Origin of the sequence: Candidatus Kuenenia sp., assembly GCF_027493735.1 — a bacterium.
GTDB classification, from domain to species: domain Bacteria; phylum Planctomycetota; class Brocadiia; order Brocadiales; family Brocadiaceae; genus Kuenenia; species Kuenenia stuttgartiensis_A.
The window spans coordinates 57,672-173,014 of record NZ_JAOSKF010000021.1 but is presented as its reverse complement, the minus strand read 5'-3'; the positions used below and the strand labels follow the sequence as shown (position 1 = coordinate 173,014).

The window sequence follows — 115,343 nt, the reverse complement described above, 5'->3', positions numbered from 1 at the left end:
ACCGGAATTTATGGTAGGAGCTGATATGATACAAGCACACTTTCGCACCCCACGCATACCTATTGCCACCTACAGATTACAACTCAATAAACATTTTACCTTCCATGACGCAAAAGAAATAGTCGCCTATCTGCATGCTTTGGGCATAAGCGATATATATTGTTCTCCTTACCTGAAGGCCAGGGAGGGCAGCCTTCACGGGTATGACATCGTTGACAACCATTCATTGAATCCTGAAATCGGCACAGAACAGGAAATGGATGAATTATCCCGCGAGCTTGAGCATTATGGAATGGGGCACATATTTGATCTGGTGCCAAACCATATGGGTATTGCCGATAAAGAAAATGCATGGTGGATGGATGTGCTGGAAAACGGGATGAGTTCCTGTTATGCGAATTTTTTCGATATAGACTGGGATCCTATAAAGGATGAATTAAAAAATAAAATACTCCTTCCCGTCCTGGGAGATCAATACGGCAACGTCCTTGATAATCAGGAATTAACCCTGACGTTTGAAAACGGCTCTTTTTTTATACTTTACTACCATCACAAATTCCCCATACGACCACAAACATATCCGGAGATTTTAAAATACCGACTGGAGGAATTAGAAAAAACCTTACCGGAGGAAAACCTTCATCTGACGGAGTTTTTAAGCATTTTAACCGCTATTGACCATCTTCCCGCATACACGGAAACAGCAGAAGAAAAAATCAGGGAACGACGACGCGAAAAAGAGGTGATTAAAAAACGACTCCACACCCTTTACAACGAAAGCACGGAGATCCGAAATTTTATCGATGAAAATGTGCTGCTGTTTAACGGACAAAAAGGAGGCACGGAAAGCTTCGATCTCCTCGACAATCTGCTGGATAAACAGGTGTACCGGCTTTCCCACTGGCGAGTCGCCACCGAGGAGATTAATTACCGGCGGTTTTTTGATATAAGCGAACTCGCAGCAACCAGGGTAGAAGAGCCAGACGTCTTTCGGGAAACCCACGAACTTGTGTTTCGCCTCATCCGGCAAGGTAAAGTAACAGGGCTGCGGGTAGATCATCCCGATGGATTATACTGTCCGCCTGAATATTTTAAAGAATTACAAAAGAACTGCTATCTCCTGACTTTTGGTGGAAACGGGAAAAATTCAAAAAATAATCGCGCATCAGAGGATGAACAATCAGAGGAAAGGGCGGCGCTGACAAAGCAATACCATGAGATACTTGCAAGGGAACCGCACTATAAACCATTCTATATTGTGGGAGAAAAAATACTGGGAAGGTCAGAAAGGATACCGGAAGACTGGCCGATTTTTGGCACAACAGGATACGACTTTATTACCACGGTGAACGGCATATTTGTTGAAACAAAGAATGCAAAGGAATTTGACAAAATATACTCCAGGTTTATTAAAGAGACGATACACTTTCATGAGATTGTCTATGAAAAAAAGAGGCTCATTATGCAAGTGGCAATGTCTAGCGAAATCAACACGCTGGGGCACTATCTGAACCGTATCTCTGAAAAAAACAGGCATACCAGAGATTTTACGCTCAATAGCCTGACCTACGCAATTATTGAAGTAATCGCATGTTTTCCCGTATACCGGACATACATTCATTCCTCAGAGGTAAACGAACCGGATAAACGTTATATTGAACATGCTGTTTTTAAAGCAAGGCAAAAAAATCCCGCCCTTAATGAATCGATTTTTTTCTTCCTTAAAGACGTGCTTCTCAACAATTATCCCGGATATTTTAACGAGGAAGGCAAAAAAGCATGGCTTAATTTTACCATGAAATTTCAACAAATTACGGGCCCGGTTATGGCAAAAGGGGTAGAGGATACTGTTTTTTATGTATACAACCGCCTCATTTCACTGAACGAAGTTGGCGGCAGTCCCGATTGGTTTGGGACTTCAATCGAAGCCTTTCACGGACAAAATACGGAAAGGGCAAAATCATGGCAACATTCCATGTTAGCCACTTCCACACATGATACCAAACGAAGCGAAGACGTCAGGGCTCGCATCAACGTCCTCTCCGAAATACCGGCAAAATGGAGAGAATGTCTGATAAAATGGAGCAGAAACAATAAAAAACACAAATATCTTGCAGGAGACCTAGCCGCCCCTAGCAAAAATGAAGAGTATTTATTTTATCAAACACTTATTGGCGCCTGGCCTTTTGAACCAATGGACGATTCAGGGTATGAAATCTTCAAAAACAGGATTAAGGAATACATGCTCAAAGCGTCACGCGAGGCAAAGGAAAATACGAGCTGGATAAACCCAAATACGGTATATGAAGAGGCATTAATGCACTTCATTGACAACGTAATGAACAGGAAGCAAAATAATGCTTTTTTGCATGATTTTAAAAAGTTTCAGGAAGAGATTTCTCATTACGGCATATATAATTCGATCGCACAGACGTTGCTTAAGATAACTTCTCCCGGAGTCCCGGATATTTATCAGGGGAATGAAATATGGAGTTTTTGCCTCGTGGACCCTGACAACCGCATGCCCGTTGATTATGGCCTGCGAATGAGCATGTTGGAAGAATTAAAAGAGCAGGAAACAAGCGGCGGAATACAGGCCCTTATTACAAATATGATGAGAAACAGGGAAAAGGGCTTGATAAAACTGTATGTTACCCACAAGGCGCTTACCTTCCGGAAAGAGAACAGAGAACTGTTTGAAACCGGGAATTATACGCCCCTTGAGGCTGCGGGAACAAAAGAAAATAATGTATGTGCATATGCAAGAAACAGCAACACCAAAACCGCGATTGTCGTCGCACCCCGGTTCATGACGCAAATTCTTTCCCATCCGGAAGAATTGCCCTTTGGAAAGGACGTGTGGGAGGATACCTTTCTTTCCCTCCCTTTTGAAGATAACGCAGCAGGATACCAAAACATTTTTACAGGAGAGGTTGCTAAGACAACTATTCATAATAATGCAAAAGGCATATTCCTTTCAGAAATATTTACCACCTTTCCGGTGGCCCTGATGGAAAGAATTTGTTAAAATCTCATTCTACAATAATTGGCTACTTTGTGATAAGCGGAGCATTTGCTATAAACGGTTGCTGCTCGTTCCTCAGTTGAAATATCTAAGCCTATTAAATTCATGTAGTGCGACGAACCTCGTCGCACTACAAAGGACAATTTTCCGTTTCAAAAGACTAAAGTGTTACCCGTTTTTTAGTACCATTTTCACTCGTTGCCAAACAGTTAAATTTGTTGCCTTTGGCAGTCTGATTTCATTATCTTATATTATCTTATTACAACATCCTCAACATATAAACACATCTTATATGAAAAAAAGAATTGCAAAAATCGAAAGAAAGACCAAAGAAACACAAATTGAGTTGGTTTTGAATATTGACGGAGAAGGAATATGCAACGTTAGTACAGGGATTGGTTTCCTGGACCACATGCTCGAATTATTAACCAAACATGCCTTATTTAATCTGGATATTACCGCACATGGTGATATTCAGGTAGATGGCCACCACACGGTTGAAGATATTGGGATATGCCTTGGCCTGGGAATAAAGGAGGCATTGGGCGACAAAAAAGGAATCCGGCGTTTTTCAAACGCCAGTATCCCCATGCAGGAAACGCTGGCAAATGTAGCCATAGACATAAGCGGAAGGTCTGCACTGGTATTTAATGCAAACTTTCATAATGAAAAGATTGGCAATTTTGATGTAGAACTTATTCGGGAATTTCTTGAAGCATTCACAACGAATGCAGGCGTTAATTTACACATAAATATTTCTTACGGTACAAATTCCCACCATATGGCTGAGGCGGTGTTCAAAGGCATGGCAAAGGTATTGTGCGAAGCCGTCCGCCTTGATGAACGCATAACCGGCATACCTTCAACGAAAGGAGTACTTTAATGTTACATGGCCGTTCTTTTCTGTTTTTTTCAAAACCTGAATGCAGCTTCGCAAGAAAAGTCATTTCCTATGTTATTTACATAGCATTCCTTTTCATTATAATCTTCCTGCCAAACACACCCGCATCATTTTGCTCGGAACTTGCGGATAGTCCATGGCCTATGTTTCGGCACAATTTACAACGTACCGGATTAAGTCCTTATAAAAGCATTCAAAATCCGGTGATAAAATGGACATTTCAAACAGAAGGAGCTGTGACCTCTTCACCATGCATTGGAAATGACGGCGTTATTTACTTTGGCTCTAAGGATAAAAAACTTTACGCTGTATCCAGGGACGGCAAACTAAAGTGGACATTTCAAACACAGGGAGAGGTTGAATCTTCCCCCGCAGTAAGAAAGGACGGAACAATTCTGTTCGGGTCATGGGATGGCAACCTTTATGCTTTAAATGCCGACGGGAGTTTATTGTGGAAATATGCAGCCGAAGGAGGGATTATTTCGTCTCCGGCAATAGCGCCGGATGGAACAATTTATTTTGGATGCTGGGATAAAAAATTACATGCAATTACTTCAGACGGAAAATTAAAATGGACTCAGCGAACCGCGGACCACATAGTTTCATCTCCGGCAATAGCACCGGATGGTACGGTATGCTTCGGCTCTGAGGATTACTTTTTATTTTCCATGACGTCTGAAGGAAAGGCATCATGGAGTTTCGGAACACGGTATATTCTGGATGCATCCCCCTTAATCAGACAAAATGGTGATATCTGCGTAGGGTCAGAAGATGCAAAGTTTTATGTTTTTCAACCCGATGGTCAAGCAAAATGGACATACAATACCTTATATGATATTGATTCATCCGCTGCAATCGATACGGAAGGAAACCTTTACGTTGGTTCAGGGGATAATAATCTCTATGCATTTACCCCCGATGGAAAGTTGAAATGGACATATGCGGCAAGAGGCTCAATTCGTTCTTCACCAGCGGTTACATCAGACAATGTTATATATTTCGCATCGGGAGATAAAAAAGTTTACGCATTGGACCAAAACAGCAATTTGAAATGGTCTATCACTACCGGAGATGCGGTCGAATCATCGCCCTGCATTGACAAAGACGGCACAGTATATATCGGTTCCAATGATGGAAAGCTCTATGCTATAGGTGAAAAAAACGCCAGTAACTAAAGGTATATACTAAACAGGCTTATAACAGGTGAATTCAGTACAGACGGCGTGAAGAAGTTTTTAGATAAAAAAAGGGCTAGCAACATAATTTACTTGCTGGCCCTTAAATACCTCAAATGCAACTCCAGGCGGGTCCAGGTTTGTAACCTGAACCTATAGTTTATGCAGATAATGGGGGCCATGTAATGCGGTAAAATTCCAATGCCAAAATCACAAAATCTTTGTTTGGAATTTATTTGTCATTTGTTCTGCCAACAAAAGGCGGGATTGAACGTATAAAACGTTTGGTTCAGGTTACAAACCAATATCATTAAATTAAGCTACCTCCCAAAGCCCCCTTTATAAAGTGGGTTGTTTTTGATCCAATATCATTAACTTAATGATATTGGGATGCAGTCCTGTGAAGAAGTTTTCAGATAAAAAAAAGGGCCAGCAACATAATTTACTTGCTGGCCCTTAAATACCTCAAATGCAACTTTATAACATAAATGTACGTAAAAAATCACTCGTTGTAGTACATTACGCCTTCATCTTCATCTTCACTTTTACATCTTTAATCTCTTCAAATGTCTGACCTGCACCAGGCAACTCACCGGCGCCTGAACCACCTTGTATGGCAGCACTCATCCTCTTTGCGCCCCGTTCATCCATGTAGGTAGCAAACCAATAGAGGAATGTTACAAAGAATCCACCTCCCACAATATTACCCAAGGTAACCGAAACAAGGTTCCATCCGAACATCTTGCCGAAGTTGATAACAGCAGGGTCATGAGGCAATAAACATGCCAGCGTCATAATAGACATATTTGCAACACAATGCTCCATACCTGTAGTAACAAAGCAGAACAAGCACCACCAAATCATAATAAGTTTGCCAGAGTCGCTCGTACATCTGAAACTACTCCAGACAGCAAGACAAACAAGCCAATTACAAAAAATACCCCTGAAAAACAATTCCCACCATGGCGCATTCATTTTATATGTTGCTACTTTCAGCAAAAACGACAACCATGGATCTTTGGCAAAAACACCTGTGGGAATAAGCATTAATGCAAACAACATTGAACCTGCCAAATTACCTATATATGTCCAAAACCACCCTAACATACTATCACCAAACGTTACTGTACCTCTAAAGCAACCTTTAAAAATCAATAGATTATAACCCGTAAACAGTTCAGCACCGGCAAAAACTACGAGCGCCAATGCCAGGCCAAAGAATATTCCGGCAGCAATCTTACCCAGCCCTGGATTTATTGCTCCGATAGGAGCCGCAACAATAAATGCAATGAGAACACCAAACCCAATATAAAAACCTGCCATTACGGAAAGCGTCAAAAAGCCTATAAGGCTATGTTTCATGCAAGTCGCTTTTTTAAGTGAAACCGCCGCAATTGCATCAACAGCACCAGTATATAACATTAATTTTTTCTCCTTTAAAATAATGTTGAAAACACCATCTTAAAAACCTCTCCTTAAGCCTCGTTAATACAACCAAAATTGCCACCATTCCAAACTGAGTAACCATATACATTCACTCCTTATTTGCCTTTGCTTACGACCTTAAAACACCTCCTTTCTCTTTCATCTCATACATCATTATTCCCTCTACAAAATACTTGTACGTTTTTTTGCCGCAATACAGCACTGCAATAACAGACATTAAAGCAATGAATGCATAAACCTAAATATCCCGAGTCCGTCCTTTTTTTCTGTTTTCGTTTTACCCACGTGTAAACTATACCGGGAGGCATGGACAAATTGCTTTTGTACTCTGTTATTTCCCACTCCTCATATCGCTGATAGTCTGCCTTGCAAGCGACAACTGGTCCTCCAGCGCCCATATTTCTCCCTGCAATTTTGCCTTTTCAGCCTCAAGGAATGCAATTGCATCGTTCATCTCCTCGTTTTTACGTTTTAGATCCAACTCCCGCTGAGCAAGCAGTTTCGCAGCATTTTCCGCCGCTTCCTTTTGTTGTTTTATTTCATTTACCAACGCATTCGCTTCTTCAACTGAAGCGAACGCCTTCATAACCCTTTTGGTCGTTTCTTCCTTAAACGTTTTCTCCCTCCGGTAACCAAGGTCTTTCATGGAATAATATTTGCTTATCATCTTCGCCGCAAATGCAATGTTTATGAATAACAATATTATTATTAAAGTCTTTGCGTTTACCGAAAAACCCTTTGCCTTTGCCTGTTCATTTCCCATAATTTACACTCCTCGTTAGTGTATTTAAATTCTTACTATCATATAAACGCTTATCTTTCCGTTATGTCCCTAAATACACCTTCAATTCTTAACGGCTTACCATTTTCATCACGGACAAGATTACACGTTGTTTCAGAAATAAACTTTTCTCCATTTTTTCTTTTGCAATAAGCGGTAAAATCCCTCCAGACTTCCACCTCTTCCAATTTTTCCAGCAATTCCTTCCTGTCGTCAGGGTTTACATAAATATCCGCCAATCGCGAACCAACTACTTCTCCCGGCGAGCTGTATCCAAGAATCTCTGCACCTGCCTGATTAATCCACTTAAATACGCCGTCCTTGCCGGGTTCACACTGAAAAATCCCCTCCTTCAAAGAATTTAATAACAGTCTGTATCTCTTTTCAGACTCAATAATATCCAGCTCCGCCTTTTTTCGCTCAGTGATATCCCTGAGTACGCCACGAATAGCAACAGGCTTGCCTCTTTCATCTCTGACCAGGGTGCTGGTACGTTCCGCGTAAAAAGTCTCCCCATTCTTCCTTTTAAAGAGCGACGTAAAATCACGCAACATACCCTCTTTTTCCAGCTTTTCGCAAAGCAGCCTTCTGTTCGCTGAGTCCACATAAATATCTCTAACTTTTGTACCTATTACCTCTTCGGGGTTGTCAAACCCAAGAATCTCAGCGCCGGCCTTGTTGATAAACGTAAATGTACCTTCCACTTCAGGCTCTGACTGATAAATACCCTCTTTCAAAGACTCAAACAGTTCTCTGTAACGGCGCTCGGACTCAATCACTTTTTTTTTTCCTCATCCAGTGCGCACGCAGTAGTAAGCTGCCGGGCAATAAGAACTGCCGCGATTATAATGGGAAACGCAAGAAACAACAAAATCGCATTTACAACATACTGAAGATTATAGACAACGCCGTACCCTTCATCCTTGTCGATTTCTGTAATAAGCCCCCAGTTGAAATCCGGCATCCATCGCCACACACCCAATACCGTTACCCCGCTATAATCTTTGTATCCCCTTGCGTCAAACCCGTCAGTGCCTGCAATACACTGGGCTACGCCATACGTCAACACATCAGTGCCAGGCTCAACCACCTTCAGTTCCAGTGAACACCGCTTTTCCACCACACCCATTTCCCTGAGCGTTTCGGCAAACCGTGATTCAGTGATCATGTACCCTTCTCTGTTCACGAGGTATGCCTCACCCGTTGTGCCCAATTCAACTTTTACGACCATATCGCTCAACGTGTTAATGTCAAGTCGTAAAACTATTACCCCGTTGATTATGCCTGATTCGTCTTTTACCGGTGCCGAAACAAACATGGTAGGCACACCCATTTCTTTTTCACCATTTTCGTTTATAAGTGGAATATCAGCAGGGTGCACCTCAGAAACGAACGTTTTACCCCTTGTAGCCTCCGTAAAATAATTTTTTTGGGAAACATCGCCTCCCACCATAATTTCCATTGTTGAAATGGTAACCAGGCCATTGCTGTTGCATAGAAATATTTCTTTGTATCCGTATTCAGATATTAACCTGTTCAGATACAATAAAATACTTGCATAATCTGCGTCTTTCTTTGTAATTTTCAAACTCTTAAGAATGACAGGGCTGTCGCCAATCACACGAGCGTCTTTCTGCCTTTCGCGCATCCATGTTCGTATCAAATCCTCTTGCTTAGACTCAACCCCCTGCAGGTTTCTTACCAACTCCCTCTCAACATCGGACTGCATCTTCGGATACGCGACGATCCTCAGTACTACCAAAGGCAGCAAGGTAAATGCAATCAGCAAAAAAATGAGTCGATTCCTGATCGAAATAAACATTTTTTTCTCCATAATTTAACAAAATTGCACATCCAAAAATAACTATTACAACCTGTAACCGTTTTTCACTTCCCACCTTGCCTGCCAGTGCGAAGGATACTCACGCTTTCCAAGTTTATCAAACACAACGACAACTATCATCAGAATAATAACACCTACCATAACGGGGTTTAAGTGTACATATACCCCAGAACCTAAACCTCCGGACTGTACTGCTACATAAGCTATGGCACCTGCCGGAGGATGAATAGAGCATGTTACCATTATAAGTACGACCGCAATGGCAACGCCAATTGAAATCTAATACCAGTTAGTGCCAAACAAATCATAAATCACACACCATGAGCACGCACCGGCAAAATGCATCATAATCACATTTCTAGGCTGCGCCAGGGGGGCTTTATACGCCTCGTAAATCAACACCGCAGACGCACCAAAAGGGCCTAATAACATAGAAAATCCTGAAGAAAACGCAAGCCATGACGTAATCTCTATGCCTTTGATCGCACCAAACAAGGCTAAACCACAACTCCCTCGCAGAAATCGCCGAATGCAACATTTTCGGCAACTTCTTTACCGTCTCTAAAAGCGACATTTTTTTCTCTCCCTCATTTTTTAGATGCAAAAAAAATTCGCTAAACAAGCACAACAACAGATATTATTACCATCATCTCACCATCTTAGCATTTTACAGGGTTTCATTTCCTCTGCACAAAAAACTCCTGCTGCATAACTCATCCGTCAACCCCAATCACGAGTTATCCGCTGTTCAGAATAATGAGGATAAGACCCCTGCATAACGAAAAAATCATGTCCCCCTCTCTCTTTCTCTCTTAACACGCCCTTAATTTACCAAAATCTTTCCCAGATGAACAAGTATCATCAATAAAAACAAAACAACCATCAACATTAACTACGGCCATACCAAACCTATTAGAGTAAATTGCAAGACTTGCATTTGTACGGTATACGACATATACGAAAAATATACCAACACCCCCACAAAAAACAAAAAAACCTTCCCCTGATAACGTAACATATATAAATACCTATATTTGCGTAATAATCAGAAAAAGGGCGCTCAAATAAAATATTTGCAGGCAAACATTAAAAATATTTCATAATGCAATAGCAATTTCAGTATGAAATCATTTTATGCCATCATCGGGAATTTCATGTTGGGGTTTGATTTTGTATTTTTTGATCTTTCTCCAAAGTGTTGTTGTCGAAATGCCGAGCACTTGCGAAACCTTTGTCTGGTTGCCGCCATATTTATTCATTGCCTCAACTATGGCGTTTTTTTCCTGTTCCGACAGGGTTTCAACAATAGAAGATTTTACCGTCACATCCCTCTCCGGATTGCTATTATGCGCAACAAACCCTCCCGTAGGAAGCGGAAGCGCCTCTACCCCGATTACCTGATTCTTCGACAAGGCAACCGCCCTTTCTACAATATTTTGCAATTCCCTGATATTGCCCGGCCAATCATAATTCAGCAAAACAGCCATCGCGCTACCGGAAAAGACCCTTTTGTCCTTTTTTAATTTATCTGTATACAACTCCAGAAAATAATTGACCAGCAAGGGGATGTCTTCCTTTCGCTCTTTTAATTGGGGCAAATGGATGCGTATAACGTTAATACGGTAAAACAGGTCTTTTCTAAACCGTCCCTGATTAACAGCCCTCTCAAGATTTTCATTTGTTGCGGCAATAATCCTCACATCCACATGTATTGATTTGTTTCCGCCTACCTGTCGAATTTCCCCATCTTGCAGAAAACGCAAGAGTTTTACCTGGGTAGAGGCAGACGTTTCCCCGATTTCATCCAGAAAAATAGTTCCCTTATGTGCATGGTGGAACAACCCTACCTTCTCTTTCACCGCCCCGGTAAAAGACCCTTTTGCGTGGCCAAAGAGTTCGCTCTCCTGCAAATTTTCCGGTAACGCGCCGCAATTAATAACAACAAACGGGTATCCGCTGCGGGGGCCGTTGTAATGAATCGCCCTTGCAATCAACTCTTTCCCGGTTCCGCTTTCTCCCGTTATCAGGACAGTGCTTTCGGTGCGGCTCACATCTGCTGTAACCTTCAGTACCTCTACCATAACGGCAGAATTGCCGATAATCCCCTCCAGCTTATATTTTTCCCTTACTTCTCCTTCCAGATATTTAAGCCGCTCTTTCAGTTCCTTTTTTTCAAGGGCATTCTTAGCAACCTTTAACATTTCCTGATAACGAAAAGGCTTGGTGACATAATCGTACGCGCCTTCCCGGATCGCCTGAACAGCCGTGCTAATAGCGCCATATGCCGTAATTACTATTACCTCGGTCGCCGGATTTTCTGTTTTTACGGCATTGAGCACCTCCAAACCATTCACCTTCTTCATCTTTAAATCCGTCACTACCAGATCGTATACGTTGCCGTCCGACAGCTTCTTAATCGCACCTTCACCACTTGATACACACTCTACGTGATACCCTTCGTCCTTAAACGCAATCAGGAGGGACTCTCTCATTGCATCCTGATCTTCTACTACAAGTATTTTATAGTTTTTCATGATTAAAAAATTATCCTGCCAAAAGGTTGCCCTGCACATCCTGTTTTTCGTTCATAACGGGCAATTTTATATAAAAAGCCGTTCCCCTGCCATATTTACTCTTCACATCTATCGTACCTCCATGCTCATCAATGATACGCTGAACAACGGACAGCCCAAGCCCGGTGCCTTCCGATTTTGTCGTATAAAAAGGCTCAAATACCTTGTTTATTTCGTGCTCAGCCATCCCAATCCCGTTGTCCGATATGATGATCTCGATTGCATTTCTCAAAAATAATGTAGTTTTCCGTACAACAATCCTGATTCGGCCGCCATCGGGCATTGCATCCAAAGAATTTATAAATAAATTCCATAATATCTGATGGATTAAATCCGTATCAATATAGACTTTAGGCAGTACGGTTTCGTAGATTTCCTTTATTTCAATTTTATCCGTAAACCTCTTATCCTGCCCTAAGAGAAAAATGGTATTTTTAATTATTCCCTTGATGTCCTGCAAAACTAAGGAAGGCTCGCGGGGATGCGCAAACGACAGGAAATCGCTTATAATCCTGTCCAACCTTTCCGATTCCCCGACAATCATTTCCAGCAAATCCATGTCCTGTCCGGACAATTTCAGATGTGAATCTAAAATCCCAACCGAATTGCAGATTGCCCCCAGAGGGTTTCTTATTTCATGGGCAATTGCGGCGGCCAGTTCACCCATTGAAGCCAGTTTTTCGGAGCGCCTGACCTGATCTTCCATCCTTTTCCTCTCGGAAATATCTCTGACAAACTCTCTGATAAATATACATTCGCCTGTTTTCCGGTTGTAAAAACCCGTCCCATGAATCTCGACATTTATTTCATTTCCGGATTTCGAGAGAAAGACCGTTTCCAGCTCGCTGCTTCCCGTCTCTTTTATCAGGTTTATATGCCGTTTTATCTCGTCGCGGTAACCGGCAGGAACGATATCTCCAAGTTTCATCTGTTTCATTTCTTCAATAGCATATCCCAGTTTGTTTAGCTCCGTTTTGTTGACGTCGGTAAAATTCCCTTCAGGATGAATCTCGTGAATCATTTCCGGCGCATTCTCCACAAGATCCCTGTATTTTTTTTCTGATTCTTTGATAGACAAAAACAGCCTGGCATTTTCAATGGTAATCGCTATTTGAGAAGTCAACTGGTTTAATACGTCATAATGCATTTCCTTAAAAGCGTTTTTCTTATAGCTCCCTAACGTTAACGTCCCAATCGATTCCCCTTTTGATTTCAATGGAAAACATAAATAGGAATGTATCTCTTTTTCATAGAGTTTGTTGTCGAAAGCGTATTCTCCACTGCTTGTGTCCGCAACAAAGACGGGGACTCCCTTTTCAAAAACAATGTCCTGCGCCATTGTTTTTCCCGGTAGTTGTTGAATGCCCAGCCAATTTTTTGCCAACAACACCCCGTCAACAATATTCGATTCTTCAAACATTTCAGGCCCGTCCGGAAAATACGCTACGCTTAACCATGTAATATCAATCATGCGTTTCAATTCCCTGAATACCGCCTCATAAACCGCCTTAATATCAATGCCGGAAGCTATTGTCTTATTAATATTATTAATAATATCCTTTTCCAGGGCTATCAGCTTAACCTTTGTGATGTCCTTTGAAATGACTACAAAACCAATGGGTTTCCCATTTTCAGAGCGCCGCAACGTTGCCGTATCATGCACCGGAAAGACTTCGCCGTTTCTCCTCCGTTTCATCACTTCGCCTTCAAATCGTCCGCTCTTAAAGGCCTTTTCAAGGATGAAATCTACCTTTCCGGACTCAATATCCTCTTCCACGTGAAGTTTTCTTATATTAGCAATGCCAATCATCTCCTCCTGCCGGTATCCAAAAATCAGGCTCGCACCTTTATTAAAAGCAAGAATGTTGCCGCTCAAATCCTGGGCAATAATAGAATATTCCGTAGAACCGGCGAGAATACTATTTAAAAAATTGGTTGTGGACTGAAGTTCGAGGGTTCGTTCCTTAACTTTATTTTCAAGGTCAATCGTATAATTTCTCAGTTTTATCGTTTTTTCTTCAAGAGATGCCGCCATCACATTAAACTCTTTTGCCAGTTTTCCTATTTCATCGTTTCTTTCTTTATATATTACCCTTTGCCCCAGATCACCGCCGGTTATTTTTTTCGTTACTTCGGTAATTTCATAAATAGGAGAGGTTATTCTCCTGCTAAAGTAAAAAGCAGCCAGGGTAAGCGGAAATGCCAGCACCATTAACATAGAGAGTACAAAGTTTTTTAAACTATAGGCAGTTTCATAGCCTTCGTGAATGTTTATCTGTGTAAGCAACCCGCAGTTAATATCGGCAATCCAGCACCATGCGCCCAACACCTTGCATCCGTTATAATTAATATACCCTTTTGTATCGTATCCATCTCTGCCGCTCAAACACTCCGCCACTCCCGCAGTACGCATTCCGGTACGGGGATTTAATACTTTTAATTCAAATATGGTGTTTCTTCGTATCAGTCCTGAACTTTTTAATTCCTCTAAAAACCGTGACTCTGTTACCATATAACCTTCCCGGTTAATCAGAAAGGTCTCTCCTGTGGCCCCTAACTTTACATTTTTTAAAATGTCGTTAAGAGGCGTTGTATCGATGCCAAAAACGACGGCGCCCAGAAGAGAATTGTCCGGTTTAAGGATCGGAGCTGATAAAAATATTACATAACTTTCCGCAGAACGGTCTGCCTCTGCCTCATCCTCCATGAAAAAAGGCGTGATGCCTGACGTCTCCATTTCCCCCATTAGCGCTTCACGGCAATACTCAGCATACCTGTTGCTTCTTTCAGCAGGTTTTGGAGCCGAAGCAACCACGCTTCCCCCCAAAGAGACAACACCTATCGTTTTATATCCATACTCGTTTTTAATCTTTTCGGTATATGCTGACAAGGCGGAAAAATCATCGCCGGAAATGGCACTTGCAAATGAAACAGAAATATTTTTTGTTATCATTTTCGCCTCGTGTTTCCGCTCATTAAGCCACATCTTTATCAGCTCTGCCTGCTTCTGTTTCACCCCTTCCAGGTTACGCACCAACACACCTTCCAGGTCAGATTTGGCCTTGGGGAATGCGAAAAAAAGAAGCAGCAACAACGGCGTAAATGAACATAATAACAATATTAAAATGAAACTTTTTTTTATGGATTTAAATAAAAACATAATCTGTGTTTTTAACAAGGTAAAAGAATACTTACGGGAAAATTAGGAACAAGCCGTAAGATGTTTGGTGTTTTCTCGTTTTTTTTGCGGCACATTTATTCTTTCCTGTCGTGTTCCTTACTTTCTCCAGCCCGCTGTTCCAGCAAGGCTCTCGATTTCTCAATCGCTGCATGAAGTTTCTTTTCCAACAACTCTTTTGGAGGCAATTCGGTTAAATATTCTGCAATCTTAATGGAAGACTTGTTCAACTCCAGCAGTTCAATCTTTCTACACCTTCCCCCTCCAAATTCTTCTCATCCTTTCCTTTTACTTCTTCACCAGTTTCCATCTTCCCTTAGTTTTAAACTTCCGTTTGGTTCGACCCACCAACCTTTCAGCTTACGTTAAAGTAATCGAGTGAAGTCTTCGTTATCAATTGCCATTCGCTTCTGTCTGGCAACAAAGGTAAATCCTGCGCCAAGTTCCAGAATAAAAGATTCCAGTTCCCTTAGAATCGCAGCCTCCATGTCAGATTCGCTGTATATATCTTTCAGATTTAAAAAATCCAGCACGTAGGGATCACGAAAAACAAGGTCTGGTGATATTTTATCGTTAGAACGTAATTCAGCCAATTCGTGCTTTGCCAATTCTTCTGGTTTTCTGGAAATAGCCGTGCGCTCATAAAGCATTGAATCGATCTTCTTGCGTAGGGTACGTACACTCCACCGCTCTACCCTGCACATTTCAGTGTAAAACTCTCGTTGCAAAGGTTCTTTTAAGGGAATTAGTGCGATAAAATGAGTCCAGCTTAAATGCCGTATCAGCGATACGACAATCTCTTTGGATGGGTAAACATCTGCGAATTGAATCATTCTGCGCAGATTTTTTCCGGAAAAATTGTTGCCATATTCCAATATTAATTGTCGTGACAGTGATACGATAATCTCTCTGCCATATTCCGCCCGTTTTCCTTTCAGAATTTCTTCATTAACCCGCTTTCCAATCTGCCAGTAAAGCATGGTTATAGCGGCATTGACCGTTGAGGCAACTGTATGGCGGGCTTCCTCGATAAGGCAACGAACGTCCTTATAAAAGTTGCTTACAACAATATCTTCCACATTTTTTTTCATCACTTTATATCCTGCCCTGATTTTGTTTTGACCGAACCTACCCTGAAGTGTATGTCCCTGACTATACCCCTCCGTACAGGAATATTTTCACCGGAGAACAACCTCTTCCTTATTATTCTTATTCCGATAAACAAGATACAACAATCCGTCTGCCATTGAATAATTGTAAGGGAAGGGGCACAATGTCCCGCTTAATTTACTTATCATATAATTATACATTTCTTCCGCCTTTTGCGGGGACATACCCTCCTTCACTGCATATAAATACCCTAACCCCAGATCCTCGCCTATCGGTGACCGTATACTTGCCAAACCATACTCCGAAGGATTATTGACAATCGGCGAATCCTTTTCCATACCAAACAATGACGGCAAACAAGAATATCCTGCAGAATGCAGATACTCTTCGTTCAGCACAAAGTCAAGTGTTTCCATCGCTTCATTTTCAGTCTCTGTCGGAAACCCCACTATGACGTAAAGGTGAAACGAAATGCCCGCTTTCAAACATTCATCCAGCGTCTTTTTTACCACATCGCGTTTTGTCCCCTTTTTCATTTTATCCAGCACACGTTGACAATACGACTCCAATCCAAACACCAGCTTTTGACACCCTGCTTCCGCCATTTTTTTCAAAACGTCTCCGGTAAGGGCTTTTTCAAAACGCACGCCTCCCATCCATTTTATTTCATCCCTGCTTTTCAATAAGCATTGAGAAATTTCACGCAATTTATTCATCGGGACCGATTCATCCGTAAAGAAGAAACACTTTGTTTGGTATTCCCGTGAAAGTTTCTGTATATCTTCCATTATCAGGTCAGTGCGCCGTAACCGAAAGTTTCTATGGTCAAGGTGCAAATTACAAAAGGCACATTTCCTGTAATAGCAGCCCCGCGAGGTCTGTATGGGCAAAACAAGAGAGGGGGTAAAGTAAAGAGACAGAGGGAACCCTTTAAAATCAGGCGTCGGCAAGGTATTTAAATCTTCCGAAAAGTAATTATCGTTAATCTTTATAACGCCTTTTTCCCGGTAAACAAGATTTGGCACCTTTTTGAAATCATTTTTGCCATCCACCTGCGCACACAATTCCAGTAGTGCGTGCTCTCCCTCAAAAACAATAAAGCTGTCCACCAGTGCAAAAAGTGAATCAACCTTTTTCAATTCCTCTATGAGTTTCGTAAAAACACTTCCGCCAACGGTGATGTGAATTTCCCTGTTTTGTTCTTTTATTAGCTTTGCAAGGGTGAGGCCAGGTACTATTTGCGAAGTGTTAGTAATAGAAATACCTACTATTTTTGGCGTCGTTTCCAAAATTGAGGACAGGACATATTCTTTATAAAAGGAGAGAAAAATATTTTCTCTCTCTGAATGGATTGCCTGCAAAATATCGTTCGAGGAATATACTGAAAACCTCATGGTGTTACTTACCGCCGTCATCACTGAAGGATAAAAAAGGGACGACATAAGCCGAAGGGCTTCATTCACAATATAGACGGCTTCCATATAGCTATCAAGGTGGTAGAAGGCATCAGACCGCAAAATATTTTTTGCGCGTTCTACGTTATGTATGAACCACGGAAGTGCTTCCACGGCCTCTGTTAAAGCATTTCTCTCTTCATGATAATTGAGGCTGTTTATGAGACGTCCTTCTAAACCGCGTAATTTATCCGTAATTTTATTGTAAGATTCGCCGCATGTTTTCTGCGTCAGAAGCATATCCAGCAGCTCGATATTCAAATCTCTCTGTATAACATCGCTGACGCCGTTTTGTTTTAAAAAGGCAGTTAAGGAAGGCAGACTGAGATATGGTTGAGAAGGATGCCATGAAGGAGGAAAAAGCAACAAAACTTTCATTCTTTCACCTTTCTTGCGCTTGTTTCATGGTGAGCGCCACGTCACGCAACGCTCATTGAACAACTATTCCATACATAACCCTATGCTTCAGCATAGATTATGTATAGCAGGCACTGCTTACCGGAAATTGGGCTGTTACGAAGCACGACTTACGATTTACGATTTTAGATTTGGAATTTTAAATCGTACCTCATACTTCATAAATCCCTGCGGGATTGAAAGTATAAAACGTATGGTTCCGGCTTCGTCGTGAGATCAGCCGGACGGTTGCAAACCTGAACCCGCGCAGAGCCGTTCAGAGAGAAAGATTTTCTTCTCCCTTTTTGGTCTTTGCGACTTTGTGTGAATATTTTCATTCCCATTCGTGAGCAACAGTTCCTGATGTTTAATTATACTGCATATTGCGCGTGGTGACAAAAGTACCTGTAGCGGCAGGAGTTCCCCACCCCACCGCCCGATACGGTTGCTGTCAGGAGGAAAACCCCTGACAGCGCAGAAAAATCACCTATTCTCATTCACGGCAATACTTTCGGCGGCATTATTGACTCCAAATTCAACGCCTCCCTCCCGCTCAAAACGTTCATCTGTTTCTGCGATTGCGTCTTTACAGGCAAACCGTAAATCTTAATAAATCCAAGAGAAGCCGCATGGTCAAAGACGTCCGTTTTCTGGTAAGTAGCAAGTTCCTCACTATAAAGGGCGTGAGGCGATTTTCTCCCGACTACGGCACAAGACCCCTTTGACAATTTTACGCGAATCGTTCCATTCACAATTCTCTGACTGCTCAATACATAAGCGACAAGATCCTGATGAAAGGCAGAAAACCAAAGGCCATTGTAAATCAAATCAGCATAATGACTTGAAACTATTTCCTTAAAGCGCAAAGCATCTTTTGTCATATTCATGCCTTCGAGCGCCTTATGTGCGGCATGAAGTATAATGGCAGCCGGCGCCTCGTAAATTTCACGCGATTTTATCCCCACCAGCCGGTTTTCTATATGATCAATGCGGCCAACGCCATGCTCTCCCCCCAGTGCGTTTAGCGTATTAATAAGCGCAACCCCTTCTGTTTTTTTGCCATTTAACGCTATCGGGATACCTTTTTCAAAATCGATTTCTATATATGCCGGTTCGTCAGGGACGTCTTTAATATTTCTCGTCCATTTATAAACATCCGCAGGCGGTTCCATCCAGGGGTCTTCCAATACGCCGCACTCAACACTTCGCCCCCAGAGGTTTTCATCGGTGCTGTACGGACTATTTACTTTTGCCTCAACATGGATTCCATGTTCTTCCGCATATTGAATTTCTTCATCCCTGGACATCTTCCACTCACGCAACGGGGCAATAATCTGTAATCTCGGGTTTAACACCTGTAACGAGACATCCAAACGAACCTGATCATTCCCCTTACCTGTGCAACCATGGGCGACAGCATCCGCCTTTTCATCTTCTGCCGCATCCGCCAGTAATTTCGCAATAAGCGGCCTGCCCAAGGCGGTTGCCAACGGATACACCCCTTCATATAATGCGCCCGCCTGCAATGCCGGCATGACGAAATATTTCACAAATGTATCTTTCGCATCGACAACAATGGCCTTCTTTGCCCCTATTTTCAAAGCCTTTTGACGAATTGATTCAAGATCTTTTACGGCACCCAGATCAACAGTCACCGTAATAACATCCATATCATATTTTTCCGGAATCCACTTAATGGCCACAGATGTATCAAGCCCGCCGGAATACGCCAAAACCACTTTTTTTCTTTGTTTCGTCATAAAATCATTAAACTCCAAGTGTTAAATTACACAATTTAGCTTACAGGCTTGTCAGCATGTTACACAAGATAGATTTGCGATTTACGATTTAAAATCGTACCTCGTAAATCGTAAATCAAAATGCGGACGCCTTATCTTTTTTTGACAACCTTTGTCATGTACCGTAAAAGAACCAAACGCGACACAATTCCCACCACCTTGCCGTCCCTTAACACGGGAACTGCGTGTATTTTTCTGTTCAACATGGCGGCTGCAACTTTTATTATGGTATCGTTCTCGCTGGCAGTAGCGGCCAAAATTGGTTTTGACATAATTTCGGTAATATCCATATCTTTGCACTCAAGACATCTTTTATCAAAATAATCTTCACCCATAATTGAAAATAATGCGTCATCCGAATTTAAATATTTGGGCATAAGCACCTTTAAGAGGTCGGTCTCGGTTACAACCCCAACAAGTTTTTCCTTATCGTCCACCACAAATATGACGTGAAACCTGATTTTCCCAAGCATTTCCATTAGGTTGTAAAATGTACCAGAAGCAGGCACTACTGTTGGATCTGTAACCATAATGTCTCTGATTTTCATACGATATTCTCTCCCTTCCCTAAAAAAATAGTTTATTTATTTTGACAATGATGTGTTTTCCGGTTTTAAATAATTGAAGAAATGAAGGACATATTTTATATCAGATAGTAAAATGTGATTACAATAAAATTTTCATTTCCCGTATGGAAGTCGTTGGTCATTAGTCATTGGTCAGCAGTCAGCAGTCAGCAGTCAGCAGTTTAGTTTTTTAAAAAAGCAAAAGCGCTCGTTCCAAGTCTGTCCAGCTTGGGAACGAGATCGAAAAACGGGCAAATGCTTCGCCCCTACAGTTTTACAATTCCCCCGGATCAGGGTTCTGCATTTAGGTTCTGGACTTTAAAATACCTCCCCCTTGTTTTTTTTGTTAACTTTATCAGAAAAAGGAAATATCTTGAGAAGTATTGAAATATTTAGTTAACTAAAACAATCAATACATTCCTTATTCCTGCAAATAAAACAAATTTTCAATGTCCGGCACATATACCCATGAATTCGTCCCTTTTGTTTAGAAACAGAAAAATTAAAAATCCGCTTTTAAAAAACGTTCACAACCGGCTTGACGAAGCGATTGAAGTCATTAGGGAAAAAGATCCCGTTTTTTACAAGAATTGCCATAAATTATTTCCCGTTCTTAAGACGCCTGAGCATGTCTGGAAAATACCTTTGGAATTCTACACTGATGGCGGCGTAAAATTAGTTCTGCGAATAACGGTAGTTTTCCACAATCTTGCCCTTGGCCCGCCTAAAGGTGGTATCTTGTTAATCCCGCCCCATATTCTTGGGGATGGCTTTTTTGAACTTTTTGACCAATTACGGAAACAAAAGACATCTCTTGATGAAATACGTGAATTTTGTTTTGAATGGGTCTCTGAGGGAATTGAAGCCCTTTCCATTGTAACCACGTTAAAACTTGCTCTATATTCCCTCCCGCTTGGTGGAGGAATGTGCGGAATTTTTCTTGGCAAACCGGAATATGACAGGGGAGAACTATTTCTTAAATCCATTGACCTGACAAATAATGAAAAAAGGAGATTGGTCAGGGAAGTAGGTTACTTACTTACAAAAGAAGGGATTATGGGGTATGATGCATATTCCCCCGGCCCGGACATAGGCACCGATGGCGCAATGATGGATTCTATTGCAGATGGCCATTTCAGGGCATTAACTGAGATGGAAAAAATCAGAGAAAAAGGGCTTTTGGAAAAATTAAAAAGCATCAGGGATGCTGAGATTGTATGGACAGTAGATTTGCCTTATTTAAAAACAGCAGCGGCGTTTGCAAAGGAAATAAAAATACCGGCGGAAGCAAAAAGAAGCGTCCCGGAATTGGGCGCCGTTACGTTTAAAACTCACGGCGGATTAGCAGGCAGAGGAGAAGCCACAGCATTTGCTGCGGTGGAAATCACGAATATTCTGGTTTGGCACAATGAAGATCCAAAAGACTATTTAAAAGTACGGATTGGAAGGGAAAGAAAGAATTATTTGGCGGAAAAGACGGTTGTTATTCACGGTTTTGACAACATCGGGTTAAACGCGTCACAGTTCTTTTCACGAAAAGGAGCAAAAGTAGTTGCGGTAAGCGAATATGAACGGAGAGAAAAGAAATTAGTGGCGGTGTATAATTATGAGGGGATAGACGTAGATGCGTTAATCAGGCATAAAGAAACATGCGGCGGCATTTATGGCTTCCGGGGAGCAAGTGTTTATGCCGAACCCTATCAACTACTGAATGAAAAGGTTGACATCGTTTTTCTGGCTGCCATAGAAAACCAGATACACGACCATAATGCTGAAAGCATTCAGGCCCGTTATGTTATTTCTGCTGCAAATGCAGGCATCTCCCAGGAAGGGTATCACATACTGATAAAAAAAGGGAAGATTGTTGCCAGAGATTCCATTGTAAAATCCGGAGGAATTATCGCATCTTACCTTGAAAAAATACAAAATGCCCAGAATGACTACTGGGAAAAAGAATACGTCTTTAAAGATATTATATCGAGAATCGAAAACGTTTTAAAAAATAATGTATTCAAAAACCTGGTGGAAAAACACTCCATTGATTTATCGGTCGCAGGCGATGTGGCGGCTATCAAAAGAATCACCAGCACCATGGAGGCAAAAAATGCACCGCAAAAGAAAATGAAAGACAAGAAACCCTTAATAATAGGCATCTTTGATTCCGGACAGGGCGGGATTATTGTAACGGAAAAACTTAACAGGATACTGCCCGTGGGAAATATAAAACTGCTGCTTTTTACCGACAAGGCGAATTTCCCGTTCGGACAAAAATCAAAGGAGGAAATAAATGACATCACCTTTCGGGCAGTTCATGAAATAAACGAACGCTGCAAAACCATGCATCAATCAAACGGGTTTTTCTACCGGTTTATTTATAATACTCCGTACTTTCTTAAAACAGTATTCATCTGGCTGGGGATCATTCCCAGAGACGTCATCGTCTGCTTTGCCTGCAATACGGTGGATACCATGGTTAATCATAAAAAATTACGTATCCGTTTTCCACACATGCAATTTATTGGCCCTGTAAAGAAAACATTATTAAAAATAAACGCGCTGCCAAAAGACGCAAGGATTGGCATTATTGGCACGGTAGGAACAATAAAAAGCGGCATTTATGAAAAACGTATCAGAGAAGCAGGATACCATGTGTTGGCAAAGCCAACCCCATTACTGGCGGTCTTATCGGAAATGTTATACAAAAAAAGCTTTGATACGGAAGAAAAACAAAAGGAATTTTACAAAACAGCAAGAGACCTCATCTATGTAAATTTAAAAGAATTTATAAAAAAAAATACTATTTCTCACCTGTGTCTTGCCTGCACGCATTACGATTATTTAAAAAGCACACTAAAAGACCTCTTCGGCGAAGTGGAATTTATCAGCACGGTGGAAACCGTAATTGAAGAAGTCCAGGACATCATAAATCAGATACCATTGCAAATGGGGGAGCGGGAACTGGAATTTATAAAAAGGGCAAGAAAAGGGAAAGATTTAGACCGCCTGATCCTTGAAGATATTATTTCCTCCCAAAACCTGTCCCCGGAAGAAAAGGTAAAATTAGGAGACAGGGAAGACCAAATCAAAAACATACTGCAAAATAAATTAGAGGGAATTACGGCTGATGAAATTGAAGAAATGAAGTTTTTTGATAGTAATAGTGTTAAAGTAAAATATAACGGAAAGGAAAGGCTCGTAAGCCTTTTTCATTTGCAGTAAACAAAAACTGCAAAAAAAACAGTAACTATTAAGCGTAAACATTACACGACTACCGGCGGGTTCAGGTTTGTAAACCAATGTCATTAAGTTAAGAATTATTGTAACACTTTGATTTTAAAAAAAACGTATTACCGATAAGCTACGTAGGAGCGGCCTGTCTTCCTGTCAATCATATACAGGCCGTTCCTACGTAGCTATTTACCTGTTGAATTTTATTGCGCTACAAACAGACCGCCCCTAAAGGGGCTACATTGTTTTTTATGTCCCCTTGGATTTTTCAAATAACTAAGGTGCTATGAATTATTTGATCAAAAACAACCCCCCTTTTCCCCCCTTAATAAACTGGGGATGACCCATATTTTTTGCTGGACACCGTGTTAACCGTATGTTACACTGTGTACATGCTTAGAGTAGGAGGTCGAATATTTTCAGATGATGTAATAAAGCGTTTATCAGAAACTATCCAAAAGGAACCGTGCCTATCGCGTCGTAAACTGTCGCGTCTGGTATGCGAATGGATGGACTGGCGGAATCAAGCGGGCCGTTTGCAAGAGATGAGTTGTCGCAAGGCGTTGTTGGAATTGGATCGTCGTAAAGAGATCAATCTTCCAAAGGTGAACAGGCATTATGCATTTCAAAAAGTCAATAAACCTGCGGAGGCGCCTCCGATTGCGGAAGTGTCATGCGAGCTAGCGGAGTTGGGTGACGTAGAGATTATACGGGTTACAACGAGATTCCATTCGAAACTTTGGCGTAGCATGTTAGAAGCGCATCATTATCTTGGAAGTGGGCCCCTATGCGGGGCGCAACTTCGGTATCTTGTACGCAGTGAATATTACGGATGGATAGGAGGGCTAAGTTATAGTGCCTGTGCCAGACGGGTGGAAAGTCGCGACGAGTGGATAGGATGGACGGAGGAAGCACGTAAGCGGAATCATACGTTTGTTATCAATAACAGTCGGTATTTAATAGCGCCTACGGTAAGAGTAAAATGTTTGGCATCGCATGTATTGGCAAAATGCCAAACACGTTTGGTAGATGATTGGGAAAGAGTGTATAAATATCGTCCTGTACTTTTAGAAACCTATGTGGAACGAGGACGGTTTTCCGGAAGCTGTTATCGGGCAGCTAACTGGAAGTATGTAGGAGGCACGGAAGGTCGAGGACGAAAAGGAACAGGTGCAACGGTCAAAGACGTTTATGTTATGCCGTTGCAAAAGAAATGGCAGGCGGTGTTGTGTTGTTGTGCCGATGGCAAAGTACATGTTCGCCAAAGAGTGGCACAAAAAGAGCCTCGGGATTGGATAGAAGCGGAACTTGGAGGAACAAAATTGGGCGATGCACGATTGACCTCAAGACTTTTAGAAATGACAGGTATGTTTTATGACAAACCTTTGGCAAACATTCCGCAGGCGTGCGGCTCAGTCAGTGCGACTAAGGCTGCATACCGATTCCTTGACAATGAGAATGTAGATTGGAAGGCGATATTGCAAGCTCATTATGAGGCCACGGAAGAGCGTGTGAAGGAGAATAGTTTGGTTTTGGTAGCGCAAGATACTACGACTCTGAATTATAGCACACATCCGAATACGCAGGGGTTAGGGCCGATAGGTACTAAGAGTGAAAAAGTTCGTGGACTGATGGTGCATGATACGATGGCGTTTACTGAAAGTGGTACACCCTTGGGACTTCTGAATGTGCAATGCTGGGCGCGGGACGGAATAGGCAGCAAACATGAACGACACAAGAAGCCTATCGAAGAGAAGGAAAGCTGGAAATGGGTGGAGAGTTACCATGCAGTATCGCAAGTACAGAAACGCTGTCGAAACAAATCTTTGCTGGTGGTTGTGGCAGATCGTGAGGCCGATATTCACGAGGTATTCGCTGAGCAGTATAATACGCCTGATGGCGCTCAGTTGCTGATCCGTGCAGAACGTTCGCGCAATAGAAAGGTTGTTGATGATAAAGAATCATGCGAGTTTTTGTGGACTAAACTGGAACAGCAACCGGCGATGCCTGTTACGCTACGCCCACCTATGCTAAAAAAGAATATGCCTGCGGTCAGGGTGTGGGCGGTGCTGGCGCAGGAAGTCAATCCGCCTATCGGAATTGATGGGTTAGAATGGATGCTGTTAACCACAGTTGCGGTTAAGCAAGAAAAAGATGCTTACGAACGTTTGGAATGGTATGCTCGCCGATGGGGTATTGAGTGTTATCATCGTATTATCAAGAGCGGTTGTCGTGTCGAGGCCCGGCAGTTGGAGAGTGCTCGTCGTCTATGCAACGCTTTGGCCATTGATATGATTATAGCTTGGCGTATCCATTACCTGACTACTTTAGGACAAGAAACACCTGATGTCCCTTGTACTGTCTACTTCAGCGATTCTGAATGGAAAGCATTGACAACTTTTGCGAACAAGGTCAAGGAGCCTCCTGATTTACCTCCAAGCCTCAATGATGCCGTGCGGCTTTTAGGTAAACTTGGCGGTCATCTGGGTCGCCGTGGTGATGGCCATCCCGGAAGTGAAGTACTTTGGCGAGGCATGTCACGTTTGGCTGATATTGAAGTTGCTTACGAACTTTACACCACTTAGCCTTCAGCTCAATTGGCCGTACAACTACGGTGCTCTTGAAATTTGTGGGTAAAGATTAGCTTTATTAAGGGGGACTTTTGCGGCCGTTTGCTTAACTTAATGACATTGGTTTGCAACCTGAACCCATGAGTTTATACGGATAATGGAGCTATATACTGCAGTAAAATTCCAATGCCCAAATCACAAAATCCCTGTTTGGAATCCGGAATTTATTTTTCATTTGTTCTGCCAATAGAATGCGGGATTGAAAGTATAAAATGTTTGGTTCAGGTTTGCAAACCTGATAATCATATAGAAGGCACCTCCGAGCGCACTCTTCATGGTAAAATGGAGGATACCGTGAAAGGCGATTGTTAAATAATAACAAAGTAAGGAGGGAGCGAGCAATGGGATATTTCGTAGGAATAGATTTACATGGTGATAATAATTATATTGGAATACTCGATGAGGAGGATCGGAAGGTATTCAAGAGGAGAAACCGTAATGACATCAATGAAATAAAGCGCGTATTAGAGCCATACAAAAAAAGAAATAAAGGGTATAGTAGTAGAATCGACCTTTAACTGGTACTGGATAGTGGATGGTCTGATGGAGGCAGGCTATCAGGTACACCTGGCAAATACATCGGCAATGCAGCAGTATGAGGGATTAAAGTACATTGACGACACGAGGGATTCGTTTTGGTTGGCAAAGATGTTACGGTTAAAGATATTACCAGAGGGATATATTTATCCCAAAGAGACGCGGTCAGTGAGGGATTTACTGAGGAAGCGGATGATGTTGGTACAACAAAGGACAGCGCATATATTGAGTATGCAAACGATGGTAAACCGTAACAAAGGAGTACCGATAAGCGGTGATACGATAAAGAAGCTGAGTAACGAAGAGGTAATGGGGATGTTCAGCGACGTGCATTTGACCATGTCAGCACAGTGCGATCACGAGGTAATAGAGGTATTAAATAAGCAGATATACAAGATAGAGAAAGCGGTATTAAAGGAGGTGAAGCTAAAGAAGCCGTATAAGAAATTGCTCAAGGTGCCTGGGATAGGCGAAATCCTGGCAATGACGATAATGCTGGAGACTGGGAACATAGAGCGATTTAGTGATGTGGGGATGTATTCATCTTATTGCAGATGCGTATCGGCAAAAAAATTATCGAATGGTAAGAGCAAAGGGAAAGGAAACCGTAAGAACGGGAATAAATACCTTGCGTGGGCGTATGTGGAGGCAGCGCATTTTCACGTAAGATTTTGCGAAAAGGGAAGGAAATGGCATCAGAGGAAGGCGTCAAAGAGCCATGTAGTTCTGGCAACGAAAGCCTTGAGCAATAAGCTGGCCAGGGCATGTTATTACATAATAAAGGAGCAAGTAAACTACGACGAGAAAAAAATGTTTGGGTAGCAAGCAGATTAGGTGGTGCAAGGAACCGGTTGCGGGTTAGGTAACCAATCCATGAAACCTGATTGGAAGTTGTTCCACCTTTTATTATGAGTTGTGCCGGTAAAGGAATCGGCGAAAAAGAATATTCCATTCTGATCTGCCCATACCATGAGCCGTGAGGTTTTGGCCGTAGAGCCGAATATTCTGTGAATAACGATTGGACACTGGTATGGAACCGATGGTTTTCTGGGACAGAAGATAAGTCAGGGGCGGTGAGAAAGTCTTTCACAAAGCCTTGATCCCGATGGGTGAATGGTGCGGATGAGAACGATACCAAAACAATTGCGAAATACCACGGGCGTAGATAAACGTGAACGGTATAGTCATTTTCGTAAACAGCAGTAAGAGCGATTCCGTACTTGGAGGGGTATTCAAAACGTGAAAATGTAGATATTTTTGCGACCGGAGATATTTTGTCCTTGACAAAAGCCTTCTAATGAGTGAACCCGCGAATGTAGTTTTCAGTACCATTACGTTCCCAAACAGCTACTTCACTATGTTCAGTACAAGGTTTGAGAACGAGTTGTGCTTCGGTAGTTTAATATATTACAATGAATAGTTATAAAAAAACACAGGCATTCGCAAATAACTTCGGTAAAACAATGTACAACAAACATCCGTTTCTCGAATTCCGTAACGTATACTTCGGATATAACCATGGCGAAAACATTCTCCATAAATTATCTCTTACAGCATGGGAAAAAGAGATTGTTGTCATTCTCGGCCAATCCGGATACGGGAAATCAACACTGTTAAAGCTTGGCAATCGATTATTGGAAGCGTCGGACGGCACAATCTTATACAAGGGTACAGATATTCACACCATTTCACCACTCGTATTACGAAAAGAGATAGCATATCTATCCCAAATCCCATGCCTCCTCGAAGGCACCGTGGAAAGCAACCTGTTGCTGCCTTTTCGTAAAAATGAACTTCCCCATGACATGAAAAATCAAATCATTGCCATGCTCCATCTGACAGGGCTTAACGAATCGTTTCTACAGCGGCCTTCCCATGAACTATCTGTTGGAGAAAAACAAAGAATAGCGCTGGCAAGAACATTAATCAACCGTCCGTCAGTTCTTTTGCTCGACGAACCCACTACCGCACTGGACGAAGAAAATTCCCGCATACTCATCCACAGCCTGAAACAAATCATTCGGGAAAACGCCATTTCCATGCTTGTGGTAACACATCAGCTCGATTTCGCGAAAAGACTGGGAAACCGTTTTCTGGTGCTTGAAAACGGAAGGGTGAAGGAAATTGAACGCCCTGAACTGGCATTTGCAAAGGAAGAACTATGAATAATGCTATCGATATTCCCTGGTCGCAGCTTAGTTTCTGCAGCGTATTTGTAATCCTGCTTATCGGCATCTCTCTTTATGAATCGTTACGGTTGGAAAAAACAATACTCATCGGAAGCTTTCGCGCCGTAATACAGTTAATCCTCGTAGGGTTTTTCATAAAATTAATATTTGATTATAAACAATGGTACGTTGTAATGCCCATTCTTCTTGTTATGATCTTTGTCGCATCACAAACCGTGATTAAATGGCTTAAAAACCCCGTGAAAGGAATGTATTGCTGCGCATTAATCTCGGTATCACTGGCTTCGGCATTTTCGCTGCTATTTATTTTTTTGCTGGTGGTCAGGATTCCTGTCTGGTACGACCCGCAATATTTAATACCTGTAGCCGGTATGATTATTGCCAATGGAATGAATGGCGCCGCATTGGCGGGAGAACGCTATAAAAGCGAATTAGAAATCAGAGTGCCGGAAATAGAAATGTTGCTTTCTCTTGGTTATGAATCAAAAATGGCTTCCCGGAAATCCCGTCAGCAGGCGCTCAGCGCTTCATTAATCCCATCGTTAAACAGCATGATGGTTATGGGAATCGTTCACCTGCCAGGGATGATGACGGGACAAATAATCGCAGGCTCCAGCCCTGTTACGGCAGTCAAGTATCAGATAATAATTATCCTTAGCATTGCGGCAACGGTAGCGCTCACCTCGTGGGTATTTGTCTCGCTGCTGGACAAGAAATTTTTCACCCCGTATCATCAAATACGGTATGAATTAGTCAACCCAGGGAAACGAAAAAAATAAACAGTAGTCCTCAATCTGCAATTTGCCTACTGTAGACTGTAGATTGCCGACTGCAGAAGGGACAATTAAATATTTTGCCAAAAAGCACGCACTGACGAATGGAAGTGTGCAAAGAAATTACTGATAAGTACTAAGACACTTTTAAAATGCACGAACTATCGTTGCGGTTTTCTGGCTTACCATTTCGTACTCTTCCGCCACCTTTTGCGCACACTCAAAATATTCCTCGCTCAATACTACAATCCTGATGTCTTCCCTGATACCGTTGCCAAAAAGGCCCGAAGACTTGCCCTCTGAAGAGGGAGAGTATATGTACAGTTTGCGATCAGACCCCGAAAGCCAGTTTTTTTTGTAATAAAAAAACAACGTTTGAACATCGTCTTCGATCTTCAGTTTAGCGCAGTATTTATTCACCAGTCCAACAAGCTGGTTGATGAGTGAAATGCGTGTTTCCTCAATTTTCATGGAGACTCCTTTTATTCAAAAATTGTCAGCATTTGCATGATATCCGTTTGACGTATTCCGGGTATAACTGCAATAGTACCCGCTCCGGGGTCAATGGTGTGGCAAAGTCAAAATCATTTCCAGGCATGAATGCGCGCATTGCGTCCCGAAGAGCAAAGAACACGCCTATTCCATACATAAAAGGCGGCTCTCCTACTGCCTTGCTTCCGTAAGGGCCGGGCAAGCTCTCTTCATTTGCCAAAAATTCAATCTCTATGTCATCCGGCATAAAATAAGCATCCGGAACTTTATACGTGGCAAGGTCACGTGAAAGCAACTGTCCTTTGTCATTAAAACGCAGGTCTTCCAACGCCATCCACCCCAAACCCTGCGCCAGCCCTCCCTCGATCTGCGCGCGGTCAACTGTTTCATTAAGAGGCCTGCCTAAGTCATGCACAATTTTTACCGAATCAATGGTATACACCCCCCGCAGGCAGTCCAGTGTCACCTCTATAACCGCTGCCCCGTACACATGATATGCAAACGGGCTGCCCTTTTCTTTCATTTTGTCAAACCATATTTTTGGCGTTGCAAAGAATCCATGCGCTGAAAGGTTTATACGTTTTTGATGTGCAGTGTGAATTAATCGATCCCACGTCCAGCCTGTATCATGCGCATCACAAAGAACCTTTTCGTTTGCAATTGAAATCTTTTCTTTGTCGGAAATGGAAAGTTCCTTAGCTAAAAGGGATTTTAATCTGTCAATAATCTGATTGACCGCCAATAACAAGGCATTTCCGTTAAGAAGGGTTGTAGCGCTTGCAGCGCTGGGAGACATATTTGCAATGCGGGTAGTATTCGTGGCTTCTACTTTTATGCGGTTGTGGTTTATTCCCAATGCTTTTGCGGCAATTGCCGTGATGTTGGTAGTTAGCCCCTGCCCCATTTCTACTCCGCCGGTAGAAACGCTCACACTTCCATCGGTAAATACATGCACCAAAGCGCTTGCCTGATTCATGTAAGTCGTAGTAAATGATATGCCAAAACAAATGGGCATTACGGCGATCCCTTTTTTTGTTTCAAAGTGGGATTTATTAAAGGAGAGCATCCGTTTTCTAATCTTCTGAAGAGTGTATCTCGTCTCAACTTTTTCCCAAACGGTTCTGATGCTGCAATCCTCAGTTATTTGTCCGTAGGGAAAGGCATTGTTTGCTGCTAACAGATTTTTAGCCTGTATTTCCTCTCGCGGCATATTGAGCTTTTCTGCCACCTTTGTGATTGCGCTTTCAATTGCGAACATTCCCTGCGGCGCCCCGAATCCCCTGAAGGCAGTATTTGGCGGGAGATTTGTCTTGCAGCACACGCCGAATATCCTGACGTTGGGTATATAATAGCAATTCGTGCTGTGAAACATTGTTCTCTCCAAAACAGCCGTAGATAAGTCTGCAACGGCGCCGGAGTTTTGATAATGTTTCACCTCGTAACTGAGTATGACCCCATCTTTTGTCACACCCATTTTAAAATCGGATTTATACGGATGCCGTTTGCCGGTCATCTTCATGTCTTCACCTCTCTGCAAAACCAGCTCCACAGGCCTTTGTGTAATCCATGCAGCAAGCGCCGCCATGCAGGCCCATGGCGTAGCCTGGTCTTCCTTACCGCCGAAACCGCCGCCGATACGTTTTACCTCCACCTCCACATTATGACTGGACAGTCCCAGTACCTTTGCCGCATGATGCTGCACTGCGGACGGGCTTTGCGTTGAAGAATAGATACGTATATTGTTTCCTTCCAGCGGGACCGCTCTCGCTCTCTGCGTTTCCAGATAAACATGTTCCTGCCCGCCCGTATCGCAGGAGCCTTCTGCCACGAGATCGCATTTTTGCCACAGAGAATCAACATCTCCAAGGGTAAACGTCCTCGGCGTGTCAATAATGTATCCTTTTTCAAATGCCTCTTTTGGATCGGCAACGGCAGACAACTCCTCTATTTCCGCCAAAATTATTTTTGCTGCATTTCTTGCGGCTCGCTGACTTTCCGCCACAACAACTGCCACCGGTTGTCCTATGTAATTCACCTTGCTTTGCGCCAGAAGTTCTTCGTCCTGAATAATCGAACCAATTTGATTTATTCCCGGAATATCTTTTGAAGAGAGAACGGCAACAACCCCTTTTGCTAAACGTGCTTCCTGCAATTGGAGGCGGATAATATTTCCATGCATAACCGGAGAGGAAAATACCGATGCGTAAAGCATGCCTGACGGCAGGGGCATATCATCCAAAAAAAGGGATTCTCCGCGCGTATGGGCTGCTGCATCAATGCGATTCATAAAAATCCTTCACTTTGATTGTGCCAGGGAAGAGTTTTGTAAAGTGTGCTATTATCAATTGGCGGGCAAGCAGCCTCTTATAACAAGAGCTTCCCCGTATATCGCTTATTGGCGATATTTCATGCTGCAGTATTGGGAATGCGCCTTCTATCGTATTTTTCGTAATCTCTTTTCCTCGAAGATAATCGCATGTGTTCTTCAAAAAAAGGGGGATTTCTGCGACTCCGCCCATGGTAATGTGTATGTCTCTTATGACACCGCCGTCTTCCTTTACCTTTATTGCGCTGTTTACCGAGGCTACATCCAAATATTTCCTTTTTGAAACCTTCTCCCAATTTATTTTTGTTCCGGGGGCGGGAACAGGGAATACTATTTCTGACAAAATCTCTGACGGCGCTTTATCAAGTTTTTTGTATCCTTTGTAAAAAGAGGAAATCGGTAATGAACGCGTATCGCTGCCCTGCTTAAGAATCAATGTTGATTCCATTGCAAGCAATAGTATCGTTACATCGGCAATTGGAGAAGCATTCACAATATTCCCTCCCACGGTTGCCCTGTTTCTGATTTGCGTGGAAGCAACAAGGGAGATATATTCCTGAATACCGGGAATGGCCTTCATTACTTCCGGGTGATTAGAAAATGCCTCAAATGTGGTAAGAGCGCCTATACGAAGGAGTCCGTTTTCGCAAACGATATGCTTCATTTCCGAATGTGCGTTGAGCAGGCTAATCAATGAGTCTGGCAAAATGTCGCCCTTTTGCACATATAAATCAGTGCCTCCGGAGATGAAAAATCCGGGGGTGGAGGCGGCCTTCTTATATTGTTTCCCGGAAATGCTGTTTAATCGTATGGGAATATCCTTGAAATAGTCAGGAATAATTCCCTTTTCAACAAGTGTTTTTACGCCGGTTGCGGTATCAATGTGTTCTTTTATCATGCCAAAACTTTGCTTTAAAGACCGGTATCCTGTGCAGCGGCAAAGGTGTCCCCCAAGCATTTTCTTAAAGCCATCTTTTGTCAGATGACTGGCACATTCCATAGCATATCCGGTAAGAGAAACAATAATCCCCGGGGTGCAAAAACCACATTGCGTCGCCCCTTTATCCACAACCGCCTGTTGTATGGGTGAAAGGTTATCCATGTTTAACCCTTCGATTGTTACCAGATGTTTTCCGTGTAATTCTTCCAACGGCATTAAACAGGAATTTGCAGACTTATAAAAAACCCTGTTATTTATTAATTCACCGACGAGCACAGTGCATGCCCCGCAATCACCTTCGCGGCATCCTTCCTTTGTACCCGTCAGCCGCTGATTTATGCGAAGGTAATCAAGTACTGCTATGCCTGAAGATTCGGCGGTATGCAACTCTTTCTCATTAAGCAGAAAACGTATTTCCTGAACCATAGTATAATTGCCAATTCATTTTTATATTTCCCGGAATATTACCATTATCATTACTTTTTACGGCATACTCTTTAAAATCTTTTCTCAGAAAATGCCGCACCCAGGACTTATTTTCCCTATTAAGGCATTAATATACAAGTAAAAAGGCATTAAACTATTACCTTGTAAAAATTTCTTTTTTTTGGTGGTGGCTATGCGGCGACTCTCTGTTTTAATTACACATTCATACCCTACGTTGTATTTACAAATGCGGCTGCAATGTGATAAACTGAGACGTCATGTCCCCTGTTTCTTTTCTTTTTGTAGAAAACCCATTGGATATTGCACATGAAAGAATCTATACAACTGCTGCGAAAGCATAAACAATACAAGGAAATTATTCGTCAACTTTCTTCCGGGAAGGGTTGTTGTGTCAACGGCCTCTGGGGCTCCTCTGCGAATTTGTTTGCCGCGGCGGTTGCCAATGAACATTTTTATACAAAAGGGTTGACGCCAAAGATCCTTTTAGTCGTGCCAGACGCTGAAGATGCACGGGAAGATTGGGAAGATTTGAAGACGTTTTCAAATCTTCCCGTGACGCTGTTTCCGGCGGTTGAAGATATCTTTAATAATGAATCAGATGCGTATGAGGATATCATGGCGCAGCGGCTGTTCATTTTAAATCAATTATGCCGGAAAAACAAAGACGCCTCACACCAAACGGATGTAATAGTTTCTTCGATTCAGGCGCTTATACAGCCAGTCCCTTCAAAAAAAACCATCGGCGATAATATCGTTTCTTTTCAAAAAGGCCAGGAATATCCGATGGAGAACCTTATTGGCCTGCTGCATTCCCATCATTATCAAGAGACCAGTCAGGTGGAAAATCAGGGTGAATACGCAATTCGTGGGGGTATTATTGATATATTTCCCTTCGCAACGGAAATACCTTGCCGCATTGAATATTTTGGAGATGAAATTGAATCTGTTCGTAGTTTTAATGTGGAAACCCAGCAATCGGTGGCACAGATAAACAGTTGCCAGATATTATTCGTTCATAAAATGTATGGCCTTCATCCCATGCAGGGGGAAATACAAAAAACATCGCTTCTTGATTACCTTAGCGGAGAAACTACCATTATCCTGAAGGAACCAACAAGGATTGAAAGTAAATTAAGACAGATGCTGGAAATAACCGACTACAAGGAAGCACTCTTCACAGAGGAAGAGATTTTTAAGCAATTAAAGACCTTTACGAAAATTACTTTGTCAAAATTGCCGTTTACCACGGAGAACAATGCGTATGCTTTTCAGGTTAAGGCGATAGATGAATTCCCACGACAGATACAGGATATTGTGGCGGAATTTAAAAAGATTACCGAAGCGCATGATAAAACAATCGTTTTTTGCATAAATCCCGCGGAAGAACAACGTTTTCGGGAAATAACAAGCGGCTTGCCCGAAGGCTTGCAGAGGTTTGAGCTTCGACGCGGATATATAAGCCAGGGATTCCGATTTGCCGATATCAATATAGCCATCCTTGCAAACCATGAAATCTTCCATCGTTACAAACAGCACCACGAGGTTAAAAAGGTGGTGCAAACCCGGGCAATCGACTCGTTTCTTGACCTGAAGAAAGGGGACTATATAGTACACGTCACCCACGGCATAGGGCGTTTTTTGGGTATTGAGATTATTGAGGATGATGGCTGTAAGAGGGAATATCTTGTTCTGGAATACGATGAGGGAACAAAAATATATGTACCTGCAACAAAGATCGAACTTGTTCAAAAGTACATTGGCGCTTCCGGCCATAAGGCAAAATTGGATAAGATTCATTCTAAATCGTGGGAGATGCGCAAAAAGCGTGCAGAACATGCCGTTGCGGACATTGCAAGCGATTTATTGCATATTCAGGCGTCGAGAAACGCGAAGGAGGGCATTACCTACCCTCCGGATACGAAATGGCAAAGGGACTTTGAATCAGCGTTTATATACGAAGAAACGCCTGATCAATTACAGGTTTTGGAGACAATAAAGTCTGACATGCAATCAAAGAGACCGATGGACCGTCTTATTTGCGGAGACGTCGGTTATGGAAAAACAGAGCTTGCCATTCGGGCGGCATTTAAAGCAGCAATGTATGGCAAACAGGCGGCGGTTCTGGTGCCCACCACAATTCTGGCGCAGCAGCATTACACTACGTTTTCTGAGCGCATGGCGGACTATCCGGTAGAAATTGAAGTCTTGAGCCGGTTGAAATCTCATAAGGAACAAAAGGATATTTTGGAGAAAACGCTGGCAGGAAAGATTGATATCCTCATCGGCACTCACCGGCTGTTGCAAAAGGATGTTGTCTTTAAAGACCTTGGGCTTGTTATTATTGATGAAGAACAGCGGTTTGGCGTTGCCCACAAAGAACGGTTTAAGAAGATGCGGCAGGTGGTTGATATGCTGACTCTGACGGCCACGCCCATACCAAGAACGCTTCATATGTCTCTGATGGGAATTAAGGACATTTCTTCGCTAAATACCCCGCCGCTGGGAAGGCAGTCCATTAGGACACAAATCATGCGATTTGACCCTCAACGCATCAGGCAAGCCATATTGCTCGAAATGAACAGAAACGGGCAGGTATATTTCGTCCATAACAGGGTGTATAATATCGAGCGCATCGCGCACACCCTATCCACTATAGTGCCGGAGGCGAGAATTTTAGTCGTTCACGGACAAATGATGGATGAAAAGCTTTTAGCACAGAGAATGAAAGATTTTGTAGATCATAAGGCGGATATTCTTGTTTCTACCACAATAATAGAGTCCGGGCTGGATATACCAAATGTGAATACCATCTTTATTAACTGCGCAGACTCCTTTGGCCTTGCCGATTTGCATCAATTGCGTGGCAGGGTGGGAAGATACAAACATCATGCATATGCGTATATTGTTTTACCCATTGATCGTCCGGTAACCCCTGAAGCTGAAAAAAGGGTGAAGGCGATTGAAGAATTTGCGGAACTGGGCGCCGGATTTAAAATAGCTATGCGGGATCTCGAAATCAGAGGGGCGGGAAATATCCTGGGGGTGGAACAGCACGGCCACATAGCGGCAGTAGGTTATGAGATGTATTGCCGTTTGCTGGAGATAGCCGTATGCAAGGCACGTAATGAACCCGTCAGCGAACCTCCCGATGTCTCATTGAAATTAAATCTGGAATCCTTTCTCCCTGACGAATATATCCCGGAATATAGTTTGAAAATGGATATTTACCGAAGGTTGAATCGTTCCAATACCTTCAAAGAAATTGACGAGATCAGGAAAGAAATGATTGACCGGTTTGGGAATGCGCCTCAATCAGTAAAAAACCTGCTTTCCGAGAGTGAGCTAAGAATCATTGCAAGGGATTCGAAAATCCGTTCTATAGTCCGGGTAAACAACACCCTCATCATCCAGGTAAATGATTTAAAAAAGGCGGAGATTTGCCTTTCTAAGTTGAAGAAAAATATACGGGTAATTAATAATGACACATTGCATCTAAGGCTGTTAAAAGATAGGATGCATCCCGAAGATTTGGTGCATTATTTAAAAAAATCTTTGACTGATACCGATACTGCCAGGTATTCATGATTTTTCACAACGTATAGTTAATTTCTGATCATTTGTATGCATAGGTAGTTATTCGCTGTTTGGAAAACGAAAGAGACGCCTTGAGAGAAAAATCTTATCATAGCACAGGATTCTGTTATACTACTTGACATAGTGGGATGAAAGTGTAGGATATGTAACGATTTTGTATGTGGCAAGAAAGGCATAGGTGGCATTTTCCAACCAAATATCCCTTAAACCGTTTATAAATTTTTATAGAAAGAGAGGTTTTTTAATGAAAAACGTGGAATTATCTGTAGAAGGAAACATACTCACCATAAAGATAGACCTGTCAAAAGAATTTGGACTTTCTTCGTCCGGAAAGAACATTATTGTTGCATCAACGGAGGGAAATGTTACCATCCCCGACCGTGAAGAAAAGATCGGAATGAACGTTTACCGGAAACAAACAACGTAAAAGTGGACGGGGGAAAAAAACGACCTATGCAGTAAATAGTTCAAAAAAAGGGTTCACAGGAAGCGAGTCATTTCCTGTGAACCCTTTTTGATTAATCTGGCTCTCTGTCTGCATCAATGCTACTTATTGAAATAACTGCATTATGCTTTGAGGCCCTGCATTTGCCTGCGCCAGCATAGCGCTTGCAGTCTGTTGTAATATTTGAAACTTTGTTGACTCTAACTGTTCGTATGCCATGTCCGCATCTTCAATCCTGCTCCTGGCCGCCTCAGTATTCGTCCTCGCTACAGTTAAACTGGTTTCCTGATAGGTCAGCCTGTTAACTACTGCACCAATGTAACTCAATCCTTCTGATACATCCGCAATGGCGGTATCTATATTGCTCATCAATGCCTGCGCGGATGCCGAAGAAGTAACCGCCCTGCCCGCCGTAGCAACACTTACCCGCAATCCATCAGCCTTATAGTTTGTATTGCTGTCATCAAAGCTTACATTGTCTTTTGCTAACAAGTCAAACTTCAACACGTCATTGGTGCTGCTTGCCCCTGCGCCAATCTGGAATTTAAACTGCACGCTACTTGCCGCTCCTGAACCTGTAGCAGAATTTCCTGTACCAAATATTGACTGGGAATTCCATGTAGCCTGGGTAACTTCAAGATCGATTTGCGTTGCCAATGCTTTGAGTTCCGACTGAATAGCGTTACGTTCTGCACTCCCTAACGAATCGTCTGCCGCCTGCGTTGCCTTTGTTTTCATCTGTGTCAAAATATCAAGGATATTATTCAGATGGCCTTCCGCAACCGCCATAAGATTCTTGGCAGAACCTATGTTTGCAAGGGCCTGGCCAAGCCCTTGTGAACGGGCATTGAATTTTTTGGCAATCGTAAAACCCGCAGCGTCATCGGCGGCATTATTAATTCTTTTGCCCGTCGCAAGCCTTAATTGCGAAACCGACAATTTCGAATTAATGTCATTTAACGACCGTAACGCATTCAACGCATTAATATTTGTGTTTATCCTACTCATAACCGGACTCCTTTCCAAAAAAACATGTAATTAATTCCTTTCTAACAGTAAAAACGAAACATGTTACTCATTTTTGTTGCTATAGCAAAAACCTTGTAAACAAAGAATAGCAATGCGTATGCCACTGAATATTTACACCGCGGTAACAAGGCGTATCTGCCGCATTTACAATACAATAAGATGATTATTTATTATTTTATACGCGATTATTAAAGGGTTTAATTATTCAACAACCGAAAGATTTGTTGAAAATTTTTCCGATCAATTGGGAAAGTATTTCTTGTGTTATTTATCCATAAAACCGGCTTTGTTCGTTTTTTGTTTTTGATAAGCAATGATGTTTTTTTTGTAAAAAACAGTGATGAAACATATTGAATAGCTGCAATATTATTTTGCGAACAGTGAAAAATGGTTTGCAGTGTAAATGTCAAAAAAATTTCTTGCCTTACCTCCGAAGTGTGATATTCTTTCGCTAATAACCCGCCGCCGTAGACGTAGAATGTTAGGATTAGTAGAAATTTCTTTGCATTTTTTTGGCAAAATATTTAATGGTCACTTTTGCAGTCGGCAGATTGAAGAGTTGTAGACTGTTTTCTTGCTTGTTTGTTTGTTTCCTGCTATGCCAGTTCAGGATTTTTGAGAGAATATCTGTACTATTTCAAATGGACGAATTTCCTTTAATCAAGTGGATAAGAAACAGAAAGAAAAAATCAAATGCCGTTGTATGCGGCATTGGAGATGACTGTGCGGTCATTAATACTGGCAAAAATACCTTATGCCTCATAACCACGGACATGTTGGTAGAAGGCACACATTTTGACCTAAATAAATATAATGCGTCCGAAGTAGGAAGGAAGGCAATTGCCTGCAGCATTAGCGACATAGCGTCTATGGGCTGCAAACCATCCGTTGCGGTAATTTCTCTCTGTTTTCCACACGGAACAAAAAACAGTTTTGCAAAAAGGTTATATGCCGGCATATGGGAAATAGCAGATAAATATGATATCGATATTGTCGGAGGAGATATCATTAGCGGAGAAGGCCCTTTTTGTATTAATGTTACCTTGCTGGGAAAGAATGAGGGATTAATGCCTGTATATCGTTCCGGTGCAAAAGCAGGAGATAAAATTTTAGTGACGGGAAGACTTGGCGGTTCTTTATTGGGCAAACATATGTTTTTTGAACCACGATTAGATGAAGGCATTGCGTTGAACAAAAATTTTACTGTCCATGCCATGATAGATATCAGCGACGGATTGACTGCGGATTTGAATCATATATTGGAAGAAAGCGGGGTGGGAGCTGTTTTGTTTGAAGATAAAATCCCCGTGTCTGACGACGCATTAAAAATATCGAAAAAAACGGGGAAAACCCCGATTCATCACGCCTTCTCCGATGGGGAAGATTATGAACTGTTGGCGGTATTGTCAAAAACACAGGCGGAAAAGGTATTGACGTCAGATTTATTTCATGGCCTGGAGATAAGTTGTATAGGAGAAATTGTTGAAGATAAAGGACTTTGGCTGAGGGACGGGAAGGGTAAATTGCGCCGGATACGACCTAAAGGTTATAAACATTGTTAAACCTAAGCTGGCATAGCCGGAAGTGTAAAAACAGTCCTCAATCTGCAATCTACCGACTGTAGATTGTAGAGAGTAACTTTCATTTTGCTGAGCATTTTCAAAAAACCAAAAAGAATTATGGATGGTGCAGGAACATTGGCGAAAAAAGGGCATGAAATAATTTTCACCAGCAAAAATGCAGAGGAAACAATAAAATTTGGTAAAGCATTAGGCACATTATTAACAAATGGGCATGTCGTTGCCTTGATTGGCGACCTGGGCACTGGAAAAACTACCATGGTAAAAGGAATAGTTACAGGACTTGACGTCAAGGATAGCAGAAATGTAAAAAGTCCCACCTTTTCTCTGGCGCACAAATATAATGGCCGCATTCCTGTTTATCATATAGACGCCTACAGACTATCAGGGTCACAGGAATTATTGGATATAGGCAGTGATGAAATGATCTTTGGAAATGGCGTGACAATAATAGAATGGGCAGACAACGTACCCGACAGCCTTCCTGAAGAATATTTGAAAATAACATTAACACATGTTTCTGAAGAACGAAGGAACATAAAAGCATGCGCTTACGGCAAACGTTACGATCAAATAATACAATTATTACGCGATTGGTGCGATTGACCGGATTCGTAGTAATGCAAAGTGACCGCAATTGCAGAACAAAGCGAGAGTGTTTTTCTCTTTTTTTGTAAGATACTTTAACCCTGCCGAGTTCTATGCCTGCCGCACAGGCGGTATAATCAACGAATTTCCTTATACTGCCTGCCTGATACGTTTCGTGGAAATACCAGATCTTTTCTCCTTGTTATTACATGAGGGATATCCATTATTTATCCGGTTTCCCTCGAGATATTCATGGATATCGCCTTCCATAAACTTTGTCCGTCCTCCGATCCGGTAGCCTTTTATTCTCCCTTCCTTCAGATAACGCATCAGTGTCTTTCTGTCGATGCCTATTCTCTGTGCTGTTTGTGTAGTGGTATACCACATGGTGAAACCTCCTTACGCTTATGATTATAAAAAAGATATTAACAGGTGAATGCATGTTCACCATTATATCCTTTTGAAATAAACAGTCAACGTTTTTTTGAAGACGATTACTCCAAAAAGTTGTTATTAGTAATATTATTGCGTTTATCAATTGTTTGCCGTTTGTAACAATTCCGTGGCTTCAGGAATGGCATGGCTTGCTGATGGGATAGTGCAGTTAGGGATCGGTTGGCAGCGCTTAAGAATTTTATTTTCAAAATATTTTATATTTTTCTTGTTATAAAGGAAAATTGCGTATATACTTCTTAAGTCGGTTGACTTGAACAGTAATATTATACAAAGTTGTGATGTGTTTCGTTGTAATGTTAAGGCTGCAAGGATGAAAACCTTGTGGCCTTTTTTTATTAGTAGCCAAATTTTTTTACCAAACGAAAGGGGGTGATTTATTATGGCGAACGGAACAGTAAAGTGGTTTAATGATTCAAAAGGTTTCGGCTTTATTTCTCAGGAAAACGGAACTGATGTATTTGTTCATCAGACGTCCATCAAGTCAGAGGGTTTCAGAACTCTTGCTGAAGGAGATAAGGTTGAGTTTGATGTCATTTCAGACCAAAAAGGCCAAAAGGCCACAAATGTTGTAAAAGTATAAATATGTGAAAAGCCCACTCTAATGTTTTAAATATAAACGATTGTATGATAGTTGATATATAAAAAATGGAGTAGACGCAATAAATACTGTTATAATTACAACACACAGCCCCATTATCCGTAATAGGATAATGGGGTTTTTTTTGTAAAAAAAAGAAGGAAAAACCGTTGCAAAATATCGGCGTTTGTCAATATACACGCCAAAAACCATTTCAAAAAATGAATGTGCTGGAACAAATTTTTAAGGCTCATTGTTCTGTATGACACACAAGTACACTGCATATTTTTTATATTCTTTTATTGGTTTTTTTGTGCAGACGCGTCTGTCTTTTTCCCTTTGACAGCATACCCGGTTTTTGAGGATTGCTTGTGTGAAATCCGTTAACTATAACTATGGAGAAAATATAAGGAATCATCCAGTTTATTATGAAAGGAACAAATCTATGAAAACAATAATGGTTTTGGAAAATAACGAACAACAGCGTATTCTCTGTAAACAAAAATTATCAAACGAAGGCTATAATGTCATTACGGCAAATGACGGCAAAACGGCGATTAAAAAAGTAAATGATTACTGGCCGGATATTGTCATAATGAATGTTAATATAAGTGATATAGATATCGTTGATGTTATAGGTAATATATTAATTCAGCATAAAAACATCCCTATCATACTGCGCACGGATAACAACTTTTACGGAAAGAATTTTCACCCGTGGCATGCGAATGTAATTACTTCACGCCCTTCATGGTTTTTTGAACTGAAAGAGAAAATAAAAACGTTGCCCAACGAAAACAAAGAGGTTGCATGCAATTTCAAGATTGGTGAAAAATTGAGCGTACACGAAAGGACCCGTCTTAACAGGAAAAGAAAGACTGAGAAATTGTGCGCATAGAGACACATAGAGTTCCCCCGCGCGGGTTCAGGTTTTGTAACCTGAACCCACACGTGGCAGTGAACTACGATGATACCGTTTCATGTTCGCTGCGTAATTTTTCCAACGCCTCCCATCGGTGAAAGGCTTCTGCCAGTTCGTATTCCAGGGCTGACGCTCTCCCTTTAATTTTTTCTATTTCCTCTTTCCCTTTCTGATAAAACACGGGATTGCCCATTGTCTGAGTTAACTGCTGTTGTTCTGTTTCCAGCAATTCAATCCGATGTGGCAGGGATTCCAGTTCGCGTTTTTCATTATAACTGAGTTTACGTGTTCGTTTGGATTGTTTACTCTCCGCTTTTAACTTTGTAGGAAGCTGTTTCCCCGGGAAATCGTTTTGTGCATGTACAGTGCGTTGTCTTAACCAGTCATCATACCCGCCCACATATTCATTGATCAGTCCTTCCCCTTCAAAAACGAGTGTGCTGGTTGCTATGTTGTTAAGAAAGGTACGATCATGGCTGACGAGAAGAAGTGTTCCCTGATACTCCATCAATAATTCCTCTAAAAGTTCCAGGGTTTCCACATCAAGGTCATTTGTGGGTTCATCCATTACCAGGACATTGGAAGGTTTTGTGAACAAACGCGCCAGAAGGAGACGGTTGCGCTCTCCTCCGGAAAGTGTTTTGACTGAGACCCGTGCCCTGTCCGGAGAAAACAGGAAGTTTTGCAAATATCCGATGATGTGCCGTGGTTTGCCATTGAAGGTGATCACATCGTTTCCCTCACCAACGTTTTCAAACACCGATTTATCTTCATTCAGTTGCGCACGCAGTTGGTCAAAATAAGCTATTTGCAGTTGAGTGCCATGGCGAACATTACCTTTTTGCAGAGTCAATTCCCCTAATAAAAGACGTAAAAGAGTCGTCTTGCCGGAACCGTTGGGTCCGATAATTCCCACCTTATCTCCCCGCATAATCGTTGTGGAAAAGTTATTCACAATGAGACGATTATCATATCCGTAAGTTGCGCCTTCCACCTTTATAACAACCGCGCCGGAACGGTCTGATTCCTGCGTCTGTATAAGTGCGGAGCCTGTTCTTTGCCTGCGCTCGCTTCGAACCTGCCGCATTTTCTCCAACTCTCTTTTCCGTCCTTCATTACGAGTGCGTCTGGCCTTAATTCCTTGTCTTACCCATACTTCTTCCTGTGCAAGTTTCTTATCAAAAAGTGCGTGCTGTTTCTCTTCTGCGTCCAGAACAGCCTGTTTACGCGTCAAAAAAGTTTCGTAATTACACGACCAGCTTGAAAGATTTCCTCTGTCCAGTTCAATAATACGGGTAGAAAGTTTCCTTAGAAACGAACGGTCATGGGTAACAAAAAGCATTGTGCCTTCATAACGCAGTAGAAATTCTTCCAGCCAGCAGACGGCATCGATATCCAGATGATTGGTCGGCTCATCCAGCAATAGAATACCGGGACCACACACCAGTTCTCGGGCAAGCAATACCTTTCGTTTAAGGCCTGAAGAAAGGGTATTGAATTCAGCATGAGCATCTAACTGCATCTGCGAAATTATCTTATTTATTTGATGACGGCCTTTGCGTTCAGAAGAAGGCAGATTTCCGAACTCGTTCGATAGTATATCGGATACCGTACCATTTATTTTTTTTGGAATTTCCTGGGAAAGGTATGCCGTGCGCAATCCTTTCTGCCGCACAATTTCTCCGGAATCAGGCATCAGATCACCATTGATAAGTTTTAGCAGGGTAGATTTGCCGGCGCCGTTGCGGCCAAGGAGACATGCCTTTTCGCCCCGCTCTAGCTGCAAATTTGCGTGTTCAATCAACAAAGGACAGCCAAAACCTATCGTTACATCCTGCAAACTTATCAACGCCATCGATATTCTCCAAATATTATTTTCTTTAAATTGCACCTTAACAGTATTAACAAACAACCCTTTATGTGATTTTATCACAGCGCCGTCAGCCTGCAATCAAATAATGAAACAGACATGACTGGTACCTTTTGCAGTCCTCAATCTGCAGTCTGCAGATTGCAGATTGAGGACTGAGGACAGTTTTCTTGCTTGTTTAGTTCTGACTTTGTCAATTCAGGGTTTGGGAACAACCGGCCAAAAGTTGCGGTCAAAGACTGCCAAATTCTAAGAAAAACATTTTACTTAGGAGATAAACTGTATAACATGATTGAAAACATTACGCTGGTTGGCCCTATTGGTATAATCCTGCCTGAAGGACGGCAGAGAAGGAGGCTTTTATGGAAAAACAAAAAATATTTGAAAACATGTGGATAAGAACGCTGCTGTGGCTTTGCGCAATTGCCGCGTTTCTCCTGGTGTGCTATTATTTAAAAGGCATTTTAATATCACTCTTTCTGGCTTTTACGATAGCCTATATTGTTGATCCATTACTCGATATTATTGAAAAACGAAGATTTTTATTTTTAAAAAAAGGGTTGCCGCGGGGTCTTGCAATAGTGGTACTTTTAACAGGCATGTTGTTTATGGCGGGCGGGGCGGCCGCCTACACAATACCAAAAACCTTGCATGGCATTGAGCGAGTTGGCATGGTATTAAAAAAACAGTATCCGAAGTATCAGGAAAATGTGGAACTGTTTATTGAAAACCATAAGGATACCGGGATTGCGATATTTTTAAAAACACAACTAGGCATACAGAACGGCAGTGAAAAAGAAACGCAGGAGAAACGTCCGGGACTTATGAAATTTGCCCTTGCAACAGTAAAAAACATCTTTCAAGGAGCCTTCGGTCTGGTGGGAATAATAATAAACATCGTGGTTTTTGGAGTAGTGACCATATATCTCCTGAAAGATTTTGACGTTATTATAATAAAGTGCAGGAACCTGCTTCCGGTTTCAAAAAAAGAAAAGATATTTGAGATTTTCGGGAAGATAAATGAAAACCTGAAGGCATTTCTAAGGGGGCAGATTACGGTTTGTATTATATTATCCATAATATATGGAATAGGATTGACCGTTATTGGCGTACCGCTTTCCTACCTCATAGCCCTGCTGGGTGGATTTGGGAACGTTATTCCCTACATCGGAATAATGCTTGGCCTTGTTCCCGCACTGATACTCGCGTTTATTCAATATCAGGATATCACCCATTTGATCCTTGTCGTAGCGGTATTTGGCGTAGGGCAGTTCTTTGAAAGCACCATAATAACGCCAAAAATTGTTGGAACAAAACTCGGACTGCACCCTGTAGCTATTATACTGTCCATTTTGATATGCAGCCAGATATTGGGATTTTTGGGTCTTTTGCTTGCAGTTCCCATTGTGGCTGTGGCGAAGGTGCTTATTGATGAAGGGCTTTTGAGATACAAAAATACCGATTTCTTTAAGGGTAGTTAAGGGAATGAGGTCTTTGTTTAGGGAGTAAATGCAAAATGGGATTCCAGATAATCGACCAGGGAACAAGATTCCCTCTTACTGCAGGAATGTTTACAACGCCACCTCGCCGGGTTGAAAGGCTGCAACATACCGCAAAGGATAAAAGAATTGAGGAAAACAAGGACAATTTGCAGGAACGGGAACAACGAGAAAATAAAAAACAAAAACCCCGTAGTTCATCAACGCTTATGTACCAAAAAACCGAATACCCACACCAGAGAAATTCATTACATGCAAATCAGATCATGTCTTCTCCTGTAGTTACAATTCTGCCGGATACCAGGCTCGATGAAGCATGGGAAATTATCAGGGAACATAGGTTCCGCCACCTGCCCATTCTCACACCGAATAAAAAAGTTGCCGGCATTATTTCCGACAGGGATTTACTTCGTGAGGCGGCGCAGAGCGAAGCATCCGGAGATAAACAACCGGTCAATACACCTGCTCAAAAATGGTATGAAGCAGATGCCCATTATACGGATGCCGGATTTTACCATGATAACATTTATACATTTCCAAAAAAGAAAACCGTTTTGGACATTTGTAAAACAAGAATTCTTACAGCAACGCCTGACACTGAGCTGAGGGAAATTGCAAAAATATTGATAGAAGAACATATTGGGTCAATGCCAATTGTTGATGAAAACAACCATCTTTTGGGCATAATTACCAGGAGCGACATCCTGAGAACAATTGTCGCGAATGGAGCTATTGATCTTTTAATCTAGCATACCATTTCAGTAAAATAGCATACTACAATGAGTAATGATCTGACAAATCTTCACATCGATAAATCAAAATTTCTGGTTCGGCGCGGCAAAACAAAGGGGAAAATATATCTCTCTGTCGCCGCCGGAATCATTATTGTTCTGGGGATATTGTATGGAACCGGCATTCTGCAACCTGCTATTCGTGTGCATGTATCAGGGATTTCTACCATTTTCCCCTCTCAGACGTTTACCCTTTTAAATGCGAGCGGGTATGTTGTCGCCCAGCGAAAATCCGCCATATCGTCTAAGATCACCAGCTCGCTTGTATCCTTATCGGTAGAAGAAGGCAGCAGGGCAAAAAAAGGAGATGTTATTGCCTGCCTGGAAAACAAGGACGCAATTGCGGCGTTGAAAAGAGCAAAGGCGGATATGAATACCGCCAGATACAGGCTGAAGCAGGCTGAAGCAGAACTTACTGAGGCGAAGCTTGCTTACAATAGAACAACGAATCTTTTGCAAATGGGAGTCGTTTCTCCGTCTGAATATGACACGGCAGATGCAAAATACAAACTTGCGATTGCAAAGGTTGAAGAAGGGAAGGCCGCAATACGCTCGGGCAAAGCGGCAGTGAGCGAGGCAAAGGTGCAACTTGATTATACTTTTTTACGCGCACCTTTTGATGGGGTAGTATTAACGAAAAATGCCGATATTGGCGATATAGTCACTCCTGTGGGAGCAGCGGCAAATGCCAGGGCGTCGGTAGTGACTATTGCCGACCTCGATTCACTCATGGTGGAGGTTGATGTATCCGAATCAAATATTGAACAGGTAAGCGCCGGGCATCCATGTGAAATCCAACTGGATGCTTTTCCGGGAGAAAGACTTCGCGGTGAAGTGCATATGATTGTGCCTACTGCGGACAGGACAAAGGCCTCGATACTGGTAAAAGTCGCATTTGCCGACAAAGATTCCCGCATTATGCCGGAGATGAGTGCAAAGGTTGCGTTTTTAAAACGACACGCAACGGATGATGAAAGAAAGCCAATAAAGGCAATTCCTGTAACAGCCGTCAGGACAATGATGGGAAAGAATGTTGTATATACGGTTGAAAACAACCGGTTAGTGGAAAAGGTCATAAGCACAGGAAGGTGTTACGATGCTATGATAGAGATATTATCAGGATTAGAAGATGGCTGGAAAATAGTAACAGACGGGAATAAGAAAATGAAAAACGGCAGAAGGGTAAAAATATCCGAAGAATAAAAATATGTCCATGTACAGCTAAAAGCATCAATTATCTGAAAATTTATAAATCTTATTATACGAATTCCGGGGACACTATACTTAATACGGAAGGATAGGAAAAGCCAAGGTTTATGATTTCAAGCAGAATCGTCACAATAAGTATTATGAACAAAAGAGAGTGGAAGTGTTTTACCTTATCAAAGAAAATAGGATTGTAACCGTTACCGTATATGTATTCTATGGAAAGTGGGAGGCATAAATGAACATCATTTACAACGACAAGACAGACCTTCTTTACATCAGATTTGATGACAAAAAACAGGATGTCATAAACCGGCGGTTCTCCGATGACATTGTCCTGGATATTGGCGAGAATAACAGAATTGTAGGCATTGAAATTCTTGATGCTTCTAAACATGTAACTCTTGATAAACTCTTACCGGTTAATTACGAGCTTTCAAAGACATAGAATTGATTGTCTGTAACTAAAGAATTAGCTATAACTATAGCACAAAAAGACCCCATTGCCGTTAAGATGGCAAAAATCCTGCTCAACGAAAATCAGAAAATAGAGAAAAGGCTTGAGAAAGAAATAAACCTCTTTGCCCGATGCTTTGCAACACAAGATCGTCAGGAAGGCATAAACACCTTTTTGGAAAAAAGAAAGCCCATGTTTAAAGGTGTATGATTTTTTTAAAAAAGAGGCATTATTTAAATTGAAGTTTAATTTTCGTTAATAAAAAACTCTTAATGAAATGTGAGTAAAACTTGGTTGCTTTCCTAAATATCCTTAATATCTTCAGAATTAGAAACGTGTCATTTCGTTTGAATAAAAAAGTTAAAGAATAAAATTTTTTCAAAACTCTTTTCAAATTTAAATTTATGCATAAGGAAAAAATGACAAAACGACCTATGATATTTGTAGATGGTACCAATTTGTTAACTCAACTAAGGCACTGTCCAAAAATAATTTGGTATTTTTATTAATTTAGTTAAGTGAAATTGTATAATTCCAATCTGGCAAGACACTGTGTTTGTTTATGTTTATTTCTTTCATTTGGTCATCAGTGATTTTGATTCCTTTTTGGTATTCTTTCTCGTTAAGAATGGTTTGTACGAGAAGACCCGCTGTTGTTGTAGTGCCAGCAATTAAACTTAGCATAACATCATAAGACCTCAAAGGATACCCTCCCAATTTTTACTGATAAAACTAAACAGACGATGTTCTACCGGATTCCATTTTGATGCTCCTGAGGGATGAGTGCCTTGAAGTATGGAATACCTGAGTGGTTGAAAATACCACCTCTGCGAGCCTAATCCTCGTAGAGAAGTTTGTGCCTATGCGCACACAATGGAGCAATCCGTATGCGTAGAAAGATAGCATATACCCGTGAGGGGTATGACGGAGTTACGAGGTACAGACGACCTTTTGGGGTGTATGAGTGTGGCGTGTTATTCCGTGCCAACTGCCATTTCTCAGCGAAGCACTGACAATGTCCTTTGTTGGAGATGGATAAACAGATTAAGTAAAACCATCTCTGGTTAATGCGTTTGAACATACATCACGAAGGGAAAAGGGGTAATCCATATGACCGGGGGAGGACTTACGCCTTGGGCAAAATTCCCTAACAGCAAGGTATAAGGAAATTCCGAAGTCCGAGCTGTATGAGATGGTGATAGACAAGCTTCTCTCACAAGTCTATCTTTGAAGTCGTCAGCATTGCTCATAATAGTTTCCGGTGTGAATCGGAAATGAAAGGGGCATAACCGTAGTGGAATTGATGAAAGTGGCAGATTGAATACGTTCAATGAGAAAAGAAACTCTTTTGCGTAGGTAAGCAGTAACAAGAGCCTCTCTTGTTTTGCCTATGTTTGGGAGAATCCGTACCCAGGAAACACGATTGACAAATCTATTATCCGTAATCAATCGAAAGGAATATATCGAGAGATGCTTAAGTATCATTCATTAAGAGACAAGGTGTTTAGTCTGAAAAACCTTTATGCTGCTTTCAAACACGTAAAGAAGAATAAAGGCAAAGCTGGTCTTGACAGGGTAAGTATTAAGCAATTTGAGTCCAATCTTGATGTGAATATCATGAGTATCCATCAGGAACTCAAGACTGCCATATACAACCCTGCGCCTGTCCTGCGGGTATACATCCCCAAAGGCAGGCATGACAAGAGACCTCTTGGCATTCCCATTGTTAAGGACAGGATTGTACAGCAGGCATTCAGGCAAATCATAGAGCCAATATTTGAGAAAGGATTCTCAGATAACAGCTTTGGATTTCGCCCTGACAGATGCTGTCACGATGCTATCAAACGGCTTGAACAGTATAAGCAGGAAGGGTATACCAGCGTCCTTGATGCCGATATAATGGCATTCTATGACACCATACCCCATAAGCTTATTATGGACTCCTTACGTGAGAAAATCGCTGATGGATGGGTTTTGAACAGTATTGAGAACATGCTCAAGGCAGGGGTCATGGAGGACGGCATCGTGCATGAGACAAACAAAGGCACTCCGCAAGGAGGTGTAATTTCCCCTTTGCTTGCAAACCTTATCGGTAACATCATCGACAAGGAACTTGAAAAGGCTGGATATAAGTTTGTCCGATACGCCGATGATTTCGTTGTCATGACTAAAACAAAAGATGAACTCCCAGCCGCCCTCAGCTATGTCAAAGAAATCATTGCAGGGAAACTTGGAATGAAGCTGAGCGAGGATAAAACCAAGCTCACCAACTTCAAAAGAGGTTTCAGGTTTCTCGGATACGATTTCAAGGGCAAGTATAAGGGTATAAGCACGAAATCACTGAACAAACTCAAGAGCCTGTCCTGAGCCTGCCGAAGGAACAACATCAGAGACATCACCAGACGTACACAGGGCGTCAATCTGCAAGCCATCGTTGATACATTAAACCCCGTAATTCGTGGGCATGTCAACTATTTTCGGCTGGGCAATGTACAAAAGGTATATCGCTCATTAGACTGTTGGGTACGCATGAGACTGAGATGTTTCAAGTTCTCAAGAAAATGGAGAACAGACAACAAGCGTTTCCCTGTTCACCGATTCTTTAAAATGGGGTTACTCTCATTCGAAAGAGAATTTCTTAAGGCGTGTGCTAAAGCATGATGTTTGACTTTTCTCTGTTATAGAGCAACACGTCGGGGTCGCTAACTACGAGAAAGACGTATGGTTTAAAAAGGATGCTTTGTCACGTTGTCCAAAGTATCTGGCGACGAGTGGGGGTTGGAGGCTAATGGCCTCCAACCTACCAGCTCGCTATCTCCCATTACCTTATTATACTTCGTCTAACAGGTCTTTGCCGTACGGACTTGTATTGGCTGATAGCAAGATTTTCCCTAATTTACTCTGCACTACTTTGTTTACGTGTCGCCATCCATACCCCGACAGATTTACCGATTGCTTTTGGTTGTTGCTTCATCAGTAATACTAACTTTCACCATCTTTGCAGTGGTTTAGTATCTGTTTCGCCGCCACTTCGCAAGTTCTATGGTGGTCTGCGTAACGAGGTTGCAATATTCCCTTTATGGTACGACCCGTAAACTTGTTTGCCCTTCGCTTGCAAGGACTTTTACTTCTGAGCTTTCATATTGCAAGTTACCTTTACAATATGTCAGATATAGCTAATCGGTCAAACAACCAATTTCCGATATGGGACTTTCACCCATTTAGTAATGCAGCATTATAGGCTGCGAACAAAGACGCTCAGAAATTTTGCGGCAAGACCTTTTCTTTCACTTCAAATGCTTCGCATGTAACATGTAGAGAACAAAAAAAACACTTTATTTTTTTTCTCTCTCTCTTTCATTACTACAGGGATACTCCCGCTCTATTTTGCTTGTTTTACTCATTTTTGCCCATTTATATGAAAATTCTATTGTTTTTTATCTTCTTCTCCACTTATTGACGGGAGCTTTTGGCACAAATCCTTGATCCGCGTCTTTCGTAGGGTGACTTTGACGTTGCCGTGGGTAAAGAATGCTTGATTTGCATTTTCAGATTATATGTGGTAGTGCAACCTGTGGCTAAATTTTATGTTTTAGTCATTTTATGCACACCTTTCACCAAGTCATAAAATAAAAGCTGTTGATATACTTGATAAAGTACTGAATAAAAAATGAAGTATACAAAAAGTATACAATTTTCAGTATTCAGGAAGTATATGGTAGTCGTAAGTAGTTGTCATTATTGGTCGGGGTGGCGGGATTTGAACCCACGACCTCTTGAACCCCATTCAAGCGCGCTACCAAGCTGCGCTACACCCCGACTTTGGGAATACTATCTTATTTTTCATCTATTATCAACTTTAAATCTCTTCATTAATAGATGTGTTATTTTTCTGAACATGAGATGAAGGGAAATTGTTCGGTGCTGCAGTGCGGTGCATTGCATTGCCTCTATTTTACAGAGGGACACTGCTTGATTTGTTTTTTATAAGGCAAAAAAAAATTAAGGCGGAGGTCGTGTAGACGGCAGGATTACTCCCGCCGCCTCACATAGAACCGTGCATGCAGTATTCCTGCACACGGCTCTTCAAACAGATTCACTAAGGCGCGACCAAAAATAACATTCATGTTGGCTTTTCAACCAACTGGCTTTTACAAGCTTCGCCTGGCGCACTAACACTTTAGTTTTTTGAAAAACTCCAATAATATCGGTGTTTTGCCGCATAGTGTCGAGGCGAAGCATTTGCCTGTTTGAGTATGCGCACATTTATGGCAATTTATAGAAAATGCTTTGCCCCGACTTTTAAAAAAAACGAACCTGTTACAAGAGGGTATTTTACCTTTTTCTTCTTGTAGGGAAAAAAGTTGTCTTGTTAGTGAACAAAAATTTCCACAAATCTTTCAACGAGATACGCCAGATATTCTATATCGATATAATCTTCTGCACTACTATCAAGAAACAATTTACAACTAGCCGAAAATTCATCGTCTGCTTCCCAAAAACACATATACAAGGGTATCCTTGGCAACAAACCAAATTGATAAATATAATCGGCCCTCATTTGCCCTTGTGCAGCAACTCCACCCAATTCTTTACATCGAATTATCAATCCTTGTTTATTATCATTGAATTTTGTGGCAATCTTCTCTTCGGCGTTCCGCTGAAAGGCTTTAACGTGTGAAGCGGTATTTGTAAAATATCCCAATGTGACCCATTCAGCGGTTAAAGATCTGCGGCCCTGCCTGCGCACATAATCGTAAATGATAATTTTGGACCACGAATCAATACAATATGTATCATTTTCATATAAACCTTTTCTGCGAATCTCATATGGCTTATTTATCATTTTAAGCGTTATTCTCTCTTCGCCATCCTTAATCTCATACCCGCCGCCAATTGCAGCGCTTGCATCCTTAAAATTCACACATTTCGCCACAGCTTCTAATTCATAACTTACACGACTGTAATTATCGTCCATGGTAGCTACGGGTTTATTTAATGCCAGTTTGCTGTCTTTGTTTGCAACATATGGACAATCTTGTATTCTACGTTGAGAGTTTATTACTTTAAGTGCAAACGCGGTACAAGTTGCATCTCCACATTCACCACAATTTGTCTTTGGCAATTTTTTATATATTTCAATCATACTGTTATATTCAATATATACATAAAGAACCGGATTTCATGCATTAACAGGTATTTTTTCCATCATAACACAAAAGGCATCCTTCTAAAATGAGGATGCCTTCTGTGTCACGATTATTCTAAAAATGCTTATGCATTTGACTCCTAATAGTGCCCTTAAGAAGGGTATTTTTGTATTCTCTGACTCGTTTAGTTAGGAGTTAAATGCATAAGCATATTCCAAATTAATCTTTCTGATTAAATTGTCGCACGCGATACAGGTTGCTCAAGTGCTGCATGTGCAGCGGCAAGACGGGCTATTGGCACCCTGAAAGGAGAGCAACTTACGTAATCCATACCTATCCCATGGCAAAAGGAAACTGTTTGAGGATTTCCCCCGTGTTCACCGCAAATTCCAATTTTTAATTCTTTTCTCGTGCTTCTCCCTCCATTAATACCTATTTGAATCAACTTCCCAACGCCCTCCTGATCCAAAACCTGAAAAGGGTCCTTCTCTAATATTTCATTATCAATATACTCCGGAACGAAAGATCCAACATCATCACGGCTAAAACCAAATGTCATCTGCGTTAAGTCATTCGTCCCAAAGGAAAAGAACTCAGCATGTCTGGCAATATTATCTGCTATTAAAGCTGCCCGTGGTAATTCGATCATTGTTCCTATAAGGTAATTTACCTTTACGCCTTTTTTCTCCATTATTTCTTTTGCATTTTTTTGAATCAACTCTTTTAAGATAATTAATTCTTTTTCAGTACTAATAAGGGGCAACATTATTTCCGGATAAATGATGATACCCTTTTTTTTCATGTTACATGCAGCCTCGATAATTGCCTGTACCTGCATCTCATATATTTCGGGATAGGTAATACCAAGCCTGCATCCTCTATGGCCAAGCATAGGATTTAGTTCGTGAAGCGCCGAAACTTTTTCCTGTATTTCCTGAAAACTAATTTTCATCCGCTTTGCTATTTCTCTTTGATTATTTTCCTCTTGAGGCAAAAATTCATGAAGGGGAGGGTCCAGAAGACGGATAGTCACAGGAAGCCCATCCATCTCTTTAAAAATCTGTTCAAAGTCTCTGCGTTGCATAGGAAGCAATTTCTTCAATGCAGACATATATGCCGTCATGGGATATTTAATTTCATTCTGCGCCCTTGCTAAATCTTTTTTGAGAACATTTATCTTGTTGTTTTGTGCATTACTTATTTCTTTTTGTATATAAGCAATTTTGGTTTTCAAATTTTTCACATCCGGGGCGGAAAGAATCATTTGCCGAACGAAATCGATTCTATTCTCGCCAAAAAACATGTGTTCTGTTCTGCAGAGTCCGATGCCTTCAGCGCCAAACTCGCGAGCTTTCCGTGCATCTATCTTAGTGTCTGCGTTAGTTCTCACTTTCAACTTTCTTATCTCATCCGCCCAAGTCATGAGTGTGGCAAAATCATCGCTAAGTTTGGGTACAAGAGTTGCCACATTCCCCATCATTACCTCACCGCTACTGCCATCTAATGAAATGAACGTTCCCTCCCTTATCACCTTGCCATCTACCTTAAAAAGCTGCTTTTTATAATCCACATGTATAGCACTACAACCAGCGATACAACATTTACCCATTCCTCGCGCAACCACAGCAGCGTGGGAAGTCATACCGCCGCTGGTAGTAAGGATTCCTTGAGAAACATGCATTCCGCCAATATCTTCCGGAGAAGTTTCTTTCCTGACTAAAATTACCTGTTCGTTTTTCTCGGCTAATCTTTCTGCTTGTTCAGCGCTAAAAACGACCCTGCCGGTAGCCGCTCCGGGAGAAGCTGGCAGACCTTCTGCTATTACTTCTCTTTTTGCCTTAGGATCAAAAGTCGGGTGCAATAACTGATCCAGTTGATTAGGGTCTATTCTGGAAATAGCCGTCTTCTTATCTATTAATTTTTCCTTTACCATATCAACTGCAATTTTTATTGCTGCCGGAGCAGTTCTTTTTCCATTTCTTGTTTGCAGCATGAACAAGCGATTCTCTTGAATAGTAAATTCGATATCTTGAACATCTTTAAAATGCTTCTCTAATATGTTCTTATATTTAAAAAGCTGTTTATAGACCGCTGGCATTTCTTTTTCAAGATTTGCAATCGGCTCTGGCGTACGAATACCCGCAACAACATCTTCTCCCTGTGCATTAATAAGAAATTCCCCGTAAAATTTGTTTTCTCCTGTTGAGGGATTTCTGGTAAAACAGACCCCCGTGGCAGAATGATCTCCCATATTTCCAAATACCATCGCCTGAACATTTACTGCCGTACCAATAAGCCCCTTAATTTCGTAAAGCTGTCTGTATTTTATTGCGCGAGGATTGTTCCATGATGCAAAAACGGCTTGAATCGCTCTATGAAGTTGTTCTGCAGGATTATTCGGAAATGGTTCACGCGCATTTTTTTTATAAATTTCCTTATACTCTTCTACAATATTTTTCAATTGTTCTGTTGTCAAATCTGTATCATTTTTGACCCGTGATTTTTTCTTATATTTGTCCAGGATTTCTTCGAAATAATGTCGTTCAATCCCCATAACTACATCACCAAACATTGAAATAAACCTGCGGTATGCGTCCCACGTAAAACGCTCATTTCCCGTTTTTTTTATCAACCCCATTACCGTTTCTGGATTTAAACCAAGATTCAATACCGTATCCATCATTCCCGGCATAGATGCCGCAGCGCCACTTCGAACGGAAACCAACAGAGGATTATTTGAATCGCCTAACTTTGCTCCCATCAATTTTTCCAGCATGGAAAGATTTTGCGCTATCTCTTTGTCAAGTCCCTTGGGATACTGTTGCTTATTCTTATAATATGCATCACAAACCTCCGTTGTGATAGTAAAACCAGGGGGAACAGGGATGCCAATATTAGTCATTTCCGCTAAATTTGCCCCTTTACCACCAAGCAGATGCTTCATATCCGCTTTCCCATCAGCCTTACCCTCTCCAAAGAAATAGACATACTTGGGCGCCATTCAGAATGCTCCTTTCAACGAATATATTCTTAACACAAAAAGAAATTCAACTTTTTTAACAAATTATACCACCAAAAATCAGACAAAATATACAACCTAAATCCTGCAAACGATTTTCGCAATGCGAAAATCAGTATTTTCCACTACCAAGATTGGCAAAAAGCGATAACAGATATCCGTTTTTTAGCAATTGTGGTAGCGCTATTGTACTACTTTAAACAAAAAGACATGGGAAATTGTCGGAAACGTGCTCTCTGATGCAATGAAAATCAAGATAGGGATGTACTGTCTCCATCTGCGGTATACTTACCACTCTCAAAAGACTAAAAAAACGAAATACAACGTCGGTTTTCTACTGAAAAACTACATCCAGTGACATGCGTTCCCACTTTTCCCATTCCTCCTGATGGAGAAATTTCTCCGGCAATTTTAATGTCATCTGCCGGCTTCTCTCCACCAGTTTCCCTGCCACACGGATTAACCACAGTCTCATCGTCTTTACTTCCCACTTTTGTATCACTCCACCACTGAGCAATCCCATCCACTTCAAAAGATTATACGCTAACACCGCACACTGAAATAGCGCAGCATTGGCCAAAAATTCACCCGTACGTATGTGCCCCGCATTCATCTGTCCTTTACTCTCTTCTATCAAAGTCTCGCAGGTAGCCCTCTTTCCATAACAACGATGCGCTTCCATCGGACTTAACCGCTCCGTTGTAACGTAACAAAAATACTCATACACGGACACTTCTACTAATTTCTTTTCTCTTTTGACCAATTGCCGCACTGCCACAAAACGTCTCGCACGATCCCACCCTGCACATCGATACCAAAATTCAGCCTGTTCCCATCCTGGCTCCCCTTTCACCTCATTCCATTTCTGCCCTTCAAGCAATCCTTCCAGATTCTTCAGCTTTACCTTAATCAGATATCCCGCCAATATTGACTCAAGGTATTCAAGTAATTCTCCGGTAAAAAAACCGCTGTCTCCCCGAAATACCACCCTTACCCCCTTATTCATGTACGCCATACATTCCTTCATGAACTCTACTACTCCGTTACTCGTGTAGGCGCTTCCACAGCGGAACCAACTATGTAATACCTCCTTTGTTTCTGCAATAAATGCCATTAAGGGATGATACGCCTTCTGCCCCTTCTTGTGCGGATTATATCCTACCTCTGCACCCTCCTGTTTCCCATATACACCATCTACGGTAGAATCAACATCTATCCATACTTCGCAAAGAGCACTCCTGAGTTTATGGCCTGATCTCACCGCACGCTTCCATATCTTTCCCCTAAACCGGTGGATCACCCCCGTCAGTTCCACTATATCTCCCTGACTCGCCAGCTTCATAATACGTCCTATCGTAGTATCTACAGGTACCTCTTTCCACCCGGACATCTTCTTCAATACCTCATCTGTACACACCTTCATCACCTCTACCATCGATGTCGCCCCTGCTATCAACCCTATCACTACCATTTGTACCGCATCGACAAACTGATACCGGGCATTTGCTCCACGATCCTTATGGACCGCTTCATGGACTCTCTCCCGGAACATCAGCTTACCCATAAAATTCAATACCGGTAAAAGCCCTGCATGTACCGTTAAGCCTTTCCCGCTCATCTCTGCCTTGATTTTCGGTTGTCTTTTGCTGTATTTTTTTGCTATATTCTTCATCGAAATGGTGAATCTCCTTTCAGGTGTTTTTTGTTATCAATATACCGCCGAATACCTTGGAAATCCTACCATTTCAATCCTATTCCTGCAACAAGGCTTTGCCTTGTTTGCAGGATTTAGGTACAATCTTATTCTTATTTTGATAACAAACTATCAACCTTTTTTGCAAATTTTCTTTAATAGCATAATCACAAGAGCATCATCTTTGTGAAAAAAATTATACCAATAAATCTAACTAACTAAAGCAATAATATTATTTTCTAAGAAAAGAACCAAACGCTGGGATGACTTATTTTCAGCAACGAAATGTTGTTCTTAAGCGTTTTCCTTTAAACAATGAAAGTGCTTTTATAATCCCGAACGCTTAAAAATATTTTGGACGGTATAAACTTTAATCAAATTCTATCAAAATCAAGTAATTAATATAGCCAAACAAATATGATTTTAGAGATTTGGCGATAAAATGGCTTTCTAAAAAACAGATTTATTTGACTAGGCATATTATCAAACACACCCCTAAATCCCCTCTTGATAGAGGGGACTTCTTCTCTCCCCTCTAAAAAGAGGGGCCGGGGGTGTGTAAATTTTTCGAAAACCTTATTTGTTTGACTATATAAATATTTTGTAACTATTCAGCGTAATTTATTAAACTACCGGAGATCAAAACATAGGGATATATTTCATTTAAAAACAACCGCATAAAACAAATATAAACTACATAAATCATAAAACTATTTCTTCTATAAAAAGTGTAGCCATTATATTTTAGTATTTAAAAGACACAAATTTTCGTGAATACTATCATAAACAAATTTAACTGGCAAGAAAATTTCAAGGTAGAAAAATAATCCTTTAGTTGCAATAACTTACTTTGCATAAACAAGTTATCGAAAAACAAACCTAAAAACATTCTGCAAATGAATGCAGTGATTTTAATTGGATTTTACAACATTGATATCTGCAATGTATTGTGCGCTTAAAATACTAATATTTTTTCTGAGAGATTTAATAAAATAGCCTCTCCATAACAATTCCCCACAAAATCTGTAAAACAGAGCAGTCCATTTAAAAGCTTTTTGCATATCTGTCTTTGTTAGTTTACCCAACTTTTAACCATTTTCTGAAAAATGGTTATCGTAATTCCAAGCCATTGTAAGGTTGAAATCTTGCATATTCTCCAAAAACAAAAAAAATCAATGGAGTCATATATTTTCTTTTTTACGAAAGATTTTCTGTTTATAAGGTAGAAATTAAACTGCACTGCTGTACGTGCAAAAAAATTGCGCTGCTTACTTGATTTGTATTAAAGGAACAGCAGGAAAACCTAAGGAGAATTGAATGATTGCGGATAAGGAAATTGTTACAAGTATACTTTTTACAGTAAAAAAAGTAATCGACCTAGAATTAGACAAAACTTAATTTTTAATATCACTTCAATAAAATACAAGATATTTCTTGCTCGCTTAACATGCGATACTACATGCTATTTCTTAATCTTTTTAGAAAGTCTTTTCTCGTATTTTGATACAGTTTCTTCCTGTGCAGCAGTCTCAATAGAACCCGGTCTCTTTTTGCGAACTTCTACAATAGCATCTATTGCGCTAAATCCTTTATTTACAAGGTAACATGCCAGCATAGTACCAGTCCTCCCAATTCCTGCATCACAATGTACAACCACTTTTTTACTAGAAGACACAGCTTCATTTACAAAAAAAATAAATTCTTCTATCTGTTCTTGTGTAGGTGGGGTAAGGTCTGCAATGGGGATATGCTTGTTGACAAAACCAAATTCCTCTAATAATATTTTATGAAGTGGCCACTCTGACAAAGTAACTATAACATCAATACCATTTTCCCTAAGAAATTCAAAATCAGATACTACAGATATGGGTCTAGCCATACCAGCAATTTCACCTTTTAATAACCAACTAAAATTTCTAGGAATATTCATTATTTACAAAATCATTAAGCATTTTATACAATAACTCTAGCGGTAAACCAACAACATTTGAATAACTTCCATCTATTCTATCAATAAACCTTCTGCCCGCTCCCTGGACAGCATAAGCACCGGCTTTTCCCATTGGCTCTCCTGATTGCACGTAACTTTCAAGTTCATATACCGAAACATTCTTCATTTTTATCTTGGTCAGTGCAACACCTACATATTCATTTTCAGACGGCAGTTCTTTAATACAGAGTCCGGAAAATACTTCATGAACCGAATTATTTAATAAAAAAAGCATTCTTCGCGCATCATCTTCATCTTTTGGTTTGCCATAAACCTCATTGTTATGCAAAACAACCGTATCTGCTCCAATGATAAACACGTCTTTCAACCCTTTAGCGACACTACCTGCCTTTAACGATGCAAGATATTGAACAAGTACGTCCGGTGGTAATCGTTTGTTATAAAGGCTTTCTTCGACTCCGTGAGGTACCACGTCAAAAGATAACCTCATCAATTTTAACAATTTGATCCTTTGCGGTGAATTTGAAGCAAGGACAAAACGCTTCCTGGAAAAAATCACTCCTGGTATTGAACTTTCTACCCACATAAACAAAGGCATATCAGAAAAAATCAGAAGTTTTTAAGCGAAGAGGTGGCAACTTTGGGTTTAATCTCTTCTGAGTTGTTTACATCTGTTTCAGTTTCTACCAACTCAAAAATAGCAAGGGATGCATTATCATTAAGCCTTCTTCCCAACAACCTTAATTTTCTACATATTCCACCCATAGAATATTCAAGCTCTGGTATCTTACCAACACTGCTCCCAGAAAGAACTCCTAAGCGTGTACCTGACAATTTCAATATACGTGTATATCCACCATTCCTGTTTGTAAATCTTTTTGCAATACCCTCACTCTCGCGCCAATCTCCTTCTCCAAAAATCTTTTTTACAATATCGACATTTTTCAATCTAGAAAGAACCTGTCGATAACAGTGTACATAGCCTGGCCTGTCGCTCTCTTTTTTGTCCAATCCTTTTTTAGCTATGGTGATTATCTTTTCAACAAAAGATCTTGTCTCCTTTGCTTTTTCAACAGTTGTAACTATTCTTCCGTGAATAAAAAGGCTATTTGCGATATTCTGCCTCAATGCCTTTCTGTGAGCGGAAGTTCTAGATAAATGCCTGCCTCTCTTTCCATGTCTCATTGTATCAACCTTTTCCCTTTTCCATTCGTTTTATTTCCAATGGCATCCCAATAGCTAAATTTAACTGACTTAGTTTTTTCTTTAATTCCTTCATCGTGGTTTTTCCGAAATTCTTTATCTGTAAAAGATCGTCCTCTGTTTTAACAACAAGATCACCTACCGTTACGATATTAACAGTCTCTAAACAATTAGAAGCTCGCACCGATAAATCTAATTCCGCAATCGGCATGCTCAAAGTCCTATTAAATTCTTCAGAAGACATGTCAGATATGCACTCAGCACTCATATTTTTTTCGATTTGTTGTAATTCTCTGCCTATTTCGAAGTATTGTATAAACGGATTCAAATGCTTTCGAGTAATCATTGCGGCTTCAACCAAAGCCATCTCGGGAGTAACAGTACCATTCGTCCAAATCTCTAAAATAAGTCTGTCATAATTTGTTCGTCTTCCAACACGTGTCTCCTCAGTGACATACCGTACATTTCTGACAGGAGAAAAAAAAGAATCTACAGATATCAAACCAATCTCTTGATCCTCAGCTTCATTTTCATCAGCAGTTACATACCCGCGACCTTTTCTCACTTCCATTTCAACATTAAAAGCCATATCCTCTGAAAGTGTTGCTATATGTAAATCATCATTAACAACTTCCACGTTTTCGTCAGTAATAATATCTTTGCCGGTAACTTTACCTTTTTTATTAGCCTCAATTTTTATAATCTTCGGCTGATCAGAATGCATTTTGACAATCAAATTTTTGATATTCAGGATTATATCAGCAACATCTTCTATTACACCTGGTACATTGGTAAATTCATGCGCCACCCCTTCAATTTTAACTGAAACAACAGCGCTACCTTCTAAAGAAGACAACAAAATTCTTCGTAGACTATTTCCTATTGTGTGACCAAAACCACGTTCGAAAGGGGCTGCTATGAACTTACCATACCTGTCGGTCAAAGTTTCATTTTCAACATCTACTCGTACTGGTAGTTCAAGACCTCTCCACCTTATTCGCATATTTTCCTCCCTAATCTATTTATAAGGGAATTTATAAAAATAAATTTGACGTAAGTAATTTTCTTACGAATGTTTGCGGGATTACAAATTCAATTGACGACTACAATGACAACTCTTATTATTGTGGAATGATCCGGCTAAAAAGATTATTTTGAGCAAAGTTCGATTATTAACTGTTCCTGCACGGAAACAGAAATATCATCTCTGTTTGGAAGTTGTGTCACCACACCTTCCAATGCACCCTGCCGAAATTCTAACCAAGAGGATATTTTTCTGGATTTTAAAGCTTCCGCGTTATCCTGAACAAGCTTCCGACTTCTTTCGCTATTTTTTGGCCTTATCACATCACCAACTTTTACTAAAAAAGAGGCGATATCAACTTTTTTATCATTGACCGTTACATTGCCATGTAAAATAAGCTGTCTGGCGCTTTTCCTTGAATGTGCAAATGTTAGTAAATGTACAACATTATCCAACCTTCGTTCCAACATTACTAATAGATTATCACCAGTATTCCCTTTTTGTTTTTCCGCTTTTCTAAAGTAATTCCGGAACTGTCTTTCTAAAACACCATAAAAACGTTTCACTTTTTGTTTTTCCCGGAACTGGATACCATACTTCGAAAGTTTTCCTCTTCCCCATGAAAATTGTCCAGGAGGATATTTTCGCTTTGTTATCGCACACTTAGCCGTTTCACAACGAAATCCTTTCAAAAACAGTTTTTCACCTTCTCTTCGACACAACCTACACTGCGGTCCTACATATCTCGCCATATCTTTCCTTTCCAGAACTACATTTGTATTTATTTTACACCCTGCGCTTTTTACGGGGTCTGCAACCATTATGTGGAAGAGGCGTAACATCTTCTATCGCTTTTACACTCAATCCTGCGGCTTGAAGGGCCGTGATAGCAGATTCTCTGCCAGGCCCAGGCCCCTTAACTCTTATTTCTATTTCTTGTATTCCATATTTCTGTGCTTTTTCAGCAGCACTTGTCGCTGCTTTTTGAGCTGCAAAAGGGGTGCTTTTCCGGGATCCTTTATAACCTGCGGTACCAGCACTTGCCCAGCAAATTGTCTCACCATTAACATCTGCTATTGTCACATAAGTATTATTAAATGTAGCTTTAATATTTGCGATAGCTCTTGTAACATTGCGCCTAATTTTTTTGCTAGTTTTAGACATATTTCACCTCATCAATCAAAATCATCCTGGTTATTGTGTTTAGTACACAAAAAACATAGTAACACTTTTTTTTAACTTTAATTACAGCTTATAATGTCATACAAACACTTTTATAAAACTATTATATTTTTTATGAGCTTATCAGTATACCGCAAAACGAACAGATTAACGATACTCAAGGAGTTCACAAAATAAGATTTTTCAAATGCTATAACCAGTTATAAAAATAAAAGTTATGAGTAAACATAGAAGTCCATGTTTGCAAACCCTTACAGTATATTACAATATATCACCCACATATTGCCTTATAACATTCACTTCGATTTGAACCTGTATCGGCAAAAAAACTTTGCAAGGCAAAGTCAGTATTAAACATCTCATCTAATTTCTGAAACTTATTCATATTGTATTTTTTATTTCTTTTTTTTCTTTTTGCTATGATCATCAGGTTTTTTGGCGTATATTTTGGGGATACGATCTCAACGAGCTTAACACTATAACCTGCTCCAGCTAAAAACTGTGCTCTTAATGCTTCGGTAAGGATACTTGCAAACCGATATCTCAATAAGCCAAAATCCGTTATATCCACCAACGGATGTCCTTCTTTAAGCCGATTTCTAATATTATTTTCACAACAGGGTACTACCAGAATATGCCTGGATTTTATTTTAATTGCTTTTGCAATAGTTTCATCCGTAGCGACATCACAAGCATGAAGTGCAATAACAAAATCGACAGATTTTTCTGGTAGAACATCAATTGTTTTAGCATTTATAAAACACATATTTTTAAATCCGAGAAGGCTATTGATCCTCTCGCATTTTTCTATTATTGCCGTATTCTTATCGACCGCATAGAAATATGTATTTAAAGCAAAGACATTTGAAAGTACATAATTCAAGACAAACGACAAATAAGATTTACCACAAGAACAGTCAAGAAATACAATTTCTTTTTTTTTCTTTATAGAAGGTTTCGATTATTGTTATAACTTGTTCACAGAATCCTACGACTTCATTAAACTTCTTGTTTTCTCTGCTAATTGAAACATCTATATTCAATCCGAGAGCATTTAAAAAATTCACATTAGCTGTCATTAATGCTGCAATTATTTCTTTTTTTCCATCTTAACCTTTTAAAATTCATAATTACATATCAAAAATTTATTAGATAGTTCAGAATACAAAAGGTTACCTCATTTCTTTAACTCCCTTTTTGCCCGCTACAGTTTTCTTTCGCCCCTTTCGAGTTCGAGCGTTTGTTTTTGTCCTTTGACCTCTCACCGGCAATCCAATTCGATGACGCATTCCACGGTAACAACTTATGCTTCTCAAACGTGAAATATTCTGTAATTCTTGTCTACGTAATTGACCTTCTACGTTATAATTTTTCCCGATATGAGCGCCTAAAATACTAAGCTGGTCTTCATGAAGATCCTTAGCGCGCACATTTTCATCTATGTTAAGTTCTCTTAATATTTTCTTAGATAGAGCACCCCCAATACCGTAAAAATATGTTAACGCAACAACTATTCTTTTATCTGCGGGAATATCTGTACCTGCAATTCTAGGCATTAATAGATTCCTTTCTAGAAATCACAAAAACTATCCTTGCCTCTGCTTGTGCCGAGGATTCAAACAAATTACACGAACTACATTTTTTCTTCTTATTATTTTACAGTTTTCGCAAATTCTCTTCACCGAAGTTCTAACTTTCATGGTGGCCTTCTCTAAATAATAATTAAAATATGCCGAATCTTTTAAACTTGCCTATAAATTATCCTACCTTTATCAAGATCATATGGAGACATCTCAACAGTCACTTTATCACCAGGCAATATTTTAATAAAGTGCATGCGCATTTTACCAGAAACATGCGCAAGTATCTTATGTCCATTTTGCAACTCTACCCTAAACATTGCATTGGGAAGAGATTCCTTTACAACTGCTTCCACACGAATCGGTTCTTCTTTTGCCATATTATATAAATAAAAAAATTTCTACAGCGTTAGAATTTCAGCCCCATTTTCCGTAACTACGACCGTATGTTCAAAATGGGCTGATAATTCTCCATCTTTTGTCACGACGACCCACCTATTATTCAACACCTTCGTACCTGGCTTTCCAACACAAATCATAGGCTCTATTGCAATAGTCACGCCAGGCATTAATATTTCATCATATTCTAAAAGCGACTTACTAACAAAATTAGGTACTTGTGGATCTTCATGCATGCTTCTACCAATGCCGTGACCAGTATAATCTCTTACAACTGAATAACCGTTTTCCTCAACAAACTCTTGTATTGTTCGCGAAATCAATGACAACTTTTCATGTGACTTGATCACACTTATGGCCAAATATAACGATTTTTCACACACATCTAAAAGTCTTTCAGCTTCCTCAGAAATAATCCCAACGGGTATTGTCAGTGCAGCATCTGCAACATATTTACGATAACGGACACCAACATCTATGCTTAAAATATCACCTTCGTCTAATCTTCTTTGGCTAGGTATACCATGAACAACTTCTTCATTTATTGAAGTGCATATGCTCTTAGGGAACCCTCTATAGCCTTTAAAAACAGGTACCGCATCTTTACTTATAATGAATTTCTCTATTTCTTCATTTAAATAATCTGTTGTTATACCTATTTTAGTGAGTTCTCTCGCCAGTCTTAGCGCTTCTGCCGTTATCTTTCCAGCACTTCGCATTATTTCTATTTCACGTGGAGATTTGCGCACTATCACCTTTGTTACCCGGCCATTGTCTTTTTTTGCTTCTTGCACTCTTGATTTATGATATCAGCGATAGTCTTTGAGATCACTTCTATTCTCAAGTCACTAATTATTTCCCTTAATATCTTATTTTTCTTATAATATTCAACTAGGTCTGCCGTTTGTTCACGATAAACTTTAAGTCTTTCTATAATTGTTTCTGGTTTATCATCGGCCCTTTGAAGTAATTTCCCGCCACACTTATCACAAATACCATTTTTTAGCGGTGGCACTAATTTTATGTGATAATTCGCACCGCACACACTACAAATCATCCTACCAGACAATCTATCAATAACCGTCTGCTCAGAGACAATAAAATAAAAAACAATGTCAAGACTATCTCCAAGTGTTTTTAACATTTCGTCAAGCACTTTTGCTTGAGAAAGTGTCCTTGGAAAACCATCCAAAACAAAACCATTTTCACAATCATGCTTTAAAATTCTATCTACAACAATTCCCACAACAACTTGATCTGGTACTAATATGCCTTTCTCTATATAAAAACGAGCCTTAGCACCTGTCTCAGTTCCGGCCTCAATAGCTTCGCGTAATAAATTCCCTGAAGAAATATGAGGAATATTCTCAATCTTACTAATTGTTTCCGCTTGAGTTCCTTTACCTGCACCTGGAGGACCTAAAAATACGATCCTCATCCCATCCTACCTCTAATTCGTGTACCACCGCTAAGAAAGCCACTATATTGCCTCATTATCATATGCGATTCGATTCTTTGCACCATATCCAATGCAACACCAACAATTATCAGTAATCCAGTGCCTCCATAAAATCCAGCAATAGCCCTGTTAAGTTCAAAGCCTCCTGCTACCAACTTCGGAAGAATAGCAATTAAAGATAAAAAGGCAGCACCTGCAAGTGTTATCTTGCCCATAATACTCTCAAGATATTCTGCAGTTCTATGCCCCGGTCTAATCCCGGGAATAAAGCTGCCATAATCTTTCATATTATTGGACATTTCTCTTGGGTTAAATTGGATAGCCGTCCAAAAATAACAAAAAAAAGTAATTAGTAAAATATACAACATAACGTATAAAACACCTTCTTGCAAAATACCCGATAAGCGCGAGGTTATCCAATAACCAACGCTCCCGGGTTCAAACCGTATCTGTATACCTTGCATGATTGCAGCAGGGAAAATCAACAATGATTGCGCAAATATTATTGGCATCACGCCAGCTTGATTCACTCTTAGCGGTAAGAAGTGTCTTTGTCCACCGTACACCCTCCTACCACGCGTATGCTTAGCTTGTTGTATAGGAATACGCCTTTGCCCTTGCGTTATATAGACAACACCACCTACAATGGCGAAAAACATACCCAACAATATTAAAAGTTTAACGATTCCAATCTGATGTTCTGCCGGAGCTACAGAAAATGTAAAGTTCTGTACTATTTGGTTAAAAGCCCAAGGCAGGCGCTCAATAATCCCAACCATAATAACTATCGATATACCACTACCGATCCCGTGCTCTTCTATCTGCTCCCCGATCCACATCAAGATCATAGTGCCAGTTGTTAGTAAAATTGCCGCCATTAACTGAAAACTAACGCCCTGTAAATATACTGGTATAACTGGAACTCCATTAAACTCGACAGTGTAAAGTGTTCTCGTCATCACAAAAGCTTGGAAAAGACACAAACCTACGGTTGCAATCCGTGTATATTGATTAATTTTCTTCCTGCCTACCTCACCCTCTTTCTGTAGCCGTTCTAAATAAGGAACCACACCAACTAACAACTGAAAGATGATAGAGGCACTGATGTAAGGCATCACTCCTAGTCCAAAAATAGCACCGGAAGACATGGCACCGCCTGCAAACATGTCTACCATTCCTAATAATTGCCCAATTCCGGACTGTGAAAACTGATTAAAATACGACTTTAATACAGTGGTATCGATACCGGGTATGGGTAAATAAACACCTACCCGACACAATGCTATTAAACCAAGTGTGATTAGAACTTTTTTACGTAACTCAGGTATGCGAAAAACATTTCCAAATTGTTCAATCATGGAATTATTTTAGCCTCTCCGCCTGCCGCTTTAATTTTTTCCATTGCGACTTTGCTAAATTTGTGCGCTTCAACTGTAATTGAATTTTTTAACTCGCCCTCACCCAACACCTTCACTCCTACACCTATTTTTTTAATTATCCCAGATTCCTTCAGTATAGCAATCGTTACTATATCACCACTGCCAAAATGTGCAATGTCCTTTAAATTTACAATGTTATATTCTTTTTTAAATATGTTGTTGAAACCACGTTTTGGTAATCGGCGGAAAAGAGGTGTTTGTCCACCCTCAAACAATTTTTTCATGCTGAAGCCAGATCTCGAAGAAGCTCCTTTTGCTCCACGACCTGCAGTTTTTCCCCAACCGGACCCAATTCCTCGCCCTACCCTTTTCTTACGTTTCCTCTTTATTGGAACCGCATTTAAATCAAAAAGATTCATTCTATCCTTACTCCCCGTAGTTCTTCAACTTCTTCTTTTGTTTTTAGGGATCTCAAACCGTTTAATGTAGCCTTAACGACATTAAGTGGATTCCTTTTGCCATAACATTTAGTCAAGATATTTCTTACTCCCACATATTCCAGAACTGCTCTTGCAGGCGCACCAGCTTTAATACCTGTACCTGGTGAAGCGGGCTTCATGAATACTCTGGCAGCCTTGTAACGTCCCATTATCTCGTGTGGTATCGTGTCGCCCTTTAAATTTATTTTAAATAGCTGTTTTTTCGCTTCCTTGACGGCCTTATTTACCGCGTTTGGTACCTCACGCGCTTTTCCAAAGCCGATACCGACACTCCCCGCCTTATTTCCAACAACAACAAGAGAACTAAAGCTCATCGACTTTCCACCCTTGGTTACAGTCGTACATCGGTTAATTTTTACAACTGTTTCTTCTAGATTAATCGGTTGTTCTGGTTGCGCCAACTGTATCTCCTTGTTCGACTTATCAAATAATTAAAAATTTAAACTATTCTTTCTGGCACTTTCCGCTAAAGCCTTAACCCTTCCATGATAAGCATATCCACCTTTATCAAAAACTACTTTTGTAATACCTTTCTTTATAGCCTGTTCTGCCAGTTTTTCACCAACGATCTCCGCCGCCTTTATGTTGCCACCATATACGATACTTGCTCTAACATCTGGCGTTAAAGTAGAAATTGCAACTAGTGTCTTGCCCTCATTATCATCAATAATCTGACAATAAATATTCTTCAGACTTCGATAAACGCTCAAACGTGGTCTTTCGCAACTGCCTATCACTTTCTTTCTGATTCTTTTATGTCGCCCTGCTCTTTTTCTTCTTTTTTCTTTAATTGGATCCATAATCTATACCCTTAACCAAAACATTACCCACCGGAAGACATAGCCTTACCAGCCTTTCTTCTTATTACTTCTCCGGCATACTTCACACCCATGCCCTTATAAGGTTCAGAAGGCTTTTTAGCTTTTATCATTGCAGAAAACTGACCTACCAATTGTTTGTCAGTACCAGAAATCGTCAATTTAGCGGGGTTTGTTGGATTTTTAACCTCAACTTTAATATCTTTCGGTATCTCCATATGTACAGGATGAGAAAAACCCAGCGATAAAACTAACGTATTGCCTTGTATTTTAGCATTATATCCTAATCCCACAATCTCAATATCTTTAGAAAACCCACGCATAATACCTATCATCATATTTGCGAGCAATGCCCTAGTTAAACCGTGCAGTGCTTTAAATCGCTTTTCATCCGAGCTTCTCTTCACAATAATCTGTTGACTACCTAGTGCGTATTCAACATCAATGCTCGGATGAACGGTTAAATTTAAGGTACCCTTAAGCCCTTTTATCTCAATAGCTTTATTATTTATTGCAACTTTTACATCACTCGGAACCTTAACAGGTTGCTTCCCTATTCTTGACATCCTAACCCCTTAAATAAAAAAACCTATTAAGACACTGTACAAATAAGTTCACCGCCAATTTTTAACCTTCGACACTCCTTGTCGCACAATATCCCTTTCGACGTAGAATATATCGCAGACCCGAAACCTCCGCAAACCTTTTCTACATCTTTGGCACTTTTGTAAACCCTTCTGCTTGACTTACTCTCTCTTACGAGATTGTTAATAACCTTCTGCTTCAACGCTCCATATTTTAAATAAACCCTGATGATCCCTTGTTTATTATCAGGAATTTCTTTATATTCTTCAATATAACCCTCATTTTTCATAATCTTTAATATCTCCTGCTTAATTTTAGAAGCAGGAATATCAACGCAATCCCTACGAATCATATTAGCATTTCTTATTCGTGTAAGCATGTCTGAAATTGGATCTGTCATGCACATATTTTATCCCTTTTCAATAAATCAATTTTAATTTTACCAACTTGCTTTTTTAACACCAGGTATCTCACCTTTTAACGAGAGCATTCTAAAACAGATCCTGCATGTTTGAAATTTACGATAATAGGCTCGCCTTCTCCCGCATAATTTACACCTATTATATTTTCTAGTTTTGTATTTAGGATCCCTATTAGCTTTTTCTATTAAACACTTCCTTGCCATTTAAAACTCCTTATTCAGACCTAAAAGGCATTCCCAATGACTTTAGCAATTCATGAGAATATTCATCTGACTTGCCACTAATAACGAATGTAACATCCATGCCCTGTATAGTTGTAATTTTATCAATATTCACTTCAGGAAAAACTGTCTGTTCTGTGAGACCTAATGTGTAATTTCCTCTTCCATCAAAAGATTTCACAGATATTCCACGAAAATCTTTTATTCGTGGTAAAACGATGCTGATAAAACGATCAATAAATTCAAACATTCTTTTCCCACGTAGGGTAACTTTACAACCAATCGCCTGGCCTTCTCTTAATTTAAAACCAGCAACTGATTTTCTTGCGACAGTAACAGCCGGCTTTTGGCCACTTATTGTTGTCAGATGCCCTATAGCTTCTTCAAGAAAATTTTTATTGTCAATTGCCTTTCCAACACCCATATTGATTACAACTTTTTGTATTTTGGGTACTGAATATTTGTTTCTTAATGAAAACCTCTCTATTAAATGAGGAACGGTTTCTTCTTTATATTTTTTTAATAACCTTGCCATAATTAATCCTAAACTATCATTCATCCGATGATATTTCTACGTCACAATAAACACACGTACGCAATTTAGCGCCATTTTCCAAAACCTTCTTTTTTATTCGTACCCCTAATCCATTCCTTTTGCAACTTCTGTTCTGACAAACAGGCAAAACATTTGCAGCTGATATTGAAGTCTCTTTCTGAATCCTACCGCCTTGTGGATTTTTCTGGCTGGGCTTAACATGCTTATATATTACCTTTACCCCTTTTATTACCACACGATTTTTTTCTGGTAATATTTTCATTATTTTCCCAGTTTTTCCCGCCTCATTTCCAGCAACTACTGCCACTATATCATTCTTGCGAATATGCATATAACCACTGTTTTCCTTCTCTAAAACCTCATTCTCAACTAATTAAACTACTTCTGCAGCCAAGGAAATTATTTTCATAAAGTTTTTTTGCCTTAATTCTCTTGCCACTGCACCAAATATTCTAGTCCCTCTTGGGTTACCATCGTTGTCGATTATAACAATTGCGTTCTTATCAAATTTCAAATAGGACCCATCTTCCCGACGCACATTATTCCGTGTCCTAACAATAACGCCTTTGCAAACGTCGCCTTTTTTAACTACTCCTCCATGAATAGATTTTTTTACAGCTACTACGATTACATCGCCTACCGTTGCATATTTTCGCCGAGAACCACCGAGAACTTTTATACATTTTGCCTTTTTCGCCCCGCTGTTGTCCGCGACGTCTAAACTAGTTTGTTCCATTATCATCTAAACACACCCCAGCTAATGATCAATCTTTTGCCTTCTCAATAATACGAATAAATCTTGTAAATTTTGTTTTACTAATGGGTCGACATTCGGCTATCTCTACCTTGTCCCCAACATTTGCGCTTTTTTCTTCATCATGAGCTTTGTAAACAGTAGATTTTTTTATATACTTTCCATACTTGGGATGTTTTACAAGGCGCATTATCTCTACAGTTATTGTCTTATTCATTTTTGTCTTTATGACATTCCCAACATACTTTCTTCGCCTACTTCTTTTTTCAGTTGCAGTTTGCATTTTTATAACTACCCTCCTGAAACTAGATTTTTATTAATTCCTAAATCAATCTCCCGCAATACGGTTTTTAGTCGGGCAATTTTCTTTTTGATAAATTTCCGCTGTGCAGTATTACCCGTTTCCCCCGATTGCCATTGAAATTTGAGATTCAAAAGTTCTCTTCTTGTTGACTCTGCTTCTTCTGCAATTTCCAGGCGCGATTTAACTCTTATCTCAGTAATCTTCAAAACGCACGTCTCCTTCGCACTAGTCTGACTTTTACAGGCATTTTATGCGCTATTCTGCAAAAAGTTTCACGAGCTCCCTCTTCATTTACACCGCCGATCTCATACAAAATAGTTCCTGGCCTCACAACAGCAACCCAAAACTCCGGTTCCCCCTTGCCTTTACCCATACGAGTTTCAATTGGTGTTGACGTCACTGACTTATGAGGAAATATCCTTATCGTAAGCTTGCTTTCTTTTGGCATACTATGTGCTGCAGAAATTCTTCCTGCTTCAATTTGTTGAGCCGTGATCCATCCAGGCTCCAAAGCTTGTAAGCCAAATTCTCCAAAAGATACAGCGTTTCCTCGTGTGGCATTTCCTTTAATTTTTCCACGCTGCGATTTCCTGAACTTTACCCTCTTAGGCATTAACCTCATTTGCATCCTCCCCTTTTGAACTTGTAAGACCTTTATACAACCATACCTTAACGCCAATTACACCGTAAGTAGTTTTAGCTTCGGCAAAACCATAATCTATGTCCGCTCTGAGGGTGTGTAACGGAACACTTCCGTGAGTAATCTTCTCTGTCCTCGCAATCTCTGCGCCACCTAACCTTCCCGAAACCTGAATTCTCATACCTTTAACACCTGCATTAAGTGATGCCTCCATCGCTTTTTTCATAGCCCTTCGAAAAGAAGCGCGTCTTTCCAATTGCTCTGCCACATTTTCGCTTACTAGCTGCGCATAAGTTTCGGGTTTATTTATTTCTTTTATCTTTACAACAACAACACGTCCAATATATTTCTGTAATTCATCTTTAAGCTTATCGACTTCCGCACCCTTCCTGCCAATTATTAGTCCAGGGCGCGCGGTATGAAGAGTTATCTTAGCCTCTTGCCGGGTTCTTTCTATTTCAACAAATGGTATTCCGCCAAAACCATAATTTTTTTTAATTAGCTTGCGTATCTTGAAATCCTCAACTAGCAAAGAACCAAAAGATTTCTTGTCAGCATACCAGACAGATTTCCACCCTTGCGTTATTCCCAGCCGAAAACCAATTGGACAAACCTTCTGTCCCATTTCTTCTCCTTATCTTTTTATCTTTTAGCCTTTTCAGCCAAAACGACTGTAATATGACTTGTACGTTTTAAAATTCTCGAGGACATCCCTCGAGGTCTTGGACGAAACCACTTCCTGCTTGGACCACCATCAACTAAGGCATGTTTAACATACAACGCTTCAACATCCGCAGAGACATTCTCGTTTGCCGCAGCTAACGCAGCCCTGATGACTTTATCTATCATGTAAGATGCACGCTTATGCGTCAGTCTCAAAGTTCTCAAAGCGTCATTAACTGATTTTCCTCTAATAAGATCAATAACATAACGAGCCTTTCTCGGTGAGATTTTTGCGTACCTATGACATGATCTATAATCCATCAACCGTTACCTTTCGATACAAAATTTAATTTCTTGTAAAGCTTTATATCAACATTGGTTTATGCACTGCCTACTATTTCTTTTTGCCACTATGAGACCGAAAAGTTCTTGTAAGCGAAAACTCACCTAACTTATGCCCTACCATATCATCGGTAACAAATAGCTTATTAAATACTTTACCATTGTGAATCATAAAGGTGTGTGACACAAATTCAGGTATTATGGTGCAGCTTCTTGCCCAAGTACGTAAAGATTCATGCACACCTGATTCTTTTTGCTTCATTACTTTTTCTAACAACTTCTTATCAACATATGGTCCTTTTTTTATAGAGCGACTCATCAAATCTCCTAATATCTTTCAAAATTTACAAATTACCTCTAGCCCCAACTTTCCTTCTTCTAATTATAAATCTGCTACTTACAGCTCTCTTTTTCCTTGTTTTTCCACCCTTAGCAAGCAAGCCAGTCTTTGAGCAAGGGTGCCTACCACCCCCGCTTCTTCCTTCACCACCTCCCATCGGATGTGCTACGGGATTTTTTGCAACTCCTCTTACGTGAGGCCTTCTCCCTTTCCATCTATTTCTACCTGCTTTTCCTAAACGTATATTACTATGATCAGTATTACCCAGTTGTCCAATTGTGGCCCTGCAACTACCGTGAACTTTCCGGACTTCACCAGAGGGGAGTGTTATGTGAGCATATCCACCTTCTTTTGCCAGCAATCTTGCAACACTACCTGCAGACCGAACTATCTTACCTCCTTGCCCAGCACGCAACTCAATATTGTGCAGATCCATACCCAAAGGTATATTGTTAAGTGGCATAGTATTGCCAATGTCAGGATCTACCTTTTCACCCGATTTCACAAACTGACCGACCTTCAATTTCTCTGGAGCCAAAATGTATCTTTTTTCTCCATCGACATAATTAAGTAAAGCAATACGAGCGGATCTATTAGGATCATACTCAATACTGGCAACCTTTGCTGGAATACCATCCTTTCTCCGCTTAAAATCAATATTTCTATATTGTCTCCTACTGCCTCCACCAACATTCCCAGCCGTAATTTTCCCTTCAGAATTTCTACCACCGGTTTTTTTAAGAGGCCGAATCAAAGATCTTTCCGGCTTTGTTTTCGTTATTTCTGAAAAATCTGAAACACTGGCAAATCTTCTTCCCGGAGTTACGGGTTTGTAATATATAATACCCATAAGAACTTTTTACCTCAAAGTTAAAACTTTAATAGCCGAAATCAATTGTATGCCCTTCTTTTAAAGCTACAATAGCCTTTTTTAATTCTCTTGTTTTACCCATTATAAATTTAACCCTTCTTCTCTTGCTCTTTTTTATCAAGGTCCTCACACCGTTTACTTTAACACCAAAAATGCCCTCAATTGCATTTTTTATTTGAATTTTGTTCGCTTTTAAGTCTACATCGAAATGATAGGAATTCGTTTTCTCACCATCTGAAACGCTCTTTTCAGTTCTTAGCGGACCCTTAATAACATCGTATTTATCCATATAATTTGGTCCCCTACCTAACGCAAACTACTCAGTGCTTGTTTGGTTATTAATATTTTTTTTGGCTTAAGAATCTCATATGCATTTAAATCATGACACTCCATCATTCTTACATAAGGAATATTTCTCGAAGATTTCAAAAGAGATTCTGTGGCTTTTGATATTACAATCAAACTACTTATCCCCACCATTCCAAAAGATTTTAGTAACGAAACCATATGTTTTGTTTTCGGAGAAGCAAAATCTAATTTATCCACTACCACGACTTCGTTATCTTTGATCTTAGACGACAGTGCGGAAAAAAGAGCCCGCTTTTTTGCCATTTTCGGAATAGAATAAGAGTAATCCCTTGGTTTTGGCCCAAATGCAACACCGCCACCCCTCCAGATGGGAGACCTACTGCTTCCAGCCCTCGCCTTACCTGTGTGCTTTTGTGCCCACGGTTTTTTACCGCCCCCAGAAACCTCCGCCCTTGTTTTCGTCGAAACCGTCCCCTGTCTTTTATTTGCCTCATACATTTTTACCACATCCCTTAAAAGTTTATAGCGCACAGGAGAATCGGATATGCTGTCAGGAACCTGCATATTTTCTATCTTTTTTTCCTTCATCATTGTATACTATTATTTCCATACTTCCTCTTACCCTAAAATTATACAATTTTTTTTATTATTAGATAACTACCTTTATACCCAGGAACAGCTCCCTTAACAAAAAGCATATTTTTTTCCTTATCAACTTTGACAACATCAAGATTCTTAATTGTAACACGCTCCCTACCAAGCTGTCCCGGCATCTTTTTCCCACGAATGACTCTTCCTGGATCGGTCCCAGCACCAACAGAGCCAACAGAACGATGCCTCGTAGACCCATGCGTTTGCGGACCTCCCTTCATACCCCACCTTTTCATAACACCGGCAAAGCCTTTTCCTTTTGATATACCTATAACATCAACCAATTTGACATCTTCGAATATATCCAATGTGACCGCCTGCCCAAGATGGATATCAGAAACAGTATCCAGTTTCACCTCTTTAACAAACCGGCCTGGAAGCAAAGACGCTTTAGCAGCATGTCCAATTTCTGGCCTCTTTGCTCTTTTTATTTTTTTATCTTTATACCCAAGCTGCACAGCAGAATACCCATCATTCCCCAACGTTTTTACTTGCAACACATTACAAGGCCCCGCCTTTATCAACGTGACAGGAACCAACGCCCCCTCACCAGTATAAATTTGGGTCATTCCTACCTTCTCACCTAATAAACTATTTAACATTTCAATCAAACCTTACGCTATTAAATTTCTATAAAAGTTATGCTTTTATCTTGATCTCTATACCAGCGGGCATGTTAATCCGATTCAACGCATCCATCGTTTTCGCCGTAGGCTCCAAAATATCAATCAACCTCTTATGAGTCCTTACCTCAAACTGCTCTCTAGACCTTTTATCAATATGCGGAGATCTTAGGACGGTGTATCTTTCTATGCGAGTCGGCAGGGGAACAGGACCAAACACTTTTGCACCAGTACGCTTTGCCGTTTCAACGATTTCCAGCGCCGATTGGTCTAATATTCTATAGTCATATGCTTCCATTCGTATTCTAATTTTCTGATCCAACACTTCTATGCTCCCAAAAAAGCCCAAACCTACAAAAAACTCAAGTTCACGAGGATATCATATATTTACAAAAAATCAACTTAATAATTATAATTTATTCAACAATTTTTGTAACGACACCTGCACCCACTGTCTTCCCACCTTCCCGAATTGCAAACCGCAGCCCCTCATCCATAGCTATCGGCGTTACCAATGCTACATTGATCTTCACGTTATCTCCAGGCATCACCATCTCCGCACCGCCTGTCAAAGTTACCACCCCGGTCACGTCAGTCGTCCTAAAATAAAACTGCGGCCTATATCCATTAAAAAAGGGAGTATGCCTTCCCCCCTCTTCCTTAGTCAATATATACACCTCCGCTTCGTATTTAGTATGCGGCGTTATACTGCCGGGTTTCGCTAACACCTGACCACGCTCCAGATCATTCTTCTCTACCCCCCGCAGCAACAATCCCAGGTTATCCCCTGCCTGCCCCTCATCCAACGTTTTATTAAACATTTCCACACCAGTAACCACAGACTTCTTTATATCCGGCTTAATCCCAACAACATCTACTTCATCTCCTACCTTCACTCTACCCTTCTCAACCCTGCCTGTTCCAACTGTACCACGCCCTTTTATGCTAAACACATCTTCCACGGACATCAAAAACGGCTTATCTATTTCCCTTATAGGATCGGGGAGGTAAGCATCCACCGCATCCATTAGTTTCAATATCGGTCCACAACTCGCACATTCCGCGCCTCCACATCCACACTGTGCCGCCTTCAGCGCAGAACCCTTCACTACAGGTATCTCATCCCCAGGAAAATCATATTTACTCAATAGCTCCCTTATTTCCATCTCTACAAGTTCCAACAGCTCCTGATCCTCTAACATATCCACCTTATTCAGGAACACCACAATCCTGGGAACTCCCACCTGCCTTGACAACAATATATGCTCGCGGGTCTGCGGCATCGGACCATCCGGCGCACTTACAACCAATATCGCTCCATCCATCTGCGCCGCACCTGTTATCATATTCTTTACATAATCTGCATGTCCAGGACAGTCCACATGCGCGTAATGCCTCTTCTTCGTCTCATACTCCACATGCGATATCGCTATCGTTATACCTCGTTCGCGCTCTTCAGGAGCCTTGTCAATTGAATCAAACGGCCTATCCTTCGCCAACCCCTGCTTCGACAATACATGCGTTATTACTGACGTCAGCGTTGTCTTACCATGATCCACATGCCCTATCGTACCTATGTTTAAATGCGGCTTAGTTCGCTGAAATACTTCTTTAGCCATTAATTTAAACCTCCAATATTTTGATTTATGAATACGTTATGTAACATTGCCAACAGATTTTGCAGGCGCCGGTCTGTACTCTAAAGGTTCCATAGTAAAAGTGCCTCTTCCTTGAGTAATGGAACGTAATGTCGTTGAATAACCAAACATTTCAGCAAGGGGGACTTCACCTTTAATAATCCTTATATTTCCCTTGGTTATCATTTCCAATATATTTGCTCTGCGACTATGAACTTCTCCTATCACATCACCCATGTATTGTTCCGGAACTGTTATTTCAATAGACATTATTGGTTCCAGCAATATGGAATTCGCCATTTCAACACCTTTTCTAAAAGCAATACATGCAGCAGTGTAAAAAGCTAGATCAGAAGAATCTACAGGATGCGTAGAACCATCTATCAACGTTACTTTGATATCAATCAATGGCGGACCGCCTGCAACACCAGTTACCGCAGTATCACGAATACCTTTTTCTACAGATCTCACATATTGCCTTGGGATTTTACCACCGACTATTGCATCAACAAAAGTTACCGGTTCATCACCTTCTTTAAATGGCTCCACAGTTATCCATACATGACCATATTGTCCATGTCCGCCAGTCTGTTGAACAAATTTTCCTTCCACCTCAACTTTTTTCCTAATCGTCTCACGATATGATACCTTTGGCGCACCAACATTTGCGTCCACATTATACTCGCTCAACATCCTGTTTTTAATTACTTCCAAATGCAACTCTCCCATTCCGGAAATAATCATTTGACCGGTTTCCTTGTCCAAGTGCATCCTGAAGGTAGGGTCTTCTTTCGCCAGCTTCGTTAGCACCATCCCCAGTTTTTCTTTTTCTTTATCTGATTTCGGCTCTATCGCCATTGAAATGACCGTATCCGGAAATTCCATCTTTTCTAAAATTATAGGATTGTCCAGATCACAAAGCGTATCGCCGGTAACTGTATCTTTGAGGCCAATCACAGCGCAAATTTCACCGGCTATTACCTCGTTAGTTTGCTCCCTATTTGCCGCATGCATTTTATATATACGGCTAACCAGCTCTTTTTTATCTTTTCCCGAATTTAACACCCTCGTTCCGGAAGTTAACTTTCCAGAATAAACCCGTATAAAAGTCAAATCGCCATGTTTATCAGAAGCAATTTTAAAAGCCAACGCACAAAACGGTTCTTCCACAAACGGTTTTCTGGAAATTTCTTTATTAGTTTTTGGATCAATACCAACAATGGCCTCTTTATCCACTGGCGATGGCAAATAATCGCATACCGCATCAAGTAAAAGTTGCACGCCTTTTTTCTTAAATGACGATCCACACAATACCGGAACAAACTTTAAATTTATCGTCCCTTCACGAATAGCCTTCTTTATTTCTTCTGTTGTGATTTCTTTCCCGTCTAAAAACTTTTCTGTAAGCCAATCAGTGTGATTGGCCAAGGCTTCAATCAACTTTTCTCGTTCTTCTTCTGCCTTTTTTTGGTATTCTGCAGGAATCTCTTCATCAGAGAAATTCATACCCGTTTTATCTTCTTCGTCTGAATATATCCTGGCTTTCATACGAACTATATCAATTAATCCTCTAAAATTCGACTCATTGCCAATTGGTACTTGTATGGGAACTGCCGTAAATCCAAGCCTTTCGTTAATTTCGTCAACAACCTTATAATAATCTGCACCTACCCGATCCATTTTGTTTACAAAACAAATTCTTGGCACTTTATATCTATCCGCTTGCCGCCATACAGTCTCCGACTGCGCCTCTACCCCTCCAACACCGCAAAAAACGCACACTGCGCCGTCCAAAACTCTAAGAGATCGCTCCACTTCCATAGTAAAATCGACGTGCCCCGGAGTATCAATCAGGTTAATCTGATAATCTTTCCAACTACATGTAGTGGCAGCCGCAGTAATAGTAATGCCTCGTTTTTGCTCTTCTTCCATCCAGTCCATGGTAGCAGTGCCTTCATGAACCTCACCCATTTTATAAGATTTTCCAGTATAATATAGTATACGTTCTGATGTAGTTGTTTTTCCAGCATCGATATGTGCAGCAATTCCAATGTTTCTTAATTTTTCAAACTTCATCTTTTTTTAATCCACCCTCAATTAAAACTTTGACCATGCAAAATGTGCAAACGCCTTATTAGCTTCTGCCATTTTATGCGTGTTTTCTCTTTTTGTTATTGATATGCCTTGTTTTTTGTATGCGTCCATCAACTCATCTGCCAAGCGTTGGAACATAGGACGTCCTTTTTTGCTTTTAGCAGCTTCTATTATCCACCGTATCGTCAAAGCTATCTGTCTTTGTCTCGGGACTTCAACAGGTACTTGATATGTGGCACCTCCCACACGCTTCGACCGAACCTCGACCAAAGGCTTAACATTATTTACTGCTGTTTCAAAAAGTTCAATAGGAGCTACATCAGATACTTTTTTTTCTATCAGATCCATAGCACCGTAAAATATCTTTTCTGCCGTACTCTTCTTTCCCTTTTTCATAAGGCAGTTGATAAATTTTGTTATTAACTTACTTTTATATTTTGCATCCGGTTGTAAAAATTTCTCAGTACTTCTATACGCAAGAGCCATCTATTAAATTCTCCAAAATTAAGACCTATTTAGGGGTTTTTGCGCCATATTTAGATCTGGATCGTTTTCGGCCATTTACGCCGGCACAATCCAATGTTCCACGGACTATGTGATATTTAACACCTGGAAGGTCTCTCACCCTTCCTCCCCTCACCAATACGATTGAATGTTCTTGTAAATTATGACCTTCGCCTGGAATGTAAGCACTTATCTCCCTGCCATTTGACAACCTCACCCTCGCAGCTTTTCTCAAAGCTGAATTTGGTTTCTTCGGAGTTCTCGTCATTACTTGAAGGCAGACACCCTTTTTTTGAGAACATTTTTCTAAATCTGGGCTTTTACTTTTATTTTTTGTTTTCTTTCGACCTTTTCTTATTAATTGATTTATTGTAGGCATATCTCCCCCACTATTTATAATGTTGGCTCTAATAACTCTTCTTTTTGCTTGCTTGCTTCCTTGATTGCAACCTCATCTGTAGAAATTGCATAAAGTGTATTGTACGACTTATATCCGGTACCGGCGGGCACCAAATGACCAAGAATTACATTTTCCTTTAATCCTACCAAATTATCAACTTTTCCTTCAAGCGCAGCTCTAGTCAATACTTTTGTTGTCTCCTGGAAAGAAGCTGCAGATATAAAACTATCCGCCTGCAGAGATGCTCTCGTAATACCCAGCAATAAAGGTTTTGCAGTTGACGGTTTTCCGCCCATATCTTTTATCTTCTTATTTTCTTCTCTGAATTTAAATTTATCCATGATTTGTCCCGGAAGAAGATTGGTATCCCCAGCATCCTCTAATTTTACCTTCCTAAGCATTTGACCAATTATTATTTCAATATGTTTATCGTCAATCGGTACGTTTTGAGACCGATAAACATTTTGAACTTCTTTTAACATGTAAGTCTGCAATTCTTCCTCGCCACGTATTCTCAAAATATCTTGCAAAACCAACGGCCCTTCTACAAGTGGGTCTCCAGCTTTAACAAGATCACCCCTATGTACCTTTAAATGTTTACCTCTTGGTACAAGGTGTTCACTCTCCATACCACCTTCTCCTCTGACAATAATAGTTCGCTTACCGCGCCTTTTTTCCCCCAACTCCACGACCCCTTCTATTTCACTCATAACTGCAGGGTCTTTTGGCTTTCGTGCCTCACAAATTTCGGCGACTCGCGGTAGTCCACCAGTTATATCTTCCGTCCTGGAAATCTCTCTCGGTGTTTTCGCAAGCAACGTACCCGGAGTAATCTTCTCTCCCTCCTCAACCTCCAGATGAGCCTTTTCAGGTATTGGATACAACCCTGAAATCTTACCATTCTCATCCTCTATAATTATTTGAGGGTGCAAATCACCCTTATGTTCCATAATTACTTTACGTTTAAATCCGGTGGATGCATCGGATTCTTCTCTGACAGTTTTGCCTATTTCAATATCTTCAAAACGAATAGACCCTGACATTTCCGCTAATATAGGAACCATGTGTGGGTCCCAGCGGGTCAGTGTTTGGCGAACAGCAACACTATCGCCTTCTTTAACTAAAACTTCCGCACCAAGCACCACCGAATGTTTTTCGATTTGTCTTTCTTTTGCATCTATAATTAATATTTCGCCTTTTGAGTTAATAGCAACATTTTTTTCCTGTGGATTTTTAACAACATTCAAATTATGGTACTTAATTTTGCCCGAACGTTTTGCTTTTGTCTCAGAAGCTTCTACCGAACGAGTAGCAGTACCACCGATATGGAAAGTTTTCATTGTTAGCTGGGTACCAGGCTCACCAATTGACTGAGCTGCAATTATCCCTACGGCCATACCTTCCTCAACGAGTCCTCCCCTTGATAGATCCATTCCATAGCATTTCGAACAAAGCCCCAGAGACATTTCACACGTAAATGGAGACCTTACTTTTATTTTTTCGTATCCTAAAGCCTCGATCTTTTTGGCTTTTTCTTCGGTAATTAAATCGTTTTCTCTGATAATTACTTCGTCTTTAACTAAATCTACAATATTGTTTCTTGCAACCCTTCCAGTTATAGTCTTACTTAGAGGAACCTCCACTTTTTCCCCCCTGTAAACTACACTTTTTGTAATGCCGTTCTTGGTACCACAATCTAAAGAAGTAATCACTACATTCTGAGCAACATCCGCCAGTTTCCTTGTTAAGTATCCAGAATCCGCAGTCTTTAACGCTGTATCCGCTAACCCTTTTCTAGCACCATGAGTAGAACTAAAATACTCTAACACTCCTAAACCCTCTCTAAAATTTGCCTTTATAGGGGTTTCTATGATTTTTCCCGAGGGCTTCGCCATTAAACCACGCATTCCAGCGAGCTGTCTCAACTGCTGTGAACTTCCTCTTGCCCCTGAAGCAGACATCAGATAGACAGGGTTCAAATAAGGTATACCGCCTCTTGTATCATTTTTAAGAGCACCCATCATTTCTTCGGCTATTTTTTCGCCGGTGTATGTCCATGCATCTATAATTTGATTGTAGCGCTCTCCTTCCGTAATAACACCTTTTTTGTATAACTTCTGTATCTTTTCTATTTCCAACTGTGTTTTATCGATTATTTCACTTTTTTTCTCAGGCATCTTAACATCACTTATTGAAAATGATAACCCAGCCTTAGTGCATTCTTTAAATCCAATTTCTTTTACATCATCCAATAAAGTAATGGTCTTCTCTCTTCCGAGCATTTTATAACAATCCTGAATTATCCTGCTTATTCCCTTTTGATCTAAAGGATAATTGTAAAAAGGAATTCCTTCAGGTAATACACTATTAAATACAACACGCCCAGCAGTCGTTTCGCACAAGCCGCAAACTGGTTCTTCTTTTACTAAGCGATCGTTAACAACAGTGACCTGTTTTAATTTTATCTCAATCTTGTCGTGTAGGTGTAATTTATTTACAGACAGGGCATATATTACCTCTTCATTACCACTAAATCTTTTTAGTTTTTGCACCGCCTCATTCTGTATGCTGGCGGTTAAATAATAACATCCTAATACAATATCCTGTGATGGCACAATAATTGGCTCTCCTGAAGCGGGAGAAAAGATGTTATTTGTAGACAACATAAGAGTAATTGCCTCCGTCTGTGCTTCAATGGACAACGGCAAATGAACCGCCATTTGGTCACCATCGAAATCAGCATTAAACCCTCGGCAAACCAGTGGATGTAGCTTTATTGCATTACCTTCCACAAGTATAGGCTCAAACGCTTGTATACCCATTCTATGAAGTGTGGGAGCTCTATTAAGCAACACTGGTCTCCGCTTTACCACTTCTTCTAGAATATCCCAAACTTCTTTGTCCTTTCTACTCAGCATCTTTTTTGCACTTTTAATTGTATCCGCATATCCAAACTCTCTTAATCTTCTTATTATGAATGGTTGAAATAGTTCTAGCGCTATTTTCTTTGGCAACCCACACTGATGCAATTTCAGCTCAGGTCCCACAACAATCACAGAACGTGCAGAATAATCCACACGTTTACCAAGTAAATTCTCTCTAAATCGGCCTTGTTTCCCCTTTATCATATCAGTAAGAGACTTCAATGGCCTATTGTTGCTTCCAAGAACTGGACGTTTCCCCCTCGTATTATCAAATAAAGCATCAACCGCTTGTTGAAGCATTCTTTTTTCGTTTCTTATAATAACTTCGGGGGCATTAAGGTCTATCAGCTTCTTAAGTCGATTATTTCTGTTAATAATTCTTCTATATAAATCATTCAGGTCTGATGAAGCGAAATTGCCGCTTTCCAACAACACCAATGGTCTCAGGTCTGGCGGAATAACAGGAATCGCACTCAAAACCATCCATTCGGGTTTGTTGTCCGAATCCCGAAAAGCTTCTACAATTTCTAACCTTTTTATTATTTCTTTGGCACGTTGTTTTGAACGGGTACGGCCAAGTTCCTCGCGCAGTTCATTAGACAACACAACTAAATCAATTTTTTGCAATAACATTCGTATTGCCTCAGCACCCATCGCTGCCACAAAAGACTCTTCACCAAATTTTTCTTTAGTTGTTTTATATTCTTCTTCGCTAAGCACCTGATATTCTTTGAGTGTTGTACTGCCAGGGTCTATAACCACATAACCCTGGAAATAAATGATTCTTTCCAGCGACGTAGTTTTCATTCCCAAAAGAGTACCCAAACGTGAGGGCATTGCCTTAAAAAACCAAATATGAACGATAGGTGCTGCTAAATTTATATGGCCCATCCTCCTTCTTCTCACACGTGAATGGGTCAATTTCACACCACATCTATCACAAACAATTCCTTTATGTTTAATGCCCTTATATTTACCGCAAAAACACTCCCAATTACGTTCCGGGCCAAAAATACGCTCGCAAAATAAACCATCCTTCTCTGCCCTATATGTACGGTAGTTTATAGTTTCAGGTTTCTTAACTTCGCCATAAGACCAACCGCGGATATCTTCCGGAGAAGACAGCGATATTTTAACCGAACTATACTCATTTATTCTTTCGTAAATTATTTCTGCCATATAATAATCTCAAAGAGTCCGCACAAATCTAAATATTACGCGCAGCACTTCAAGCTCTTTTTTATAAAAATTCTAATGTAATATCTCGAACCCTTAATATTACTTATATAAACTCACAGTTTTCAAACTAATATCCAAATATTCATCATAAAATGCTATACTTTTAAAATATCCATCTTTTTCTTTTCTAACTTTAGATTTAATCCCAACCCCGCTATTTCATTTGAAAGCACCTCAAAGGATGCTGGGGTGCCAGCCTCCAATGTGTTTTCACCCTTAACCATGGATTCGTAAATCTTCGTCCTTCCTTCTACATCGTCACTTTTCACAGTAAGCAACTCTTGCAAATTATGTGCAGCACCATAAGCCTCCAACGCCCATACTTCCATTTCACCAAATCTCTGCCCACCAAACCTAGCCTTTCCGCCCAGAGGTTGTTGAGTAATCAGCGAATATGGACCTGTCGCTCTTGCATGTACTTTTTCATCAACCAGATGGTGAAGCTTTAGCATATACATATAACCCACAGCAACTTTTTGCCCAAAAGATTCTCCAGTACGTCCATCATACAACACTGCCTTTCCATCTTCCGGCAACTTTGCTTCTTTCAGTGTCTCGCGTATCTCTTCCTCTAAAGCACCTTCAAAAATGGGCGTAATTGCCCTAAAACCTAGCTTTTTAGCTGCCCATCCCAGGTGGGTCTCCAGAATTTGTCCGACATTCATTCTGGATGGCACGCCCAATGGGTTCAGTAGCATCTCTACCCTGGTTCCATCTGCCAAAAAGGGCATATCTTCTTCAGGAAGTATCTTGGAAATAACTCCTTTGTTACCATGCCTGCCGGCCATTTTATCACCAACGGAAAGCTTTCTCTTCGTTGCAATGGAAACCTTCGCTAGTTCCAAAACCCCTGTCGGCAATTCATCTCCGCGCTTCAACTGGTTTATTTTCCCATCTCTTTCTTCTTTTAACTCCTCCATTTTTCTTTTGTATTCCTGTGAAATTTCAAGTGCCAGTTCCTTTTTCTTCTTACTACTAAATGCGATATTTTCAATATTAAAATGATCTTCCATTGCAAGTATCGTTTTTTCAGACATAGCTCTCTCTGTTTTGTAAACCTGACCGGTTTGAATATCTACAAGAGCTTCTTCAATCTCTGCATTTATAGCTTTTAACATCTTTGCAAATTCTTTAGCAATAGTCTCATTATACTTTGACTCTATCTCGCTTACCTCACCCAATATTTTCTGTCTTTTTTCTTCTGAAATATACGACTTTCTTGAAAATACTTGCGTATTTATAATAATACCTTCCATGCCGGACGGAACTTCCAGCGATTCATTTTTAACATCTTCACCAGCACGTCCAAATATTGCATGTAACAGTTTTTCTTCAGGCGAAAGTTCACTCCTGCTCTTGGGCGCTATCTTCCCTACCAAGATATCTCCGGGTTTCACCTTTGTTCCAACCCGAATTATTCCATTTTCATCCAAATTTCTTAGTGCTTTTTCTGAAACATTTGGAATATCGCGAGTAAATTCTTCTCTACCCAACTTTGTTTCACGTATTTCCACCTCAAATTCATCTCTGTGTATAGAAGTGAATCGATCATCTTTTAACAAGGCCTCACTTATCACCATAGCGTCTTCAAAATTGTATCCATCCCATGTCATAAACGCTACTAATACATTTTTACCTAAACTAAGTTCACCATTATGTGTAGCCGCCCCGTCAGCGATGACCTCTCCTTTTTTGATTTTTTGCCCTTCGGTGACTATAGGCTTCTGATTTAGACAAGTACCTTCGTTTAACCCAACAAACTTTCTTAGTTTATAAATTTCATTGTTATCAATTACGATTTCATTTGATGATACCTTTGTAACAGTTCCATTCTTTTCCGATTGAACAGTCATGCTTGAGTTTTTGGCGACTACCCGTTCCATGCCCGTTGCGATAATAGGAGGTTCTGTCTTCAGCAGAGGAACAGCTTGTCTCTGCATATTCGACCCCATCAGCGCTCTATTCGCATCACTATGTTCCAGAAATGGTATTAAACTTGCGGAAACACCAACCATTTGTTTAGGAGAAACATCCATATAATTTACATCTTTGAAAGCCGTGTGCTTAAAGTCGCCATCGTGTCTGCATAGCACTTCCGTCTTGCCCAGCGTATCTTTAGTACTGATTAAAATATCTGCCGGCGCTATCAAACGACCCTCTTCCTCGTCTGCCCGTAAATATATTATATTTTTAGAAGGTTTTCCTTTTTCTATTAGACGATATGGTGTAATCAAAAAACCGTACTCATCGATTGTTGCGTATATACTTAAAGAAGCTATCAAACCAATGTTTGTACCTTCTGGCGTTTCTATCGGGCACACCCTCCCATAGTGAGAAACATGTACATCTCTCACCTCAAACCCAGCCCTCTTTCTATTCAAGCCGCCAGGTCCCAACGCACTTAACCTTCTTTCATGAGTTAGCTGTGCCAACGGATTTGTTTGGTCTAAAACCTGCGAAAGTTCACTTCGGCTAAAAAAATAATCGATCGCTGAAAATATGGTTTTCGAATTTACCAAAGAACGCGGTGTTAATTGTTCTGTCTCTTTTACACTTAACCTTTCCTGTATGGTTCTTCTTAACTTTAAAAACCCCTTTCTCAACTCTTCACCAACAAGCTCATCTATCGTCCGAAGTCTCCTGTTGCCTAAATTATCTATATCGTCAATTGATGCCCCAGGGGTACCTTTCCTCAACTTCATCAAATACCTAATAGCTTCTACAAAATCCTCTTTTTGCAAAGTCATTTTAGATGAATCGACATCATGACCCATCTTCCTATTTAATCTAAATCTGCCTACAGGCCCCAACCTATATCTTTTTTCATCAAAAAATTTATCATAAAATAACTGCCTTGCCTTTTCCACTTGCTGTGGGTTGCCTGGTCTGAATCTTGCGTAAATTTTCAACAATGCATCTTCATGAGACTTTGTAAAATCTGACTCCAGAGAATTTAATATTAAGTTGTCTTCTACTTTTTTGATCACATCTACTTTCTTTATTTCCAGGTCTGTGATTGCCTTAACCGTTGAATCAGAAAACTGACGACCCGCGTCCAGCAAAATTTCCCCAGTTTCAGGATTAACAACCTGCTCTGCAGTAAACCTACCTCTCAACTTTGCAGCCACATCATAATCAGCGATTTTCACCGTTTCTACTTCATGAAACAACCGAATAATATCCTCATCATTTGCGTATTCTGCGGATAACGCCCTGAGAAAACAAGTAGCGGGTAATTTTCCACTCTGATCAATCCTGACAGTAAGTACATCCTTCTTACCCACCTCCAACTCAATCCAACTTCCCCGCTCAGGAATTATTCGGCAAGAATGTAATCTTTTTTCTGCGTAAAATTCTTCTATAAAATCTACCCCTGGCGAACGATGTAATTGAGCAACAATCACCCGTTCTGTACCATTAATAATAAATTCTCCGCCACCGATAACAACAGGAATCTCACCCAGATAAACCTCTTCTTCTATAGGTTCATCTTTATCCAAACGCAACCAGACGCGAAAAGGACGCCCGTATGTCAATCGCAACTGGCGACATTCGTCTTGTGAATAACGAGGTTTTCCTAACTCATATTTAACATAATTTAAAGTTATGTTGCCATCGTAGTTGCTGACAGGAAATATCTCTCTCAATATAGCCTCAATACCAACATTTTTCCTCTTCGATGCTGGAATATCCAACTGCAAAAAGTCCATATATGCTTTCGTTTGAATCTGTGTAAGATTTTGAAGCTCTATTACTTCATCTACTTTACTGTAGTTTCGTATTTCCATAAATTCCCAGAACTTTAAAAGTTGGCAAAAAAACTGTTTATTTTATTTCTACTTTGGCACCAGCTTCTTCTAATGTTTTTCTAATTTTGTCAGCGTCTTCCTTCGTCACCCCTTCTTTAACAGCCTTAGGCGCACCCTCTACAAGATCTTTCGCCTCTTTGAGGCCTAAATTTGTTTCCGCTCGAACCGCCTTAATTACTTGAATTTTGTTAGCTCCCACCTCTTTTAGAATTACATCAAAAGATGTCTTCTCTTCTTCTACGGCAGCCTCGGCTCCAGCCATAGGCATACCAACAGGCATTGCGGCTACTGCAGATGCGGAAACACCAAATTTCTTTTCGAATGCTTTTACTAATTCAGATGCCTCCAACAGTGTCATTCCCGATACTATATCTAGTACCTGCGCTATTTTCCCGGTTACATCGACTTCTTTTTCTTCCATTATTTGAGTCATTTTACACCTCCTAACTTTCAGAAACCATATACAAATTACCCATTACTTTCTTCTTTTTGTGTTTTTATCTCTTGAAATATAGTTGCTAAACTGCGCAATATACTGTTAAAAGCGGTTGCCACCCCGACTATCGGAGCATTTATACTAAATACTATTTGGGATCTAAGCACTGGCAAGGAAGGAAGCTTCGCCAAACTCTTGATAGAATCAATTGACAGTGCCTCTCCCTCAAAAAACCCACCCTGCAACGTAAAAAATGGCAAATCTTCAGAGTATTTAACTGTTTCTTTTGCCATTAATACCGGATCATCCCCGCCACTTATGATAGCAGAAGGACCATTTAGCAAACCAACTATTGCCGTCTTGCCTATTTTCTTAAACGCAACCGCTGCAAGAGAATTTTTAACAACCTCCATAAGTATCTTCTTCTGCCATAATTCATTTCGCAACTGATTAAACTGCAAAGCAGTGATACCTCTATAACCAACTACCAGATAGCTACTCTTATCATCATAACGAGAAATCAGTTCTTTTATTGTAAGTTCTTTTAATTCATTTGGCATTGTTCTGTCTATTCCCTTAGCTACACATTTTAAAATTAAATTTGCAACATTACGCCAGGACTCATCGTCGAAGAAAGTGAAACCTTCTCTATATACATCCCTTTTGCAGCCGATGGACGCAAGTTCAATATATGTTTAATAAATGTGTTTATATTGTCGGCAAGATCTGCAACGGAAAACGACAGCTTTCCAGCAATTGCATGAACATTTCCACCAGCATCATTTCTAAACTCAATTTTACCTGCTTTAAACTCCCTAACAGCTGTTTCTACATCGTCGGTTACAGTTCCCGACTTGGGAGACGGCATTTTACCCTGAGGACCTAACACTTTACCTAATTTACCAACTATTCTCATCATATCCGGAGTAGAAATTGCGACGTCAAAATCCCCCCATCCCCCCTCAACCTTTTTCACCAGATCTTCAGCACCAACCTCTTCAGCTCCTGCATCTTTCGCAATAGTTGCTTTTTCTCCAACGGCAAAAACTATCACCTTTAAACTTTTGCCAATACCCTTCGGCAAAGATATAGCACCTCTAACAAGCTGGTCTGATTGTTTTGCATCGATACCCAACTTAATTACGACTTCGACACTTTCATCGAACTTTGCAGTCTTAAAAGATTTAAGATGTTTTAAGGCATCCTCTAATTCGTATTTTTTGTTTATATCTATATGTTTTAAAGATTCTAAATATCTTTTACTTCTTTTTAGCATTTTATAAATCCTTCTGATTAAACACAACTTCTCCCATTTTCATACACTAATCCACAATTTTAAGCCCCATAGTATGAGCAGTTCCTTCTATTATCCTCATTGCACTTTCTAAATTACTAACATTTAAATCTGCCAACTTTCTAGCTGCTATTTCCCTGATTTGTTGTTTGTTAACTTGCCCAACCTTCTGCCGATTTGGCTCTGGCGAACCTTTAACAATACCTGCGGATTGTTTTAATAGCACAGAAGCAGGCGGAGACTTAATTATAAAGGTAAACGTTTTATCTTTAAAAACAGTAATCTCTGCAGGAGTTAAAATTCCCTGCAAATCTTTCGTTTTATCGTTAAACTGCTTCACAAATTGCCCGATATTTACTCCATGCTGCCCAAGTGCCGGACCAACCGGAGGTGCAGGGGTTGCCTGCCCTGCCGGACACTGCAACTTGATTTTAGCCAAAATCTCCTTTGCCATTACATTCTCCTACCTTTAAATTGACTCTACTTGCCAATATTCTAATTCAACTGGCGTTGCCCTTCCGAACACGGTAAGCATAACCTTAACGCGGCCACTCGCAGGCAAAACCTCTTCAACTATTCCATCATAATTCTCAAACGGTCCTTCTTTTATTCGTACCTTCTCGCCTTCATTAAATTCGATCTTTGCACGCGGCCTTTCTTCTTTCTGATCCAGATCAGAAAGAAGTTTTTCAACCTCATATTTGGTCATAGGCACAGGCTTACTCTGGCCGCCAATAAATTCCCCTGTGCCTGAAGTTTCGCGAATCGTAAACCAAACTTCCTTTGGAATTTGACCTTTTTCGTCTACCTCAATCTCTACCATTATGTATCCTGGATATATTTTGCGGTCAGATACCCTCTTCTTACCACCCTTAACCTCAGAAATTTTCTCACTCGGCACCAGTACATTTGTAATCAGGCTCTCCATACCCTGTGCTCTTATACGCTCTACTAAATTGTCCCTGACTTTATCTTCTCTATTGCTTTGCACACGCAAAACAAACCATTCCTTTGGCATCTATTTATAAACCTATAAAAACCTAAAAATTTCACGTCTAAAATTCAATGCGATTGCATCGCGTATAATCAAGGAATGAGTAAAATGCGCCGAAAAACCCATCAAAAGTACGTCAATCAGCACACAGGCTTTATAGTACTCCAATATACTCCATGAAGAAGGAGACGACCCAGTCTACACCTAATATAAAAAATCCTATGATTACCACAGATATAATCACAACAATCGTGGAGCCAACCAACTCATATCTTGTAGGCCATGATACTTTCTGAAGTTCATTTTGAGTTTCAACTAAAAATTCTACTGCTTTTTTTCCGCCTTCATCAATAGGCCTCAGCCCGGTTTTAAAGCCAGCAACCAAGATACAAATCAGATACCCCAGAAAAACAAAAAGCGCAACCGAACAAATTAATCCCCATGTAAGCTCAATATCTACAAGGGGAACCCTCGCATTTTCAAATATATTTGGCAATCCTATCAAGACATTGTACAACGAAATGGAAGCAAACAACGCTAGCAACCCTAACGCAATACCAACAACTATCCTGCTATAAGATCCTTGGCCCTTCTTATGAATAACAAACAATGACATTAGCTTATCTTATTACTCTTGATCTAAGATTGAAAATAATTAAATGGCAGGTCTGGAGGGATTCGAACCCCCAACACCCGGATTTGGAGTCCAGTGCTCTACCAATTAGAGCTACAGACCTTTAGTTACACCCAAACACACAGAAAACTACTTTTTATATTCTTTGTGGAACACATGCCTTCCACAGTTCTTACAAAATTTCTTCAATTCCAACTTTTCCGCCTGCTTTGCCTTTTTAGGCGTTCTGTAGTTCCTGTTGGAACATTCACGACAAACCAGGGTAATATACTCTCGCATCAACAAACCCTCAAAACCACATTATAATTTATTCAACAATTTTTGTAACGACACCTGCACCCACTGTCTTCCCACCTTCCCGAATTGCAAACCGCAGCCCCTCATCCATAGCTATCGGCGTTACCAATGCTACATTGATCTTCACGTTATCTCCAGGCATCACCATCTCCGCACCGCCTGTCAAAGTTACCACCCCGGTCACGTCAGTCGTCCTAAAATAAAACTGCGGCCTATATCCATTAAAAAAGGGAGTATGCCTTCCCCCCTCTTCCTTAGTCAATATATACACCTCCGCTTCGTATTTAGTATGCGGCGTTATACTGCCGGGTTTCGCTAACACCTGACCACGCTCCAGATCATTCTTCTCCACCCCCCGCAGCAACAATCCCAGGTTATCCCCTGCCTGTCCCTCATCCAACGTTTTGTTAAACATTTCCACACCAGTAACCACAGACTTCTTTATATCCGGCTTAATCCCAACAACATCTACTTCATCTCCTACCTTCACTCTACCCTTCTCAACCCTGCCTGTTCCAACTGTACCACGCCCTTTTATGCTAAACACATCTTCCACGGACATCAAAAACGGCTTATCTATTTCCCTTACAGGATCGGGGATGTAAGTATCCACCGCATCCATTAGTTTCAATATCGGACCACAACTCGCACATTCAGCACCTCCACATCCACACTGTGCCGCCTTCAGCGCAGAACCCTTCACTACAGGTATCTCATCCCCAGGAAAATCATATTTACTCAATAGCTCCCTTATTTCCATCTCTACAAGTTCCAACAGCTCCTGATCCTCTAACATATCCACCTTATTCAGGAACACCACAATCCTGGGAACTCCCACCTGCCTTGACAACAATATATGCTCGCGGGTCTGCGGCATCGGACCATCCGGCGCACTTACAACCAATATCGCTCCATCCATCTGCGCCGCACCTGTTATCATATTCTTTACATAATCTGCATGTCCAGGACAGTCCACATGCGCGTAATGCCTCTTCTTCGTCTCATACTCCACATGCGATATCGCTATCGTTATACCTCGTTCGCGCTCTTCAGGAGCCTTGTCAATTGAATCAAACGGCCTATCCTTCGCCAACCCCTGCTTCGACAATACATGCGTTATTACTGACGTCAGCGTTGTCTTACCATGATCCACATGCCCTATCGTACCTATGTTTAAATGCGGCTTTGTTCGCTGAAATACTTCTTTAGCCATGCGCTACCCCTTTTATCTTAATATTTTCACCATTATATAATTGCCCAAAATATATTTCCTTAAAAACTCCCACTACACATATCCACAAACTAGCAAAGACCACGACACTGCATATCAAACGCAAGCGCTGCCTGCATTTTATCTGGAGCTGCTGATGGGATTTGAACCCATGACCTCGTCCTTACCAAGGACGTGCTCCACCACTGAGCTACAGCAGCAATTGCTCATTATTCAACAAAACTATAGATACCGTTATATTTAAACTATACATACTTTTTCAAAAAAGCCAGAATTTATCAAATATAACAAAAAAATATAAATGTCAAACAAAATAAGCCGAAACCCACAAATTATCTAAGCAATCCAAAATTAAGTAATATCAAAACATCAATTGCATCCAAATTGTTCGGCAAAAATACTTCCGTCTGAAATGATTTACATTGATTAGGAAATATTGCAAAAGTAAAACTTTTTACATTTTAAACCCTTGCATACTTAAACATGGCAAGATTAAACTTAGTGCCGCTGAAGAATTACAACATACATTAATAATGCAACGTATACGATATTATACGTACCATGTTGAACGAAAGACTTTCTCGATAATTATAAAATTTTATACGAATTTTTCAAAAGCGGGCGATGGGAATCGAACCCACATGACTAGCTTGGAAGGCTAGGGCTCTACCATTGAGCTACGCCCGCAAACAAAGCATCATTTATGACATTTTTTCAAAAGACATCAAAAACCAAGATAGTTTGCGAAACCTAGATATTATTCAAAAAAAACGAATATTTTGCTGTCAAGCCAATATGGCAATATGTTCCAGAAGAACCTCTTTTTAGTTTCCCTCCCCAACAACCCCAAGAAAATGTCTGTCCGTCAATAAAAAAAGGTTCGCAGACAATTCAGCGATAACTATTCAGCGTAATTTATTAAACTACCGGAGATCAGAGCGCAACTCGTTCCCAAACAGATACTTCACTATGTTCAGTACAAGGTTTGGGAACGAGCCGTGTATCGTTTATGCTGAATAGTTACATTTATTAAGACTATGCAAAAACTCAAAATGATATTGCGTGATTACTTTGCTGACTAAAATTTTTAACTTTTGGAAGGTCATTCAGAAATCATCTATTGCTACACCTTTAAATATACTCAAGAAGTTCACAAAATGTGATTTCAGAAATGCTATAACTATTTATGTTAACAAAAGTTAAATCTAATCTAGAAATCTCTATTTGTGAACCCCTACAATATAGCATACAAACTACGTCACTATTTAAAATTTCAATACCAAAGAGAGAAATGCAAACAGCAAGATTTTGTTTTCCGTTCCAGAGAGACCTCGTAATTGTTTTCCTGTTTTTGTTCTGGTAAGTGGCATTGTTTTAGTTTTCTTCAGACATAAATATAAGATGGTGGGTGGAGGAGGATTCGAACCTCCGAAGGCTATGCCAACAGATTTACAGTCTGTCCCCTTTGGCCACTCGGGTATCCACCCTTTTGCGGTCGAACATCTTACTTTAATGTTTTTCCAAACAAAATTCATTCGGCACAGATTATACGTCCAATAACCTTAATTACAATAAAATCTTTTAGTTATTAAAAAATAATAAATTACAAAGCTAGCGGTGGGACTCGAACCCACAACCTGCGGTTTACAAAACCGCTGCTCCGCCATTGAGCTACGCTAGCACAGCGAAATTTCGATGATATCAAAACATTAACATTATTCAAGCAAAATTTATACTTATGCCAATTTGTTTTAAAAGTTTTTAATAATTTTTTACTAAATGAGGTAGATGTCCAAATGATAAATAGTTTTGTCAAAAAAACGCAGCAGAAAATATTTTGAAAATCATACATCAGGCAGGACATGAACTTAAGACGTTTCAATACTTTTGCGCCCACAAAAGACAAGCGACCCTGAACCCTTTGCAAAAATACAACGGGGCAAAAAGGCACTTTTGCAATAAAACATCTGCAATGTCAGCGATTCCTTCGTTTCAACTATCCCCCATCAATGCTTTTCCCACACCCATGTTTCAACGAGAACTCGTCGATAACTATTTTAAAGTCAACGCTAAATGACTTTTTAAAAACATGTTATTGTAAGATATTTTCAATATAGCTTTCGTAATTTCTTTTCATTTCACCAATGCTATCGCCTCCAAACTTCTCCGTAAAAGCCCTGGCTATTTCAAAAGCTATCATTGCTTCACAAACAACAGACGCGGCAGGAACCGCACAAATATCTGATCTCTCATATGAAGCGGCTACCGGTTCCTTTGTCAGTAAATCAACAGACCTTAAAGACTTTTTTAATGTTGGGATAGGTTTCATATACGCCCTCACAACAATAGGCTCTCCGTTGCTTATCCCACCTTCTATCCCCCCCGCATTATTTGTCCTCCTTTCAAAACCTCCGGTTAATGTCTTTTTTTGCTTCGGATACCCATAAAATATTTCATCATGCGCTTCCGATCCAAATTTGTTTGCAATGTCAAAACCAGTACCGATTTCAACCGCTTTAATCGCCTGAACAGACATAATTGCAAAAGCAAGTCTTGCATCCAATTTCAAATCCCACTGCGTATGATTCCCAATCCCGATTGGTAAACCATTTGCCACCACCTCTATTATTCCGCCAAGTGAGTCACTCATTTCAACCGCCCGTTTTATCTTTTCAACAATTTTACTTTCGATTTCACGATCAATGCAATATATTGCGCTATCATCACGGATTTTGACCGCCGTCTCTATAGTATCTTCTAATTGTTTTTCAGAATTGATTCCTCCGATACCTTTGACATAACCAAAAACCTTTATCCCAAAATGCGAAAGCAATATTTTACACACAGCGCCAACTGCTACCCTTGCGGCAGTTTCCCTTGCGCTCGCACGCTCCAATATATTCCTTGCATCTTTATGTCCATATTTTATTACGCCTGCCAAATCCGCATGACCAGGGCGCGGTCGTGTAACAACTGGAAGCGCATCAATCTTATAATCGCTGTTTTTTATCATTAAACAAATAGGGCTGCCCAACGTGATATTATTTCTTACCCCTGAAAGAATTTCCACACAATCTGCTTCTATTTTCATTCTTCCACCTCTGCCAACGCCTCCTTGTCTGCGCCTTAATTCTCTATCTATCAATTCTTTATCAAGAAAAATACCCGCCGGGAAACCTTCCAAAACAGAAACCATGCATTTTCCATGAGATTCTCCTGCTGTTTTAAAATATAACATTCAACGCCTCCGGTAATGATAAATTATTAATTGCTTAATGCAATTTAATTGTGCTAGAATTTCAGGATTATATACATAATCATTTTAAATAACAATTCGAATTCAAAGTTATAATGTACAAATTCTTTATTACCCTCCGTTATTTACGCAGCAGGAAAATTTCTTTTTTTGCAGTAGCCGGTGTTGCAGTAGGCGTTATGACATTAATTGTTGTCCTTTCTGTTATGAATGGGTTCGATCAGGAATTACGTAGCAGAATAAGAGGAACGTTAACACACATTATCATTACAAAAGGAGGCATGTATGGCCTTGAAAATTATACACAGGTGATGGAGAAAGTAAAAGCAACCGAACATGTATCTTCCTGTGCTCCCTTTGTCGAAGGGCCTGCTCTTATAAAAATACGTGGAAGAAAGGAATTTGTATATTTTAAAGGAATTAATCCCGTTGAAGAGGCAACCGTTGGCGATTTTAAGGCTTTTTTATCCCCTTTCAGGAAAGAACCTGAAGATTTACAAAAAACTCATGGAGAAAACCAAACCGCTAGCGCATTTTGTGGTATAGAACTACTGAGGGTTAGTCCGGGTGACCCGGAAACAGACCCAATAAGTTTTGTGCAGGAAGGCGAGCAAATAGTGCTGGTTACGTTAAAAAACTGGGACAAAATCAGTGTAAAAGCATTTGTTATTGAAGGAACATTTAAATCGGGAATGTACGATTACGACAAGAATTATGTGTATATTCCTCTTGCTGCTGCACAAGAATTGACGGGTATAAAAGAAAGGGACGCCGTATCCGGAATAAGCGTAAAACTTCATGATTACCGCTATGCAAATGAAGTGCGTGACAAGTTGCAATCTTCATTGGGCTTTGAATATTATGTGCAAACATGGGAGGATGCCAGGAGGACATTTTTGACCGCTGTAATGCTAGAAAGGCGTGTAATGGCATTTATACTCTTTTTTATCATCGTTGTTGCAGGCTTTAATATATTGGCAATTCTGACGATGATTGTATTGGAAAAATCCAAAGACATTGGCATACTAAAAGCATTAGGAGCTACCACACAAGGTATTATGTCCATTTTTCTATTGAACGGACTATTCATTGGCAGCATTGGATCCTGCGTGGGAGCTGCTATAGGATTTTCCGTTGTCTTGCGTATTAATTGGCTGGAAAGCATATTATATAATATGACAGGCTGGAGGCCATTCCCACCTGAAGTATATTACTTTGACCAGATACCTACTGTCATCAAACCGGCAAGCATTATGATTACTATATTCATCGCAATACTCAGCAGTGTGATTTTTAGCATATATCCCGCTATAAGGGCGGCAAGGCTAGATCCCGTTGAAACCCTACGGTATGAATAACTTCCTCAAAAGAAATCAAATTTGTTGACAACTGATAAAATTGCTGTTAGCATTTCCTTCTGTTTTAGAAGAGAAAATGTTATTAATGTATATTTAAAGTGTCTCTCCGATCATATTTAATTACGCGAACATCTCAAGATTCGTTTAAACGACATATGATTTTATTTTATTTTTAAAAATTCGTAGTTTTGTCATGGTAAATTATTACAATATCCTGGAAGTGCATGAAGAAGTAAGCGCTGAAGAAATAAAACGCTCATTCAGAACCCTGATTAAAAAATTCCATCCCGATATAAATGGCTCAAACAAAAAATGGGCGGAATCAAAAACAAAAATTATTATTCAGGCGTATAAAACTCTTTCCGATACTCATTCCCGCAAACAATATGATACGCTTCACAAACATTCCCAAAACAAACAGAACACCGTTCGGGACGCAAAGCCCAAAACATCCTCCACTAAATCAGAAAAAATCAGCATGGAAATTCGTATTATTTTTTCCGACCTTCTCAATGGGTACACAAGTAGCGCTATTGAGAAATATGAGTATTTGCTAAATACTTCCCCTGATACGGACTTCTTCCTCCACCTTAACCATCGGGATTTTATCGATTGCAAATTTTTGCTGGCAGAGGCTTATGAAAAATCCGGCGAATATGAACTTTCAATAAAACTTTACGAGTACATACTGGAAAAAGGGAAACAGGCTGCTTATCGGCAACATCTGCTGGAGGAGACAAAAGAAAGAATCAGAAATATTTATTGCCGTAAATTAGCAAAAAAATCCTCCCCGGATAAAGCCCTTATACATTATCAAAATTTACTCAAATTGGACTTATGCAAAAACGAACAGGCGTTTGTTTACAAAAAAATGGCCGAATGCTCTCTTAAATTACAGGACTACGAAAACGCTTTAAAGTATCTTCATGTTGCATTATCCCTAAAACCAAAACTTCAGGGATTAAATAAACTGAGAATAAATCTTAATCAATACCTGCAGAATTGTTTTATATAAAATAAAATTTATGAAAACAACACAACCGTTACTGACCACCAACATTTCACAGCTTAAATTACACAACCGCGGAAAAGTTCGTGATATTTACGAAGTTAATAATGATTTGCTTATCGTTACCACAGACCGTATTTCCGCATTTGACGTGGTTCTCCCAAACGGGATTCCCTATAAAGGACAGGTGCTTACAGGATTGTCAGAATATTGGTTTCATTATACTGCCGATGTCACTGAGAACCACCTCATTACCACTGATATCGATTCTATTGATAATACATTTGTCAGACACCATAAAGACATCCTTCAGGGCCGGTCTATGCTTGTGAAAAAAGTAAACGTTATCCCGGTAGAATGTATTATCCGTGGATACCTGGCAGGTTCCGGCTGGAAAGAATACCAAAAATTCCAATCAATTTGCGGAATAAAGCTGCCTGCCGGGTTAAAAGAATCGGACAAACTCCCTGAACCCATATTTACTCCTTCAACAAAAGCACATACCGGCCATGATGAAAACATACCGGTTTCTGAAGTAATCAATCTGATCGGAAAAACGCTCACCGATGAATTAAAGGAGAAAAGTCTCAAAATCTATTCGAAGGCAAGTGAATATGCAAAAAGCAGAGGAATCATTATTTGTGACACAAAATTTGAGTGGGGCATAACGAATAACAATAAAACGATGCTTATTGATGAGGTACTTACCCCTGATTCTTCGAGATTTTGGCCGCTTGAATTCTATACACCAGGAAAACCACAGCCGTCATACGACAAGCAATTCATACGCGACTATTTAGAAAGCATACATTGGGATAAAAATCCACCAGCACCAGCACTTCCGCCCGACATAATCCAGAAAACATCTGAAAAGTATCTGAATGCATATAAAACGTTAACTGGCAAGAGTCTTATTTAACTCTTACGAACTAATGATGAAGGTTCACCCAAATACATTGGCGGCATATCTTGAAGTAGCCAAACAAGCAGCCATGGAAGCAGGCGACGTCCTGAAAAAATATTTCAGAAAGTTAGATGCTTCTATGATTGAAGAAAAAGCCGCAAATGATTTTGTCACGGATGTAGACAGAAGGTCTGAACAAATCATCAAAAATCACATCATTACGCATTTCAGCGATCATGCCATATTGGCGGAAGAGTCTGAAACACAAACAAATACCTCTCCCTTTTTATGGATTATCGACCCATTAGACGGCACTGCAAACTACATCCACGGTGTGCCGGCTTTTGCTATCTCAATCGCTTTGGAAATAAAGGGAGAACTCTGCATGGGGATTGTATATGATCCTATAAAAGCCGATATCTTTTCCGCAGTAAAGGGACAAGGTGCATCAAAAAATGGCAAACCCATACATGTTTCTCTCCCGAAAAATCTGAATGACTCTCTTATCGCAACCGGTTTTCCATTCAGAAAGAAAAACATTGTTGACACCTATGTAAAGATATTCAGGGAATTGCTTAACCATGCCTCTGACATGAGAAGATGCGGTTCTGCAAGCCTGGATCTTGCATATACCGCGGATGGGATTTTCAGTGGCTTTTTTGAATATGCGTTATCGCCATGGGATATTGCCGCGGGCGCTCTTTTAGTTCAGGAAGCCGGGGGAATAACCACTGATTTTAATGGTAAAAACAACTATCTTAAAACCGGCAACATCATTGCCGGTTCTAAGATAATCCACAATGAACTACTGAAAATAATTCAGTCCAACGACCCCAATTACTTCGAAAAATAGCGTACAGATAACCCTGCTTATTAAATCCACAAAACACTCATTTTTAAAGAGCCGAGGCTTCTTAACTTATTGATAAAACCACACTTGATTTTGGTAACACTCTAGTCTTTTGAAACTGGAAATTGTTATTTGTAGTGCGACTAACCTCATCGTACTACATGAATTTATATAGCTTTAATGGGCTTAGATATCAAGTGAGGAAGGAACATCAACCGCTTATATTGCCCTTACACTATGCGGCAAGCAGTGCTATTCAAGAACATTGTTAAATAATCCATATATAGTTATCTCTTATCGCAAAATGCACATAGAATCTATTGAACGGAAAACGGCTGTTTTGGCAAGACCAACTTTGAAATGTTTGAGTCAGGTCGCAACAATTAACCCTACAATAGGGTGCAGCCATCAATGCGCATATTGCTATGCAAGGGGATATTCAATCTATCCTGGAGATGGTAAGGTACTTGTGTATGAAAATATGGCCGAAAAGTTAAAAAAAGAATTGCCACGACGCAGAAAACTACCAAAATATGTCTTTTTCAGTTCTTCGAGTGATGCCCTTCAGCCGATTCCTCAGGTAATAAATTTGTCGTATGAATTAATGCAGACCCTGTTAGAATATAATATTGGTATAAATCTCCTTACAAAAGGACGGATACCAATAAAATTTCTTGACCTGTTTAAAAGACATAAAAAATTAGTACATATTCAGATAGGTATTACCACATTAAACCGGAATATACAAAGAATCATAGAACCTTACGCCGCCACTCCAGGCGAAAGAATACGGAACATTGAACAATTGTGCAACGTGGGGATTGTGCCGGAAGTGAAATTAGACCCCCTTATACCGGGAATAACCGACACAAAAACCAACTTAACCGCATTATTCAGAGTTTTGCAGAAATATGAGGTAAACGCTATGGGCATTAATTATCTCTTTTTAAGACCATTTATTAAGAAAAATCTCTATAAATCTCTCAGGAAAACCTCTTTATGGGAAGAGATAAATGCACATTACCAAAATGGCAGTTCCATCAACCTGCTGGCAGAAAAATCACGTATACAGGCACTGGATGTACACTATAGAAAAAATAGTTACCACGCTATTGATGAACTGGCAGGTCTTTATAAAATAAGCGCTTATGTTTGCGGTTGCAAGAATCCTGATATCACGGAAGAACCATTATGTGATATAAATTGGGGAAAACATTTTCAAGATACCCCGAAACAAAAAGGTTTGTTTGCCTCACAAATTCTTACAGAAAAAATTTTTTAATGGTATGTTTTGCCGTCTTTTGTAAATAATGAAAACAAGAAGATAGCCCGATGTATCGAACAGGAGATAATCAGACGGCGAATATTCATATAAGTTAGCCAATAGTAATACTATACGTAAATTAACCTTTTGTTTTTACCTGAGAAACAATCCTTAGAGAAAAAATGCCCTGGCAGAGAAATATGGAAGTAAATAAGTCGTATATTTAGTGTATGTAAGTTGTTATATACCACATGCTATATTGTCTTTATAAAAACAAATAATGCTGCATTGGCCTGCCTATTTAATTGCTTGACAAAAAATAGGTGACATTTATAATGACTTTTGAGGTCTTTGAGGTCTGAAAATGTTCGAGAATAATAAATTTTTGAACAGGCCTTTGTAATGGCAAAGTAATTTTTCCTCCATAGTTATTGTTTTGGAGTAGCAGATATGAATTATTTCAAAACAGCGGTTCTACTCGTAGTATTAACCCTGATACTCGTTTGGGCCGGAAGTATTTTTGGCGGTAGGCAGGGGGCGGTTTTTGCTTTTGCGATTGCAATGGGGATGAATTTTTTTAGTTATTGGTACAGTGATAAAATCGTCCTGAAAATATACCGTGCACGCCAGATTACAGGACAAGATTCACCGAAGTATTTTGCGCTGGTGAAAGAACTCACCGCAAATGCCGCATTGCCCATGCCAAATTTGTATATTATCCCCACTCAGGCGATGAATGCCTTTGCCACCGGTAGAAACCCTGGGCACGCCGCCATAGCAGTCACGGAAGGGTTGTTAAACTCTTTAACGCATGAAGAGTTAAAAGGCGTCCTGGCACATGAGCTTTCTCACGTTAAAAACAGAGATATTTTAATATGTACTATTGTTGCGACGATAGCCGGCGCAATTACCATGCTGGCGAATATGGCGCAATGGACTGCCATGTTTGGCGGCTTTGGAAGGCATGATGATGACGATAGCGGGGGAGGAGGCGTAGTCGGTCTCATAGCTCTCGCCATAGTAGCTCCTATTGCTGCTTTGCTGATACAAATGGCTATATCACGTTCAAGAGAATATGCCGCGGATAAAAGCGGAGCGCTTATGGCACGTAATCCGGCAGGATTGGCTAGCGCCCTTGAAAAACTGCACCAGGCCGCGAGGGTCAGGCCGTTAGATGCGGGAACGTCATCCGCACATCTGTTTATAGTAAATCCATTAAGCGGTCGTTCATTTGCTTCGCTTTTTAGTACGCATCCGCCAATTGAGGAGAGAGTAAAAAGGCTTCGATCAATGGCGTAAATTGGGTTTATCCAAGGGGGATAATTATTGCAGTATAATTATCCGTGACATGATTTAGTATGCCAGCCGAAGGGAAGGTGATGTCTGATTTGGTTTTTGATAAATAATACAGACTCAATCACTTATTCACCGTATTGAATTGTGTCAAAACAACTTAACTTTAGTAAAATGATTTTTTTTCTTTGGAGGAACATTGATGGTGCACTATACATGTGATATGTGTGGGAAACCGTTACTTGCGGGTGAGGATATACGTTATGTTGTAAAAATTGAAGTATACGCTACTTGCGACTCAATGGATACAGAAGATGACCTTGATGAAGAACTTTGGGAAATGGAAGATGACGATGATGACGACGACGATGAAAATGACCGGGTGGATGGGGAAGAGCTTGGTGATGATAGAGAGGAAGAAGAGTACAAAACATTCCGCTTTGATTTGTGTCATAAGTGTCATAAAAAATATTTACAAGACCCCCTGTTTTTAAAATCATGGAATAGAACACGATTTTCAGAAAATTAGTTTTTTTATACTTTATTTACAAAAACAACCACTTCCTTTAGTGAGAAAAGACGGAAGTATTGCCATGCAGAGTACAATTTATGGGAATGACAATAACAGAGAAGATTATCGCTGCGCATTGTGGCGAGAGGGAAGTACGTCCGGGACAATTCGTTTATGCAAATGTAGATGTTTGCCTCGGAAACGATATAACCGCCCCAATTGCCATTGAGGAATTCGAAAAGGCGGGCATTAAAAAAGTTTTTGACCCCGAAAAAATTGTTTTAGTACCGGATCATTTCACGCCGAATAAGGATATTCAATCCGCCCAACAATCAAAATCACTCCGTGTATTTGCTGAAAAACACCATTTAAAACATTATTTTGAGATTGGACGCATGGGAATCGAACATGCCTTGCTCCCGGAGCAGGGCATTGTCGCCCCGGGAGAATTAGTAATTGGGGCAGACTCTCATACTTGTACCTATGGAGCGCTGGGGGCATTTTCAACCGGGATAGGCAGTACAGACCTGGCCGCATGTTTTGCAACAGGAAAGGTATGGCTTAAAGTGCCGGAATCGATTAAGTTCGTTTTTCATGGTAAGGCAAGAAACTGGACGTCGGGAAAGGATTTCATACTATATACCATCGGGAAAATTGGCGTTGACGGGGCGCTCTATAAAGCAATGGAGTTTACAGGGACCGCCATATCCGATTTACCAATGGATGACCGCTTTACCATATGCAACATGGCGATTGAAGCCGGGGCAAAAAGCGGAATTATTGCTCCCGATAAAATTACGGAAAATTATGTCGCCGGAAGAGTTAAAAGGGAATATGTGGCATATCATAGCGACCCCGACAGCCATTATTCAAAGGTATATGAATTCAACGCGGAGGAAATCGTTCCGCAAGTCGCCCTACCCAGTCTTCCAGAAAACACAAAATCCGTTTATGATGTCTGTGGAATTAAAATAGACCAGGTAGTTATTGGTTCATGCACTAACGGCAGGATATCAGATTTGCGGATAGCGGCAAAAATATTAAAAGGGAAAAAGGCACATCCTTCTCTCCGGTTGATTATAATTCCGGCTACTCAGGAAATATATAAACAGGCGTTAAAAGAAGGGCTTATTGAAATATTTATTGACGCAGAAGCAGTTGTCTCAACACCTACATGCGGCCCGTGCCTTGGCGGTCATATGGGAATACTGGCAGAAGGGGAAAGGGCACTTACCACTACAAACCGTAATTTTGTTGGCCGCATGGGACATCCAAAGAGCGAAATATATCTTTGTAGTCCTGCAGTGGCTGCTGCGTCTGCTATTACCGGCAAAATAACACCACCAAGTGAAATGCGGCCTGAATCTTGCACAAAAATACCTTCTATTTGACCATAGGCTTGCAAAACCGTTTAATATCCAGCATTAGTGATACTTCTCTCTATGATTTTCGGCTGCCCTATAGAAGCAGCATAAAACAAAGCATCTGTCTTAGCCGGTATTTGTAAGGGTTTCAAGCGATTGCCAGATTTTAAATATTTGCACACCTTACGGACTCACAAATTGTGATTTCTTAAAAGTTGCTGTTGTAGAACGAAGAAACTCTTCGCTCTACATTTCGTAATTTGTGAACCTGTAAGGTATAAATAACTGCAATTGTATGTGTTAAGATGAGTTCAAGAAATTATTTGCACGAAAAATATCATTTTTGGTGCGGGATTAAGGTAATAAATTGATGAAGGGAACAGATAAACGTATGTATCAAAAAAAATATATAGGCGTGGACATTGGTTCTGTCAGTATAAAAGCAGTTTTAATTAATGAAAGAAAAGAGATATTAGAAGATCATTACGTTCGTTCACACGGGCAGCCGGTCGAAACGTTCCTAATGGTAATAAGAGAGATGCTAAACAGGACACATATGGACGATATTGACGGCATTGCAATAACCGGGACCGGCGGGAAGTTAATAGCCGGATTAATGGATATCGCCTTTATAAATGAAGTTGTTGCGCATAGTAAGGCCGCGACAACGTTACACCCTGATGTCCGCACAATTATTGAAATTGGCGGAGAAGATTCCAAGCTAATGCTTATTGAACGTGACGAATCAACCGGCCAGACGAAAGTCTCTGATTTTTCAATGAATACAATGTGTGCAGCCGGCACCGGTTCATTTCTGGACCAACAGGCGGCAAGGCTTGGGGTCTCCATAGAAAAAGAATTTGGGGAACTTGCCTTAAAATCAAAAAACCCCCCGCGTATTGCCGGTCGCTGCAGTGTGTTTGCCAAAACAGATATGATACACTTACAGCAGGAAGGCACGCCGGTTTACGACATCGTCGCAGGGCTGTGCTATGCAATGGCAAGGAATTTTAAAAGTAACATCGGCAAGGGCAAGGAATTTGTAAAACCCATTGCTTTCCAGGGAGGTGTTGTTGCAAATTCCGGCATGGTTAAGGCATTTGAAGATATATTGGAATTAAAATCCGGAGAACTGGTTATTCCGCAGTATTACAAGGTAATGGGGGCGATTGGTTCGGTATTTACTCTGATAGATAAGGAAATAAAGTCGCCATTCCGTGGTCTGAAGGCAATAGAGGAATATTTTAAAAACCGCAGTTCAAAAGCATCAAATCTCGAACCTCTTCGTTCGGATAATTATAAAATTGTTGACCAGACGCATCATCTTGATGAAAACGGGAAAGTCGAGGCATATGTAGGTATCGATGTAGGTTCCATCAGTACGAATGTTGTGGTTATCGACAAACACAAAAACATCCTGGCAAGGCGTTATCTTATGACCGCCGGAAGGCCGCTTGAAGCGGTAAAACATGGCCTTTATGAGGTGGGACTGGAAATTGGCGACAGGGTTGTTATCAACGGGGCAGGGACGACAGGTTCGGGACGTTATTTAACGGGGGATTTTATCGGCGCCGATATCGCTAAAAACGAAATTACCGCCCATGCCACTGCTGCAGCAAGTGTAAATAAGGATGTCGATACGATCTTTGAAATCGGCGGACAGGATTCAAAATTTGTCCGGCTGGAAAATGGCGCTGTCGTGGATTTTGCCATGAACAAGGTATGTGCGGCAGGTACCGGTTCATTCCTGGAAGAACAGGCGGAAAAACTGAATGTAAATATAAAGAAAGAATTTAATGACCGCGCACTTTCATCATGCTGCCCGTCGCATCTTGGCGAGAGATGTACGGTATTTATGGAATCTGATTTAAATCATCATCAGCAGGGAGGTACCTCGAAGGAAGACCTGCTTGCCGGCTTGAGCTATTCCGTTGTACTCAATTTCATAAACAGGGTTGTTGAAGACCGCCCTATTGGAAACACCATTTTTTTCCAGGGAGGGGTAGCAGCAAACCGTGGAGTAAAATCTGCATTTGAAAAAGTAACCGGTAAAAAAGTAATTGTGCCTCCACACCATGATATTATGGGGGCAATCGGTTCCGCCATTATTGCAATGGAAGAGAAAACATGGGAGAAATCACGGTTTAGAGGATTTGATATCAGGCACAAACGATATGAACTCTCCTCTTTTGTTTGCAAAGATTGTTCAAATATTTGCGAAATAAGAAAGGTCAGCATCGAAGGAGAAGACCCCCTTCATTACGGAAGCCGGTGCGGAAAATTCGATGACGAAAGGACGTTAAAAAAGGGGAAGCATTTGCCAAGGCTTTTCAATGAAAGAAAACAGGCGCTATATAATACTTATCCAAAAAATAAACCCCAAAACCCCTTGGGGAAGAAAATAGGGATACCGCAGGTATCCACTTTTTATGATTTGTTTCCCATGTGGAAAGCGTTTTTTACCGAAATGGGTCTCGAGGTGATTACTTCCCGTGATACAAACAAGGACATTATTTATAATGGCGTTGAGGTTATTACGGCAGAAACATGCTTTCCCATAAAGGTCGCCCATGGGCATGTCATTGATATGCTGGAAAGGGAAATTGATTATTTATTTTTGCCCAGCGTTATAAATTTAACACACTCCAGTAAGAATATTACTCATTCATATGCCTGTCCCTATGTGCAATGTATACCATACCTCGTGCGTTCAGGCATCGATTTGGATAAACGCGGGTTCAAGACACTATCGCCCGTGATTCATTTCGAATATGGAATGGAATTTCTGGTAAAAACCCTCCATAAAATTGCGAAAAGCGTTGGAGTAACCGGAGGCGTTGTAGAAAAGGCAATCGAAACGGCACTTGAAGCGCAGAGCGCTTTCACTGAAAAATTAGAGGCACGCGGAAAAGAAATTTTAGATACTATTGCGGATGATGAAAAGGCTTTTATCCTGATTAGCAGATCGTACAATGGGTGCGATACGGGAATGAATCTTGGTCTTCCGGAAAAATTACGCGACCTGGGAATACTAGTTATACCTCTTGACTATTTGACGCTGGACATTGAAGAAGTTTCGCACGATTACCCTAATATGTACTGGAAAACAGGGCAAAGGTTTATTGCCGCCGCAAGGTTGATTGCAAAAGACAAGAGGCTCTATCCTTTATATATCACAAACTTTGGCTGCGGCCCTGATTCATTTATCTCCAAATTTTTCTATAAGGAGCTGGCTGGGAAACCATGCCTGACCATAGAAATAGATGAACACAGCGCTGATGTTGGCGCTATAACCCGTTGCGAGGCGTTTATTGATAGCCTTAAAAACGTTAAACCTGCAACAAAAACCAGGAGGCGGCAGGAAGATATCGCCACACGCCAAATTACCGGCGGAAAAAAGAGAACACTTTATGTTCCGCATATGTGTGATCATGGCAGAATGATCGCTGCCGCCATGAGGGCTAACGGGGTACCGGCAGAAGCGATGCCCATGGCAGACGAAAATTCTGTAGATATCGGAAGAAAGTATACTTCCGGAAAAGAGTGCTACCCCGCAATACTTACCACAGGGGATATTGTTAAAAAATCAATGTCGCCCGATTTTGATCCGGAAGCAAGCGCCTTCCTTATGGCAACGGCTTCAGGCCCTTGCAGATTCGGCCAGTACAATAAATTTCAACGCATGGTACTGGACGATCTAGGTCTTATGAATGTTCCTTTATATACACTGGATCAGGGAGAAAATTATGAGGAAGATACAAAAGGGCTGGGAACAGGATTCAGAAAACTTGCATGGAATGGTATTGTTTTTACCGATCTCATGCAGAAATTGCAAAGGGAAATAAGACCTTATGAGATAAATAAGGGAGAAACTGACGCCTTATATGAGAAGTACCTTAGAAAAGCAGAATCGGCCCTGGACAAAGGCATGAATCTGCTTGATATTGCAAGAGAAGCAAGGCACGAATTTACCAATATAAAGGTAGACAGGAGTAAGCCGAGGCCGTTGATTGGCATTATTGGCGAAAATTATGTGCGGCTCAATGATTTTGCAAACAATTTTCTCATCAAAAATATAGAACGGCTAAATGGAGAGGCCTTTAATCCTCCATTCGCAGAATGGATTAACTATATTGCACATTGTCGCAGGGAATCATGTCTTAACGAAAAAAATTATAAGGGATATTTGGGGGAATTCATATCTGCGATTGTACAGAGATATGATGCATATAAACTCACAAACATCTTTAAAGGCAAAATAAGGCATTTCTATAAGGACGCAACAATCAAAGAGCTTATAAGGAGAGGGAAAAAATACATCGACGACTCCTATAAAGGAGACCCTGTGCTGAGTATGGGGAAAGCAGTTGAATATGCCGAAGAGGGATTCGATGGTATTGTAAATATTATTCCTTTCCATTGTATGCCGGGGACAATAGTAAACGGGATACTTGAGCGATTTCAAAGGGAGAATGCCGGTATTCCCTGCCTGAAATTATCCTTTGACGGTCAGGAGCAAACAAACGAAGAAACACGGCTGGAAGCCTTTATGCACCAGGCCTATCAAAGAATGGAGTGCCGGTTGAATCAAAAAAAACAAGAGATAAAAAAATATCCGCCTGCATCGAAAACCGTTTCTGAGTCGTATGCAAAGGCAGGATGAAAAAATGGAGCTAAATGGTAAATGGCATCAGTAAACTTTTTCCGGATGAGAACAAAAAAATAAATGAAAAATAAATGTTGGAAGTTTGGCAATAATATTAATACCGATGAAATCATCCCGGCCCGGTATTTGAATACGACAGACCCAAATGAATTGGCAAAGCATTGCATGGAAGATGCCGACCCTGATTTCATAAAAAAGATAAAACAAGGAGATGTTATTGTAGCGGGAGAGAATTTTGGTTGCGGGTCTTCACGTGAACATGCACCGATCGCTATCAAAGCAGCAGGCATTTCCTGCGTCATCGCAAAATCATTCGCCAGAATATTTTTCAGAAATGCTATAAACATTGGTCTGCTTATTTTCGAGTGTCCTGAAGCTGCGGATAACATCAAAGAAGGAGATGAAATAGAGGTGGATTTGACAAAGAGCGAAATTTTTGACCATACCTTGAACAGGCGTTTTACCTTTGAACCATTTCCACACGAAATGCAGGAAATTATTCAATCGGGCGGGTTGATGAATTTTGTGAAAAATAAAATAGGGCAATAACACAAACAATCCTTAGCGCAGCCTTTAGCTGCAACCAAATTCGGAATACGAATATCAAAATACGAAGCAAATTCAAATGACAAAAAACCCAATACTCCAAACTTTACGTAAACTTCATTCCCGGCGAATTCAGGTTTTGCAACCCGCAGCAAGTATTTATAACTACCTCGGCGTTTTTATTTCAGAAAAAAACAACCCTGGCAGGGTTCCAAACCCTGTCAGGGTTAACAGCTAATCTCTTATAATCAATGCAGACATTGCAACTTACAAATAGCGTTTATTGGACAGGCGTCTTACATGCCACCCTCAGGACTTTCGACGTTGTTTTTGAAACCCGGTTTGGCAGCACGTATAATTCCTATCTTATCATGGCGGATAAACCAACAATCATTGATGGCGTTCATGAAAAATTTACCCCTGAATATCTCAATAAACTGCAATCGTTAATACCACTTAAAGACATTTGCTATATTGTGGTAAATCACACGGAAATGGACCATACCGGATCGCTAGGACAGCTATTAAAACTAGCTAAAAATGCCCAGGTCTTATCAACAAAGACCGCCTCAATGTTTCTGAAAAACATTCTTAACTCTGAGTTTAACGGAAAAACGGTTGAGGACGGCGAATGCATTTCTCTGGGAAACAGACAATTACAGTTTATTCATGCCCCATTCTGGCATTGGCCGGATACCATGTTTACTTATTTGCATGACGATGCGATACTGTTTCCCTGTGATGGATTTGCCACCCATTTTTGCGATGAAAGGCTTTTTGATGACAGGGTGGATGAATTTTTTGAAGATTTCAGATATTATTTTGAGCACATAATGGGTCCCTTCAGAAAAAAAATACTTGAAGCGTTAGACAAAACAAATCAACTCGACATAAAAATGATTGCTCCCAGCCACGGCCCTATATTAAGAACAGACCCGCAAAAATACATAAAGGCATATAAAGAGTGGAGCACGCCACTCCCCCCCCGAAGCAAAAAACTCATCGTAATTTTATATGTATCTGTCTATGGGAATACAAAAAAAATGGCGGAGGCGATAGCAAAAGGCGCTTGTACGGTAAGCAGTGAAGCAAAGCTGTTGGATGTTGCCGCTATTTCTCCGGAACATGCACGGTTCGAAATAGAATCTGCCGATGGGTTGCTGTTTGGTTCGCCAACAATGAATGGAGATGCGGTAAAACACATGTGGGATATGATGAATATTTTATTTAGTCTTAACATTAAAGGCAGGAAATGTGCAACATTTGGCACGTATGGATGGAGCGGAGAAGCAGTTAAACTAATGGAAGACCGTTTAAGAGGCCTAAAGTTAAATGTTGTGCAACCTTCCCTAAAAGCTAATTTTATCCCTACAGAAGAAATTTTGAAAAAGTGTTCAATCTTCGGATATGATTTTGCCAAATCACTTACCAGCCCCTGAATCAGAGAGCCCCCTATCATAGCGTTTCACTTGTTGTCAATAAAATATACTTAACGTACTCACAAACGTGCTTTATTTAAAAACGTGAACCCCCGAAATCGTCATTAAAATACAGCACACCGTTTTTGCATCTTTGATCTCCCCCCTTTTTATCATTTCAGACGCTTCTTTTACTTTAATCGCAACAATCCCTTTGATTGATTCATCTGCCTGATGATTCGTTTTCGTTTTGATCAGGTTTGTTGCCTTATAAAGATGCATGGTTTCATTCAAAATACCGGGAGACGGATAAATGACCGACAAAGGGGTAAGAATGCCTGCTTTATACCCTGTTTCTTCTTCCAGTTCCCGGTTTGCACATTCAAAAAAAGTCTCGCCTTCATCAAGGGTACCGGCTGGTATTTCATATATCGTTTCGTTTACCGCATACCGGTATTGTTTAATTAACAGAATCTCATCGTTTGCAATAAAAGGAATGATGGCGGCAGAGCCGGGATGGTCAACTACCTCCCGCATCACCTTTCTTCCGTCATCAAGAGCAACTTCATCCTTCCTTACACTTATTCTTATTCCGGAGTAAACTATCACTATAGCACCTTTTATAAAACATGTTAAATTTCGTTTTTGTCCTGTCCAAAGCCAGAGCATTCCCGATTTTTTGTAACCGTTCATGGGATCGGTACAAAATAACCCCGAGGTTGTTTCCCTCGTCTCTCGCCTCTCGTGATTCAGTCCTCAGTTTTCAATCCCAATCCCAATCCCCAATCTGCAATTTGCCGATTGCCGACTGTAGTTTAAAATCTCTGATTTACTACAAATGTTACCCGCCGATACTCTGCATCAATTTTACGAGAGGCAGAAACATGGCGATTACAATAAACCCAACCGAACCACCCAAAAACACAATCATAATCGGTTCTATCAGGCTTACAAGCCCTTCAACAGCCCTGTCCACTTCATCGTCATAGTTGTCGGCAACCTTTGTAAGCATTTTTTCCAGCTCGCCAGTTTCCTCTCCTACCTCAACCATATTGACGACTATTTCATTGCAAATCTTTGATTCACGCAGCGGTTTTGCGATAGTTTCTCCGCTGCGGATACTATCATGAATATTTTGTATCGCCTGGGCAACAGCGGCATTTCCGGTGGTATCTTTCGAATTTATGAGCGAATCTAAAATAGGCACACCGCTTGATGTTAACGTCGCAAGGGTACGGGTAAACCGGGATACGGTAGATTTATTTATTATTGCCCCAAAAACCGGTATCTTAAATTTTGCCCGGTCAATGAGCAGCCTCACCTTCTTAATCATTCTTACGAGTTTGTAAAAAATAAAAGTTCCAACGGGCACGGCAGGCAAATACATCCAATTTGTCTTAAGAGCAGTGCTGAACTGAATCAGCATCCTGGTTGGGGCAGGCAGGTCTAATCCCAGTTCATCGAATATTTTCGCAAAATTGGGTACGACAAAGATCATAAGGCCTATAAGGATTGCCGCAGCAACCACGACCACCACAGAAGGATAAATCATAGCGGTTATTATTTTTCGGATAAGCCGTTCCATCTTTTCCCTGAAATCAGCCAGTCTCCTCAAAATGATATCCAATGAACCACTTATTTCACCAGCTTTGACAATATTTACGTATAGCTTGTCGAATACCCGCGGATGTCTTGCAAGCGCTCCCGAAAATGTGCTTCCGCCTTCAATATTTTCAATGACCTTCAGCACCGTTTTTTTCAGCATGCCTTTTTTAAGCTGTGCGGCAAGTATCTGCAAACTCCTGATTATGGGCAAACCCGCATCCTGTAATGTGGATAACTGACGCGTAAACAGCGTCAAATGCTTAGACTTTACTCCTCCAATAGATATATTTATCTCGCCAAATTTTTTCTTCTGCGTTTTCGCGGCATGTTGTTCCGCCGATTTTC

Annotated in this window: 103 protein-coding genes, 6 tRNA genes and 2 pseudogenes (2 of these 111 cut by a window edge); 33 read left to right on the top strand and 78 right to left on the bottom strand. The window is 40.5% G+C overall.

Features of this window, described 5'->3' with window-relative positions; translation table 11 throughout:
* From malQ to M5U24_RS14695, 4 genes are all read left to right on the top strand, one after another.
* A protein-coding gene (malQ, locus tag M5U24_RS14710) for a 4-alpha-glucanotransferase (protein ID WP_295101378.1) crosses the window boundary here: on the top strand, positions 1-24 show its final stretch. Its footprint begins 1,476 nt before the window's first position; the window shows 24 of its 1,500 coding nt (coding positions 1,477-1,500); its start codon lies off the left edge, out of view; the stop codon is at positions 22-24.
* Between the two features lies 1 nt (position 25).
* Positions 26-3,028 (top strand): malto-oligosyltrehalose synthase, encoded by a 3,003-nt coding sequence (treY, locus tag M5U24_RS14705; protein ID WP_295101376.1) that lies wholly within the window; start codon positions 26-28, stop codon positions 3,026-3,028.
* Positions 3,029-3,317: 289 nt separating this feature from the next.
* Complete coding sequence (hisB, locus tag M5U24_RS14700) at positions 3,318-3,908, top strand: imidazoleglycerol-phosphate dehydratase HisB (protein ID WP_099324385.1); 591 nt, start codon at positions 3,318-3,320, stop codon at positions 3,906-3,908.
* A complete protein-coding gene (locus M5U24_RS14695; RefSeq protein ID WP_099324386.1) occupies positions 3,908-5,101 on the top strand; it encodes a PQQ-binding-like beta-propeller repeat protein in 1,194 nt (397 codons plus the stop codon). Before hisB ends, M5U24_RS14695 begins: the two co-directional genes overlap by 1 nt.
* 519 nt (positions 5,102-5,620) lie before the next feature.
* Here the strand turns inward: M5U24_RS14695 and M5U24_RS14690 are convergent.
* The 12 genes and pseudogenes from M5U24_RS14690 to M5U24_RS14635 all read right to left on the bottom strand — a co-directional run bounded on the left by M5U24_RS14690 (position 5,621) and on the right by M5U24_RS14635 (position 20,229).
* Positions 5,621-6,523, bottom strand: coding sequence for a formate/nitrite transporter family protein (locus tag M5U24_RS14690; RefSeq protein ID WP_099324387.1), 903 nt, complete (start codon positions 6,521-6,523; stop codon positions 5,621-5,623).
* A gap of 355 nt (positions 6,524-6,878) precedes the next feature.
* Positions 6,879-7,310 carry a hypothetical protein gene (locus M5U24_RS14685; RefSeq protein WP_099324388.1) on the bottom strand — a complete coding sequence of 144 codons (432 nt, stop codon included), beginning with the start codon at positions 7,308-7,310 and terminating at the stop codon, positions 6,879-6,881.
* 50 nt (positions 7,311-7,360) lie between these two features.
* The gene (locus M5U24_RS14680) at positions 7,361-8,107 is read right to left on the bottom strand and encodes a PAS domain-containing protein (protein WP_230405755.1); all 747 of its coding nucleotides are present in this window, start codon (positions 8,105-8,107) and stop codon (positions 7,361-7,363) included.
* The gene (locus M5U24_RS14675) at positions 8,104-9,150 is read right to left on the bottom strand and encodes a cache domain-containing protein (protein ID WP_230405754.1); all 1,047 of its coding nucleotides are present in this window, start codon (positions 9,148-9,150) and stop codon (positions 8,104-8,106) included. The genes M5U24_RS14680 and M5U24_RS14675 overlap by 4 nt, the downstream gene beginning before the upstream one ends.
* A 45-nt stretch (positions 9,151-9,195) precedes the next feature.
* A pseudogene (locus M5U24_RS14670) lies at positions 9,196-9,603 on the bottom strand (HPP family protein).
* A 695-nt stretch (positions 9,604-10,298) separates the two neighbouring features.
* Entirely contained in the window at positions 10,299-11,705 is a 1,407-nt protein-coding gene (locus M5U24_RS14665; protein ID WP_099324391.1) for a sigma-54 dependent transcriptional regulator, read from the bottom strand.
* 10 nt (positions 11,706-11,715) lie between these two features.
* Positions 11,716-14,778: a PAS domain S-box protein gene (locus M5U24_RS14660; protein WP_298202816.1), complete on the bottom strand. Its 3,063-nt coding sequence runs from the start codon at positions 14,776-14,778 to the stop codon at positions 11,716-11,718.
* A gap of 221 nt (positions 14,779-14,999) precedes the next feature.
* Complete coding sequence (locus M5U24_RS14655; protein ID WP_298202814.1) at positions 15,000-15,152, bottom strand: hypothetical protein; 153 nt, start codon at positions 15,150-15,152, stop codon at positions 15,000-15,002.
* Positions 15,153-15,287: 135 nt separating this feature from the next.
* Positions 15,288-16,013 carry a PDDEXK nuclease domain-containing protein gene (locus tag M5U24_RS14650; RefSeq protein WP_298202852.1) on the bottom strand — a complete coding sequence of 242 codons (726 nt, stop codon included), beginning with the start codon at positions 16,011-16,013 and terminating at the stop codon, positions 15,288-15,290.
* Between the two features lie 87 nt (positions 16,014-16,100).
* Positions 16,101-17,864, bottom strand: coding sequence for a radical SAM protein (locus M5U24_RS14645; protein ID WP_298202812.1), 1,764 nt, complete (start codon positions 17,862-17,864; stop codon positions 16,101-16,103).
* A 515-nt stretch (positions 17,865-18,379) separates the two neighbouring features.
* Positions 18,380-19,642, bottom strand: a complete 1,263-nt coding sequence (locus M5U24_RS14640) for an argininosuccinate synthase (RefSeq protein WP_295101369.1) — start codon at positions 19,640-19,642, stop codon at positions 18,380-18,382.
* A 131-nt stretch (positions 19,643-19,773) separates the two neighbouring features.
* Positions 19,774-20,229 (bottom strand): CBS domain-containing protein, encoded by a 456-nt coding sequence (locus M5U24_RS14635; RefSeq protein ID WP_099324394.1) that lies wholly within the window; start codon positions 20,227-20,229, stop codon positions 19,774-19,776.
* Between the two features lie 501 nt (positions 20,230-20,730).
* Between M5U24_RS14635 and M5U24_RS14630 the strand changes: the two genes are divergently transcribed.
* The 6 genes from M5U24_RS14630 (at position 20,731) to fetB (ending at position 29,610) form a co-directional block, all read left to right on the top strand.
* Positions 20,731-23,466 (top strand): Glu/Leu/Phe/Val dehydrogenase dimerization domain-containing protein, encoded by a 2,736-nt coding sequence (locus M5U24_RS14630; RefSeq protein WP_172953475.1) that lies wholly within the window; start codon positions 20,731-20,733, stop codon positions 23,464-23,466.
* A 401-nt stretch (positions 23,467-23,867) separates the two neighbouring features.
* Entirely contained in the window at positions 23,868-26,060 is a 2,193-nt protein-coding gene (locus M5U24_RS14625) for an IS4 family transposase (protein WP_298202809.1), read from the top strand.
* A gap of 386 nt (positions 26,061-26,446) precedes the next feature.
* Positions 26,447-26,623, top strand: coding sequence for a hypothetical protein (locus M5U24_RS14620; protein ID WP_298202808.1), 177 nt, complete (start codon positions 26,447-26,449; stop codon positions 26,621-26,623).
* 13 nt (positions 26,624-26,636) lie between these two features.
* On the top strand, positions 26,637-27,464 hold the full coding sequence (locus M5U24_RS14615) for a transposase (protein ID WP_298202806.1): 828 nt from the start codon (positions 26,637-26,639) through the stop codon (positions 27,462-27,464).
* A gap of 590 nt (positions 27,465-28,054) precedes the next feature.
* Positions 28,055-28,807: an energy-coupling factor ABC transporter ATP-binding protein gene (locus tag M5U24_RS14610; RefSeq protein ID WP_099324397.1), complete on the top strand. Its 753-nt coding sequence runs from the start codon at positions 28,055-28,057 to the stop codon at positions 28,805-28,807.
* Positions 28,804-29,610 (top strand): iron export ABC transporter permease subunit FetB, encoded by an 807-nt coding sequence (gene fetB / locus M5U24_RS14605; protein ID WP_164994652.1) that lies wholly within the window; start codon positions 28,804-28,806, stop codon positions 29,608-29,610. Before M5U24_RS14610 ends, fetB begins: the two co-directional genes overlap by 4 nt.
* Positions 29,611-29,751: 141 nt before the next feature.
* On the opposite strand, the gene M5U24_RS14600 is transcribed toward fetB, so the two are convergent.
* Genes M5U24_RS14600 through M5U24_RS14590 form a run of 3 tightly spaced genes read right to left on the bottom strand, consistent with a single transcriptional unit; the run spans position 29,752 to position 33,788 of the window.
* On the bottom strand, positions 29,752-30,075 hold the full coding sequence (locus M5U24_RS14600; protein ID WP_099324399.1) for a hypothetical protein: 324 nt from the start codon (positions 30,073-30,075) through the stop codon (positions 29,752-29,754).
* Positions 30,076-30,100: 25 nt separating this feature from the next.
* Entirely contained in the window at positions 30,101-32,383 is a 2,283-nt protein-coding gene (locus M5U24_RS14595; protein ID WP_099324400.1) for a molybdopterin cofactor-binding domain-containing protein, read from the bottom strand.
* A complete protein-coding gene (locus M5U24_RS14590; RefSeq protein WP_298202804.1) occupies positions 32,370-33,788 on the bottom strand; it encodes an FAD binding domain-containing protein in 1,419 nt (472 codons plus the stop codon). The genes M5U24_RS14595 and M5U24_RS14590 overlap by 14 nt, the downstream gene beginning before the upstream one ends.
* 327 nt (positions 33,789-34,115) lie before the next feature.
* On the opposite strand from M5U24_RS14590, the gene mfd reads away from it, so the two are divergent.
* The gene (mfd, locus tag M5U24_RS14585) at positions 34,116-37,394 is read left to right on the top strand and encodes a transcription-repair coupling factor (protein ID WP_164994649.1); all 3,279 of its coding nucleotides are present in this window, start codon (positions 34,116-34,118) and stop codon (positions 37,392-37,394) included.
* Between the two features lie 253 nt (positions 37,395-37,647).
* A complete protein-coding gene (locus M5U24_RS14580; protein ID WP_099326984.1) occupies positions 37,648-37,830 on the top strand; it encodes a hypothetical protein in 183 nt (60 codons plus the stop codon).
* A 123-nt stretch (positions 37,831-37,953) separates the two neighbouring features.
* On the opposite strand, the gene M5U24_RS14575 is transcribed toward M5U24_RS14580, so the two are convergent.
* Positions 37,954-38,856 carry a flagellin gene (locus M5U24_RS14575; RefSeq protein ID WP_099324403.1) on the bottom strand — a complete coding sequence of 301 codons (903 nt, stop codon included), beginning with the start codon at positions 38,854-38,856 and terminating at the stop codon, positions 37,954-37,956.
* Between the two features lie 662 nt (positions 38,857-39,518).
* On the opposite strand from M5U24_RS14575, the gene thiL reads away from it, so the two are divergent.
* A complete protein-coding gene (gene thiL, locus M5U24_RS14570; RefSeq protein WP_157820401.1) occupies positions 39,519-40,439 on the top strand; it encodes a thiamine-phosphate kinase in 921 nt (306 codons plus the stop codon).
* Between the two features lie 84 nt (positions 40,440-40,523).
* Complete coding sequence (tsaE, locus tag M5U24_RS14565; protein ID WP_230405751.1) at positions 40,524-41,063, top strand: tRNA (adenosine(37)-N6)-threonylcarbamoyltransferase complex ATPase subunit type 1 TsaE; 540 nt, start codon at positions 40,524-40,526, stop codon at positions 41,061-41,063.
* 132 nt (positions 41,064-41,195) lie between these two features.
* Here tsaE and M5U24_RS14560 read toward each other — a convergent pair whose 3' ends face one another.
* Positions 41,196-41,432: a helix-turn-helix domain-containing protein gene (locus M5U24_RS14560; RefSeq protein ID WP_099324405.1), complete on the bottom strand. Its 237-nt coding sequence runs from the start codon at positions 41,430-41,432 to the stop codon at positions 41,196-41,198.
* 448 nt (positions 41,433-41,880) lie between these two features.
* Here M5U24_RS14560 and M5U24_RS14555 point away from each other — a divergent pair, with 448 nt between their 5' ends.
* Complete coding sequence (locus M5U24_RS14555) at positions 41,881-42,081, top strand: cold-shock protein (protein WP_099324406.1); 201 nt, start codon at positions 41,881-41,883, stop codon at positions 42,079-42,081.
* A gap of 442 nt (positions 42,082-42,523) precedes the next feature.
* Entirely contained in the window at positions 42,524-42,976 is a 453-nt protein-coding gene (locus M5U24_RS14550; protein WP_157820402.1) for a response regulator, read from the top strand.
* A gap of 64 nt (positions 42,977-43,040) precedes the next feature.
* On the opposite strand, the gene M5U24_RS14545 is transcribed toward M5U24_RS14550, so the two are convergent.
* Positions 43,041-44,933 (bottom strand): ATP-binding cassette domain-containing protein, encoded by a 1,893-nt coding sequence (locus M5U24_RS14545; RefSeq protein WP_230408043.1) that lies wholly within the window; start codon positions 44,931-44,933, stop codon positions 43,041-43,043.
* Positions 44,934-45,232: 299 nt separating this feature from the next.
* Between M5U24_RS14545 and M5U24_RS14540 the strand changes: the two genes are divergently transcribed.
* The 5 genes from M5U24_RS14540 (at position 45,233) to M5U24_RS14520 (ending at position 49,033) form a co-directional block, all read left to right on the top strand.
* Positions 45,233-46,351 (top strand): AI-2E family transporter, encoded by a 1,119-nt coding sequence (locus tag M5U24_RS14540; RefSeq protein ID WP_099324409.1) that lies wholly within the window; start codon positions 45,233-45,235, stop codon positions 46,349-46,351.
* 35 nt (positions 46,352-46,386) lie between these two features.
* Positions 46,387-47,118, top strand: a complete 732-nt coding sequence (locus M5U24_RS14535) for a CBS domain-containing protein (RefSeq protein WP_099324410.1) — start codon at positions 46,387-46,389, stop codon at positions 47,116-47,118.
* Between the two features lie 30 nt (positions 47,119-47,148).
* Positions 47,149-48,363: an efflux RND transporter periplasmic adaptor subunit gene (locus M5U24_RS14530; protein ID WP_099324411.1), complete on the top strand. Its 1,215-nt coding sequence runs from the start codon at positions 47,149-47,151 to the stop codon at positions 48,361-48,363.
* A gap of 241 nt (positions 48,364-48,604) precedes the next feature.
* On the top strand, positions 48,605-48,814 hold the full coding sequence (locus M5U24_RS14525; protein WP_099324412.1) for a DUF2283 domain-containing protein: 210 nt from the start codon (positions 48,605-48,607) through the stop codon (positions 48,812-48,814).
* Between the two features lie 6 nt (positions 48,815-48,820).
* The gene (locus tag M5U24_RS14520; protein WP_099324413.1) at positions 48,821-49,033 is read left to right on the top strand and encodes an enoyl-CoA hydratase-related protein; all 213 of its coding nucleotides are present in this window, start codon (positions 48,821-48,823) and stop codon (positions 49,031-49,033) included.
* Between the two features lie 300 nt (positions 49,034-49,333).
* Here the strand turns inward: M5U24_RS14520 and M5U24_RS14515 are convergent.
* Positions 49,334-49,551, bottom strand: a pseudogene (locus M5U24_RS14515) (hypothetical protein).
* 742 nt (positions 49,552-50,293) lie between these two features.
* Between M5U24_RS14515 and ltrA the strand changes: the two are divergent.
* Positions 50,294-51,190 (top strand): group II intron reverse transcriptase/maturase, encoded by an 897-nt coding sequence (gene ltrA / locus M5U24_RS14510; RefSeq protein ID WP_099326153.1) that lies wholly within the window; start codon positions 50,294-50,296, stop codon positions 51,188-51,190.
* Between the two features lie 1,375 nt (positions 51,191-52,565).
* Here ltrA and M5U24_RS14505 read toward each other — a convergent pair.
* The 57 genes from M5U24_RS14505 to aroC all read right to left on the bottom strand — a co-directional run bounded on the left by M5U24_RS14505 (position 52,566) and on the right by aroC (position 98,192).
* Positions 52,566-52,642 (bottom strand) — tRNA-Pro (locus M5U24_RS14505).
* A 553-nt stretch (positions 52,643-53,195) separates the two neighbouring features.
* Entirely contained in the window at positions 53,196-53,969 is a 774-nt protein-coding gene (locus tag M5U24_RS14500) for a DUF3786 domain-containing protein (RefSeq protein ID WP_099325919.1), read from the bottom strand.
* Positions 53,970-54,205: 236 nt separating this feature from the next.
* On the bottom strand, positions 54,206-56,974 hold the full coding sequence (ppdK, locus tag M5U24_RS14495) for a pyruvate, phosphate dikinase (RefSeq protein WP_099325918.1): 2,769 nt from the start codon (positions 56,972-56,974) through the stop codon (positions 54,206-54,208).
* A 352-nt stretch (positions 56,975-57,326) separates the two neighbouring features.
* Positions 57,327-58,664 (bottom strand): IS1380-like element ISCku8 family transposase, encoded by a 1,338-nt coding sequence (locus M5U24_RS14490; RefSeq protein WP_099323988.1) that lies wholly within the window; start codon positions 58,662-58,664, stop codon positions 57,327-57,329.
* A 1,483-nt stretch (positions 58,665-60,147) separates the two neighbouring features.
* Positions 60,148-60,615, bottom strand: a complete 468-nt coding sequence (locus M5U24_RS14485; protein ID WP_099325917.1) for a dual specificity protein phosphatase 23 — start codon at positions 60,613-60,615, stop codon at positions 60,148-60,150.
* Positions 60,602-61,222 carry a Maf family protein gene (locus M5U24_RS14480; RefSeq protein ID WP_261341064.1) on the bottom strand — a complete coding sequence of 207 codons (621 nt, stop codon included), beginning with the start codon at positions 61,220-61,222 and terminating at the stop codon, positions 60,602-60,604. The genes M5U24_RS14485 and M5U24_RS14480 overlap by 14 nt, the downstream gene beginning before the upstream one ends.
* A gap of 23 nt (positions 61,223-61,245) precedes the next feature.
* Positions 61,246-61,821: a 50S ribosomal protein L17 gene (gene rplQ, locus M5U24_RS14475; protein WP_099325915.1), complete on the bottom strand. Its 576-nt coding sequence runs from the start codon at positions 61,819-61,821 to the stop codon at positions 61,246-61,248.
* A 4-nt stretch (positions 61,822-61,825) separates the two neighbouring features.
* The gene (locus tag M5U24_RS14470) at positions 61,826-62,842 is read right to left on the bottom strand and encodes a DNA-directed RNA polymerase subunit alpha (RefSeq protein WP_099325914.1); all 1,017 of its coding nucleotides are present in this window, start codon (positions 62,840-62,842) and stop codon (positions 61,826-61,828) included.
* Between the two features lie 146 nt (positions 62,843-62,988).
* On the bottom strand, positions 62,989-63,615 hold the full coding sequence (gene rpsD / locus M5U24_RS14465) for a 30S ribosomal protein S4 (protein ID WP_099327074.1): 627 nt from the start codon (positions 63,613-63,615) through the stop codon (positions 62,989-62,991).
* 34 nt (positions 63,616-63,649) lie between these two features.
* Entirely contained in the window at positions 63,650-64,027 is a 378-nt protein-coding gene (gene rpsK, locus M5U24_RS14460) for a 30S ribosomal protein S11 (RefSeq protein ID WP_099325913.1), read from the bottom strand.
* 289 nt (positions 64,028-64,316) lie between these two features.
* On the bottom strand, positions 64,317-64,994 hold the full coding sequence (locus M5U24_RS14455) for an SAM-dependent methyltransferase (protein WP_298202850.1): 678 nt from the start codon (positions 64,992-64,994) through the stop codon (positions 64,317-64,319).
* Between the two features lie 223 nt (positions 64,995-65,217).
* The gene (rpsM, locus tag M5U24_RS14450; RefSeq protein WP_099325911.1) at positions 65,218-65,601 is read right to left on the bottom strand and encodes a 30S ribosomal protein S13; all 384 of its coding nucleotides are present in this window, start codon (positions 65,599-65,601) and stop codon (positions 65,218-65,220) included.
* Between the two features lie 30 nt (positions 65,602-65,631).
* A complete protein-coding gene (rpmJ, locus tag M5U24_RS14445) occupies positions 65,632-65,745 on the bottom strand; it encodes a 50S ribosomal protein L36 (protein WP_099325910.1) in 114 nt (37 codons plus the stop codon).
* 41 nt (positions 65,746-65,786) lie between these two features.
* On the bottom strand, positions 65,787-66,005 hold the full coding sequence (gene infA, locus M5U24_RS14440) for a translation initiation factor IF-1 (RefSeq protein WP_099325909.1): 219 nt from the start codon (positions 66,003-66,005) through the stop codon (positions 65,787-65,789).
* 21 nt (positions 66,006-66,026) lie between these two features.
* A complete protein-coding gene (gene map / locus M5U24_RS14435; protein ID WP_230405749.1) occupies positions 66,027-66,818 on the bottom strand; it encodes a type I methionyl aminopeptidase in 792 nt (263 codons plus the stop codon).
* Positions 66,785-67,462 carry an adenylate kinase gene (locus M5U24_RS14430; RefSeq protein ID WP_099325908.1) on the bottom strand — a complete coding sequence of 226 codons (678 nt, stop codon included), beginning with the start codon at positions 67,460-67,462 and terminating at the stop codon, positions 66,785-66,787. The genes map and M5U24_RS14430 overlap by 34 nt, the downstream gene beginning before the upstream one ends.
* Positions 67,459-68,841, bottom strand: coding sequence for a preprotein translocase subunit SecY (gene secY, locus M5U24_RS14425; protein WP_099325907.1), 1,383 nt, complete (start codon positions 68,839-68,841; stop codon positions 67,459-67,461). Before secY ends, M5U24_RS14430 begins: the two co-directional genes overlap by 4 nt.
* Positions 68,838-69,281: a 50S ribosomal protein L15 gene (gene rplO / locus M5U24_RS14420; protein WP_164994645.1), complete on the bottom strand. Its 444-nt coding sequence runs from the start codon at positions 69,279-69,281 to the stop codon at positions 68,838-68,840. The genes secY and rplO overlap by 4 nt, the downstream gene beginning before the upstream one ends.
* Positions 69,278-69,769: a 30S ribosomal protein S5 gene (gene rpsE, locus M5U24_RS14415; protein ID WP_197705422.1), complete on the bottom strand. Its 492-nt coding sequence runs from the start codon at positions 69,767-69,769 to the stop codon at positions 69,278-69,280. The genes rplO and rpsE overlap by 4 nt, the downstream gene beginning before the upstream one ends.
* A 24-nt stretch (positions 69,770-69,793) precedes the next feature.
* Complete coding sequence (gene rplR / locus M5U24_RS14410; RefSeq protein ID WP_099325904.1) at positions 69,794-70,162, bottom strand: 50S ribosomal protein L18; 369 nt, start codon at positions 70,160-70,162, stop codon at positions 69,794-69,796.
* 23 nt (positions 70,163-70,185) lie between these two features.
* On the bottom strand, positions 70,186-70,746 hold the full coding sequence (gene rplF, locus M5U24_RS14405; RefSeq protein WP_099325903.1) for a 50S ribosomal protein L6: 561 nt from the start codon (positions 70,744-70,746) through the stop codon (positions 70,186-70,188).
* A 26-nt stretch (positions 70,747-70,772) separates the two neighbouring features.
* Complete coding sequence (gene rpsH, locus M5U24_RS14400; RefSeq protein WP_295100161.1) at positions 70,773-71,165, bottom strand: 30S ribosomal protein S8; 393 nt, start codon at positions 71,163-71,165, stop codon at positions 70,773-70,775.
* Positions 71,166-71,204: 39 nt separating this feature from the next.
* Positions 71,205-71,390, bottom strand: a complete 186-nt coding sequence (locus tag M5U24_RS14395; RefSeq protein WP_099325901.1) for a type Z 30S ribosomal protein S14 — start codon at positions 71,388-71,390, stop codon at positions 71,205-71,207.
* A gap of 10 nt (positions 71,391-71,400) precedes the next feature.
* Entirely contained in the window at positions 71,401-71,943 is a 543-nt protein-coding gene (gene rplE, locus M5U24_RS14390) for a 50S ribosomal protein L5 (RefSeq protein ID WP_099327072.1), read from the bottom strand.
* Positions 71,944-71,959: 16 nt separating this feature from the next.
* Entirely contained in the window at positions 71,960-72,295 is a 336-nt protein-coding gene (gene rplX, locus M5U24_RS14385) for a 50S ribosomal protein L24 (RefSeq protein ID WP_099325900.1), read from the bottom strand.
* A gap of 42 nt (positions 72,296-72,337) precedes the next feature.
* On the bottom strand, positions 72,338-72,706 hold the full coding sequence (gene rplN, locus M5U24_RS14380; protein WP_099325899.1) for a 50S ribosomal protein L14: 369 nt from the start codon (positions 72,704-72,706) through the stop codon (positions 72,338-72,340).
* Positions 72,707-72,728: 22 nt separating this feature from the next.
* Positions 72,729-73,001: a 30S ribosomal protein S17 gene (gene rpsQ / locus M5U24_RS14375; RefSeq protein ID WP_099325898.1), complete on the bottom strand. Its 273-nt coding sequence runs from the start codon at positions 72,999-73,001 to the stop codon at positions 72,729-72,731.
* Positions 73,002-73,009: 8 nt separating this feature from the next.
* Positions 73,010-73,228 carry a 50S ribosomal protein L29 gene (gene rpmC, locus M5U24_RS14370; RefSeq protein WP_099325897.1) on the bottom strand — a complete coding sequence of 73 codons (219 nt, stop codon included), beginning with the start codon at positions 73,226-73,228 and terminating at the stop codon, positions 73,010-73,012.
* A complete protein-coding gene (rplP, locus tag M5U24_RS14365; protein ID WP_099325896.1) occupies positions 73,225-73,644 on the bottom strand; it encodes a 50S ribosomal protein L16 in 420 nt (139 codons plus the stop codon). Before rplP ends, rpmC begins: the two co-directional genes overlap by 4 nt.
* Positions 73,628-74,287, bottom strand: a complete 660-nt coding sequence (gene rpsC / locus M5U24_RS14360; RefSeq protein ID WP_099325895.1) for a 30S ribosomal protein S3 — start codon at positions 74,285-74,287, stop codon at positions 73,628-73,630. Before rpsC ends, rplP begins: the two co-directional genes overlap by 17 nt.
* A 17-nt stretch (positions 74,288-74,304) precedes the next feature.
* Positions 74,305-74,646 (bottom strand): 50S ribosomal protein L22, encoded by a 342-nt coding sequence (gene rplV, locus M5U24_RS14355; RefSeq protein ID WP_099325894.1) that lies wholly within the window; start codon positions 74,644-74,646, stop codon positions 74,305-74,307.
* A 73-nt stretch (positions 74,647-74,719) separates the two neighbouring features.
* Positions 74,720-74,986, bottom strand: coding sequence for a 30S ribosomal protein S19 (gene rpsS, locus M5U24_RS14350; protein ID WP_099325893.1), 267 nt, complete (start codon positions 74,984-74,986; stop codon positions 74,720-74,722).
* A 25-nt stretch (positions 74,987-75,011) separates the two neighbouring features.
* Entirely contained in the window at positions 75,012-75,857 is an 846-nt protein-coding gene (gene rplB, locus M5U24_RS14345; protein ID WP_099325892.1) for a 50S ribosomal protein L2, read from the bottom strand.
* Positions 75,858-75,885: 28 nt separating this feature from the next.
* The gene (gene rplW, locus M5U24_RS14340) at positions 75,886-76,167 is read right to left on the bottom strand and encodes a 50S ribosomal protein L23 (RefSeq protein ID WP_099325891.1); all 282 of its coding nucleotides are present in this window, start codon (positions 76,165-76,167) and stop codon (positions 75,886-75,888) included.
* 17 nt (positions 76,168-76,184) lie between these two features.
* Positions 76,185-76,778 carry a 50S ribosomal protein L4 gene (rplD, locus tag M5U24_RS14335; RefSeq protein WP_298202786.1) on the bottom strand — a complete coding sequence of 198 codons (594 nt, stop codon included), beginning with the start codon at positions 76,776-76,778 and terminating at the stop codon, positions 76,185-76,187.
* A 38-nt stretch (positions 76,779-76,816) separates the two neighbouring features.
* Positions 76,817-77,440: a 50S ribosomal protein L3 gene (gene rplC, locus M5U24_RS14330; RefSeq protein ID WP_099325889.1), complete on the bottom strand. Its 624-nt coding sequence runs from the start codon at positions 77,438-77,440 to the stop codon at positions 76,817-76,819.
* A gap of 37 nt (positions 77,441-77,477) precedes the next feature.
* A complete protein-coding gene (gene rpsJ, locus M5U24_RS14325; protein ID WP_099325888.1) occupies positions 77,478-77,786 on the bottom strand; it encodes a 30S ribosomal protein S10 in 309 nt (102 codons plus the stop codon).
* 91 nt (positions 77,787-77,877) lie between these two features.
* On the bottom strand, positions 77,878-79,080 hold the full coding sequence (gene tuf, locus M5U24_RS14320; protein ID WP_099325887.1) for an elongation factor Tu: 1,203 nt from the start codon (positions 79,078-79,080) through the stop codon (positions 77,878-77,880).
* Between the two features lie 36 nt (positions 79,081-79,116).
* Positions 79,117-81,174 carry an elongation factor G gene (gene fusA, locus M5U24_RS14315; RefSeq protein WP_099325886.1) on the bottom strand — a complete coding sequence of 686 codons (2,058 nt, stop codon included), beginning with the start codon at positions 81,172-81,174 and terminating at the stop codon, positions 79,117-79,119.
* 21 nt (positions 81,175-81,195) lie between these two features.
* Positions 81,196-81,678, bottom strand: coding sequence for a 30S ribosomal protein S7 (rpsG, locus tag M5U24_RS14310; RefSeq protein ID WP_099325885.1), 483 nt, complete (start codon positions 81,676-81,678; stop codon positions 81,196-81,198).
* Positions 81,679-81,703: 25 nt separating this feature from the next.
* Positions 81,704-82,075: a 30S ribosomal protein S12 gene (gene rpsL, locus M5U24_RS14305; protein ID WP_099325884.1), complete on the bottom strand. Its 372-nt coding sequence runs from the start codon at positions 82,073-82,075 to the stop codon at positions 81,704-81,706.
* A 14-nt stretch (positions 82,076-82,089) separates the two neighbouring features.
* On the bottom strand, positions 82,090-86,199 hold the full coding sequence (rpoC, locus tag M5U24_RS14300; protein ID WP_164994642.1) for a DNA-directed RNA polymerase subunit beta': 4,110 nt from the start codon (positions 86,197-86,199) through the stop codon (positions 82,090-82,092).
* A 155-nt stretch (positions 86,200-86,354) separates the two neighbouring features.
* On the bottom strand, positions 86,355-90,047 hold the full coding sequence (gene rpoB, locus M5U24_RS14295; protein WP_099325882.1) for a DNA-directed RNA polymerase subunit beta: 3,693 nt from the start codon (positions 90,045-90,047) through the stop codon (positions 86,355-86,357).
* A 37-nt stretch (positions 90,048-90,084) separates the two neighbouring features.
* Complete coding sequence (gene rplL / locus M5U24_RS14290) at positions 90,085-90,489, bottom strand: 50S ribosomal protein L7/L12 (protein WP_230408083.1); 405 nt, start codon at positions 90,487-90,489, stop codon at positions 90,085-90,087.
* 47 nt (positions 90,490-90,536) lie between these two features.
* Complete coding sequence (rplJ, locus tag M5U24_RS14285) at positions 90,537-91,064, bottom strand: 50S ribosomal protein L10 (RefSeq protein ID WP_099325880.1); 528 nt, start codon at positions 91,062-91,064, stop codon at positions 90,537-90,539.
* A 35-nt stretch (positions 91,065-91,099) separates the two neighbouring features.
* Positions 91,100-91,780, bottom strand: coding sequence for a 50S ribosomal protein L1 (gene rplA / locus M5U24_RS14280; RefSeq protein ID WP_099325879.1), 681 nt, complete (start codon positions 91,778-91,780; stop codon positions 91,100-91,102).
* Between the two features lie 46 nt (positions 91,781-91,826).
* A complete protein-coding gene (gene rplK, locus M5U24_RS14275) occupies positions 91,827-92,252 on the bottom strand; it encodes a 50S ribosomal protein L11 (RefSeq protein WP_099325878.1) in 426 nt (141 codons plus the stop codon).
* Between the two features lie 15 nt (positions 92,253-92,267).
* Positions 92,268-92,816: a transcription termination/antitermination protein NusG gene (gene nusG, locus M5U24_RS14270; RefSeq protein WP_099325877.1), complete on the bottom strand. Its 549-nt coding sequence runs from the start codon at positions 92,814-92,816 to the stop codon at positions 92,268-92,270.
* Between the two features lie 130 nt (positions 92,817-92,946).
* Positions 92,947-93,408, bottom strand: a complete 462-nt coding sequence (secE, locus tag M5U24_RS14265) for a preprotein translocase subunit SecE (RefSeq protein WP_099325876.1) — start codon at positions 93,406-93,408, stop codon at positions 92,947-92,949.
* Between the two features lie 44 nt (positions 93,409-93,452).
* Positions 93,453-93,529, bottom strand: a tRNA-Trp gene (locus M5U24_RS14260).
* 26 nt (positions 93,530-93,555) lie between these two features.
* Complete coding sequence (gene rpmG / locus M5U24_RS14255; RefSeq protein WP_099325875.1) at positions 93,556-93,705, bottom strand: 50S ribosomal protein L33; 150 nt, start codon at positions 93,703-93,705, stop codon at positions 93,556-93,558.
* A 28-nt stretch (positions 93,706-93,733) separates the two neighbouring features.
* Positions 93,734-94,936, bottom strand: coding sequence for an elongation factor Tu (gene tuf / locus M5U24_RS14250; protein ID WP_099325874.1), 1,203 nt, complete (start codon positions 94,934-94,936; stop codon positions 93,734-93,736).
* Between the two features lie 143 nt (positions 94,937-95,079).
* A tRNA-Thr gene (locus tag M5U24_RS14245) sits at positions 95,080-95,154 on the bottom strand.
* Positions 95,155-95,570: 416 nt separating this feature from the next.
* A tRNA-Gly gene (locus tag M5U24_RS14240) sits at positions 95,571-95,641 on the bottom strand.
* A 715-nt stretch (positions 95,642-96,356) separates the two neighbouring features.
* A tRNA-Tyr gene (locus M5U24_RS14235) sits at positions 96,357-96,441 on the bottom strand.
* Positions 96,442-96,563: 122 nt separating this feature from the next.
* Positions 96,564-96,635 (bottom strand) — tRNA-Thr (locus M5U24_RS14230).
* Between the two features lie 411 nt (positions 96,636-97,046).
* Complete coding sequence (aroC, locus tag M5U24_RS14225; RefSeq protein WP_099325873.1) at positions 97,047-98,192, bottom strand: chorismate synthase; 1,146 nt, start codon at positions 98,190-98,192, stop codon at positions 97,047-97,049.
* A 113-nt stretch (positions 98,193-98,305) separates the two neighbouring features.
* Between aroC and M5U24_RS14220 the strand changes: the two genes are divergently transcribed.
* The 11 genes from M5U24_RS14220 (at position 98,306) to M5U24_RS14170 (ending at position 113,414) form a co-directional block, all read left to right on the top strand.
* Positions 98,306-99,568, top strand: coding sequence for an ABC transporter permease (locus tag M5U24_RS14220; protein ID WP_099325872.1), 1,263 nt, complete (start codon positions 98,306-98,308; stop codon positions 99,566-99,568).
* Positions 99,569-99,761: 193 nt separating this feature from the next.
* Positions 99,762-100,583, top strand: coding sequence for a J domain-containing protein (locus M5U24_RS14215; RefSeq protein ID WP_099325871.1), 822 nt, complete (start codon positions 99,762-99,764; stop codon positions 100,581-100,583).
* A 10-nt stretch (positions 100,584-100,593) separates the two neighbouring features.
* Positions 100,594-101,496, top strand: coding sequence for a phosphoribosylaminoimidazolesuccinocarboxamide synthase (locus M5U24_RS14210; RefSeq protein WP_099325870.1), 903 nt, complete (start codon positions 100,594-100,596; stop codon positions 101,494-101,496).
* A 13-nt stretch (positions 101,497-101,509) separates the two neighbouring features.
* A complete protein-coding gene (locus M5U24_RS14205) occupies positions 101,510-102,334 on the top strand; it encodes an inositol monophosphatase family protein (RefSeq protein ID WP_298202781.1) in 825 nt (274 codons plus the stop codon).
* Positions 102,335-102,671: 337 nt separating this feature from the next.
* Positions 102,672-103,613, top strand: coding sequence for a radical SAM protein (locus M5U24_RS14200; protein ID WP_298202780.1), 942 nt, complete (start codon positions 102,672-102,674; stop codon positions 103,611-103,613).
* A gap of 432 nt (positions 103,614-104,045) precedes the next feature.
* Entirely contained in the window at positions 104,046-104,894 is an 849-nt protein-coding gene (gene htpX, locus M5U24_RS14195; protein WP_099325868.1) for a zinc metalloprotease HtpX, read from the top strand.
* A 196-nt stretch (positions 104,895-105,090) separates the two neighbouring features.
* Positions 105,091-105,417 carry a hypothetical protein gene (locus M5U24_RS14190; RefSeq protein ID WP_169703954.1) on the top strand — a complete coding sequence of 109 codons (327 nt, stop codon included), beginning with the start codon at positions 105,091-105,093 and terminating at the stop codon, positions 105,415-105,417.
* 80 nt (positions 105,418-105,497) lie between these two features.
* On the top strand, positions 105,498-106,790 hold the full coding sequence (gene leuC, locus M5U24_RS14185; RefSeq protein WP_099325867.1) for a 3-isopropylmalate dehydratase large subunit: 1,293 nt from the start codon (positions 105,498-105,500) through the stop codon (positions 106,788-106,790).
* Between the two features lie 343 nt (positions 106,791-107,133).
* On the top strand, positions 107,134-111,426 hold the full coding sequence (locus M5U24_RS14180; protein WP_298202776.1) for an acyl-CoA dehydratase activase: 4,293 nt from the start codon (positions 107,134-107,136) through the stop codon (positions 111,424-111,426).
* 63 nt (positions 111,427-111,489) lie between these two features.
* Entirely contained in the window at positions 111,490-111,978 is a 489-nt protein-coding gene (leuD, locus tag M5U24_RS14175; protein WP_099325866.1) for a 3-isopropylmalate dehydratase small subunit, read from the top strand.
* Between the two features lie 248 nt (positions 111,979-112,226).
* Positions 112,227-113,414 carry an FprA family A-type flavoprotein gene (locus tag M5U24_RS14170; protein WP_099325865.1) on the top strand — a complete coding sequence of 396 codons (1,188 nt, stop codon included), beginning with the start codon at positions 112,227-112,229 and terminating at the stop codon, positions 113,412-113,414.
* Positions 113,415-113,486: 72 nt separating this feature from the next.
* Here the strand turns inward: M5U24_RS14170 and M5U24_RS14165 are convergent, their stop codons facing one another.
* Together M5U24_RS14165 and M5U24_RS14160 are read right to left on the bottom strand one after the other, a co-directional pair.
* A complete protein-coding gene (locus M5U24_RS14165) occupies positions 113,487-114,002 on the bottom strand; it encodes an NUDIX hydrolase (protein WP_164994636.1) in 516 nt (171 codons plus the stop codon).
* A 232-nt stretch (positions 114,003-114,234) separates the two neighbouring features.
* A protein-coding gene (locus M5U24_RS14160) for a type II secretion system F family protein (RefSeq protein WP_099325863.1) crosses the window boundary here: on the bottom strand, positions 114,235-115,343 show its 3' portion. The gene runs 145 nt beyond the window's last position; the window shows 1,109 of its 1,254 coding nt (coding positions 146-1,254); the start codon falls outside the window, past its right edge; the stop codon is at positions 114,235-114,237.

Coding starts and splice junctions, on each gene's coding strand:
- treY (WP_295101376.1), top strand. CDS start 26: ATGATACAAGCACACTTTCGCACCCCACGCATACCTATTGCCACCTAC.
- hisB (WP_099324385.1), top strand. CDS start 3,318: ATGAAAAAAAGAATTGCAAAAATCGAAAGAAAGACCAAAGAAACACAA.
- M5U24_RS14695 (WP_099324386.1), top strand. CDS start 3,908: ATGTTACATGGCCGTTCTTTTCTGTTTTTTTCAAAACCTGAATGCAGC.
- M5U24_RS14690 (WP_099324387.1), bottom strand. CDS start 6,523: ATGTTATATACTGGTGCTGTTGATGCAATTGCGGCGGTTTCACTTAAA.
- M5U24_RS14685 (WP_099324388.1), bottom strand. CDS start 7,310: ATGGGAAATGAACAGGCAAAGGCAAAGGGTTTTTCGGTAAACGCAAAG.
- M5U24_RS14675 (WP_230405754.1), bottom strand. CDS start 9,150: ATGTTTATTTCGATCAGGAATCGACTCATTTTTTTGCTGATTGCATTT.
- M5U24_RS14665 (WP_099324391.1), bottom strand. CDS start 11,705: ATGAAAAACTATAAAATACTTGTAGTAGAAGATCAGGATGCAATGAGA.
- M5U24_RS14650 (WP_298202852.1), bottom strand. CDS start 16,013: ATGAAAAAAAATGTGGAAGATATTGTTGTAAGCAACTTTTATAAGGAC.
- M5U24_RS14645 (WP_298202812.1), bottom strand. CDS start 17,864: ATGAAAGTTTTGTTGCTTTTTCCTCCTTCATGGCATCCTTCTCAACCA.
- M5U24_RS14640 (WP_295101369.1), bottom strand. CDS start 19,642: ATGACGAAACAAAGAAAAAAAGTGGTTTTGGCGTATTCCGGCGGGCTT.
- M5U24_RS14635 (WP_099324394.1), bottom strand. CDS start 20,229: ATGAAAATCAGAGACATTATGGTTACAGATCCAACAGTAGTGCCTGCT.
- M5U24_RS14625 (WP_298202809.1), top strand. CDS start 23,868: ATGCTTAGAGTAGGAGGTCGAATATTTTCAGATGATGTAATAAAGCGT.
- M5U24_RS14620 (WP_298202808.1), top strand. CDS start 26,447: ATGGGATATTTCGTAGGAATAGATTTACATGGTGATAATAATTATATT.
- M5U24_RS14610 (WP_099324397.1), top strand. CDS start 28,055: ATGAATAGTTATAAAAAAACACAGGCATTCGCAAATAACTTCGGTAAA.
- fetB (WP_164994652.1), top strand. CDS start 28,804: ATGAATAATGCTATCGATATTCCCTGGTCGCAGCTTAGTTTCTGCAGC.
- M5U24_RS14600 (WP_099324399.1), bottom strand. CDS start 30,075: ATGAAAATTGAGGAAACACGCATTTCACTCATCAACCAGCTTGTTGGA.
- M5U24_RS14595 (WP_099324400.1), bottom strand. CDS start 32,383: ATGAATCGCATTGATGCAGCAGCCCATACGCGCGGAGAATCCCTTTTT.
- M5U24_RS14590 (WP_298202804.1), bottom strand. CDS start 33,788: ATGGTTCAGGAAATACGTTTTCTGCTTAATGAGAAAGAGTTGCATACC.
- mfd (WP_164994649.1), top strand. CDS start 34,116: ATGAAAGAATCTATACAACTGCTGCGAAAGCATAAACAATACAAGGAA.
- M5U24_RS14580 (WP_099326984.1), top strand. CDS start 37,648: ATGAAAAACGTGGAATTATCTGTAGAAGGAAACATACTCACCATAAAG.
- M5U24_RS14575 (WP_099324403.1), bottom strand. CDS start 38,856: ATGAGTAGGATAAACACAAATATTAATGCGTTGAATGCGTTACGGTCG.
- thiL (WP_157820401.1), top strand. CDS start 39,519: ATGGACGAATTTCCTTTAATCAAGTGGATAAGAAACAGAAAGAAAAAA.
- M5U24_RS14560 (WP_099324405.1), bottom strand. CDS start 41,432: ATGTGGTATACCACTACACAAACAGCACAGAGAATAGGCATCGACAGA.
- M5U24_RS14555 (WP_099324406.1), top strand. CDS start 41,881: ATGGCGAACGGAACAGTAAAGTGGTTTAATGATTCAAAAGGTTTCGGC.
- M5U24_RS14550 (WP_157820402.1), top strand. CDS start 42,524: ATGAAAACAATAATGGTTTTGGAAAATAACGAACAACAGCGTATTCTC.
- M5U24_RS14540 (WP_099324409.1), top strand. CDS start 45,233: ATGGAAAAACAAAAAATATTTGAAAACATGTGGATAAGAACGCTGCTG.
- M5U24_RS14535 (WP_099324410.1), top strand. CDS start 46,387: ATGGGATTCCAGATAATCGACCAGGGAACAAGATTCCCTCTTACTGCA.
- M5U24_RS14530 (WP_099324411.1), top strand. CDS start 47,149: ATGAGTAATGATCTGACAAATCTTCACATCGATAAATCAAAATTTCTG.
- M5U24_RS14525 (WP_099324412.1), top strand. CDS start 48,605: ATGAACATCATTTACAACGACAAGACAGACCTTCTTTACATCAGATTT.
- ltrA (WP_099326153.1), top strand. CDS start 50,294: ATGCTTAAGTATCATTCATTAAGAGACAAGGTGTTTAGTCTGAAAAAC.
- M5U24_RS14500 (WP_099325919.1), bottom strand. CDS start 53,969: ATGATTGAAATATATAAAAAATTGCCAAAGACAAATTGTGGTGAATGT.
- ppdK (WP_099325918.1), bottom strand. CDS start 56,974: ATGGCGCCCAAGTATGTCTATTTCTTTGGAGAGGGTAAGGCTGATGGG.
- M5U24_RS14490 (WP_099323988.1), bottom strand. CDS start 58,664: ATGAAGAATATAGCAAAAAAATACAGCAAAAGACAACCGAAAATCAAG.
- M5U24_RS14485 (WP_099325917.1), bottom strand. CDS start 60,615: ATGAATATTCCTAGAAATTTTAGTTGGTTATTAAAAGGTGAAATTGCT.
- M5U24_RS14480 (WP_261341064.1), bottom strand. CDS start 61,222: ATGTGGGTAGAAAGTTCAATACCAGGAGTGATTTTTTCCAGGAAGCGT.
- rplQ (WP_099325915.1), bottom strand. CDS start 61,821: ATGAGACATGGAAAGAGAGGCAGGCATTTATCTAGAACTTCCGCTCAC.
- M5U24_RS14470 (WP_099325914.1), bottom strand. CDS start 62,842: ATGCGAATAAGGTGGAGAGGTCTTGAACTACCAGTACGAGTAGATGTT.
- rpsD (WP_099327074.1), bottom strand. CDS start 63,615: ATGGCGAGATATGTAGGACCGCAGTGTAGGTTGTGTCGAAGAGAAGGT.
- rpsK (WP_099325913.1), bottom strand. CDS start 64,027: ATGTCTAAAACTAGCAAAAAAATTAGGCGCAATGTTACAAGAGCTATC.
- rpsM (WP_099325911.1), bottom strand. CDS start 65,601: ATGCCTAGAATTGCAGGTACAGATATTCCCGCAGATAAAAGAATAGTT.
- rpmJ (WP_099325910.1), bottom strand. CDS start 65,745: ATGAAAGTTAGAACTTCGGTGAAGAGAATTTGCGAAAACTGTAAAATA.
- infA (WP_099325909.1), bottom strand. CDS start 66,005: ATGGCAAAAGAAGAACCGATTCGTGTGGAAGCAGTTGTAAAGGAATCT.
- M5U24_RS14430 (WP_099325908.1), bottom strand. CDS start 67,462: ATGAGGATCGTATTTTTAGGTCCTCCAGGTGCAGGTAAAGGAACTCAA.
- secY (WP_099325907.1), bottom strand. CDS start 68,841: ATGATTGAACAATTTGGAAATGTTTTTCGCATACCTGAGTTACGTAAA.
- rplO (WP_164994645.1), bottom strand. CDS start 69,281: ATGAATCTTTTTGATTTAAATGCGGTTCCAATAAAGAGGAAACGTAAG.
- rplR (WP_099325904.1), bottom strand. CDS start 70,162: ATGGATCCAATTAAAGAAAAAAGAAGAAAAAGAGCAGGGCGACATAAA.
- rplF (WP_099325903.1), bottom strand. CDS start 70,746: ATGTCAAGAATAGGGAAGCAACCTGTTAAGGTTCCGAGTGATGTAAAA.
- rpsH (WP_295100161.1), bottom strand. CDS start 71,165: ATGACAGATCCAATTTCAGACATGCTTACACGAATAAGAAATGCTAAT.
- M5U24_RS14395 (WP_099325901.1), bottom strand. CDS start 71,390: ATGGCAAGGAAGTGTTTAATAGAAAAAGCTAATAGGGATCCTAAATAC.
- rplE (WP_099327072.1), bottom strand. CDS start 71,943: ATGGCAAGGTTATTAAAAAAATATAAAGAAGAAACCGTTCCTCATTTA.
- rplX (WP_099325900.1), bottom strand. CDS start 72,295: ATGCATATTCGCAAGAATGATATAGTGGCAGTAGTTGCTGGAAATGAG.
- rplN (WP_099325899.1), bottom strand. CDS start 72,706: ATGATAATGGAACAAACTAGTTTAGACGTCGCGGACAACAGCGGGGCG.
- rpsQ (WP_099325898.1), bottom strand. CDS start 73,001: ATGCAAACTGCAACTGAAAAAAGAAGTAGGCGAAGAAAGTATGTTGGG.
- rplP (WP_099325896.1), bottom strand. CDS start 73,644: ATGAGGTTAATGCCTAAGAGGGTAAAGTTCAGGAAATCGCAGCGTGGA.
- rpsC (WP_099325895.1), bottom strand. CDS start 74,287: ATGGGACAGAAGGTTTGTCCAATTGGTTTTCGGCTGGGAATAACGCAA.
- rplV (WP_099325894.1), bottom strand. CDS start 74,646: ATGGATTATAGATCATGTCATAGGTACGCAAAAATCTCACCGAGAAAG.
- rpsS (WP_099325893.1), bottom strand. CDS start 74,986: ATGAGTCGCTCTATAAAAAAAGGACCATATGTTGATAAGAAGTTGTTA.
- rplB (WP_099325892.1), bottom strand. CDS start 75,857: ATGGGTATTATATATTACAAACCCGTAACTCCGGGAAGAAGATTTGCC.
- rplW (WP_099325891.1), bottom strand. CDS start 76,167: ATGGATAAATACGATGTTATTAAGGGTCCGCTAAGAACTGAAAAGAGC.
- rplD (WP_298202786.1), bottom strand. CDS start 76,778: ATGATGAAGGAAAAAAAGATAGAAAATATGCAGGTTCCTGACAGCATA.
- rplC (WP_099325889.1), bottom strand. CDS start 77,440: ATGTTAAATAGTTTATTAGGTGAGAAGGTAGGAATGACCCAAATTTAT.
- tuf (WP_099325887.1), bottom strand. CDS start 79,080: ATGGCTAAAGAAGTATTTCAGCGAACTAAGCCGCATTTAAACATAGGT.
- fusA (WP_099325886.1), bottom strand. CDS start 81,174: ATGAAGTTTGAAAAATTAAGAAACATTGGAATTGCTGCACATATCGAT.
- rpsG (WP_099325885.1), bottom strand. CDS start 81,678: ATGGCTCTTGCGTATAGAAGTACTGAGAAATTTTTACAACCGGATGCA.
- rpsL (WP_099325884.1), bottom strand. CDS start 82,075: ATGCCTACAATAAATCAATTAATAAGAAAAGGTCGAAAGAAAACAAAA.
- rpoC (WP_164994642.1), bottom strand. CDS start 86,199: ATGGCAGAAATAATTTACGAAAGAATAAATGAGTATAGTTCGGTTAAA.
- rpoB (WP_099325882.1), bottom strand. CDS start 90,047: ATGGAAATACGAAACTACAGTAAAGTAGATGAAGTAATAGAGCTTCAA.
- rplL (WP_230408083.1), bottom strand. CDS start 90,489: ATGGAAGAAAAAGAAGTCGATGTAACCGGGAAAATAGCGCAGGTACTA.
- rplJ (WP_099325880.1), bottom strand. CDS start 91,064: ATGCCAAATGAATTAAAAGAACTTACAATAAAAGAACTGATTTCTCGT.
- rplA (WP_099325879.1), bottom strand. CDS start 91,780: ATGCTAAAAAGAAGTAAAAGATATTTAGAATCTTTAAAACATATAGAT.
- rplK (WP_099325878.1), bottom strand. CDS start 92,252: ATGGCAAAGGAGATTTTGGCTAAAATCAAGTTGCAGTGTCCGGCAGGG.
- nusG (WP_099325877.1), bottom strand. CDS start 92,816: ATGCCAAAGGAATGGTTTGTTTTGCGTGTGCAAAGCAATAGAGAAGAT.
- secE (WP_099325876.1), bottom strand. CDS start 93,408: ATGTCATTGTTTGTTATTCATAAGAAGGGCCAAGGATCTTATAGCAGG.
- rpmG (WP_099325875.1), bottom strand. CDS start 93,705: ATGCGAGAGTATATTACCCTGGTTTGTCGTGAATGTTCCAACAGGAAC.
- tuf (WP_099325874.1), bottom strand. CDS start 94,936: ATGGCTAAAGAAGTATTTCAGCGAACAAAGCCGCATTTAAACATAGGT.
- aroC (WP_099325873.1), bottom strand. CDS start 98,192: ATGTTATATTTTAAAACAGCAGGAGAATCTCATGGAAAATGCATGGTT.
- M5U24_RS14220 (WP_099325872.1), top strand. CDS start 98,306: ATGTACAAATTCTTTATTACCCTCCGTTATTTACGCAGCAGGAAAATT.
- M5U24_RS14215 (WP_099325871.1), top strand. CDS start 99,762: ATGGTAAATTATTACAATATCCTGGAAGTGCATGAAGAAGTAAGCGCT.
- M5U24_RS14210 (WP_099325870.1), top strand. CDS start 100,594: ATGAAAACAACACAACCGTTACTGACCACCAACATTTCACAGCTTAAA.
- M5U24_RS14205 (WP_298202781.1), top strand. CDS start 101,510: ATGATGAAGGTTCACCCAAATACATTGGCGGCATATCTTGAAGTAGCC.
- htpX (WP_099325868.1), top strand. CDS start 104,046: ATGAATTATTTCAAAACAGCGGTTCTACTCGTAGTATTAACCCTGATA.
- M5U24_RS14190 (WP_169703954.1), top strand. CDS start 105,091: ATGGTGCACTATACATGTGATATGTGTGGGAAACCGTTACTTGCGGGT.
- leuC (WP_099325867.1), top strand. CDS start 105,498: ATGGGAATGACAATAACAGAGAAGATTATCGCTGCGCATTGTGGCGAG.
- M5U24_RS14180 (WP_298202776.1), top strand. CDS start 107,134: ATGAAGGGAACAGATAAACGTATGTATCAAAAAAAATATATAGGCGTG.
- leuD (WP_099325866.1), top strand. CDS start 111,490: ATGAAAAATAAATGTTGGAAGTTTGGCAATAATATTAATACCGATGAA.
- M5U24_RS14170 (WP_099325865.1), top strand. CDS start 112,227: ATGCAGACATTGCAACTTACAAATAGCGTTTATTGGACAGGCGTCTTA.